General features: G+C 70.4%; 97 protein-coding genes and 1 pseudogene (2 of these 98 cut by a window edge). 45 read left to right on the forward strand and 53 right to left on the reverse strand.

Annotated features, from left to right (window positions below; genetic code table 11):
• From ABGB10_RS01025 to ABGB10_RS01045, 5 genes are all read left to right on the forward strand, one after another.
• On the forward strand, positions 1 to 788 hold the 3' portion of the coding sequence (locus ABGB10_RS01025; RefSeq protein WP_347658895.1) for a hypothetical protein. It extends 139 nt beyond the left edge of the window; 788 of the gene's 927 nt are visible here — the last part of the coding sequence; its start codon lies off the left edge, out of view; it ends in the stop codon at positions 786 to 788.
• Complete coding sequence (locus ABGB10_RS01030) at positions 785 to 1,234, forward strand: ABA4-like family protein (RefSeq protein ID WP_347658896.1); 450 nt, start codon at positions 785 to 787, stop codon at positions 1,232 to 1,234. Before ABGB10_RS01025 ends, ABGB10_RS01030 begins: the two co-directional genes overlap by 4 nt.
• Positions 1,235 to 1,239: 5 nt before the next feature.
• A complete protein-coding gene (locus ABGB10_RS01035) occupies positions 1,240 to 2,481 on the forward strand; it encodes a histidine kinase (RefSeq protein ID WP_347658897.1) in 1,242 nt (413 codons plus the stop codon).
• Entirely contained in the window at positions 2,478 to 3,104 is a 627-nt protein-coding gene (locus ABGB10_RS01040) for a response regulator transcription factor (RefSeq protein WP_347658898.1), read from the forward strand. Before ABGB10_RS01035 ends, ABGB10_RS01040 begins: the two co-directional genes overlap by 4 nt.
• 112 nt (positions 3,105 to 3,216) lie before the next feature.
• The gene (locus tag ABGB10_RS01045) at positions 3,217 to 4,182 is read left to right on the forward strand and encodes a helix-turn-helix domain-containing protein (RefSeq protein WP_347658899.1); all 966 of its coding nucleotides are present in this window, start codon (positions 3,217 to 3,219) and stop codon (positions 4,180 to 4,182) included.
• A 50-nt stretch (positions 4,183 to 4,232) separates the two neighbouring features.
• Here the strand turns inward: ABGB10_RS01045 and ABGB10_RS01050 are convergent, their stop codons facing one another.
• Together ABGB10_RS01050 and ABGB10_RS01055 are read right to left on the reverse strand one after the other, a co-directional pair.
• Entirely contained in the window at positions 4,233 to 8,099 is a 3,867-nt protein-coding gene (locus tag ABGB10_RS01050) for a S8 family serine peptidase (protein WP_347658900.1), read from the reverse strand.
• Between the two features lie 170 nt (positions 8,100 to 8,269).
• The gene (locus tag ABGB10_RS01055) at positions 8,270 to 8,965 is read right to left on the reverse strand and encodes a YoaK family protein (RefSeq protein WP_347658901.1); all 696 of its coding nucleotides are present in this window, start codon (positions 8,963 to 8,965) and stop codon (positions 8,270 to 8,272) included.
• A 91-nt stretch (positions 8,966 to 9,056) separates the two neighbouring features.
• On the opposite strand from ABGB10_RS01055, the gene ABGB10_RS01060 reads away from it, so the two are divergent.
• Positions 9,057 to 9,740: a GntR family transcriptional regulator gene (locus ABGB10_RS01060; protein WP_347658902.1), complete on the forward strand. Its 684-nt coding sequence runs from the start codon at positions 9,057 to 9,059 to the stop codon at positions 9,738 to 9,740.
• Here the strand turns inward: ABGB10_RS01060 and ABGB10_RS01065 are convergent.
• From ABGB10_RS01065 to ABGB10_RS01095, 7 genes are all read right to left on the reverse strand, one after another.
• Positions 9,737 to 11,527 (reverse strand): gamma-glutamyltransferase family protein, encoded by a 1,791-nt coding sequence (locus ABGB10_RS01065; protein ID WP_347658903.1) that lies wholly within the window; start codon positions 11,525 to 11,527, stop codon positions 9,737 to 9,739. The genes ABGB10_RS01060 and ABGB10_RS01065 overlap by 4 nt on opposite strands.
• Entirely contained in the window at positions 11,524 to 12,525 is a 1,002-nt protein-coding gene (locus tag ABGB10_RS01070) for an oligopeptide/dipeptide ABC transporter ATP-binding protein (protein ID WP_347658904.1), read from the reverse strand. Before ABGB10_RS01070 ends, ABGB10_RS01065 begins: the two co-directional genes overlap by 4 nt.
• On the reverse strand, positions 12,522 to 13,529 hold the full coding sequence (locus tag ABGB10_RS01075) for an ABC transporter ATP-binding protein (protein WP_347658905.1): 1,008 nt from the start codon (positions 13,527 to 13,529) through the stop codon (positions 12,522 to 12,524). Before ABGB10_RS01075 ends, ABGB10_RS01070 begins: the two co-directional genes overlap by 4 nt.
• Positions 13,526 to 14,410 (reverse strand): ABC transporter permease, encoded by an 885-nt coding sequence (locus ABGB10_RS01080; RefSeq protein WP_347658906.1) that lies wholly within the window; start codon positions 14,408 to 14,410, stop codon positions 13,526 to 13,528. The genes ABGB10_RS01075 and ABGB10_RS01080 overlap by 4 nt, the downstream gene beginning before the upstream one ends.
• The gene (locus tag ABGB10_RS01085) at positions 14,407 to 15,363 is read right to left on the reverse strand and encodes an ABC transporter permease (RefSeq protein WP_347658907.1); all 957 of its coding nucleotides are present in this window, start codon (positions 15,361 to 15,363) and stop codon (positions 14,407 to 14,409) included. Before ABGB10_RS01085 ends, ABGB10_RS01080 begins: the two co-directional genes overlap by 4 nt.
• Before the next feature lie 6 nt (positions 15,364 to 15,369).
• Positions 15,370 to 17,034, reverse strand: a complete 1,665-nt coding sequence (locus tag ABGB10_RS01090) for an ABC transporter substrate-binding protein (protein WP_347658908.1) — start codon at positions 17,032 to 17,034, stop codon at positions 15,370 to 15,372.
• Between the two features lie 114 nt (positions 17,035 to 17,148).
• Entirely contained in the window at positions 17,149 to 17,733 is a 585-nt protein-coding gene (locus ABGB10_RS01095; protein ID WP_347658909.1) for a TetR family transcriptional regulator, read from the reverse strand.
• Positions 17,734 to 17,799: 66 nt separating this feature from the next.
• Here ABGB10_RS01095 and ABGB10_RS01100 point away from each other — a divergent pair, with 66 nt between their 5' ends.
• Positions 17,800 to 18,495, forward strand: a complete 696-nt coding sequence (locus ABGB10_RS01100) for an NAD(P)H-binding protein (RefSeq protein ID WP_347658910.1) — start codon at positions 17,800 to 17,802, stop codon at positions 18,493 to 18,495.
• An 8-nt stretch (positions 18,496 to 18,503) separates the two neighbouring features.
• On the opposite strand, the gene ABGB10_RS01105 is transcribed toward ABGB10_RS01100, so the two are convergent.
• A complete protein-coding gene (locus tag ABGB10_RS01105) occupies positions 18,504 to 19,025 on the reverse strand; it encodes a MarR family winged helix-turn-helix transcriptional regulator (protein ID WP_347658911.1) in 522 nt (173 codons plus the stop codon).
• A 175-nt stretch (positions 19,026 to 19,200) separates the two neighbouring features.
• On the opposite strand from ABGB10_RS01105, the gene ABGB10_RS01110 reads away from it, so the two are divergent.
• Together ABGB10_RS01110 and ABGB10_RS01115 are read left to right on the forward strand one after the other, a co-directional pair.
• Positions 19,201 to 19,878, forward strand: a complete 678-nt coding sequence (locus tag ABGB10_RS01110) for a hypothetical protein (protein ID WP_347658912.1) — start codon at positions 19,201 to 19,203, stop codon at positions 19,876 to 19,878.
• 23 nt (positions 19,879 to 19,901) lie between these two features.
• Positions 19,902 to 20,615, forward strand: a complete 714-nt coding sequence (locus tag ABGB10_RS01115) for a hypothetical protein (RefSeq protein ID WP_347658913.1) — start codon at positions 19,902 to 19,904, stop codon at positions 20,613 to 20,615.
• A 66-nt stretch (positions 20,616 to 20,681) separates the two neighbouring features.
• On the opposite strand, the gene ABGB10_RS01120 is transcribed toward ABGB10_RS01115, so the two are convergent.
• Both ABGB10_RS01120 and ABGB10_RS01125 read right to left on the reverse strand, forming a co-directional pair.
• Positions 20,682 to 24,728 carry a discoidin domain-containing protein gene (locus ABGB10_RS01120; RefSeq protein ID WP_347658914.1) on the reverse strand — a complete coding sequence of 1,349 codons (4,047 nt, stop codon included), beginning with the start codon at positions 24,726 to 24,728 and terminating at the stop codon, positions 20,682 to 20,684.
• A 169-nt stretch (positions 24,729 to 24,897) separates the two neighbouring features.
• Entirely contained in the window at positions 24,898 to 25,464 is a 567-nt protein-coding gene (locus tag ABGB10_RS01125) for a helix-turn-helix domain-containing protein (protein WP_347658915.1), read from the reverse strand.
• 113 nt (positions 25,465 to 25,577) lie between these two features.
• On the opposite strand from ABGB10_RS01125, the gene ABGB10_RS01130 reads away from it, so the two are divergent.
• Entirely contained in the window at positions 25,578 to 26,978 is a 1,401-nt protein-coding gene (locus ABGB10_RS01130; protein ID WP_347658916.1) for an MFS transporter, read from the forward strand.
• A gap of 89 nt (positions 26,979 to 27,067) precedes the next feature.
• Here ABGB10_RS01130 and ABGB10_RS01135 read toward each other — a convergent pair whose 3' ends face one another.
• The 7 genes from ABGB10_RS01135 to ABGB10_RS01165 all read right to left on the reverse strand — a co-directional run bounded on the left by ABGB10_RS01135 (position 27,068) and on the right by ABGB10_RS01165 (position 38,360).
• Positions 27,068 to 28,852: an alpha/beta hydrolase gene (locus ABGB10_RS01135; RefSeq protein ID WP_347658917.1), complete on the reverse strand. Its 1,785-nt coding sequence runs from the start codon at positions 28,850 to 28,852 to the stop codon at positions 27,068 to 27,070.
• Between the two features lie 112 nt (positions 28,853 to 28,964).
• Positions 28,965 to 29,951, reverse strand: a complete 987-nt coding sequence (locus tag ABGB10_RS01140; protein ID WP_347658918.1) for a LuxR C-terminal-related transcriptional regulator — start codon at positions 29,949 to 29,951, stop codon at positions 28,965 to 28,967.
• 104 nt (positions 29,952 to 30,055) lie between these two features.
• Complete coding sequence (locus ABGB10_RS01145) at positions 30,056 to 33,151, reverse strand: GH92 family glycosyl hydrolase (RefSeq protein WP_347658919.1); 3,096 nt, start codon at positions 33,149 to 33,151, stop codon at positions 30,056 to 30,058.
• Positions 33,152 to 33,329: 178 nt separating this feature from the next.
• On the reverse strand, positions 33,330 to 35,267 hold the full coding sequence (locus tag ABGB10_RS01150) for a Na+/H+ antiporter NhaA (RefSeq protein WP_347658920.1): 1,938 nt from the start codon (positions 35,265 to 35,267) through the stop codon (positions 33,330 to 33,332).
• Between the two features lie 81 nt (positions 35,268 to 35,348).
• Positions 35,349 to 36,854: a tripartite tricarboxylate transporter permease gene (locus ABGB10_RS01155; RefSeq protein WP_347658921.1), complete on the reverse strand. Its 1,506-nt coding sequence runs from the start codon at positions 36,852 to 36,854 to the stop codon at positions 35,349 to 35,351.
• 20 nt (positions 36,855 to 36,874) lie between these two features.
• A complete protein-coding gene (locus tag ABGB10_RS01160) occupies positions 36,875 to 37,336 on the reverse strand; it encodes a tripartite tricarboxylate transporter TctB family protein (RefSeq protein WP_347658922.1) in 462 nt (153 codons plus the stop codon).
• A gap of 1 nt (position 37,337) precedes the next feature.
• Positions 37,338 to 38,360: a tripartite tricarboxylate transporter substrate-binding protein gene (locus ABGB10_RS01165; protein ID WP_347658923.1), complete on the reverse strand. Its 1,023-nt coding sequence runs from the start codon at positions 38,358 to 38,360 to the stop codon at positions 37,338 to 37,340.
• A gap of 148 nt (positions 38,361 to 38,508) precedes the next feature.
• Here ABGB10_RS01165 and ABGB10_RS01170 point away from each other — a divergent pair, with 148 nt between their 5' ends.
• Complete coding sequence (locus ABGB10_RS01170) at positions 38,509 to 39,192, forward strand: response regulator transcription factor (RefSeq protein ID WP_347658924.1); 684 nt, start codon at positions 38,509 to 38,511, stop codon at positions 39,190 to 39,192.
• Positions 39,193 to 39,198: 6 nt separating this feature from the next.
• Complete coding sequence (locus ABGB10_RS01175; protein WP_347658925.1) at positions 39,199 to 40,668, forward strand: HAMP domain-containing sensor histidine kinase; 1,470 nt, start codon at positions 39,199 to 39,201, stop codon at positions 40,666 to 40,668.
• 20 nt (positions 40,669 to 40,688) lie between these two features.
• Here ABGB10_RS01175 and ABGB10_RS01180 read toward each other — a convergent pair whose 3' ends face one another.
• Complete coding sequence (locus tag ABGB10_RS01180) at positions 40,689 to 41,648, reverse strand: TAXI family TRAP transporter solute-binding subunit (protein ID WP_347658926.1); 960 nt, start codon at positions 41,646 to 41,648, stop codon at positions 40,689 to 40,691.
• Positions 41,649 to 41,758: 110 nt separating this feature from the next.
• Between ABGB10_RS01180 and ABGB10_RS01185 the strand changes: the two genes are divergently transcribed.
• Genes ABGB10_RS01185 through ABGB10_RS01195 form a run of 3 tightly spaced genes read left to right on the forward strand, consistent with a single transcriptional unit; the run spans position 41,759 to position 43,624 of the window.
• Positions 41,759 to 42,157, forward strand: a complete 399-nt coding sequence (locus tag ABGB10_RS01185; RefSeq protein ID WP_347658927.1) for a YbaB/EbfC family DNA-binding protein — start codon at positions 41,759 to 41,761, stop codon at positions 42,155 to 42,157.
• Positions 42,144 to 42,464 carry a type VII secretion target gene (locus tag ABGB10_RS01190; RefSeq protein ID WP_347658928.1) on the forward strand — a complete coding sequence of 107 codons (321 nt, stop codon included), beginning with the start codon at positions 42,144 to 42,146 and terminating at the stop codon, positions 42,462 to 42,464. The genes ABGB10_RS01185 and ABGB10_RS01190 overlap by 14 nt, the downstream gene beginning before the upstream one ends.
• Positions 42,461 to 43,624, forward strand: a complete 1,164-nt coding sequence (locus tag ABGB10_RS01195) for a WXG100 family type VII secretion target (protein WP_347658929.1) — start codon at positions 42,461 to 42,463, stop codon at positions 43,622 to 43,624. The genes ABGB10_RS01190 and ABGB10_RS01195 overlap by 4 nt, the downstream gene beginning before the upstream one ends.
• Positions 43,625 to 43,855: 231 nt before the next feature.
• Here the strand turns inward: ABGB10_RS01195 and ABGB10_RS01200 are convergent, their stop codons facing one another.
• A complete protein-coding gene (locus ABGB10_RS01200; RefSeq protein WP_347658930.1) occupies positions 43,856 to 44,212 on the reverse strand; it encodes a hypothetical protein in 357 nt (118 codons plus the stop codon).
• Positions 44,213 to 44,466: 254 nt separating this feature from the next.
• On the opposite strand from ABGB10_RS01200, the gene ABGB10_RS01205 reads away from it, so the two are divergent.
• Complete coding sequence (locus ABGB10_RS01205) at positions 44,467 to 45,075, forward strand: helix-turn-helix domain-containing protein (protein ID WP_347658931.1); 609 nt, start codon at positions 44,467 to 44,469, stop codon at positions 45,073 to 45,075.
• A gap of 125 nt (positions 45,076 to 45,200) precedes the next feature.
• On the opposite strand, the gene ABGB10_RS01210 is transcribed toward ABGB10_RS01205, so the two are convergent.
• From ABGB10_RS01210 to ABGB10_RS01225, 4 genes are all read right to left on the reverse strand, one after another.
• A complete protein-coding gene (locus ABGB10_RS01210; protein WP_347658932.1) occupies positions 45,201 to 45,728 on the reverse strand; it encodes a low temperature requirement protein A in 528 nt (175 codons plus the stop codon).
• Positions 45,729 to 46,262: 534 nt separating this feature from the next.
• A complete protein-coding gene (locus ABGB10_RS01215; RefSeq protein ID WP_347658933.1) occupies positions 46,263 to 47,087 on the reverse strand; it encodes a hypothetical protein in 825 nt (274 codons plus the stop codon).
• Positions 47,017 to 47,529: a sigma-70 family RNA polymerase sigma factor gene (locus tag ABGB10_RS01220; RefSeq protein ID WP_347658934.1), complete on the reverse strand. Its 513-nt coding sequence runs from the start codon at positions 47,527 to 47,529 to the stop codon at positions 47,017 to 47,019. The genes ABGB10_RS01215 and ABGB10_RS01220 overlap by 71 nt, the downstream gene beginning before the upstream one ends.
• Positions 47,530 to 47,673: 144 nt before the next feature.
• Positions 47,674 to 53,673 carry a DUF4011 domain-containing protein gene (locus ABGB10_RS01225; protein ID WP_347658935.1) on the reverse strand — a complete coding sequence of 2,000 codons (6,000 nt, stop codon included), beginning with the start codon at positions 53,671 to 53,673 and terminating at the stop codon, positions 47,674 to 47,676.
• Here ABGB10_RS01225 and ABGB10_RS01230 point away from each other — a divergent pair.
• Complete coding sequence (locus ABGB10_RS01230; RefSeq protein WP_347658936.1) at positions 53,672 to 54,106, forward strand: hypothetical protein; 435 nt, start codon at positions 53,672 to 53,674, stop codon at positions 54,104 to 54,106. The genes ABGB10_RS01225 and ABGB10_RS01230 overlap by 2 nt on opposite strands.
• A gap of 111 nt (positions 54,107 to 54,217) precedes the next feature.
• On the opposite strand, the gene ABGB10_RS01235 is transcribed toward ABGB10_RS01230, so the two are convergent.
• Together ABGB10_RS01235 and ABGB10_RS01240 are read right to left on the reverse strand one after the other, a co-directional pair.
• Positions 54,218 to 54,943, reverse strand: a complete 726-nt coding sequence (locus ABGB10_RS01235) for a CBS domain-containing protein (protein WP_347658937.1) — start codon at positions 54,941 to 54,943, stop codon at positions 54,218 to 54,220.
• An 82-nt stretch (positions 54,944 to 55,025) separates the two neighbouring features.
• Positions 55,026 to 55,928 (reverse strand): phospholipase D-like domain-containing protein, encoded by a 903-nt coding sequence (locus ABGB10_RS01240; protein ID WP_347659229.1) that lies wholly within the window; start codon positions 55,926 to 55,928, stop codon positions 55,026 to 55,028.
• Positions 55,929 to 55,988: 60 nt separating this feature from the next.
• On the opposite strand from ABGB10_RS01240, the gene ABGB10_RS01245 reads away from it, so the two are divergent.
• The 3 genes from ABGB10_RS01245 (at position 55,989) to ABGB10_RS01255 (ending at position 58,870) form a co-directional block, all read left to right on the forward strand.
• The gene (locus ABGB10_RS01245; protein ID WP_347659230.1) at positions 55,989 to 56,249 is read left to right on the forward strand and encodes a Scr1 family TA system antitoxin-like transcriptional regulator; all 261 of its coding nucleotides are present in this window, start codon (positions 55,989 to 55,991) and stop codon (positions 56,247 to 56,249) included.
• 32 nt (positions 56,250 to 56,281) lie between these two features.
• Positions 56,282 to 56,713 carry a hypothetical protein gene (locus ABGB10_RS01250; protein ID WP_347658938.1) on the forward strand — a complete coding sequence of 144 codons (432 nt, stop codon included), beginning with the start codon at positions 56,282 to 56,284 and terminating at the stop codon, positions 56,711 to 56,713.
• 111 nt (positions 56,714 to 56,824) lie between these two features.
• Positions 56,825 to 58,870, forward strand: coding sequence for a DUF262 domain-containing protein (locus ABGB10_RS01255; RefSeq protein ID WP_347658939.1), 2,046 nt, complete (start codon positions 56,825 to 56,827; stop codon positions 58,868 to 58,870).
• Between the two features lie 277 nt (positions 58,871 to 59,147).
• Here ABGB10_RS01255 and ABGB10_RS01260 read toward each other — a convergent pair whose 3' ends face one another.
• From ABGB10_RS01260 to ABGB10_RS01285, 6 genes are all read right to left on the reverse strand, one after another.
• The gene (locus ABGB10_RS01260) at positions 59,148 to 59,618 is read right to left on the reverse strand and encodes a hypothetical protein (protein ID WP_347658940.1); all 471 of its coding nucleotides are present in this window, start codon (positions 59,616 to 59,618) and stop codon (positions 59,148 to 59,150) included.
• Positions 59,619 to 60,104, reverse strand: a complete 486-nt coding sequence (locus ABGB10_RS01265; protein WP_347658941.1) for a hypothetical protein — start codon at positions 60,102 to 60,104, stop codon at positions 59,619 to 59,621.
• 64 nt (positions 60,105 to 60,168) lie between these two features.
• Positions 60,169 to 60,657, reverse strand: coding sequence for a hypothetical protein (locus tag ABGB10_RS01270; RefSeq protein ID WP_347658942.1), 489 nt, complete (start codon positions 60,655 to 60,657; stop codon positions 60,169 to 60,171).
• Between the two features lie 5 nt (positions 60,658 to 60,662).
• Positions 60,663 to 60,974 carry a type VII secretion target gene (locus ABGB10_RS01275; protein ID WP_347658943.1) on the reverse strand — a complete coding sequence of 104 codons (312 nt, stop codon included), beginning with the start codon at positions 60,972 to 60,974 and terminating at the stop codon, positions 60,663 to 60,665.
• Entirely contained in the window at positions 60,971 to 61,369 is a 399-nt protein-coding gene (locus ABGB10_RS01280; RefSeq protein WP_347658944.1) for a YbaB/EbfC family nucleoid-associated protein, read from the reverse strand. Before ABGB10_RS01280 ends, ABGB10_RS01275 begins: the two co-directional genes overlap by 4 nt.
• Positions 61,370 to 61,428: 59 nt before the next feature.
• On the reverse strand, positions 61,429 to 61,827 hold the full coding sequence (locus ABGB10_RS01285; RefSeq protein WP_347658945.1) for a hypothetical protein: 399 nt from the start codon (positions 61,825 to 61,827) through the stop codon (positions 61,429 to 61,431).
• Between the two features lie 114 nt (positions 61,828 to 61,941).
• Between ABGB10_RS01285 and ABGB10_RS01290 the strand changes: the two genes are divergently transcribed.
• From ABGB10_RS01290 to ABGB10_RS01340, 11 genes and pseudogenes are all read left to right on the forward strand, one after another.
• The gene (locus ABGB10_RS01290) at positions 61,942 to 62,214 is read left to right on the forward strand and encodes a hypothetical protein (RefSeq protein ID WP_347658946.1); all 273 of its coding nucleotides are present in this window, start codon (positions 61,942 to 61,944) and stop codon (positions 62,212 to 62,214) included.
• Positions 62,207 to 62,818 carry a DUF6879 family protein gene (locus ABGB10_RS01295; protein WP_347658947.1) on the forward strand — a complete coding sequence of 204 codons (612 nt, stop codon included), beginning with the start codon at positions 62,207 to 62,209 and terminating at the stop codon, positions 62,816 to 62,818. The genes ABGB10_RS01290 and ABGB10_RS01295 overlap by 8 nt, the downstream gene beginning before the upstream one ends.
• A 4-nt stretch (positions 62,819 to 62,822) precedes the next feature.
• Positions 62,823 to 65,222, forward strand: coding sequence for a tetratricopeptide repeat protein (locus ABGB10_RS01300; RefSeq protein ID WP_347658948.1), 2,400 nt, complete (start codon positions 62,823 to 62,825; stop codon positions 65,220 to 65,222).
• Positions 65,223 to 65,240: 18 nt separating this feature from the next.
• On the forward strand, positions 65,241 to 66,737 hold the full coding sequence (locus ABGB10_RS01305) for a hypothetical protein (protein ID WP_347658949.1): 1,497 nt from the start codon (positions 65,241 to 65,243) through the stop codon (positions 66,735 to 66,737).
• 22 nt (positions 66,738 to 66,759) lie between these two features.
• Positions 66,760 to 66,888, forward strand: coding sequence for a hypothetical protein (locus tag ABGB10_RS01310; RefSeq protein ID WP_347658950.1), 129 nt, complete (start codon positions 66,760 to 66,762; stop codon positions 66,886 to 66,888).
• A 327-nt stretch (positions 66,889 to 67,215) separates the two neighbouring features.
• Positions 67,216 to 68,099 (forward strand): annotated as a pseudogene (locus ABGB10_RS01315) (helix-turn-helix transcriptional regulator).
• Complete coding sequence (locus ABGB10_RS01320; protein ID WP_347658951.1) at positions 68,092 to 68,286, forward strand: DUF397 domain-containing protein; 195 nt, start codon at positions 68,092 to 68,094, stop codon at positions 68,284 to 68,286. Before ABGB10_RS01315 ends, ABGB10_RS01320 begins: the two are co-directional and overlap by 8 nt.
• Positions 68,287 to 68,410: 124 nt before the next feature.
• Positions 68,411 to 68,746 carry a nucleotide pyrophosphohydrolase gene (locus tag ABGB10_RS01325; RefSeq protein WP_347658952.1) on the forward strand — a complete coding sequence of 112 codons (336 nt, stop codon included), beginning with the start codon at positions 68,411 to 68,413 and terminating at the stop codon, positions 68,744 to 68,746.
• A gap of 140 nt (positions 68,747 to 68,886) precedes the next feature.
• Positions 68,887 to 70,794: a DUF2075 domain-containing protein gene (locus ABGB10_RS01330; protein WP_347658953.1), complete on the forward strand. Its 1,908-nt coding sequence runs from the start codon at positions 68,887 to 68,889 to the stop codon at positions 70,792 to 70,794.
• Positions 70,795 to 70,841: 47 nt separating this feature from the next.
• Positions 70,842 to 71,678, forward strand: a complete 837-nt coding sequence (locus ABGB10_RS01335) for an aldo/keto reductase (RefSeq protein WP_347658954.1) — start codon at positions 70,842 to 70,844, stop codon at positions 71,676 to 71,678.
• 45 nt (positions 71,679 to 71,723) lie between these two features.
• The gene (locus tag ABGB10_RS01340; protein ID WP_347658955.1) at positions 71,724 to 72,965 is read left to right on the forward strand and encodes a hypothetical protein; all 1,242 of its coding nucleotides are present in this window, start codon (positions 71,724 to 71,726) and stop codon (positions 72,963 to 72,965) included.
• Positions 72,966 to 73,001: 36 nt separating this feature from the next.
• Here ABGB10_RS01340 and ABGB10_RS01345 read toward each other — a convergent pair whose 3' ends face one another.
• The 6 genes from ABGB10_RS01345 to ABGB10_RS01370 form a co-directional block, all read right to left on the reverse strand.
• Entirely contained in the window at positions 73,002 to 73,982 is a 981-nt protein-coding gene (locus tag ABGB10_RS01345) for an oligopeptide/dipeptide ABC transporter ATP-binding protein (RefSeq protein ID WP_347659231.1), read from the reverse strand.
• A gap of 95 nt (positions 73,983 to 74,077) precedes the next feature.
• The gene (locus tag ABGB10_RS01350) at positions 74,078 to 75,181 is read right to left on the reverse strand and encodes an ABC transporter ATP-binding protein (RefSeq protein ID WP_347658956.1); all 1,104 of its coding nucleotides are present in this window, start codon (positions 75,179 to 75,181) and stop codon (positions 74,078 to 74,080) included.
• Positions 75,178 to 76,155 carry an ABC transporter permease gene (locus ABGB10_RS01355; protein WP_347658957.1) on the reverse strand — a complete coding sequence of 326 codons (978 nt, stop codon included), beginning with the start codon at positions 76,153 to 76,155 and terminating at the stop codon, positions 75,178 to 75,180. The genes ABGB10_RS01350 and ABGB10_RS01355 overlap by 4 nt, the downstream gene beginning before the upstream one ends.
• A 123-nt stretch (positions 76,156 to 76,278) precedes the next feature.
• Positions 76,279 to 78,018 (reverse strand): ABC transporter substrate-binding protein, encoded by a 1,740-nt coding sequence (locus ABGB10_RS01360; RefSeq protein ID WP_347658958.1) that lies wholly within the window; start codon positions 78,016 to 78,018, stop codon positions 76,279 to 76,281.
• A 49-nt stretch (positions 78,019 to 78,067) separates the two neighbouring features.
• The gene (locus tag ABGB10_RS01365; protein ID WP_347658959.1) at positions 78,068 to 79,081 is read right to left on the reverse strand and encodes an ABC transporter permease; all 1,014 of its coding nucleotides are present in this window, start codon (positions 79,079 to 79,081) and stop codon (positions 78,068 to 78,070) included.
• A 567-nt stretch (positions 79,082 to 79,648) separates the two neighbouring features.
• On the reverse strand, positions 79,649 to 81,718 hold the full coding sequence (locus tag ABGB10_RS01370; RefSeq protein WP_347658960.1) for a phospholipase C, phosphocholine-specific: 2,070 nt from the start codon (positions 81,716 to 81,718) through the stop codon (positions 79,649 to 79,651).
• A gap of 252 nt (positions 81,719 to 81,970) precedes the next feature.
• Here ABGB10_RS01370 and ABGB10_RS01375 point away from each other — a divergent pair, with 252 nt between their 5' ends.
• The 9 genes from ABGB10_RS01375 to ABGB10_RS01415 all read left to right on the forward strand — a co-directional run bounded on the left by ABGB10_RS01375 (position 81,971) and on the right by ABGB10_RS01415 (position 93,108).
• Positions 81,971 to 83,839 (forward strand): LamG-like jellyroll fold domain-containing protein, encoded by a 1,869-nt coding sequence (locus tag ABGB10_RS01375; RefSeq protein ID WP_347658961.1) that lies wholly within the window; start codon positions 81,971 to 81,973, stop codon positions 83,837 to 83,839.
• Between the two features lie 117 nt (positions 83,840 to 83,956).
• On the forward strand, positions 83,957 to 84,997 hold the full coding sequence (locus ABGB10_RS01380) for an SEC-C metal-binding domain-containing protein (protein WP_347658962.1): 1,041 nt from the start codon (positions 83,957 to 83,959) through the stop codon (positions 84,995 to 84,997).
• 4 nt (positions 84,998 to 85,001) lie between these two features.
• Positions 85,002 to 85,823, forward strand: a complete 822-nt coding sequence (locus ABGB10_RS01385) for a hypothetical protein (protein WP_347658963.1) — start codon at positions 85,002 to 85,004, stop codon at positions 85,821 to 85,823.
• Between the two features lie 144 nt (positions 85,824 to 85,967).
• On the forward strand, positions 85,968 to 86,186 hold the full coding sequence (locus tag ABGB10_RS01390) for a hypothetical protein (protein ID WP_347658964.1): 219 nt from the start codon (positions 85,968 to 85,970) through the stop codon (positions 86,184 to 86,186).
• A gap of 2 nt (positions 86,187 to 86,188) precedes the next feature.
• Positions 86,189 to 86,824: a LysE family translocator gene (locus ABGB10_RS01395; RefSeq protein ID WP_347658965.1), complete on the forward strand. Its 636-nt coding sequence runs from the start codon at positions 86,189 to 86,191 to the stop codon at positions 86,822 to 86,824.
• Between the two features lie 122 nt (positions 86,825 to 86,946).
• Positions 86,947 to 88,113, forward strand: a complete 1,167-nt coding sequence (locus ABGB10_RS01400; RefSeq protein ID WP_347658966.1) for an ROK family protein — start codon at positions 86,947 to 86,949, stop codon at positions 88,111 to 88,113.
• Between the two features lie 49 nt (positions 88,114 to 88,162).
• Entirely contained in the window at positions 88,163 to 89,986 is a 1,824-nt protein-coding gene (locus ABGB10_RS01405) for a carbohydrate-binding protein (protein WP_347658967.1), read from the forward strand.
• A gap of 79 nt (positions 89,987 to 90,065) precedes the next feature.
• Positions 90,066 to 92,480, forward strand: coding sequence for a glycoside hydrolase N-terminal domain-containing protein (locus ABGB10_RS01410; RefSeq protein WP_347658968.1), 2,415 nt, complete (start codon positions 90,066 to 90,068; stop codon positions 92,478 to 92,480).
• A 112-nt stretch (positions 92,481 to 92,592) separates the two neighbouring features.
• Complete coding sequence (locus ABGB10_RS01415) at positions 92,593 to 93,108, forward strand: DUF2231 domain-containing protein (protein ID WP_347658969.1); 516 nt, start codon at positions 92,593 to 92,595, stop codon at positions 93,106 to 93,108.
• Positions 93,109 to 93,118: 10 nt separating this feature from the next.
• Here ABGB10_RS01415 and ABGB10_RS01420 read toward each other — a convergent pair whose 3' ends face one another.
• The 13 genes from ABGB10_RS01420 to ABGB10_RS01480 all read right to left on the reverse strand — a co-directional run bounded on the left by ABGB10_RS01420 (position 93,119) and on the right by ABGB10_RS01480 (position 108,059).
• The gene (locus tag ABGB10_RS01420) at positions 93,119 to 93,562 is read right to left on the reverse strand and encodes a DUF1801 domain-containing protein (protein ID WP_347658970.1); all 444 of its coding nucleotides are present in this window, start codon (positions 93,560 to 93,562) and stop codon (positions 93,119 to 93,121) included.
• A 44-nt stretch (positions 93,563 to 93,606) separates the two neighbouring features.
• On the reverse strand, positions 93,607 to 94,263 hold the full coding sequence (locus tag ABGB10_RS01425) for a DUF998 domain-containing protein (protein WP_347658971.1): 657 nt from the start codon (positions 94,261 to 94,263) through the stop codon (positions 93,607 to 93,609).
• A 158-nt stretch (positions 94,264 to 94,421) separates the two neighbouring features.
• Positions 94,422 to 97,763 carry a S8 family peptidase gene (locus ABGB10_RS01430; protein WP_347658972.1) on the reverse strand — a complete coding sequence of 1,114 codons (3,342 nt, stop codon included), beginning with the start codon at positions 97,761 to 97,763 and terminating at the stop codon, positions 94,422 to 94,424.
• Positions 97,764 to 97,865: 102 nt separating this feature from the next.
• Entirely contained in the window at positions 97,866 to 98,858 is a 993-nt protein-coding gene (locus ABGB10_RS01435; protein ID WP_347658973.1) for an LLM class flavin-dependent oxidoreductase, read from the reverse strand.
• Positions 98,855 to 99,181: a TIGR04076 family protein gene (locus ABGB10_RS01440; protein WP_347658974.1), complete on the reverse strand. Its 327-nt coding sequence runs from the start codon at positions 99,179 to 99,181 to the stop codon at positions 98,855 to 98,857. The genes ABGB10_RS01435 and ABGB10_RS01440 overlap by 4 nt, the downstream gene beginning before the upstream one ends.
• Positions 99,178 to 99,552, reverse strand: coding sequence for a nuclear transport factor 2 family protein (locus ABGB10_RS01445; RefSeq protein WP_347658975.1), 375 nt, complete (start codon positions 99,550 to 99,552; stop codon positions 99,178 to 99,180). Before ABGB10_RS01445 ends, ABGB10_RS01440 begins: the two co-directional genes overlap by 4 nt.
• A 34-nt stretch (positions 99,553 to 99,586) precedes the next feature.
• Positions 99,587 to 101,230 (reverse strand): DUF885 domain-containing protein, encoded by a 1,644-nt coding sequence (locus tag ABGB10_RS01450; RefSeq protein ID WP_347658976.1) that lies wholly within the window; start codon positions 101,228 to 101,230, stop codon positions 99,587 to 99,589.
• On the reverse strand, positions 101,227 to 102,498 hold the full coding sequence (locus ABGB10_RS01455; RefSeq protein ID WP_347658977.1) for an amidohydrolase family protein: 1,272 nt from the start codon (positions 102,496 to 102,498) through the stop codon (positions 101,227 to 101,229). Before ABGB10_RS01455 ends, ABGB10_RS01450 begins: the two co-directional genes overlap by 4 nt.
• Before the next feature lie 10 nt (positions 102,499 to 102,508).
• Entirely contained in the window at positions 102,509 to 103,486 is a 978-nt protein-coding gene (locus tag ABGB10_RS01460) for an ABC transporter ATP-binding protein (protein ID WP_347658978.1), read from the reverse strand.
• On the reverse strand, positions 103,483 to 104,460 hold the full coding sequence (locus ABGB10_RS01465) for an ABC transporter ATP-binding protein (RefSeq protein ID WP_347658979.1): 978 nt from the start codon (positions 104,458 to 104,460) through the stop codon (positions 103,483 to 103,485). The genes ABGB10_RS01460 and ABGB10_RS01465 overlap by 4 nt, the downstream gene beginning before the upstream one ends.
• Before the next feature lies 1 nt (position 104,461).
• The gene (locus ABGB10_RS01470) at positions 104,462 to 105,361 is read right to left on the reverse strand and encodes an ABC transporter permease (RefSeq protein ID WP_347658980.1); all 900 of its coding nucleotides are present in this window, start codon (positions 105,359 to 105,361) and stop codon (positions 104,462 to 104,464) included.
• The gene (locus ABGB10_RS01475) at positions 105,358 to 106,443 is read right to left on the reverse strand and encodes an ABC transporter permease (protein WP_347658981.1); all 1,086 of its coding nucleotides are present in this window, start codon (positions 106,441 to 106,443) and stop codon (positions 105,358 to 105,360) included. Before ABGB10_RS01475 ends, ABGB10_RS01470 begins: the two co-directional genes overlap by 4 nt.
• An 11-nt stretch (positions 106,444 to 106,454) precedes the next feature.
• Positions 106,455 to 108,059, reverse strand: coding sequence for an ABC transporter substrate-binding protein (locus ABGB10_RS01480; protein ID WP_347658982.1), 1,605 nt, complete (start codon positions 108,057 to 108,059; stop codon positions 106,455 to 106,457).
• 287 nt (positions 108,060 to 108,346) lie between these two features.
• On the opposite strand from ABGB10_RS01480, the gene ABGB10_RS01485 reads away from it, so the two are divergent.
• From ABGB10_RS01485 to ABGB10_RS01505, 5 genes are all read left to right on the forward strand, one after another.
• Positions 108,347 to 108,883: a helix-turn-helix domain-containing protein gene (locus ABGB10_RS01485; protein WP_347658983.1), complete on the forward strand. Its 537-nt coding sequence runs from the start codon at positions 108,347 to 108,349 to the stop codon at positions 108,881 to 108,883.
• A gap of 126 nt (positions 108,884 to 109,009) precedes the next feature.
• The gene (locus ABGB10_RS01490) at positions 109,010 to 110,893 is read left to right on the forward strand and encodes a Xaa-Pro dipeptidyl-peptidase (protein WP_347658984.1); all 1,884 of its coding nucleotides are present in this window, start codon (positions 109,010 to 109,012) and stop codon (positions 110,891 to 110,893) included.
• A gap of 1,149 nt (positions 110,894 to 112,042) precedes the next feature.
• A complete protein-coding gene (locus tag ABGB10_RS01495; RefSeq protein ID WP_347658985.1) occupies positions 112,043 to 112,702 on the forward strand; it encodes a C39 family peptidase in 660 nt (219 codons plus the stop codon).
• Positions 112,703 to 112,939: 237 nt separating this feature from the next.
• On the forward strand, positions 112,940 to 113,854 hold the full coding sequence (locus ABGB10_RS01500) for a DUF1996 domain-containing protein (protein WP_347658986.1): 915 nt from the start codon (positions 112,940 to 112,942) through the stop codon (positions 113,852 to 113,854).
• Positions 113,855 to 113,925: 71 nt separating this feature from the next.
• Complete coding sequence (locus tag ABGB10_RS01505; RefSeq protein ID WP_347658987.1) at positions 113,926 to 114,552, forward strand: DUF305 domain-containing protein; 627 nt, start codon at positions 113,926 to 113,928, stop codon at positions 114,550 to 114,552.
• 69 nt (positions 114,553 to 114,621) lie between these two features.
• Here ABGB10_RS01505 and ABGB10_RS01510 read toward each other — a convergent pair whose 3' ends face one another.
• Positions 114,622 to 115,343 carry the 3' portion of a CoA ester lyase gene (locus ABGB10_RS01510; protein WP_347658988.1) on the reverse strand. Its footprint extends 100 nt past the window's final position, so 722 of the gene's 822 nt are visible here — the last part of the coding sequence; the start codon falls outside the window, past its right edge; the stop codon is at positions 114,622 to 114,624.

The raw sequence follows: 115,343 nt of genomic DNA on the forward strand, positions 1-115,343 counted from the left end.
TCAAGCCGTTCAAGTTCGCGGTGTCCTTCGTGCTGTACGGCGCGACGCTCGCCTGGATGCTCTCCCTGCTGCCGCGACGCAGCCGCGCCGTCGAGGGGGCGGTCGTCGTCATCGTCGCGGTGGCCGTCGTCGAGAACGCGTGGATCGTCGGTCAGGTGGTACGCGGGCAGACCAGCCACTTCAACGACAGCACCCCCCTGAACACCGCGCTGTTCGCGGCGATGGGCGCGGCGATCATGGTGCTGTTCTTCGCACACCTCGTCATCGGGATCGTGGTCCTGATCCAGCGGATCCCCGATCGGGTCGCCGCGACCGCCGTCGGGTGGGGGCTCGGCCTGTCCCTGTTGGGCATGCTCGCGGCGGTGCCGATGGCGCTGCCGACGCAGGACCCGGGGATCGAGGGGATTGCCGGGGCGCACAGCGTCGGTGTGGCCGACGGCGGGGCGGGCCTGCCGGTGGTCGGCTGGAGCACTACAGGCGGTGACCTGCGGATCGGGCATTTCGTGGGGCTGCACGCCCTCCAGGCGCTGCCGATCCTGGCGATCCTGCTGACCCGGTTCGCGACGCGGTGGGACGAGCGCACCCGCGCCCGGCTGCTGGTCGTCGCGGGCGGCGCGTACGGCGTACTCACCGTGCTGTTGACCTGGCAGGCCCTGCGCGGACAGCCGCTGCTGCGGCCGGACGCCGTCACGCTCGCCGCGGTCGCGGCCCTGGTGGTCGCGACAGCGACCGCCACCGGCCTGGTGCTGGCCCGCGGACGTCGCCCGGAACTGGCGCTGGCCGCGTGACCGCGACGCTGTTCTCCCTGACGTTCGCGGTGGCCGCGCCGTTCTGGGCGCTGATGATCCTGCTGCCCCGGTGGTCGTGGACCGCCCGGATCATCGCCTCGCCGCTGATCGTGCTGCCGGTCGTGGCCATCTACGCGCTGCTGGTGCTCCCGGCGTTCGGCGACGTGCTGCCGGCTGTGGCGTCGCCGACCCTGGCCGGGGTGCGCGATCTGCTCGGCACCTCCGACGGGGCGGCGGCGGGTTGGGCACACATGATCGCGTTCGATCTGTTCGTCGGGCGGTGGGCGTGGTTGGACAGCCGGGAACGGGGGGTGCCGGCGCTGGTGATGGCTCCGGTGCTGGTGCTGACCATCCTGCTCGGACCGCTCGGCCTGGCCGCGTACCTCGTGGTCCGGACCCGGTGGCGGCCGCCGACCGCCGCCACCGGCCCACAGCACCTAGGCTGACCACCGTGAGCTGGCCGAGACGGGTGTTCGACATGCGGGACACCCTCGTGCGGATGGTGCTGCTCGACCTCACCGGGCTGTGCTACCTGCTCTTCGTTCCGCACTCCACCAGCACACCGACGACGACACAGTGGATCCTCGCGGTGCTCGCGTTCGCCGTGGCGCTGGCGGCGCACCGTCGGCCAGTGGTCAACCTGGTGGCGCAGGCCGCCCTGCTTGCGGTCGCGATCGCCCTGGTCGACGACTTCACGATCAACCAGGTTGGTGCCAGCTGGGCGCTACTCGAGGTCACCATGCGCGCGCGCCGCGCGCAGGCCATCTGGCTGGCGGCCGCGCTGCTGGTCGTGGTCGACCTGACCGACTCGATCGGCGACCCGCTCCGCCGGGTCGCCTCCGGCGTCGTCGGGCTGGCCCTGGAGGTCGGCGTGCCGGTGCTGCTCGGCCTCGTCATCCGGGCCAACCGGGAGCTGAGTCGGCAGGCCGTGGAGCGGGCGGTCGCCGAGCAACGCCAGCACGAGTCGGAGAGCCGTGCGGCCCGCGCCGACGAACGCGCCGCCATCGCCCGCGAGCTGCACGACGTCGTCGCACACCACGTGGCGTCGATGGTCCTGCGGGTCGGCGTGGCCCGGCACGTGCTCACCGACCTGGACCCCCGGGTGGGCGAGGTCTTCGACGACGTGCACGGCACCGGCACCGCGGCCCTCGCGGAGCTGCGCCGGCTGGTCGCGGTGCTGCGCAACCCCGACGGGGTACGCGGTGACGCGGCGCTGACCGCGATCGAACCGTCCGCGCTGCCGGCGGCGATCGGCGCGTCCATCGACCGGGCCCGGCAGGCGGGTGTCACGGTGGAGGCCGATCTCGACTCGGCGATCGGTTCACTCGACGCGGTGCGCGGCATGGCGGTGCTGCGACTGACCCAGGAGGCGCTGACCAACGTGGCCAAACACGCGGGGACGTCCGCGCTCGCGCACCTCGTGGTCGCCGTCCGGGACGGGTCCGTGCACTGGGAGGTCACCGACAACGGGCGTGGTGGGGTTCCGGCGGGCGTGCCGGCCGGTGGCGGGCACGGCATCACCGGGATGCGCGAGCGTGTCGAGGTCCTCGGCGGCCGGCTGGAGGCCGGCCCGACGGGGACGGGGTGGCGGGTGCGTACCGTGCTCCCGGCCTCCGCCGCCGAGCCGTCCGCCCGGTCGTTACCCCGGGACCGCGCGGCGCCCGCCGGAACGCCCGCGTCGGAGCCGGCGTGATCCGGGTGCTGCTGGTCGACGACCAGCACCTCATCCGGGCCGGGCTGCGGATGCTCTGCGACGCCCAGCCCGACATCGAGGTCGTCGGGGAGGCCGACAACGGCCGCGAGGCGATCACGCTCGCCGCGCGGCTCCTCCCCGACGTCGTCGTGATGGACCTGCGCATGCCCGGCGTCGACGGGATCACCGCGACCAGCCGGATCCTCGCCGAGCGTCCCGCCACCCGCATCCTGGTGCTGACCACGTTCGGCGACGACGACCACCTCTATCCCGCCCTGACCGCCGGCGCCTGCGGGTTCCTGCTCAAGGACGCGCCCCCGACCGAGTTGCTGGACGGCATCCGCCGGGCCGCCGTCGGTGACAGCCCGTTCAGCGCGGAGGTGCTGCGCCGACTCGTGCAACGGGCGGTACACGCGCGCCCCGAGCCGCCCCGAGCGGTGCAGGGGTTGACCGCCCGCGAACGGGAGGTGCTGAACCTGGTCGCCGAGGGCCTGTCCAACACCGAGATCGGCGACCGACTCCACATCGGTGTCACCACGGTCAAGACCCACATCACCAGTCTGATGACCAAGACCGACAGCCCCAACCGGGTACGTCTGGCCCTGTTCGCTCGCGGCGTCTGAAGGTCAGAAGCCGTGCGGTCGCGCCTCTTGACGTCCCGCTGGGAGCGCTCCAAGATCAGCTGGAGCGGAGCCGCACGAACGGCGGGCCGCCCGAGGCGGGTGTGGTGGTCTGTTGCTGAGCGCATTCGGTCTGAGCGAGCTGGAGGAGAAGGTCTACCTGGAGCTGGTCCGTGGCCGTGCCGGGACCGCGACCGAGCTGGCACCACGGGTCGCGGCCACGGTGGCCGAGCTGGACCACGCGCTCGACGCGCTCGCCCGGGCCGGGCTGGTACGCGTGGTCGCCGGCCGCGCCGGTGCCGCCCCGCCGGACCTGGCCATCGAGTCGCTGCTCAACCAGCGGATGCGCGAGCTTCAGGAGGCGCGCGTCGGCCTGTGGGACTGGTTGCGGCAGCAACGCCCGGCGGACCCGATGGGCCAGGATGTCCAGCTGGTCGTCGGCGTTCCCGCGATCATGCAGGCGTTCGACCAGTTCCTGCGCGGGGCGCAGGAGGAGGTGCTCGGCTTCGACCGCCCGCCGTACGCGGCCGTGCTGCAGGACAACCCGACCGAGGTCGAGATGCTCGGCCAGGGCGTCGCCTTTCGCGTCGTGTACGACCGGCGAGGGCTGGAACGGCCGGGTGCGGCGGCCCACATCGGCCGGTTCGTCGCGGCCGGTGAACAGGCACGGGTCGCTGCGAACGTGCCGGGTAAGCTCGCCGTCGCCGACCGCCGGGTCGCGCTGATCTCCTTTCCCGCGCGCGCCGAGAGCGTCGACCCCTGGGCGCTCGTGGTCCGTGGCACCACCTGGGTGGAGGTGCTCGTGGCGCTGTTCACCGAGGTGTGGGACCGGGCCACGCCGCTGCGGCTCGCCCCGGCCACCGAGGTCGTCGACGACGTCGAGCGGCAGAGCACGCCCACCCCCGTCGACCGGCAGATCCTGTCGCTGCTGATGACCGGGTTGCCGGACAAGGCGGTCGCCTCCCAGTTGGGCATCTCGCTGCGTACGGTGCAGCGGCGGTTGCGACAGTTGATGGACTCGACCGGAAGCGCCACCCGGATGCAGCTCGGCTGGTTCATCGCCCGCAACGACTGGCTCTGAACCGATAGTGGGGGCCTGCCGACACTGGCGGTGTCGGCAGGCCCCGATCTTCACTTCGTGACCGTCACCGACACGGTGATCGGGGTGGACGCCCCCTTTGCACCGTTGTTGGTGACCAGCAGCGTGGCGACGTACGTGCCCGGTGCCAGGCCGGTGGTGTCCACGGTGATGGTCAGCACGCCCTTCGCCCCCGCCGGCACCTCGCCGGAGGTGGCGGCGGACAGCCACGCCACGTCGCTGTACGCGGGCAGCGAGCCGTCGACGTGGTAGACCTTGCCGCCGTACGGCCGGCCGGTCGCGTTGCCGAGCACCCACAGGTTGCCCTGCTCGTCCAGGTCCAGCCCGGCCCCGCTGAGCGGGTTCGGGTCGGGGTCGGGCACCGAGGCGAGCGGCTGGCAGGTGGCCGGGTCGAGCGCCCAGATCGACTCCTTGGAGTCCTGGTTGATGCCCCACAACACGTTGTGTTCCTCGTTGAGGGCCAGGCCGGTCATCCACGGGATGGGCGGGGTGCACTCCCCCAGCACCGAACCGGGCTGCGGGTGAGACAGTCCGGCGAGGTGCCGGATGCGGTTGTCGCCGCTGAGGTAGAAGGTGTCGTCCGAGGCGCGGTACGCGAGCCCGTAGTAGAGCTTGCCGGCCCACGGCCCGGTGATGGTCTCCTTCACCTCCAGGGTGTCCGGGTCGAAGCACACGATCGGCAGGTCCCCGATGAACGACATCTTCGGCGCGCACATCAGGTCCCGGCTCGGCACGTACGCCATGTCCGAGGGCCAGCCGTCGATCGGCAGCACACCCTTGCCCAGTGACCGGCCGTCCGTGCTGAAGCGCTGCATCTGGCCGAACAGGTACGAGTTGGAGACGATCAACTCGCCGTTGCGGTAGCCGACGCCGTAGGCGTTGTAGAGCTCCTTGAGCGGGAACGAGCTGAGCTGCCGGCCGGGGACGCCGGTCGGCGGGGTGGGCGAGTTGATCTCCCGGGCCAGCCAGGTGGCCGGCAGGTCGCCCCGGTTGGTCAGGGTCACCGTCGCGGTCCGGGTCACCCCGGCCCGGGCGGTCACCGAGACCGCGTTCCTGTTGGCCAGCAGCAGCGGCGTACGCAGCGCCAGATCGTGCGTGACGACCGTCGACTCGACCACGCCGACGGTGCTCGCCGGCAGGTCGTAGCCCGGCTGCAGAGCGGTCACCGTGACCGGCCCGGCCGGTGCCTCCACCTGGTAGAAGCCGTCGGCGTCGGTGGTCGCGGTGATCGGCTGCGGTGCGTCCGGCGACTCGACCCGTACCGTCGCGCCGGCCAGCGGCTGACGGTCGTTCGCGTCCCGCACCGTGCCCCGCACCAGGCCACGACCGGCCACCCGGAAGGTGATCGCGTCGGCCGCGTCGAGCACCTGCTCGTCCCGCGAGTACGTCAGCGCGTCGCGGCCGGCGGCGTCCTCGATGCCGACGGTCGCCGAACCGCCGGTCCCCGCCGCCGTGGCGGCGAGCTTGCGGTACTGGATGGTGACGGTGCCGTTCTCGCCGAGGCGCACCTGGACGTCGACCCGGGTCTTCGGTGCGCTCTTCAGCGCGGCCCGGTTCCAAGTGACCACGACCTGTCGGGCCGTGCCGGTGCCGGACACCTTGGTACGCACCGTCGAGGCGTGGTCCAGGACCAGGTCGTCCCAGAACGCGTAGACGGCCGGCGCCGAGACCGCCGGGGCGGGCAGCGGCCCGTTGTCGCCGACCGAGGTGGTCGCGTCAGCGCCGAAGGTCAGGTAACCATCGGTGTGCACGGTGAGCTGACGGTAGGTGCTGCCGTAGAACGTCATCGGGAACGGCAGGTCGACGGCCCGGCTCGCGGTGTCGCCGGTGAGGGCCAGCACGCTGCCGCCGTCGGCCCACTCCGCGGTGGCCGTCCCCGCCCGGTAGCCGTGCCGGTCGGTCTTCGCGGCGAGCGCCACGTCCACCGTCTCCGGTCCGTCGACGGTCAGCGCGACGGTCTTCGGTGCCAGCCACCGGCCGTACTCGACCAGCAGGTCGTAGTCGGCCTCGGGCAGCATCCCGGTGTAGTGACCGTCGGCGTTGGTGACGAACGCCGGGAACGTCTCCCCGGCGAGCGCCAACCGGGCACCCACCACCGGCCTGCCCGCCGGGTCGGTGACCCGGCCCTGGATCGCCTGCCACGGCGCGGGCTCGGACAGGTCCAGCGTCAGGTTGGTGGTGCCGCTGGTCGAGACGGTGATGGTCTGCCGTACGGTGCGCCGCGCGAAGAACGACGCGGTCAGCGTGTACTCCCCGGCCGGGACCCGACCAAGCTGGACCGTGCCGCGCGCGTCGGTGCGGGCGGTGCGGGTGACCAGGGCGGAGGTCAGGGTGATCTCCGCCCCGGAGAGCACGGTGCCGTTCAGGTTCGCGTGCACCACGACGCCGCCGAGCTGCGCCGTGGATGCCTGGGTCACCAGGTCGTACGCGTCGAGGCGACCCTCGCCGTAGACGTTGTTGTCGGCCGGGGTGCCACCACACTGCAGGTCGTTGACGTCGTGCGCGGTGCGGTCCAGCAGCTCGCGGGTGGTTGCCAGGTCGCGGCGCAGGTTCGGCACGGCCGACCAGGCCAGGGCGACCGCGCCGGCGACGTGTGGGGCGGCCATGGAGGTGCCGTCGCTCATGCCCCAGTCGCTGCCCGGCACGGAGGAGAGGATGCCCACCCCAGGGGCGGTGATGTCCGGCCGTACCGTGTCCTCGCGGCCCGGACCACGGCTGGAGAAGTCGGCGATCGTACCGGTGGCGCTGGTCGCGCCGACGGCGTACGCCAGCGGGTTGGTGGCCGGGTGGCCCGCCGAGCCGCACGGCTCAGGCAGCTCCTTGGCCTCGTTGCCGACCGCGAAGACCGGGAAGATGCCGGCGGCGACCCAGGAGTCGATGATGGTGTCGTAGAAGGTGGGGTCACCGTCGTGGCCGCCCCAGGAGTTGTTGATGATGTCCGGCGCGAGGTCCGGGCGGGGGTTCTCGCCGTTGCGGTCGGTCGGCGCGAGCATCCACTGGCCGGCCGCGAGCAAGGCGCTGTTGCTGCAGTAGTTGGCCTCGCACCCCTTGGCCGCGATCCAGCTGGCACCCGGGGCCACACCGGTGATCCGCCCGTCGCCGTCGTCGCCGACCATCGTGCCGACCGTGTGGGTGCCGTGCCCGTAGTTGTCGCAGGGCGTCGACGGCAGGCAGATCCCGGTCGGGTCGTACCAGTTGTAGTCGTGTGTGAAGGTGCCGTCACCGTCGTTGCCACGGTACTGGCGGACCAGGGCCGGGTGGTCGTACTGGACACCTGAGTCGACGCTGCCGACGACGATGCCCTCGCCGCGGGTGCCGTACTCGCGCCAGACCTTGTCGGCTGCGAGCGAGGTGAGGTTCCACGGCAGCTGCGGGTTGTCGGCCGAGGCGCCGGCGGTGCGGACCGGCTCCGCGAGCTTGGTCCCACCGATCGCGGTGATCCGCGCGACGTCGGCCCGGCCGGCCAGTTCGGTCATCAGCTTCAGGTCGCCGGTGACCTCGATGATGTTCGCGATCCAGTACGGGGTGAAGTCGGCGTGCCGGTTGCGCAGCAGGGAACGGAGCCCGCGCTGGGTCTTCTCGGCGTGGGCCAGCTTGGTCTCGTAGACCCGGGTGGTGCGGGCGACCCGCCCGGCCCGGCCACCGGCGGCCCGTTCGACCCGGTCCAGGTCGCTCTGGTTCAGCGTGGCTTCGTCGGTCAGCTCGACGAAGAAGCCGACGTTGGTGCCGGCACGGGCCGAAGCGAGCACGCGCGGGTCCACCTTGCGCAGTGGGTCGACAGCGCCGTTGCTCGGCGCGGGCGCGGCCACGGCGGCGCCGGTCGGCAGTGCGAGCACGATGGCCAGCGCCGCACCCACGGCGCCCATGGCTCGACGTGTCCGCTGTCTGGGTCTGAGCATGAAGTACGTCCCCTCCCTCGGGCGGTCGCCCGGGAGGGCCGACACCGCCGTCGCCGATTCTCAGGCGACGGGCATCCGGTTGAACCACGTGATCACTGGCGGAGCACGGACATGGCGGGTCTCCGCCATCCCGCGTTGGTCGGACCGACACCGGCACGCCACCACAACGGTCAGGCCCGCATCCGCGCGGACACCGCGATGACGAGCACCAGCGGCACGATCAGCAGGGCCGGGGCCACGACCGGCAGGTGCAGGGCGACCAGCGCGCCGACCGCCGCGCCGACCATGAGGGCCAGCAGGACCTGGGCCTTGGGGCGCAGGCTGCCCCACGGGCTGCGCGCGGCGACGCCGGCGATCAGGCTGGTGAGCGTGCCGGTCAGGTACGTGGAGGAGAGCCCGGGTACGCCGAATCGTTGGATCGCGCTGCTCTGGACGCCCAGCGCGACCGCGGACAGCATGAGCAGCGCGAGGTGGACACGCGCGTCGGGGGCGTGCAGCGTGACTTCCCAGACGACGAGGAACACGGCGAACACCACCAGTTCCAGGACCAGCGCCCAGGTGACCCGTCGTGGCCAGACCGGGTCGTCCGGTTGTGCCGAGCCGACGACGCGGGCACCCGCGAGAACTCCGGCGATGAAGCTGACGATGGCGCAGCCCGACGTCAGAGCCAGTTCGGCGTCGCCCCGGCCGGCCGAGAGTCCGAGCAGGACCATGTTGCCGGTCATCACGCTGGCGAAGGCGCCGCCGAGGGAGAGGAACCCGAGGGCGTCCGCGCTGCCGGTCAGGAAGGTGAGCACGACGACGAGCGCGTGCCGTCGGCGCAGGAGACGTGGGTCCTGCTGAGTTGCGAGGTCGGGCGGGGTCACGCGGGGGACTGTGCTCGACACTGTCGGCCACCCTCCAAAGATTGTTCTTCGTATACACTTCGTCCGGACATGTTCACGGAGAGGCGACCAGGTGGCTGAAGATCTGCGGGACAAGCTCGGCGCCCAACATCTGCCGCTACGCGATCAGGTCCTCGCCGCACTGCGCACCGCGATCATCGACGGCAACTACCTACCCGGTGAACGGCTCACCGAGGACCGGCTGGCCGAGGACTTCGGCGTCTCCCGCAACCCGGTCCGGGAGGCTCTCCGCGTCGCCGAGGCCGAAGGCTTCGTCCTGATCCTCCCCCGCCGGGGAGCGGTCGTCGCCTCACCGAGCAGCGGAACCATCGCCGACATGTTCGCCGTCCGCGAGCGCCTGGAGACGCTGGCCGCCCGGCTGGCTGCCGAACGGGCCACCGCCGCCGACGTGGCCGCCCTCCGGGCCCTGCTCGACCAGGGCCGCGAGGCGACCCAGCGGCAGGACCTGGCCAGGGTCGCCGAACTGAACAGCATGCTGCACCTGCGCATCCTCCAGATCAGCGGAAACCCCTGGCTGTCGTCGATAGCCAAGTCGCTCTACCTCCATGTCCAGTGGGTCTTCCGGCTCGGGGCGGCGGAACGCGCACCGCACTCGTGGGCCGAGCACATCCAGCTCGTCGACGCCATCGAGTCAGGCGACGGGGACCGCGCCGAGCGGGCCGCGCTCGCCCACCTCGACGCGGCATCCGCCGCGGCCCACGAGAACGCCGAAGGCGGCTACGGAGTGACGCCCTAACGGCCGCACGCGTAGCCCTGCATCCCCCGGGGGTTCGCACCCGCGCCGAGCACGCCCGTCGCCGGATCACGGGTCACGGCACAGAGCCGACCGAGGCTCCACCCGTCGACGACCCGCACCTCGTGCCCGTACGCCCGCAGGGCCGCCAGCACGCTGTCGTCGTACCGGTCCTCCACCACCAGGACACCGGGCTCCATGTCCCGTGGGTAGAACGACCCCGGAAGGCCGAGCGTGTGCCAGGCCGGCGCGTCGATCGCCTCCTGGAGGGGCTGACCGCCGACGAGGTGCCGCAGCAGGAACGGCAACTGCCACTGGTCCTGCTGGTCGCCGCCGGGTGTCCCGCACGCCAGCACCGGTTCCCCGTCGCGGTGCACCATCGTCGGGCTCAACGTCGTACGCGGTCGCCGCCCCGGCGCCAACGACGAGGCGAGACCCTCCTCCAGCCAGAACATCTGCAACCTGCTGCCCAACGGGAAGCCGAGTTCCGGGATGGTCGGCGAACTCTGCAACCAGCCACCACTCGGGGTAGCCGAGATCATGTTGCCCCACCTGTCGACCACGTCGACGTGGCAGGTGTCGCCACGGGTCACCCCGTCCGACTGCACCGTCGGCTCGCCCGTCGTCGCATCCGTCGCGTCGGCCCGCCGCCCGACACCGGGTCGGACGTGGGCCGGCAGGCGAGGCTGCGCCCCGTCGGGACGGCCCGGCCGCAACTGCGCCGACGCACGGTCACCGACCAGGTTTGCCCGCTCCCGCGCGTACTCCCGGGAGAGCAGAGCCTTGGCGGGCACGTCGACGTCGTCGCCGTACCAGGCCTCCCGGTCGGCGAAGGCGAGTTTGAGCGCCTCGACCTGGGCGTGCACACCGGTCGCGGTTCCCGCGTCGTACACGGCCGGGTCGTCGAGCGCGTCGAGGGTGGCCAGCGCCTCCAGCAGCACCGGGCCCTGGCCCCAGAACCCGGTCTTCGCCACCGAGTAGCCGTGCCAGTCGAGGGTGGCGGGCTGCTCCCAGGTCGCCGAGTACGCGGCCAGGTCGTCACCGGTGACCAGACCGGCATTCGGTCGGCCGCTGGAGTCCTGGAACGGTCGCCGGCTGAACGCGTCGATCGCCTCGGCGACGAAACCCGTACCCCAGGCTCGTCGCGCGGCCTCGATCTGTGCCTCCCGGTCGGCGCCGGCCGCCTGCCCCGCCTCGACCAGTCGGCGCAGGGTGTCCGCGTACGCCGGGTTGGTGACCATCTCCCCCGCGCGCGGTGGCCGGCCGCCGCGCAGCCAGAGCGCGGCGGAGGTGGGCCAGTGTTCCTCGAACAACGACCGCACGGCCGCCACGGTGTCACCGACCCGGCCCACCAGCGGGTGACCGGCACCGGCGTAGCCGATCGCCGGCTCCAGCACCTCGGCGAGGGTGAGCGTGCCGTGCTCGCGCAGCAGCAGGAGCCAGGCGTCCACAGCGCCGGGTACGGCCGCCGCGAGCGGCCCGGCCCCCGGGACGAGGTCCATCCCCAGGGAACGGAAGTGCGCGATGGTGGCGCCGGCCGGTGCCGGACCCTGCCCGCACAGCACCTTCGGCCTGGGGTCCTGCGCGGTGGCCACGATGGCCGGGACCTCGCCGCCCGGCCCGTTCAGGTGCGGCTCGACCACGTGCAGGACGAACCCGGCGGTGACCGCGGCGTCGAAGGCGTTGCCCCCGCGTTCGAGGATGCCCATCGCCGCCTGGCTGGCGAGCCAGTGCGTCGAGGACACCATGCCGAAGGTGCCCTGCAACGTGGGTCGGGTGGTGAACGTCATGACAACACCTCACTGGGATCTGCGGTGCGAACGTCGGGACCGGTGCCGTCCGGCCGGACCAGGTGGCACGCGGCCATGCCGTCGCCGATCGCCGTCTGCGCCGGCACCTCCGTCGCGCACCTGTCGAAGGCGAGCGGGCACCGGGTCCGGAACCGGCAGCCGGACGGTGGGTCGAGCGCGGAGGGCAGGTCGTCGCCGAGCAGCACCGGCTGACGCTGCCGTTGGCGCACCGGGTCGGCCACCGGCGCGGCGGACAGCAGTGCCTGCGTGTACGGGTGGGCGGGCCGGGCGAAGATCCGCTCGCGGGTGCCCTGCTCGACGAGTTGACCCAGGTACATGACGGCGATGTCGTCGGCCAGGTACTCGACCGCGGACAGGTCGTGGGTGATGAAGAGGCAGGCGAACCCAATGTCGCGTTGCAGGTCGGCGAGGAGGTTGAGCACCGACGCCTGCACCGACACGTCGAGCGCGCTGGTGGGTTCGTCGGCGATGAGCAGCATGGGCTCGGAGATCAGCGCCCGGGCGATGCTGACCCGTTGGCGTTGCCCACCGGACAGCTCGTGGGGATAGCGACGTGCCACCTCGGCGCGCAGGCCCACCCGTTCGAGCTGCGGTGCGACGCGGGCGTCCCGTTCGCGCCGGGAGAGCCGCCTGCCGGCCAGCCGCAGCGGCTCGGCCACGATCTCGCCCACCAGCATGCGCGGGTCCAGTGACGCGGCCGGGTCCTGGAAGACGATCGACACCGCCCCGCGGTGCGGGCGCAGCCGCCGCCGGGACAGGTGGGTGACGTCCGTCCCGGCGATCCGGACCGTTCCCCCGGTGGGCTCGATCAGCCGCACCACGCAGCGACCCACAGTCGACTTGCCGGAGCCGCTCTCCCCCACCAGCGCGGTGACCCGACCTCTCGGGATGGTCAGCGACACCCCGTCCACGGCGCGGACCGGGCCGAAGTGCATCACCAGGTCCTCGATCTCCAGGGCGTTCGGTTGCGGCGTCATCGGGTCGCCTCCTGGGGTGCCGTCGAGCAGGGATGCCAACAGGCCGCCACGTGGCCCTCGCCACCGATGCCCTCCAGTGGCGGGGCGGCGTCTCGGCATGTCGTGTCGGCGGCCGGGCAGCGGTCCGCGAAGGTGCAGGCGTCGGGTTGGGTCGACAGCACCGGCACCAGTCCGGGGATCTCGGTCAACCGGTCCGTGCCGGCGTGCCGCCCCGGCTGCGGTGACGCCGACAGCAGCCCCGCGGTGTACCGGTGCCGTGGGTGTGCGAACAGGTCGTCCACAGGTGCCCGTTCCACCACCCGCCCCGCGTACATGACGACGACGCGGTCCGCGATGTCGGCGATCACGCCGAGGTCGTGCGTGATGATGAGGACGCTCGTGCCGAGCCGGTCGCGCAGGTCGCGCAGCACCTGGAGGATGCCGGCCTGGACGGTGACGTCCAGCGCGGTGGTCGGCTCGTCGGCCACCAGCACCTTCGGGCCGCAGGCCACCGCCATCGCGATCATCACGCGCTGCCGCATGCCGCCGGAGAGCTGGTGCGGATAGCTGTCGACCCGCTGGCTGGCGGACGGGATCCCGACGAGCGTCAACAGCTCGACGGCGCGCGCCCGCGCGGCCCGTCGGGACATCCGCTCGTGGACCTGGAGCACCTCCCCGATCTGCCGCCCGACGGTGAGCACCGGGTTCAACGACGTCATCGGCTCCTGGAAGATGTAGGCGATCTCCCGGCCACGGACCCGACGCAGCGCCGACTCCCGGGCACCGACCAGCTGCGTGCCGTCGAGGCGCACCGAACCGGTGACCTGGGCGCTGCCCGGGAGCAGGCCGGCGATGCTCATCGCGGTGACGCTCTTTCCGCACCCCGACTCGCCGACCATGCCGACGATCTCCCCGGGGGCGAGGTCAAGGCTGACGCCGTCCACCGCCGAGACGGTGCCGGTCTCGGTCGGGAACGACACCGAGAGGTCGCGGATCTCCAGCACGGGCGCGGTCGCCGTGGTCATCGGCGGTCCCCCTTCGGGTCGAGGGCGTCGCGCAGGGCGTCACCGAAGACGTTGAACGCCAGCGCCAGGCCCATGATCACCACACCGGGGAAGACCGCCGCCCACGGTGCCCGGGCGGCGAACTGCTGGGCGGTGGCCAGCATGGTGCCCAGGCTGGGCGCCGGTGGCTGGATGCCGAGGCCGAGGAAGGACAGCACCGCCTCGCCGAGGATCGCGGCCGGGATGGCGACCGTGGCCTGCACCAGGATCACCGAGGTCGCGTTCGGCAGGATGTGCCGGGCCAGCACCCACAGGTCACTCGCGCCGTCCACCACGGCCGCCGCGACGAAGTCCAACGACTTGAGGCGCAGCGTGTCCGAGCGGACGACCCGGATCACCCCGGGGATCTGGGCGATGCCGATGGCCACCGCGGCGTTGCCGAGGCTGGCTCCCCGGATCGCCGCCAACCCCACCGCCATGATCAGGAACGGAAAGGCGAGCAGCAGGTCGGTGAAGCGTGAGATGACCGCGTCCCAGGCCCGGAAGTAGCCGGCCGCCAGCCCGAGTGGCACCCCGATGACCAGGGAGGTGGCCACCGCCAGAAGCCCTACCTGCAACGACGCCCGGGCGCCGAGCATGATGCGGGAGAGGACGTCCCGACCGAGGTCGTCGGTGCCGAGCACGTGCCCGGCGGTGCCGGGTGGTGCGACCGTACGGGCGAAGTCGGTCTGGTCGACGGAGTACGGCGCGATCCACGGCGAGAGCAGCGCGATGACGGCCGCGAGCGCGAGCACGACGAAACTGACCACCGCGAGAGGGTTGCGGCGCAACCGGCGTAGTACCCGCTTACGCCGGGTGACGCCGACGGCGGTCTCCGCCATCGGTACGGCGGGGACGGTCATGCCGGATCTCCCGTCACCCGGATGCGGGGGTCGATGACCGAGTAGAGCAGGTCCACGAAAAAGTTGATCACGATGTAGGCCGTCGCGGTGAGCAGGACGACGGCCTGGATCACCGGGTAGTCCCGTTGGAACACCGCGTCGATGGTCATCTTGCCGAAGCCGGGCAGCCCGAAGATCTGTTCGGTGACCACCGCGCCTGAGATCAGCCCTCCGAGTTGGAGACCCACGACGGTCACCACCACGATGAGGCTGTTGCGCAGCGCGTGCCGGGTGATGACGGCACGCGGCCGTAGGCCCTTCGCCTTCGCCGTGCGCACGTAGTCCGACGAGAGCGAGTCCAGCATCGCCGAGCGGGTCTGCCGCATGATGATGGCGGCGAGACCGGTCCCGAGGATCACCGCCGGCAGGAATATGTGGTGCAGGTTGTCCACGGGATCCTCCAGGATCGGCACGAAGCCCGAGGCGGGGAACAGCCCGGTCGCCACGGACAGGTAGAGGATCGCGAGCAGCCCGAGCCAGAAGTGCGGCACCGACAGGCCGATCAGCGCCAGGCCGTTGGCGAGCCACTCCGCCGGTCGCCCGCGACGCACCGCCGCCAGCACGCCGGCGCCGACCCCGAGCGCCGAGGCGATGAGGATCGCCAGGACGGACAACTCGACGGTCACCGGCAGGGCGGTCGTGAGCATCGACGAGACCGGCGTGCCGGTGCGGATCGACACCCCGAAGTCGCCCTGCGCCATGCGCTCCACGTACTGCGCGAACTGGACCGGCAGCGGTTGGTCCAGCCCGTAGTGCCGGCGGATCGCCTCCAACGCCTCCGGTGAGCGGTCCTCGCCGGCGAGCGCGAGGGCCGGGTCACCGGGGAGCGCCCGCACGCCGACGAAGACCACGATCGTCGACAGCAACAGGGTCAGCGCCGACTGCCAGGCGCGGGTGAGCAGATATCGAGCCACGGTGACCTACTTGGCGAAGCCGGCGAAGCCCGCGCGGAGCACACCGTCCGGGAAGACCTGGAGGCCCTGGATCTGCTTGCTGACGGCGGTCAGGTTCCGCTGCCGGTACAGGTAGATGAGCGCGTCGTCCTGCTGGAGCAGGGTGACCGCCTGCCCGTACAGCTTCTTGCGCTCCTCGACGTCGCCGGCCTGGCGGGCCTGGGTCAGCAGGGTGTCGAGCTGCGGGTTGCTGTAGCCGGCGACGTTCTGGCTGGCCCCGGTGCCGACGAAGTTCGTGATGTTGGCGTCCGGGTCGATCCGCCCGCTCCAGCCGAGTTGCAACAGCTCGAAGTTGCCGCGGTCCTGCTCGTCGAGGAGCGACGAGTACTCGACCGGGTTGATCTTCAGGTCGAACCCGCCGTCCTTGACCATGGACTGCAACGCCTGCGCGAGCCGCAGCGTGTCAGGGCTGTTGGAGGCGAGCATCGTCACCGTGTACGGCGTCTGCACGCCCGCCTCGGTGAGCAACTGCTTGGCCTTGGCGGGATCGTGCGCCGGGCAGGTCTGCGCCTCGGGCGACGAGAACGGGCTCGCGGGCGAGATCGGCGAGCAGGCGGCGGTGTGCAGACCGTTGAAGACCGCGTCGACGAGCGCCTTGCGGTCGATGGCGTGTTCGAAGGCCTGTCGTACCTTGGCGTTCTGCGCCAGGGGGCGGTTGATGGGCTTGGGCGCGGTGCCGACGCCGTCGACGTTCCCGACGTTGATGGTCAGGCCCTGGTATCCGAGGGACTGCGACTGCAGGACGGAGATCGCGGCGTCCTGCCGCAGGGAGGCGAAGTCCTGGGTGGACACGCTGTCGGCGACCTGCACGTCGCCGGAGCGCAGGTTGGCGGCGCGGATGCTCGCGTCGGTGAGGATCCGCCACGAGATGGCGTCGAGGTGCACCTTGCTCGCGTCGTAGTAGTTCGGGTCCTTCACGACGTCGATCGAGTTCTGGGGCACCCGTTTGGCGAACTTGAAGGGGCCGACGCAGACCGGCGCGGAGGCGAAGTCGTCACCCAGACCCTGCAGCGCCTTGGCGCTCATGATCATGCCGGCCCGGTCGGCGAGGGCACCCAGCAGCGGCGCGAACGGCTGCTTCAACCGCAGGACGACGGTCTGCGCGTCCGGGGTGTCGACGCCGTCGATGGGACCGAGTTCGCTCCTGCGCGCCGACCGGGAGTTGGTGAGGTGGCGTTGCAGGGTGGCCTTCACCGCGGCGGAGTCGAACGGCGTCCCGTCCGCGAAGCGCACGCCCGGGCGCAGCGGGATGGTCACCGTCCGGCCGTCGCCGCTCGTGGTGGGCAGCGCTGTCGCGAGCTGCGGTACGACCTGCGCCTTCTCGTCGACGTCGTAGAGCTTCTGGCACATCGCCTGGAAGACGTAGCGGGAGTAGAGGCTTCTCGACAGCGTCGGGTCCAACGCGTCGGGCTCGGCGGAGAGGGCGATGACCAACTTGCCGCCCTGCTTCACGGCGGCGGGGTCGGCCGGCGTACCGAAGGAGTCCTGGCCTGCCAACTGGTTGTCGCCGGACTGGTCGCCGTCGCCGCTGTTCGACACCGGTGAACAGGCGACGACCGCGCAGACGACGGCGGCCGCCGCGACGGCGGCCCGGAGTAGACGGCTCGTTTCGCTGACGGAGAGGTTCGTCATGGAGAGCTCCTCGAATGGGCGATTCGGGGAGCGTATGTTGTATACGATGAACGCCGCAAGACCTGCGGGCATGGCTTTACGCCCCTGAAACGCCCACCTCAGGCGGCGTCGAAATCAGGCCCTGCGGGGTCGGCCGTGCAGGGCGGCCCGCAGCGCCGGCCCGAAGAGTTGCCGGACGTCGGCCGGGGACAGCCCGCCGATCGAACGGATCGGGTTCAGGTACCGCGTGAAGATCAGCCCTCCCAGCACCCCGACCGCGGCGGTGGCGCGTTGCGTCGCGTCGGGTCCGCCGAGAAATTCAGCAATGCGGAGGCGCAGCTCACCGTCCAGGTAGTCCCGGAGGGCGCGCATCGTGTCGTCGTCCTGTGCGGCCATCCGGTTCTGCGCCGGCGCGGCAGCGTCCCACAGGCCGGTGACCGAGTCGAGCAGGCGGTCGGCCAGGCCGGCCTGATCACCCCGCAGGGCCCGGTCGAGAGCGGTGGGGTCGACACACAGGAGGTTGAGCGACTGGCTGAAGAGGCCCTGCTTGGAGCCGAAGTGGTAGCTGATGAGCGCCGAGTCGACGCCGGCGGCGGTGGCGACCGCCCGGACCGTCGTGCCCGGGTAACCGTGCTTCAGGAACAGCTCGCGGGCGACCTCGGTGATGCGTGCCTTGGTATCGGGGTTGCCCCGGGGCCGGCCTCGGGTTTTATTCAACACGGTTGAATAATTCCCCTCTTCGGTGCCACGGTCAACGCCGTCAACCCCGCAACGAGGAGCATGCCCATGCGTACTGTCGTCTTCGGCGCCACCGGACCCACCGGCCGTCAGATCACCGAGCAGGCCCTGGCCGCAGGCCACGAGGTCGTCGCGGTCACCCGCCGCCCGCACACCGTCCAGCCCCGCAGCGGCCTCAGCGTGGTCAACGCCGACGTCGCGGGCCCGGACGCCGTCGACCGGGCCGTGGCCGGCAGCGACGCCGTCCTGTCCAGCCTCGGTGTTCCGCTCACCCGGAAGCCGATCACCGTCTATTCGCGGGGCAACGCGAACATCATGGCCGCGATGCACCGCCACGGTGTGAAGCGCCTGGTCACCGTCAGCTCCAGCGTCCTGGATCCCACCTGGCGACCGACCGGCGAGTTCTTCTTCAACACCGTCATGGATCCGCTGTTCAACCGCAGGATGGGCCGCACCGCGCACGAGGACATGCGACGCATGGAGTCCCTCGTCCGCGACAGTGAGCTGGACTGGACCATCGTCCGGCCGTCCGGGCTGTTCGACCACCCAGTCCCCACGCGCTACCAGGTGGCGGAGAACGTCGCCGACGGCCTGTTCACGGCACGCGCTGATCTGGCGGCAAGCATGGTGGCGCAGTTGACCGAAGACCGGTTCATCCGGCGAGCGATGGCGGTGATCACCACCGAGGTCAGGCCGAGCATCGCGGGCCTGATCTGGCGCGAGGCCGTCCTGAAGAAGAAGTAGCGGGTGCGTTATTCGCCGGCCGAGGCACCAGCGTTGCCGGACCGGGAGGCCGATCCCAGGCCGGGATGAACACCCGGCGAGTTCCCGGTGCTGTCGGCGATCCGTTGCAGGACGGCGATGAGCTCGACACGCTCGCTCGCGTCGAGCGCGGCGAGGACCTCTTCCTCGTGCTGGTCGGCGATCCTGCGAGCGCGGGGCAGCAGTTGGCGCGCGACATCGGTCAGGTAGATGGCGTGGGCTCGGCGGTCGGCGGGATGGCGCCGGCGTTGCACCAGGCCGCGTTGTTCCAGGTCGTCGAGCAGGCCGACCATGACCTTACGGTGAATGCCCAGCGCATCGGCGAGCTGCTGCTGCGAGCCACCCTCGCCACCATCGAGGTGCACGAGCAGACCGAAGTGGTTCGGCGCGATGCCCAGCGGCGCAAGGCGCGCGGCGAACGCCTGTGCGATGTGAAACCCAAGCTGCGACAGGAGGAAGTTGGCTCGAGCGGCCAATGGCCGGTCCGCGCCTGCTGCGGGATCGTCAGACACCTCGGTATTGTACGTCCACGATATTGTCCGTTACGGTAACAGTCACCGAGGATCCCTATCTGTTGCCCCCGCCATGCTCGCCGCCATCGGCGACCCCGTGACCATCCGCCGGGCAATCGGCATCGCGTACTGACCTGACCGACGACCGTTCCCCCTCGATGCCGAAGGAGGCAGGATGCCCTATCCGCTGCCCCAGTTCACCGAGCCAGAGCCGTACGGATTCCTCTATCTGGGTTTCCAGGCCGCGCCCGTACAACGGCTCCCCTTCTACGCTCGCACGCCACAGCGGCGCCAGACGGCGGCGCGGCTCGTGCGGGCCGTCCCCGCGCTCGTGCGCCGCCCGGACGTCGTGTCGGTCGACGTCTTCCGGACGGTGTTCATCCCGCCCCTTCCCGGCACACCTCGGTACGACCTCGCCATGCTCATCCGCACGGCGCGCGTGGACCACCTGGAAGCCGTGCGTACCTGCGACGAGGTCTCAGCCCTCGACGGCGAGCAGATCCTCGTCGGCGTCAACGTGGCCCGGATCGGCGACACCGAGGCCCGAACCGACGGCACCTTCCTGTTCAACCACTTCACCGCCGCGCCGGACACCGACGCCGAAGCCGTCTGGCGCTCCGTCACCGGCTGGTACACCAGCAAGACCGGAGTCGACAACTCCACCGCCCTGCGACCCACCGGACCATCCTCGTTCGCGCTCGTAAACTATGTGCGCCTGCCCGCCGGGGCGGCCCGATTCCTCTCCGGACAACTCACCCGGCCAAGCTTCCACACCTTTGTGCGAGCCACGCTCGCCGCCCACGGGATGCACGCCCTACCCGCCTTCCACCGGCTGGTCCACAGGTCGGTGTGAGGCCCGATCGGAAAGGGGTCGTCATGCGCTTTTCTGGCCTCGCCGGGATCGCCGGCATCGGTTTCGTCATCATCCTGATCACGGCCAACCTGCTGCTGACCGCGGCGGGCTTCCCGACCCCGTCGGAAGCGGCATCCGTGGATGAGATCACCACGGTATTCGCTGCCGGATCCGGGGCACTGCGCCTGGCTTCGGCGCTCCTGCCGACAGCCTGGTTGCTGGCCACGATCTTCGTCGCCGGGGTGTACGTCTGCCTTCGCCGCGACGAGCGGGCACGGACGGACCCGTGGGCTCTCGTCGGTCTCGCCGGAGTGCTCATGCAGTCGGTGGTGTTCATCAGCGTCGAGGCCACCCGGCTCGGGCTGATGTCCGCCGCCCAGCACGACACCGCAGGCGTGGCCGGCCTCTGGGGCCTCTACACCGCCCTGTTCGGCTTCAACCAGGTGCTCCTGGCGACCGCACTCGTCGGGTTGTCGATGTTCGGCATTCGTGGCGGCACCATCGCGCGATGGCACGCCGGTACCGGCCTCCTCGCCGCCACGCTGCTGTTCAGCACCGCGACCACGAGTCCGTACGGCGTCAACGGCGTCAACCCGCTGGCCCTGCTCGGCCTCGTCGGCTGGCTCCTCTGGCTGGTATGGATCGTGGCGTACAGCATCGTCCTGATCCGCGACACGCCCACACCAACCGTGCCGACCGGCCACGCCGACCCAGCCGCCGTCGGCGGCCGCTCATGACTGCGGAGCCGGCCCGGGCCGCGGTGGGAAGCGACGCTCAGGGCACCGCTTCCCACCGCGTACTCCCTAGCTGCTGGCCGAGTTGTACGCCTGCGCCGTCACCCTGACCTGACGGGCGAGGCCCGGCCGCGCGGGCCAGGAGACCCGCACCTCGCGGGTCTCCCCCGGCAGGAGCCAGAAGTAGTTGTCGTCGTAGCGGGCCGGCAGAACCCGGTCACCGCGCTGGTCGCGCACGGCGAGCCGCACCAGCGCGGCGACCGTACGACCCTGGTTGCGGACCGTCGTGGTGACGGTGTTCCGCCCGTCCACGACGCGTACGGTGCTCGACGACGTCGACAGGCGGGTACTCGGCACGTCGTTGAGCGCCCGCATCTGCTCGGCCTTGTCGTAGCGCCAGTAGGTGTTCTCCGTGAGTAGCCGGTCACGGCTGTCGCGCAGTTCCAGGCGGACCAGGTGCAGCCCACCACCGTTTGGCGCGTCGAGCGGGAAGACCGCCGTCGTGGCCGAGCGGGCCACGTCCACCCGCTGCCGCTGCGGCGTACCCAACGACCGGCCGGTCAGGTCGTAGCGCCGGGCGGTGACCGTCACGCCGGTGAGCGGCGCCGCGGTGTGGTTGACCACCCGGACCTGCCAGGTGCCCGGGTCGGCCTGTACGTGCAGCGGCTCGCACCCCTTGCGGGCCCCGTAGTAGGCGCCGTTCACGTCGAGGTCGTAGTCGTAGGTCTGCCAGACCGTGCTGTGCCACGCCGGGTGCGACATCCACAGCAGCAGACCGGTGGCGTCCTGCCACAGGTTGGCGTTCCACGCCTCGAACATGGCGCGGTGGCTCTCGTAGTTGACGAACTGCGCCCGGGTGGCGAACTCGTCGAGTGAGTCGGACTCGCCGAGCCGGGCGTCGATGGCCGCCTGGTACGTGCCGACGCGCTGGTTACCGATGGTCGACCAGTCGTGGTAGTTCCACACCTCGCTGATCGGCCACTCCTTCGCGTCGCCGACGAGGTTGCGCATGCTCTCCACCACCGACACGACCGGCATGCCGATCTCGGTGTGGAAGCCGAAGGAGTCGGCCTCGTACATCTTCACGTCGGTGTAGGTCGTCGGGTCGACCCAGTGGTACGGCCCGCGCCCGCTCACGATGCCGCTCGCGGAGTTGGGAATGTAGAGGATCTCCGGGTGCTCGGTGCTGACGGCCTGCTTGAGGCCGGCGTCGACGATCGGCGGCGGGTCACCCTCGTTCGCGCCGCACCACACCACGATGCTGGGGTGGTGACGGAACCGCCGGATCGTGTCGGCGGCGATGTCCACGTAGCCGGGCGGGTTGGGCAGGAACCCGCCGGCCTGCCAGAAGTCGTTCCAGACCAGGATGCCCTGCTCGTCGCAGGCCTGGTACAGCTCCTCGCGGTTGCTGCTGCCGAGCCAGTTGCGGATCATCGTGAAGTTCATGTCGCGGTGCATCTCGACCGTGTCGGCCAGCCGGTCGGGCAGCACCCGGCGCAGCAGCTCGTCCCAGCCCCAGTTGCCGCCCCGGGCGAACACCGGCACGCCGTTGACAGTGATCTTCAGCTCAGTGATCTTGTTGCTGACCGATTTCACGTCGGTCCATCGCTGCCCGTCGTCGGAGACCTGGATGACGAAGTCGCGGGCGTACGCCTGCTCCCAGACGATGGTGACCTGGTCGAAGCTGACCGGTGCGCCCAGGTCGACCTGGATCCACTGGTTGTCCTCGAACTTCGACGACCAGCGGGTCCGTGGGTTGCCGTCGACGGCCCGGTCCGGGCCGTTGGAGTCGCCGTCCGACGACGACGCGCTGGCGGTCCGGCCCAGGGCCAGGTCCACGTCCGGCTCGGCCTGCCGCTGCACCGAGAGCGCCCACATGGACACTCCCCACGAGGTCACCCGCGCACCGGTCTGGATGCGCACGTGCCGCGCGGTCTGGCTGGCGAACGTCTCGACCTGGTCGGCGCGGCTGCCGAGCGGGGTGTCGTTGCTGACCGACTTCACGTCGGCCCAGGCGCCGCCGTCGGCGGAGACCTGGACGCGGTAGTCCAGCGCGTACGCCTGCTCCCAGACGATGGTGACCCGGTCGAAGTCGACCACCGAGCCGAGGTCCACCTGGATCCACTGGTCGTCCTCGGCCTTCGAGGCCCAGCGCGTCGCCGCGTCGCCGTCGACGGCCCTGGCGGCCACGTTGGTGTCGTTCTCCGCCGACGAGGCGGTCGCGTCGCGGTGCAGGGCGAGGTCCGGGCCGGTGCCGTCGGCCACCGACAGCGCGAACATCGAGATGCCCCAGCCGGTCGCGCGCAGACCGGCCTGGATGCGCACGTGCCGGGCGTGCTGCCGGTCGAACGTGACGGTCTGCGTCGCCGCCCCGTCGACGAACTCCAGCGCGGGCTTGCCGGGCGGCGAGATCACGATCGGCTGGTGCCAGTCGTAGGCGAACTGCCGGACACCGAAGCGCAGCTCACGCCGGTCGCTGAGCTTCCGCTTCACGGTGGCGGTGAGCGTGAGGTCGTACAGGTGGGGGTCGCCGTAGCCGTTGGGCCACCACAGCCGGGGCTTGCGCAGGCGCAGCGCGGGGAAGCGCTCCGGCGCGAAGGTGACAGTGGTGCTCCCGCCGGCGGGGACGGTGACCGTGGACTCGACGCGTACCTTGTCGAACTCCGCGCGGACGGTGACCGTGGTGGCGGTGGGCGTCGCGTTGCGGACCGGCACCCGGATGGTGACCTCGGCGACGCTGGTGTCCGGCAGGTCCGGCAGCGTGGTCTGCACGTGCGGGTCGCCGACGACCACGGCGCCGGTGCTGCGCAGCCGGACGTGGTCCCAGAGGCCGGTGACCCGGTCGCGGACGGCGGGCATCCAGTCCCACCCGGACACCGCGAGGTAGGTCGGCGCGTCGAGGTAGTGGTGGGCCGACTGGAGGAAGGTACGGCCGTCGGGGCCCTTGTCACCGGGGGTGCCCTGGTGCGGCATCGGGGTGACCCGGACGGCGAGAACGTGCTCGCCGCGGTGACCGGCGAGGGCGTCGGTGATGTCGAAGGCCGCCCGCGCGAACGGGTGCTTGACGCTGCCGACCTGCACGCCGTTGACCCAGGCGGTCGCCTCGTGGTTGATGCCGTCGAACTCGAGCCAGATCCGCCGACCGGCCGACGTGTCCAGCTCGCGCGGCAACCGCAGGGCACGCCGGTACCACCACGTGTGCCGGGACAACGCCTCCGGGATGCGCATGTTGTTGAAGCCGGCCACCGGGTCGGGCAGGTGGCCCTGCTCGACCAGGGTGCCCAGCACGGTGCCGGGCACCGTCGCCGGCAGCCAGGACCGGACGTCGACGCCCGCACGGGAGAGTTCGGCGCCGTCAGCGGTGCCCGCGAAGTCGTCCATCGTCAACGACCAGCCCGACTCCAGCGGCACCGTGCCGTCGGCGGCGACCGTGAGCGCGGGAGCCGGACCGGTGTTGCCGTCCTCCCAACTGGTCCAGCCCTCGGCCTTCGGCCGGCCCGCCAGGGGCACGCCGTAGACCTGGAAGCCGTTGAGGCCCACCGGGTTGCTGTTCGAACGCTTCGTGGCCGTCATGCGGATCCATCGGGCGGTGACCGGCTCGGGCAGCTTGATGGCCTGCACCCCGCCCTGACCCTCGGTCGTTTCGTACACCGACCGCCAGGTACGGCCGTCGGTGGAGACCTCGATGCGGTACGCCGTGGCGGCGCTGGAGAGGATCTCGTCGCCATCGGTGTCGGTGTAGTTGCCGTCGAACGGCCCGTCGGCGAGTGTGGCCTCGAAGACCAGGGTGACGGCCTCGACCCGGCAGAGCGCCTGCAGGTCCACCGATATCCACTGTGGATCGGCGTTGCCGGCCGCCCGCCAACCACTCCCCCGCACGCCTACCTGCGGCAGGCCGTCCACGGCGAAGGTCGCGGGCGTCGGCGCGTAGTCGGTCGAGGAGACCGCGACCGGGCGGTACAGGGCAAGGTCGGTGGCCTGCGGGGTGGCGGGCGGTGTCACCGGAGCGGCGGCCGCGATTGCGTCCGGTAGGACGGCGGTGACCCCGACCGACGCCAGCAGCGTGGCTCCGGCGGAGAGGAAGGTACGCCGCGACAGGGGCGATGGCTCGGACATTGTGCCTCCAGACATGACAACGTTGTCAGATGGCGGGGATCTGTGACAACGTTGTCAGATGGTGGCCTGATGTTTCACCAGAGTCAAGGGCCCGAGTCCATCGTGATTCCCCGAACACGGTCCGCAGTTGGTCCACTTCGGACATCGATGCGCGGGCGGACGGCCCAGGTCACTCCGGCTGCGTGCTCAGCCCGTCCAGGGCGACCGCGAGCACGTGATCGCGCTGGTCGGCGCGGGGGAAGTGCCCGGAGGCGATGGCGCTGGCCAGCCGCATGACGTCGTCGATCGTCACGTCCGCGCGCACCTCGCGCGCTCGCTGGGCCCGCTCCAGCAACGGCCCACCGGCGGCGTAGAGCGCCCGCCGACACTCCAGGTAGGCGGCGGACTCCCGGTTCAGGCCGGCAGCGAGGGGCTGCTTCGCCCCGATGTACTCCACGAAGCGCCGCAGCCACGCGTACAGGCCGTCGCGGGGGCCGAGGCGCTCAGCCTCCCCGGCCGTCTCGCACACCGCCTCGACCTCGGTGACGTAGACGTTCTCGATCAGCACCTCCCGGGTCGGGAAGTTGCGGTAGAGCGTGGCGATGCCGACCCCGGCGCGGCGGGCGATCTCCTCCAGCGGGGCCTCCGCGCCCTGCTCGGCGAAGGCGACCCGGGCCGCCGCCAGGATCGCGTCGTAGTTGCGGGCGGCATCCGCCCGGTGTGGGCGGGCCACGCGCAGGTGGGTGAGGGCCGTCACGATGCCGATGTCTCCCAGCGTTAGCAACCGGAGGCCGCCTATCACTATAGTGATAGTGCGCCTCCACTTATCCGGAGGTCTCCTATCAGTCTAGCCCGGAAAGAAGGCGGACCATGTCCCCGACTCCCGTTTCCCGCCGCGGGATCGCCCTCGCACTCATCCTCGGGTCGCAGCTGATGATGACCCTGGACACCTCGATCATCACGACCGCACTGCCACACGTGCAGCGGCAGTTCGGGTTCTCCCAGTCCGGGCTCTCCTGGGTCCAGAACGCCTATGTCCTGGCCTTCGGCGGCCTGCTCCTGCTCGGCGCCCGCGCCGGCGACCTGCTCGGCCGCCGCCGGGTGTTCTTCGCCGGGATCGCCCTGTTCACCGCGGCGTCGCTCGCCGCCGGCCTCGCGCCGAGCGGCAGTTGGCTGATCAGCGCCCGCATCGTGCAGGGGGTCGCCGCCGCGCTCGCGGTGCCCTCCACACTCGCGCTGCTTGTGGCCGACCACCCCCAGCCGGGCGCCCGCGCCAAGGTGATCGCCCTCTACAGCGCGGTCATCGGCGCCGGCGGCAGTGTCGGGATCGTGATCGGCGGCGTCTTCACCGACCTGCTGTCCTGGCGCTGGGGAATGCTCGTCAACGTCCCGATCGGCATCGTCATCGCGCTGCTCGCACCCCGGTTCCTGGTCGAGACCGAGAGCCGCTCCGGGACCTTCGACCTCGGCGGCGCGCTGACCTCCATCGTCGGCATGACCGCCCTGGTGTACGGCTTCCTCCAGGCCGCCGCGACCGGCTGGAACGCACCGACCACCGTGGTCTCGCTGGGCCTCGGCGCCGTCCTGCTGGTGGTCTTCGTGCTGATCGAACACCGGGCGCCCCAGCCGATCACCCCACTGCGGCTCTTCGGCAGCGTGGAACGCTCCGCGGCGTACGCCGGTCGGATCCTCATCGTCGGCGCGACCTTCTCCACCTTCTACTTCCTCAGCCAGTACCTGCAGGAGGTGCTGCACCTCAGCGCCCTGCAGACCGGCTTCGCGTACGTGCCCATCACCGGCATGTTCTTCGCCATGGTGTACGCCATCCGGCCCCTGCAGAACCGGATCGGCCGTCCCGTACTCCTGGTGGCGTCCCTCGCCACCGCGCTGGTCGGCATGGCGTGGTTGTCCCGGATCTCGGCGGGCTCCAGCTACTTCCCGGACGTCCTGCTGCCGCTGCTGGTAATCGGAATCGGCCAGGGCATCGCGATCATCCTGATGACCCAGGGCGGCGTCGCCGGAGTCGAGCCACAGGACGCCGGCGCCGCGTCGGGCCTCGTCAACGTCGCCCACCAACTCGGCGGGTCACTCGGCATCGCGATCCTGACCATCGCCTACACCCGCGCCAGCTCCGCAACCGACCCGACTGCCGGCTTCCACGCCGCCTTCACGGGTGCCAGCGTCTTCTTCCTGATCGCCCTGGCCCTGGCCGTCGTCGTAGCCATCGCCGGCCGCCGCGCCAGCCGGCTCGCCGGTCTTTCCGCCAGCTGAAGGGACAATGCCCTCCACCAGCACAGGACCCGGCCGATCAGCTGAAAGAGGGGTGCGGGCGGCAGGTCGCCGCCCGCACCCGTCGGCCGTCACTCCGGGTACGAGGGCCCCGGCTCGGTACGCAGCATCCGCTTGAGCATGCGGTTCGCCGCCCGCATGTCGTCGCTGATCAGCTGGGTCCGCACCGTCCCCTTGCCGGTCAGCTTGCCACCCACCTCGAACACCGCCGTCTCGCCCGGCAACGGCACCGCCTGGCAACCGGTGTACGTCTCGGCGGGAAGGCGCCCGTCCAGCAGGTAGGCGTACACCGGGTCGTCCACGCACGGCGTGTAGTACGGGAAGACACCGTGACTACCCTCGTTGTCCACGCTGATCATCGACGCGCCGGGGAGCTTCTTCGACGCCGCCAGCGCGCCCTCGTACGCGGTCGCGACGTCGAGTTCGTCCTGCAGCATCAGCACCCTGGGGAACGTCTTGCGGTCGAACTTCGGCATCCGGTTGCTCGTCGGCCAGTACGCGCAGGCCGGCGGGTTCTGCAGGTACGGAGCGACCAGCGGGGCGTCGCGGGTCAGGCGCCGGCTGAACGCGTTCCAGTGCGCGATGCTGTCGTTCCACTGCCCGTCCTGGCAGCGGATGACCTCGAAGACGTAGTCGATGTCGTACGTGTACTCGTCGGTGCCCTGGGCCAGCAGTGACCGATCACGCTGGGTCTTCAACGCCGCCTCGGCGCTGACCCGCGACTGCTCGATGTACGCCCGGTCGTCGGCGGTGACTCCCGGTGCGGTGAGCATCTTCGCCGTCGCGGCACCGAGAATCTGCTCGGGCGTCCAGCCGTTCCACTCCTCGTAGTACTGGATCACCGTGTTCACCGCCGCCGCGGCGGTCGGGTAGTTCTGGGTGTCGTAGAGAGCGCCGAGGATGAACCAGCCGAACATGAACGGCCCCATGCCGACGCGGGTGCCCCCGGCCCGCTCGAACATCTCCCGGATCTTCATCGGGTCGGTGCCCCGGCCGTACAGGTCGTCGTGGCGGGCCATGTACGGCAGCAACTGCTCCTGGAACGCCCGGTCCCGGGTGAACGGTTGCAGGTCCCAGGTCTCCTGCAGGGTGGGTGAGCCGACCGCGGCCACCGAGTCGAGAACCATCCGGTTGGTCCGGCTCGGGAACGTCGCCGCGTACCAGGTGCCCAGCCAGGTGCCGTACGAGTAGCCGAGGTAGTTCAGCTTCTGCTCGCCCAGCAGCACCCGGATGAAGTCCATGTCGTAGGTGGTCTGCTCGGTGGTGATGAACGGCGTCAGCTCGGTGCTGCGGCAGCCGGCCACGTTGGCCTGGGTGATCAGGTCGTTGGTGTTGTCGGTGTCGCGGTAGGTGACCGTGCAGAGCAGCGGAGTGCTCTGCCCGACGCCGCGCGGGTCGAAGCCGATCACGTCGTAGTGCTCGGCGAGGGCGGGCGCGGACCTCGCCACGTACGGCGCCAACGACAGGCCACTGCCGCCGGGGCCGCCCGGATTGACCAGCAGGATGCCCTTGCGGTCGCTGCCGGAGGCGGCGGTACGGCTGATCCGGACCTGGATCGTCCTGCCGTCGCCCGGGTTGTGCCAGTCGCGCGGCACGGTGACCGTCGCGCAGGTCAGCCGCAGCCGCGCCTCGTCCTCGGGGCTGACGTCGGCCAACCCGCACGGCTCCCAGGAGGGCCGCTGGGTGGCGAGCGACGCCGCCAGGGCGGCGGTGTCCGGCTCGGCGGCCTTGGCCGCGGCGGCCGGCGTCACGGCCGCACCGCTGGTCAGAGCCGCCGCGACCAGGGTCACGGCGAGCAGGGCGGCCGGCCGGCGCACGCGGCGTGGGCGGCGCGACCCGGTCGTGGGAAGGGGCATCGTCCCGTCCTCTCCTGGAGCGGATGATCGAATGGCCTTCACCCTGGCCCAGGAGTGTTTCGCCGCCTCGGTCCCGCGATGACGAAGACCGGCCATGGCAGGATCCGGCCAGTCACAGCCAGCCGCGTCGGGTGGCCTGCACGCCGAGTTGGAACCTGCTACGCGCGCCGAGCAACTCCTGTAGGCGACTGACCCGGCGGTGCACGGTGCGGTTGCTGATGCCGAGGTCACGGGCAATGGCCTCGTCGGTCAGGCCCGCGGTGAGCAGCGCGAGCAGCCGCTGCGTGGCGGCGGTCGGCTCGGCGTCCGGCTGGGCGGTGTCGGCGGTGGCGTGGATCGGCGCACCGAGCCGCCAGAACACCTCGAACAACTCGGACAGCCCGTCCAGCAGTCGGGAGCGGTGCACCAGCATCGCGTCGGCGTCATCACCGCTGGCGCGCGGCAGGATCACGAGGCCACGGTCGGCGTCGACGAGCATCATCTTCAGGGGAAGCTCCGGGAAGACCCGCGCCTGCTCTCCGGCGGCGACCGCGGCGCGCACCGCCGCGAGCATCGCCTCGTCGTGCAACAGTTCGCCCTCGTAGACGCAGCGGTAGCGCAGGCCGCGTCGGAGCGCGTCGTACTGCACCTCCTCCGGAACCCGGGCGGTGTCGCGCAGGTACGGCCCGCGTTCCAGGCCCCGCACCTCGGCGCGGGCCCCGGCCTGCAGCTGGCGGAACAGGTCGCGGACGGCGCTCTTGCCCTCGATGACCTCGACGAACGCGGCCCCGGTGCCGTGCACCGCGCGGTAGAGCCCGGACAGCGTCTCCGCCGCGGCACGCGCCCGGGCGGCCTCCATCTCCCGCTGCGCGGCCCAGTTCTCCAGGGCGGTACGCGGCGGTCGGACGTGCAGCACGCCGGCGGTGTCGCGGTGCACCGCGCCGCTGCTCAGCAGCCCCACGAGCGCCCGAGCGGCCTGCGGTGACGCGGTGGCCAGGAACTCCGGCTGCGGCACGGGCGCCATCCGCAGGAGCTCGCGGTAGACGTCTGCGGCGTCCGGCGTGAGTGGGAGCGATTCCACGTCGAGGTCGGAGGCCACGACGAAGGGATCGGTCCGCATGCACCGGATCGTAAGGCGCGTGAGTGGGGATCCACCAGGCCGGGCGGGACGGGGCTGTCGTCGTGCGGGTGCACCGCGACAGCCCCGTCCGTCAGACCCGGCCGCTACCGACCCGAGGTGTACAGCGCGTCGACCTCGGCCGCCCCCAGCGCGCGGTCATAGACGTGCACCTCGTCGAGGGCACCCCGCCAGTAGTCCACCGGGTTGCCGCCGAAGCGGCCACGGCCGATCACCAGCGGGCCGCTGGACTCGGTGCCGGAGCAGGCGTCGACCTGCCGGGCGAGCTGCCCGTCGACGTAGAGCCGCAACTGCCCGGCAGACGCGTCACGGACGCCGACCAGGTGATACCACTGACCCGGCACCGGGGTCATCGGGGCGACGGCGCGCAGGCCGGCGAAGCTCATCGCGAAGCTGCGGTTCTCCCCCGAGTACTGCAGGAAGAACGCGCTCGTGCTCGCGCCGTCCTGGCTCACCGCGGTCTGGAAACCGCTGGCCGCGTCCAGCCGCACCCAGGCGGCGGTGCTGTAGTTGCCCATGGTGTCCAGGATCGTCGCGCCGGTGTCGACGTACTGGTTGCCGCCGTTGAACTGCAACGCCGCGCCGCTGTGCCCAGCGGTCCACGTCGGGCCGTTGACCAGCGTGCCGTTGTGGCCGGCCACGGAGTCCCGGGCGACCGTTCCGTCGTTCTCGTCCAGCGACCAGTGACCGACGCCCGCGAGCCCCGGCGTGCCAGGCGTCGCCGGGACTAGCTCGCCCGGGCGGCAGGCACCCGGAACCGGCACCTGATCGCGGGGAAGAGCGTCCGTGCCGGTCCCCCACTGCTGGTTCGGCGTGTCGCCGAGGGTCACGGTCACCCGACCGCCGTCGCGCAGGTACGACTCGGGCAGCCAGGACCGGCCGTATGTCTTGCCGTCGAGGCGCACCCCCTGCACGTACTGGTTGGCGTCGGAGGTGGCCGGTGCCTCGATCGTCAGCTCGACGCCGTTCTCCCGCTTCAGCTGCACCTTCGGGAACAGCGGGCTACCCAGCAGCAGCTCCGCCCGACCCGGCGTCTGCGGAAAGACACCCATCGCGGCGAACACATACCAGGCGGACATGGTGCCGAGGTCGTCGTTGCCGGGCAGGCCGCTGGGCCCGGTGCCGTACGCGGTGTCGACGATCTCGCGTACCGTCGCCTGGGTCTTCCACGGCTGGCCCAGCCCGTTGTAGAGCCACGGCGTGTGCAGACCCGGCTCGTTGGTGGGGTCGTAGCGCAGGGCGCTGCCGCCCCGCACGGCCCAGTTGCCGGCCTCGTCGTGGAAGAACCCGTCCAGCCGGCGTACCGCGCTCGCCTGACCCCCCATGGCGTCGGCGAGGCCGGCGACGTTCTGCGGCACCATCCAGGTGTAGGTGGCGCTGGACCCCTGCGCGAAGCCGACGTCGGTGCCCGGGTTGAAACCACCCGCCCAGCTGCCGTCGGCGAAGCGGGCCTGCTGGTAGCCGTCGGTCGCGGTGGCCGCCGAGTTGTAGGTGTTGCGCCACCAGTTGGCCCGGTCGGCGAGCGCCGCCTGGTCGCTCTTCTTGCCGAGCCGCTCGGCCCACATCGCCAGGGAGAAGTCGGCGAGTGAGTTCTCCAGGGTCTCGGCGGCACCACCCCAGCAGTGGCACTTGTCCTGCGGCGCGTACCGGGTCGCCAGGTACGTGTCGAGCGCCGGCCGCTGGCCGGTGCACTGCCCGGGGCAACCGCCGTCGTCCTCCGCCGCCGGGTTCTGCACGGTGGCCTGACGCAGCAGCGACGCGTACGCCCCGGCCGTGTCGAAGTTGCGTACCCCCATGGCGGCGAACGTGGCCAGGGTGGGTGCCGCCGGGTCGCCGGTCATCACGTGGGTGGCGCCGTTGTTGTGGATCCACCGGTCCCAGACGCCGTCGTTCTGCTGGGCGAACTGGTAGAGCGACTGCGCGAAGTCACCGGCGACCTGCGGCTTGAGCAGCGCGAGGAGCTGGATGTGCGCGCGGTACTGATCCCAGCCGGAGAAGGTGCCGTACTGCGCCCGCTGCCCCTTCGCCAGCCGGTGGATCTTCATGTCCGTGCCGAGGTACTGCCCGTCCACGTCGTTGAAGATGTTCGGCTGGAGCATGGCGTGGTAGAGCGCGGTGTAGAACGTGGTGCGCTGAGCCTCCGAGCCACCGCCGATGCGGACGTTGCGCAGCTCCTGGTTCCACTCCCGGTAGGCCTGCTCGGCCACGTCCGGCACGGTGGCCCGCGGGCGAAGCTCCTCGTCGCGGTTGCGCTCGGCGCCAGCCAGGCTGACGTATGAGATGCCGACCCGCATCCGCACGTCGGCGTCGGCGCTGGTGTCGAAGCTGACGTACCCGCCGGAGCCCCGGCCGGCCCGGTCGGCACCGGTGGCGTAGCCCTCCCCGCCGGTGGCGTGCGTGCCACCCGGGGTGAGTGTGCCGTCGGTCCACACGCCCGTGCCGGAGAAGGCCCGGTCGAAGGTGGCGCTGAAGTAGAGCCGGTAGTAGGTCTTCCGGTTGTTCACGCCACCGTTGGCCCGGCGGCCACAGAACGCGCCGGTCAGGACCGAGCCGGTCACCTTCCGGTGCGCGGCGTCGATGGTGATCTCCGCGTCCTCGCTGCCGTTGAGCGAGTTCGAGGTGCGGAAGAGCAGGTTGGCCGGCTGCCCGGCGGGGAAGGTGAACTCGCCGACGCCGGCCCGGGTGCTGACCGCCAGGTCGCTCTTCACACCCGAGTCCAGGGTCACCGTGTACCGGCCCGGCTTCGCCGACTCGTTCGTGTGCGAGAAGTTGCTGGCGTACTTGGCGTCCGTGGTGTCGGCCGTCGGGGAGGAGTCCACCGCGCCGACGTACGGCATGATCGGCACGTCGCCGGCTGCGCCGGGATTACAGCCCGCGCCGTTGACATGGGTGAGGCTGAAGCCACGCACCCTGGTCGTGTCGTACTGGTACCCGTTGGCAGCGCCGGTGCTGGTCTGGTCGCCACGGGTGCTCGTCGGGCTCCAGGAGATCATGCCGAACGGCCGGACCGCCCCGGGCCAGGTGTTGCCGTCCCGGGCGGTGCCGATGAACGGGTCGACGTAGCTCGCGGGGTCCTTGACCAGCTCTACTGCGGGGCCGCTGGGCCCTGAGGCGAGGGTCGGGGAACCCATGGCGAGCACCATGGCGAGGCCGGCGGCGACGCCGGCGAACACTTTAGACACGAAGGTCACTCCATCGGGTGTTCGGATCATCCGCGCCCGACCGTACGGCCGATGTCGGGCCTCGGTGAAACGTCGGCCGACACCCCAGGTGAACCCTGCGCCAAGATCTAGTTGTCTCGTCCACGCTCGCCCGGCCCCCGCGCCCATCCCGCAACGGCAATGGCCTGGGGCTCGCCGTTCAGCTCCCCGGTCCGCCCTCGCGGCCGGGGCCGGCATCCCGAGGGTGGTACTCGGGGCGGAGCTTGGCGCTCGCGAACGCCGCCTTCACCGCTGCCGAGAGCGCCGTGATGTCATAGGCGCCGTGGTGGCGGCGGTCGTTGATGAAGAAGGTCGGGGTGCCGGTGACGCCGCTGAGGTCGGCGGAGTCGACGTCCTCGGCGATCCGGTCGACGCCCATCCGCTTGGCCACGTGCTCCCGGAACATGTCGAGATTCAGGCCGAGCTGTTCGGCGTAGCCCAGCATGTCGGTGGGGCTGAGCGCGTCCTGGTGGGTGAGGAGCAGGTCGTGCATCTCCCAGAACGCGCCCTGTTCCCCCGCCGCCTCGGCGGCCTCGGCGGCGAGTTGGGCGTGCGGGTGGACGTCGGTGAGCGGCAGGTGCCGCCAGACGTAGCGGATGTTGGCGAAGTCGGCCAGCAGCTCCCGGACCACCGGCTCGGCCTGCCCGCAGTAGGGGCACTCGAAGTCGCCGTATTCCACCACCGTCACCGGCGCGTCAACCGGACCGCGCATGTGGTCGCGGTTCGGATCGACCGGCAGCATCAGGTCGACGATGCTCTCGGTGACGCCCAACAGCGCCCGCGCCCGCCGGGCCGGCGAGAGTCGCCCGACGGAACGGAACACCAGCCAGGTGACGAGCGACGCGCCGAGTGTCGCGACGATGATGCCGAACTTCGCCTCGTCCAGGGCGGGACCGTCCAGCGCATGAGTGGCGATCAGGAGCGCGACGGTGAACCCGATGCCGGAGACCGTGCCGACACCCGCGACGGCGAGCCAGCCCACGGGCGGCCGGAACCGGTTGCCGCTCAGCCGGGCCACCAGCCACGCGGTGACCACGATCCCGACCGGCTTGCCGACGACGTACGCGACCACGACGCCGACCGTGACCGGGGAGGTCACGGCCCGGGCCAGCAGGTCGCCGTCGATCACGATACCGACGTTGGCCAGCGCGAACAGTGGGACGATCACGTAGCTCGCCCACGGGTGGTAGAGGGTCTGCAGCCGCTCGTTCGGCGACAGCGCCGAGGTGAGACCGGCCTGCGCCATCCGGGCGAGCTGCGGGGTGGGCTGTTCCCGGAAGAGGCGGAACTGGTCACTCGCCCGCTGCAGTTCGTCACGCCCGGGTGCGTAGGCGTAGGTCAGCAACCCCATCACCAGGCCCACCACGACCGGGTCGACACCGGACTCCGAGACCGCGACCCAGGCCGCCACCCCCAACAGCGCGTAGATCGGCCCGAACCGCACGCCCCACGCCCGGACAAGCAGCACGACGCCGAAGATTCCCGCCGCGACGAGCAACGCCGTCAGCGAGGGGTGATGCGGGTACGCGACGGCCAGCACCGCGATCGCCACCAGGTCGTCGACGACGGCGACGGTCAGGAGGAAACCCCGCAGCCGTTCCGAGAAGCGCGGCCCGAAGACGGCCAGCGCGCCGAGCGCGAGTGCCGTGTCGGTGGCCATCACCGCACCCCAGCCGGCGGCGGTGGTCCGCCCCGCGTTGAACGCGAGATAGATCCCGATCGGCAGCAGCATGCCACCGATCCCGGCCAGCATCGGCAGCGCCAGCCGCCGCCGCTCCCGCAGCTCGCCGATGTCGAACTCGCGACGCAACTCCAACCCCGCGACCAGGAAGAAGAACGTCATCAACCCGCTGTTGATCCAGGTCCGTAGGTCGTGTGACAGCGGCCAGTCGCCGAGCCGGACCGAGAGCGACGTGCCCCAGACCGACTCGTACGACGACGAGTGCAGGTTCGCCCACACGAGCGCCGCCACCGCGGCGACCACCACCACCCGTGCGCCGCCGGTCTCGGTGCGCAGGAACGCGCGCAGCGGAGCGTTGAACCGCCCCTCCCAGATGGTCCGGCTGGTCATCACCCGGCGCGGGTTGTCGCTCGTCACGGGACAATCTTCGTTGACCTGACCGACACGTGGTACCGATTGAGGCACATGACCGGCCTGGCGGCGCGGGGCGGGAGTCCCCTACTCCTCGTCGGCGAACACGACCGCGCGACGCTGACGAATCGCCGGCAGGACGGCGACCACCAGCGCGGCAACGGCCAGGGCCAGGAGCACCGCGGAGATCGGTCGGGTCACGAAGACCGACGGGTCGCCGCGGGAGATGATGAGCGCGCGGCGCAGGTTCTCCTCCAACAGCGGACCGAGGACGAAGCCGAGCAGCAGCGGCGCCGGCTCGCAACCGCACTTGATCAGCAGGTAGCCCAGGATTCCGAAGAACGCGATCGCGTAGACGTCGTACGCGTTGAAGTTCAGCGAGTACGTGCCGATCGCGGCGAACAGGATGATCATCGGGAACAGCACCTGGTACGGGATGCGCAGCATGCGCACCCAGAGGCCGATCAGCGGCAGGTTCAGCAGCAGCAGGATCACGTTGCCGATCCACATCGACGCGATCAGGCCCCAGAACAGCGCCGGTTCGTCGTTGATGACGTTCGGGCCGGGGGTGATGCCGTGGACGATGAACGCGCCGATCATCAGTGCCATGACCGGGTGGGCGGGCAGCCCCAGGGTGAGCAGTGGGATGAACGACGTCTGCGCGGCGGCGTTGTTGGCCGACTCGGGGCCGGCGACACCCTCGATCGCGCCGCGCCCGAACTCCTGCGGCCGCGTCGAGATCCGCTTCTCGACGGCGTACGAGGTGAACGAGGCGAGCACGTGCCCGCCGCCGGGTAGGACGCCGAGCGCGGCGCCGAGACCGGTGCCCCGCAGGATCGGGGCGACGATCCGACGCCGGTCCTCGCGGGTCGGCCAGAGGTTGGTCACCCTGTTGACGATGGCCGTACGGGTCTGCTCGTTCTCCAGGTTGCGCAGGATCTCGGCCACCCCGAACAGGCCCACGGCGACCGACACGAAGTCGATGCCCCCGTACAGCTCCCGCTGCTCGAACACGAATCGGGGCGTCCCGGTGTAGATGTCCTGGCCGACCGTGCCGAGCAGCACGCCGAGCGCGATCATCGCCAGGGCCTTGAGAGCCGTGCCTCGGGCCAGTGCGATCGACACGATCAGGCCGAACAGCACGAGCGAGAAGTAGTCGGCCGGGCCGAACTTCAGCGCGACGCTGGCCAGTGGCGGGGCGGCGGCGGCGAGCGCCACGGTGGCGACCGTACCCGCGACGAAGGACCCGATCGCCGCCGCCGCGAGGGCCGGCCCGGCCCGGCCCTGGCGGGCCATCTCGTGCCCGTCCAGCGCGGTGACCGCCGCGGACGACTCACCGGGCAGGTTGATCAGGATGGCGGTCGTCGAACCGCCGTACTGCGCGCCGTAGTAGATACCGGCCAGCATGATCAGCGCCGTCACCGGCTCGAAGCTGAACGTGATCGGCAGCAGCATCGCCACGGTCGCCGTCGGCCCGATGCCGGGCAGTACGCCCACCGCGGTTCCGAGCAGCACTCCCACGAAGCAGTAGAGGACGTTCTGGACCAGGAGGGCTGTCGAGAAGCCCAGCGCGAGATTGTCGAGAAGTTCCATGCCTCAATCCAGATGCCCCGTCAGAACCCCAACCACGGGCCCCACAGCGGGATCCGCAGCTGAAGTCCGACGACGAAGATGAGCGTGCTGGCCACGGTCAACCCGGCGGCCACAGCCACGGCCGTGAGCAGCCGCACGCGGGTGCTGGCCAGCGTGGTGAGCAGGGCGGTCACCGCTGTCGTCGGGACGAATCCGAGGCGGCGGACGGTGAATCCGAAGAACAGGACCGCGAGCACGATGACGGCGACCGCCCGCCACGGGATCGGTCCAAACGAGATCACCTCACCGGCGACGAGGCCCTTGCCGACGATCGCCAGGCCCAGGGCGACCACGGCCGCGCCCACCAGCAGCGGGAAGGCACCCGGGCCCATCCGCGTCGGGGTGCCCAGCTCGTAGCCGAGCGCCCCCACCACGAACGCGCCACCGATCAGGACGAATACGCCCCCGGCGAGGACGTCGGGGAACGACCGATGGCGCTCCACCTCAGGAGACCTTGACCCCGGAGTCGGCGATGATCTTCGCCCAGGTGCCGAGCTGCTCGTCGAGCTTCGCCCGGTGCGCCTCCGGGGTCGCGTCCTGGGCCGGGACCGGCGCGGTGCCCAGCTTGGCCATCTGGTCGATGACCCCCTGGTCGGCCAGCGCCACCTTCAACGCCTCGGAGAGCTTCTGGACGATCTCCGGCGGCGTGTCGGCCGGGACGTAGAGCCCGTGCCACACGCTGACCTTCAGCTGCGGCAACCCCGCCTCGGTGGTGGTGGGCAGGTCGGGAAGGCTCTTCACCCGCTCGGGCGTGGTGACCGCGTACGCCTTCACCTTTCCCGCGGCGATCTGGCCGCTGGTGTTGGTCGTCTGGTCGCACATGAAGTCGACCTGGCCGCCGACGAGGTCGGTCAACGCGGGGCCGGTGCCCTGGTACGGGACCTCCTGGAGCTTCACACCGGTGGTGGTCTGGAACAGCAGGCCGCACAGGTGCGAGGCGGCGCCGATGCCCGCGTTGGCCAGCGTGACCTTGCTGGCGTTCGCCTTCACGTGGGCGACGAGGTCCGGAAGCGTCGCGGGCGCGAAGTCCTTGCGGGCGACGATCGTCATCGGCACCTCGGTGACGAGCCCGACCGTCTCGAAGTCGTCGAGCGGCTTGTAGCCCAGGCTCTTGTACAGGGCGGGCGCCGTCGACATGCCGATGTGGTGCATGAGCACGGTGTAGCCGTCCGGCCTGGCCCGCGCGACGTCGCCGGCGCCGACCGTGCCGCCGGCACCCTCGACATTCTGGACGACGATCTTGCCGCCGAGCTTGGCGGCCATCGGCTCGGCGATCATGCGGGTGACCGTGTCCGTCGGTCCGCCGGCGCTGAACGGCACGACGATGGTGATGTTCTGGTCCGGGTAACCGGCGGCGTCGCCCCCGCCGGTGGCGCCCCCGTTACCGGAACAGGCCGCGACGAGCGAGACGGCGCCGATCGCGGCGATCATCCGTCCGGTGGCGCGGTACCTGCTGGTCGTTCGCATACGGCGGCCCTCCCCATCAGCGCATGGACATTCGTCGGTGGATGCGTGGCCCCCAGTCTCGGCTGGTCGGGGCGCGGATGGTGTCAGAGAAATCCCAAGAACTCGCGGACCGGCGCGAGCACCGGTCCGGGCCGTACAATCCGCTGGTATGCGGATAACCGTCATCGAGGATGACGACCGCGTGGCGCGGGGTCTGGTGACCGTCCTGACCCAGGCGGGCTTCGAGGTCCACCGGGTCGCCACCGCTGCGGAGGCGGTGCGCGCCGCGCCGTCCGACGTGGTCCTCGTCGACCTGGGCCTGCCCGACGGCGACGGGCTCGACGTCATTCGCAGCCTGCGTGACCACCCGCAGACCGCCGTCATCGCGGTGACCGCACGATCCGAGGAACACGAGCGGGTCCGTGGCCTGCGCGCCGGCGCCGACGACTACATCGTCAAACCGTTCGGCGTACCCGAACTGCTCGCCCGGATCGATGCCGTCCTGCGGCGCACCCGGGCCGCGCGCGCCATCGGTCAGGCGGACGCGCCGCTCGTCCTCGGCCCGGTGCGGATCTGCGCCGGCACCCGCGAGGTCACCGTCGACGGCACGCTCGTGCCGCTGACCCGCAAGGAGTTCGAGTTGCTGCTACTCCTGGCGCGGCGTGCGCCCAACGTGGTCAGTCGCGACGTCATCCTCGACCAGATCTGGGGTGCGACCTGGGAGTCGTCGAGCCGCACCCTGGACACCCACATCGCGGCGCTGCGGCACAAGCTCGGGCCGGGAGTGGTCATCCGCACCGTCCACGGCGTCGGCTATCGGCTGCTGGCCGACCAGCCGGAGCTGATCGGCTGACGCGCCGTGCACCGCCGCCTGCTCGTCGTCCTGGTCCCCCTCGCGGTGCTTCTCGTCGCGGCCCTCGGGGTGCCGCTCAGCGTCACCGTGGCCGAACGGGAGATGCAGGAGACGTACGTCAACCGGCTCAACGACGTCGGCCGGTTCGCCTCGCTGGCCGAGACCGCGCTGTCCAGCGGGCGGACCGAGGCGTTGCAGCAGGAGCTGACGCGGTACCACGATCTCTACGACATCCCGGTCGCGCTGATCGACACGTCGGGCACGGTGCTCCTCGGGCCGGCCGACGCGTACGCGGAGGCGGCGCGCGCCGAGCCGGCGTTGCCCCGGATCGTGACCGCGGCACTGGCCGGCGCCCGGTCCGAGCCGTCCTGGGAATGGGCTCCCTGGGCCGACTCCGCCCTCGTCGTGGCGGAGCCGGTGGGCCGGGACAGCGAGGTCGTCGGCGCCGTCGTGACGATCTCCGACCTGTCCAGGACGCGTGAACTCATCCTCGTACGCTGGGTCCGGCTGGCCGGGCTCGGGCTCCTGCCGTTGATCGCGCTGGCGGCCGTCGCCTGGCCGGTGTCGGCGTGGGTGCTCCGGCCGGTGCGGAAACTGGACGCGGCGACCTCGCGGATCTCCGAGGGCGACCTCACGATCCGCGCCGACGCCGAGGCCGGCCCGATCGAACTGCGGCGGCTCGCGCAGTCGTTCAACACCATGATGGACGCCGTCGAGAACGCCGCGCAGCGACAGCGGGCGTTCGTGTCCGACGCGTCACACCAGTTACGCAACCCGTTGACCAGCCTCCGGCTCGCGGTGGAGAGCCTCGCGCCACACCTGCGACCGGAGGGCGACGGCCAGCAGGTGTACGACGTCGCCGTCGACGAGCTGAAGGCGATGCAGCGGATGCTGAACTCGTTGCAGGCCAGCGCGCGAATGGAGAAGATGCGGACCGCATCGCCGGTGGAACTCGACGAGGTTCTGGCGACCCGGGTCGACCGGTGGCGGGCACTGACGGCCACGGCCGGGCAGACACTGACGGTCGACGTAGCGCCGGGGTTGCGGTTGCTGGAGCCGCCCGGCGGCCTGGGCAGCATCCTGGACGAGCTGATCAGCAACGCGCTGCGGCTGTCCGACGCACAGGTCGTGGAGGTGTCCGCACAGGTTGTCCCCGGTGGTGCGGGCGTCGAGGACCGCGACGGAGCCGTGGTCGCGGTCGCCGTTCGCGACGACGGCCAGGGCATCGACGTGTCCGAGCGGGCCCAGGCGCTACGACGGTTCTGGCGGTCGCCACGGCACCAGAACGTGTCCGGTACCGGCCTGGGGCTGGCGATCTGCGCCGACCTGATCGGGGCGGCCGGGGGCGAGCTGCGCCTGGAGGACGGCCTGCCACGCCCGGACGGGTCCGGGCACGGCCTCGCCGCGGTGGTGGTGTTGCCGGTCGTACGGCAGGTGATGTCGCCGTCCGACGCTGAAGCGTCGGTGCCGATCTGACGATCCGGTCGCTGGCCCGGTCACCGCTTCCGGTCGCGGAACCAGGCCGCCGCGCCCGGGTGCAGCGGAACCGACGCCGTCGATATCCCGGTACGCACGTTGATCTGCCACGCCTCGGGAAGGGTTTCGGCGTCGTCGCGGCCGGCGGAGGTGATCGCACCGGTGTGCGTGAAGACCGTGTCGGTGATGGCGTAGACCAGTTCGTCGGGCAGGTCGTCGCGCGCGAGCAGCACGTTCGGTACGGCGACCGTGCGAATGGCCGGGACGCCGGCGTAGGCAGTCGCGTGGATCATCGCCGGGGCGTACGGACCCGGGTACGCCGTGAAGAGCCCGCCCGCCTGCGCGTCCAACGGGATCAGTCGGATGGGGTGCCGTTGCGCCAACTCGGTGATGGCGGGTGTCGGGACACCGGTCAGGGAGAACATCGCATCGATCATGCCGTCGCGCAGCGCCGCCGCCGATTCGGCCTGGCTGAGATGCCTGCGGTCGACGTTCACCGTGCCGAGTTGCAGAACCCGCAGCGAGGTGAACTCCGTGCCCGAGTCGTGTGCACCGAGGGACAGGCGCTTGCCCTCGAGATCCCGGAACTCGTCGATCACCGAACCTGCCAGCACCACGAGATGCAGGTGACTGTCGTAGAGCCGGCAGATCGCCGACAGCCCCCGGGGCGCGCTGCCGTCGGCCCGGATCAACGCATCCAGACTGGTCAGCCCGAGGTGCACCTCGCCGGCCCGCAGCATCCGGATGTTGTCGGTGGACGCCCCGCTCGGCACGGTGGTCACCGTCGCACCCGGCACCTGCTCGGAGATGTGGTCGGCCAGCGCGCCACCGATGCGCCGGTAGACCGCTCCCGCCGGCCCGGTCGCCAGTCGCAGGTGGACCTCGCCCACCTCGGACTGCCGCGAGCAACCAGCGAGCAGCCCCGCGGCGGTCAGAAGCACCGCCCGCCGACTGAACCGCACCTCCGGGTTCAGCACCATCCCGAAATGATACGGACGGATGGACGGGCATGCACTCAGCGCCACCGGTTGGTAGCGTACCGATGACCTCGCCGGTGGTGGCCGGCGGCGGTCCCCTGGGGAGGGTCGACATGTGGGCGGACGACGCTGCGCTCGACGCGGCAGGACGCCGGCTCGACGAGTGGGAGTCATCGCTCGCCGACCGGGCGAAACGGGCGAAGACCCTGTCGGCACGGATCCAGGATCTGACCGGCACCGCCCGCAACACCGACCGGACTGTCGACGTCACCGTCGACTCCGCCGGCTTGCTGGTCGACCTGCGGCTCGACGAGCGCGTCCGGCATCAGTCCGCGGCGCACACTGCCCAGCAGATCCTGGAAACCACCAGATCCGCGCGCACCGACCTGTTCGGGCAGCTCAGAGCGGCGACTCTGGAGTCGCTCGGCGGCGGCGCGAGCGCCCAGGCCATCATCGACTCGTACCGCAGCCGGCTGACCGGTAACCAGGGGCCGAGCGATGCCGGTCGGTGACGTCATCCAGGTCGACCCGGACGACCTGACCGCACACGGCGCACGCCTCGACCGCTTCGCGGGCAACCTCGACACCGCCCAGCAGGCCGGCCAGCACATCCGACTGGGCGCCGACGCCTACGGTCAGCTCTGCGCGATGATGCCGACACTGCTCGACGGCCTGCAACGGACCCTGGTCGATGCCATCGGCGCCGCCGCCGCTTCGGTGCGGGACACCGCCGTAAGGCTGCGGACCAGCGCGGACCACTACCGGGTCTCCGATGCCCACGCCGAGAAGCGGCTCGACGAGGTGCGCCAGCGCCGGTGACCGCGAACCCGCTCGTCGCCGCCGCGGCGGACACCCCGCCCAGCGCCTGGGCGGGCATCTGGATCTGCGAGGACATCGAACTCATCGCGCAGGGCGTACGCAACGGCAGTTGGATCGACGGCAGCCTCGGTGTGGTGAGCGCCGGACTGGACGCCCTAGCCTTCGTCTCCGACCCGGTCGGCGCGCTGCTCCAGTACGGGATCGCCTGGCTCATCGAACACGTCAAACCGCTCAGCGAAGCCCTCGACTGGCTCGCCGGCGACCCGGCGCAGATCACCGCACACGCTCAGACCTGGCGCAACGTCGCCGGATCGCTCCGCGCCGACGCCGCCGAGCTGGCCCGCGCCGTCTGCGCGGACGTCGCAGCCTGGGGTGGCAGCGCCGGGCCCGCCTACCGGACCTGGGCCACAGAACAGCAGCAGGCCATCACCGGCCTCGCCCAGGGCGCCGACACCATGGCCGCGATCACCGAAGGCGCCGCCGGCCTGGTCGCCGCCGTCCGGCTCCTGGTCCGCGACGCCATTGCGACCTGCGTCTCCCGCCTCGTCGTGTACGCGGGCGAACTCGTCGCCACCGGCGGACTGGCCGCCCCGCTGGTCCTGGAACAGGTCACGACGCTCGTGGCGTCCTGGGGAGCGCGGATCGCGCGCCTGCTGCGTGCGCTGCTGAACAGCCTGCGCCGACTGGTTCCGGAAATCCGCCGACTCGGTGACCTCATCGAGAAGCTCAAGCAGGCACTGGGACGGCTGCAGAGACAGTCTCCGGGCCCGCAGAGGCTCGACGACCCCGGGCCGACAAGAGCTCCGGGTGATCCGAGCCGACCGGATTTCACTCAGGCCGAGATCGACTCACGGAAGATCACCGCGTACGCCATGAACCCGGACCACCCGGTCGGCAAGAACAAGTTTCGCGTCATCAACTCCGCCACTGGCCTCGACCCGAGCGATGCCGAGGTGATCATGCAGCAGATCCGCGAAGGCGTAGTCACTGGCCAGCCTTTGCTGGGCAAGGCAGACGAGTTTGGCCAGCGATGGTCCGTGGACCTCCCCCTGACCGGGCCCGACGGCACGGTCATCGTCCGGACAGCCTGGATACTGGAGAACGGGGCAACTGCGCCTCGCATGGTGACCATCTCGTTCCCGCCGCCCAAGGAAGGATGACATGTTGGAGCTGTACGACGTCGTTGCACTCCGAGAGGCCATTCCGGGGGAACAACTGGCGTCCGGAGCAGTGGGAACCGTCGTTCACATCTTCGACGGCCCCCCGACTGCGTACGAAATCGAGTTCGCTGACGCCGATGGTCGCACCGTTGCCATGGTCACGCTTCGGAAGGACCAGGTGGTACGCCGCGATGGATAGTTCGGAGGCGGCGAGCGCTCGGATTTCCACGGTCAGCGGCCGTACGTCTCCAGCAGCCGCAGCCGCAGCCACACCTCACTGACGGTCGGGTAGGCCGGAACCGCGTGCCACAGCCGGTCCAGCGGGACCTCGCCGACGATGGCGATGGTCGCGGCGTGGATGAGTTCCGCGACGTCCGGGCCTGCGAGAGCGAAGCTGACGATCACCTTTCGGTCCTCGTCGACGACCATGCGGGCGTGTCCCCGGTAGCCATCGGCGTGCAGGGAAGCTCCGGCGACGGCCCCGAGGTCGTAGTCCACGACCCGGATCCGCAGCCCAGCTGCCTCGGCCGCAGCCGCGGTCAGGCCCACCGACGCGATCTCCGGGTCGGTGAAGACCACCTGCGGCACCGCACGCTCGTCAGCCGTCGCCGCCCGACACGCAACGTGTCGTCGACCGGCAGCCAGGCACGTCACCGGCGGCGTAGAGCCAGTCTCCGCCGCCGGCGCCTTTCAGGCGAGGCTCGGAGATATCGGACGTCCTGTCCCGTTCGGCGGGACTCACACCGTCCGAACCAGCAAGACCAATCGTTCTGTCTCCACAATTATGCCCACATTATCGCGTGCCCTCAAGACTGAACGTTCTATCCGCTACAATGGTGGGTATGGCGCGCACCGAACCCGACACCCGGCCCTCTGCCGCGCGACTCCGGCTCCTCAACACGGCGACCAGGCTCTTCTACACCGAGGGGATCCACTCCGTGGGCGTCGACCGGATCATCGCCGAGGCACAGGTGACCCGGGCCACGTTCTACCGGCACTTCCCCAGCAAGGACGACCTCATCCTGGCCTACCTGCGGGAAGTCCACGACCTGGAGCGTGGACTGGTCGACGCGGCCATCGCCGCCAACCCCGCGCCGGTCGACTCACTCCTCGGCATCGCCGGCGCCATCGCCCAGAACGTCCAGTCACCCACGTTCCGCGGATGCGCCTTCCTGAACGCCGCGGCGGAGTATCCCGACGTCAGCCATCCCGTGCACCAGGAGATCATCGCCCACCGGCAGTGGTTCCTGGACACGCTCACCATGCTGATGGCGCAGGTCCACGAGGAGACGGCCGATCCCGCCGCGCGTCACTTCGTCATGCTCCGCGACGGTGCCATGGCCGCCGGATGCCTGTTCAACCCCGCCCTGGTGTCCGAGACCTTCCTTCGCGGAGTCGAAGGGCTCCTCCGGATCAACACCGAGCGCCAGTCGGCCGAATCCGACCGGTAGCCCACCCGGTCACGCCTCGGAGTCGCGCCCGTCGGACGGCTCCCGCCCGACCGGCGAGGCGGGAACCTCCACCGGACGTCTCCGGCTTCGCACGTCGAGGAACGCGACCAGGGCCAACACACCGGCTACCACGGGTCAGCGCGACCATCGACGTCCAGCGGAGCAGCGCCGGCGTGAGCAGCAGCAGAGCCCCCAGGCCGATCACCAGGGCTCGTGAGGCCCGGCCCGAAGATCTCGTACTCCAACCGCATTCGGGCGAGGAGGAAGAGCACCGGACCACCCACCACGAACAGCAGCCAACTTGGCCGCGGCGACCCGTACGGATGGTCGATCACCAGCTCGTAGCCGACCGCGGTGACGAGCACGCTGAGAACGATCAGCAGATGGGTCCGTTCCGAAGCCCCGCCCAGCCGGCCGCGCATACCCGCGCGACTCAACGCCTCGGTCAGCAGTAGACCGGCATGGTGGAAGTAGATTCGCCAGAGCAGCGCGCTGGTGGCGAACGCGACGGCGAAGGCCGCTGCCCGCTCGGCGGCGTAGTCCTCGCCGCCGAAGACCATGCCGATGACCAGGATCGACTCACCGAGGGCGATGAGAATCATCTGCTGATAGCGGTCGGCAAGATGCGTCCCGGCGATCCGCCAGCGGCCCACCGCTGAACCGTTGCGAGACCTGGGTGAGGGCTACCACGAAGGCCAGGTCGAAGAACAACTCCAGGAACGTGGCGCGGCCCGAACTCGTCGGCGGGCGCAGCAGCTTGCCACCAGGCCCCGCCGTCATCGTCCTCCTCAGTCCGCCTCTCGTCGCACCAACGAATCGACCTGCGAGGGGTTGCGTCAGTACCGCAGGACGCGCACGGGCTACGACGAGGCGGATCCATCCTTGGCAGGTGGTGCTCGCATGAATTCGTGCAGTTCGTGGTTAGTACGGCTCCGCCGGACTGGGACATCGAGATCCATCGTGGATCAATAGGCTCTGGGCTTCTCAACTCGATACGAGGAGGGCTCGGATGCCCCGAAAGCGACGGCTCTCGGCGTGGCGAGGCGCTTCCTTGCCGCCGTGCGGAAGACCGACCCGACGATCGAGGCCGACCGGATCGATCGGAATGTCGCTGGCGCCCTGACTCGACGGCGACGCTCTCCCCGCGTGGTCCTCTGGTCGCGGCTGCGCGGGGGGCGAGCGTCGTTTCAGCCCGTCAGTGTCGCTCTCACCACCAGCGAGGCGGCTGCGGGCGGAAGCGGAACCCCGAGAGCGACCTCCTCCCCGTGGTCCTCGATCGGGCCGAGCACCAACGCGACCTGGTAGCGATCGGGCGCGGTCCAGATATCGGGCCAGGTCGAAGACGGGCACAACATCTCTCGCGGCCCGACTTCCTGGGTGTGGGGTTTGCCCGGAGCGAGATCGAACCCATCCCGGATCGCGTCGACCGCCTGAGCCTTGGTGTCGCCTGGCTTGTTGACCATCGGCCCTCCGCCGACGATGACGTCATCCTTCAGATAGAGCACCTGGAAGTACGACGGCGGGCTGGAGGCCACATGGACCGCACGCGTCGCGGCGAACGTCACAGTGATTGCCGGACCAGAATCCTCGTTCACCTTGGCGACTGAGGTCAGCTCCGCCGAAAGGATGCCACCCGAAGATGGCCCGGGGTGGTCGTAACGATCGCCGCAGACGTACACCCCAGGCTCTTCGGTGCTGGCGGTGGGCCCGGTCGGAAGCGACGGCCCCGGCGTGGCGCCGGTGCCGGTGGTCGGACCCCCACCGCCGACGATCCCGGCGACAGCGGCCGTCACCAGCGAGACCGCCATGATCGAGGCGGCACCGGTGCCCACCGCCAGTAGACCGCGCCGTCGCCGCACCCGTGCGAGCACCTGGTCGCTGGCGAACGACGGCGGCCCGGCCCGGTCCGCCAGGGTCTCCAGACGCTCCCGCAAGAGACGATCATCGGACGGCACGGTCGTCCTCCCTGATGTCATCGTGCAGCAGCCGGGCCAGACGGCGTCGACCGTCATGCAGGTGGCGTTTCACCGTGCCGACCGCGCAGCCGAGTTGTGCGGCGATCTCCGGAATCGGTAGATCAACGTGGTAGTAGAGGACGACGCAGGCTCGTTGTTGGGGGGCGAGCGCCAGCAGAGCCGTCCGAAGGTCGTAACGGGCGTCGACGGCACCCGAGTCGTCGTCGACCCAGTCCGGCGCGACCGCGAGCGGCATCACCCGCCGCCACACGCCGCGCCGCCGGACCCGGTCGAGGTAGAGATTAAGCACGGTCCTGCGAACGTACTGCTCGGGGTTCTCAATCTCGTCGCGGCGTCGAAAGGTGAACGCCCGCACCAACGCGTCCTGCACCAGGTCTTCGGCATCGCTCTCGTCACCGCACAGCAGGTAGGCGTAGCGCTTCAACGCCACACCCCTGGTGTTGACGAGATCCGTCAACACTCGCTCCCAGCTGGCCACGACAGGATCCCCTCGATGGTGTCCCCAGTATCTTGGACGAACCAGAGGCCACCCCGGTTGGGCGACGAGTGGCTATTACTCAGTTGTTGCGTCAGCCCAGCAGCAAGCGCCGCGATCCCACCGCGACGACATGGAGATCGACCGTCAGCCGCGGGTGAGTCGGCCCTCCGAGTCGAAGCGAAGGCGACCGCTGGTCACGGCGACGTGCAGCCCGTACCGGAGCAGCTTGTCGATCTTCTCGGTGCGCCGGCGGTAGCCGAGCCGCTCCAGGCCGGCGCGCAGCAGCCGCTCCTCCTCCATGCTCGACATGCCCTGCAGCACGTGCACGAAGGCGTTGGCTACCTCCTCGGGTGGCACCTCCTCGAACGCCCGGTCGTTGCTCGCCTGGGTGACCCGGTACGCCCGGTACGTCTGCGGGTCGACGCCATCGGGCCACGCGTACCGGCCCAGGGTCGGGTGGGTGTACAGGCGGCGGGGGTCCACGAGCGCGAGCACGGCGGTACGCCGGTCCTCACGGGTGCGGAGGAAGCCGAACCGCGCGAGGGCGAGGCGTGCGAGCCGGTGCTGTTCCACAGGTCCCTCGACGTCGATGATCTCGCGGAGCGCGTTTCGCATCAGGCCGCGTATCCGCTGGTCGGTTGCCAGAAGGTCGAGGTCGGCCTGGTCTCCGAGCGAGGTCGGGACGTACGGAACGAACGGGCTTGCCGTGATGGTGTCCGCTGTTGCTGCCGCCGTGACCGGCGCCGGCGGCGCGGTGGTCGCGGCGACGAGTGCGGTGACGGGGGCCGACGACGCGCCCGGGAAGGGTTCTTCCTCCACCGCGAGGCGCAGCTGTGGCAGATCGGCGGCCGGTGTCGAGCGCGGCGGCTCCACGTCCGTCACGGCGCGCGGCTGCGGCAGCTCCACGGCCACCTGCGGCGCTGCGACAGTCGACGGCTCGGGCTCCGGCTCGGAGGTGGCGGGTGCCTCGGCACGTGTGATCGCGTCGTCGACCCGGTCGAGCATGGCCGACCGGTCGTGGATCCAAGCCGGCAGCCAGAACCGCACGACCTCCGGCCAACCCATGATCGAGCAGAGGAGCGCGGGTGCCGAGTCCCGGTCGGCAACCGTCGGGCGAGCGCTCCAGTCCGGGCCGTCGAGCATGACGGCCACCTGCCACCGCGGTGAGCCTTCTCTGCGTACGGCGATGTCCACGGTGAAGTCGGACAGGCCGTGCGAGGTCCGGACCTCGTGGCCGCGGTCGCGCAGCGCCGCAGCCACCTCGTCCCGGATCCGGCTACGCCGCTCGGTGCGGTCGGTGGCCAGGTCACCGAGGCGGTCCGCCCCCGCGGCGGCCATCTCGCAGTACGCCCGAAGGTGCTGCGTGCCCAGCGCGGAGGTACGGGCGAGGTCGATGTCGGTCGGATCGAACGACGAGTAGAGGACGACCTGGCGGCGGGCGCGGGTGATGGCCACGTTGAGCCGCCGCTCCCCGCCGGCCTGGCTGAGCGGGCCGAAGTTGAGAGGGAGCTGGCCGGTCTCCAGGTTGGTGGAGAAGGCCAGCGAGAACAGGACGACGTCCCGCTCGTCGCCCTGCACGTTCTCCAGGTTCTTGACGAAGATCGGCTCCGCGACCGCACCGGAGAGGTGCTCACGGATGATCGGATCGGCGCTCTCCTCCAGCAGGTTGAGGATGAGGTCGCGCTGCTGGATGTTGAAGGTGACCACGCCGACGGAGTGGGTGGCGGTCGCCGGGTCGTGCAACCGCCGGGTGATGTCGGCGAGGATCGCCCGTGCCTCGACCTCGTTGGTCCGGGATCCACCCCGGTCGTACTGGCCGTCGGCTCGTCGCCAACTGATGCCCGCCGAGCTGGCGGCGCCGGGCGACGGGAGGCTGGAGAGCTTGTTGTCGTAGTAGTAGCGGTTGGAGAAGGCGATGAGGGACTCGTCGTGACTGCGGTAGTGCCAGGACAGCCACCGCTGCGGCAACCCCGACTCCACGGCCTCGCTGAGAATGCTCTCCAGGTCCTCCGGCACCGGGCCGTTGCCGTCGTCGACCTCGTCGACGCTGTGGCTGGCCTGCATGATGCTGCTCGGCGGCATCTGCCGGGAGTCGCCGACCACCACCACGGCGCTGCCCCGACCCATCGCGCCGATCGCCTCCGCCACCCGGATCTGGGAAGCCTCGTCGAAGATGACCAGGTCGAAGCGTTGGCTCCCCGGCGCCAGGAAGTTCGCCGCCGACGCCGGGCTGACCAGCACGCACGGGGTCAACGCCAGCACCGCGTCCGGGTACTGCTCGAACAGTTCCCGGAAGGACCGCCCGCCCCGCTTGCGGCGGAGCTCCGCGGCGAAGTCGGCGAAGCGGCCACGCCTGTCGGTCGGGCTGAAGGGGCGGCGACGAACCAGCACCGACGGCAACTGCGTCGGCAGCGCGGACCGTAGCTCACCGGCGGCGGCCTCGAACTGGTTGATCTCGTCGTCGTGCAACTCGCTGTCGAAGTACTGCAGGCCACCGGCGCGTAGCCGCTCGGCGAGCGACGCGGTGGCGACTCCCCGCCCGTAGGCCTCCTCGGCGACCTGCGCGGACACCTCGGCGCGCAGCAGTTGGTCCCGGTAGTCGGTGAGGCCGGCCGAGGCCAGCACGTCGGCATGGGTGAGGACGGTCGCCCATCGGCGCAGCGGGAACAGCTCCTCGGCCCGCAGCTCCTGCAGCCAGACCGCGCCGTCGCGCTGCCAGGCGTCGACCCAGTGCGAACCGGCGGCCCACCGGGTCAGCTCCGGCCCGCTGGAGCGCAGCACCCCGCGCCACGCCCGCCAGCGCGAGGCGAACCGGTCGAGCAGGGCCGCGCCGACATCGGTGAACCCGCTCTGGAACAGCTCCCAGGCCTGCGGGTGCTGACTCAGCAGAGCCCGACCGACACGGGTCGCCTCGATGGCCTCCGTCAGCCGCTCCTGCGCGTTCGGGTCCGTGGGCAGCCACTGCGACAGCCGCAGCCCACCGAGCCGCAGCAGGTGTTGGTGGAGCGCGGCGGCCTGCGCCTGGGCGGCGACCAGCCGGCCGGTGAGCACCTCCATCTGCTCCACGTCGAGCGTGGCACCGGCGACCACATGCACGGCCAACCGGTCCGCGATGGCCTGGCGGCGCTTGCGCTTGCCGAACAGCCGCTTCGCCACCTCCTGGGCCTCGGCGTGCCAGGCGGCCAGCTCCGGTCGGGCGAACACGTCCGGCCGGAAGGTCGCCAGCTCACCGGCAAAGCCCTGCCGGAACGCCGCCAGGTCCGCCTGGAGCCGGGCCATCGCCTCGTCCCAGCGTCGATCGCTCGCGTGCAGGGTGGTCGCCCGGTCCGGCAGCAGTCCGCGTACGGCGAGCCAGGCGCCCGCCTGCAACTCGCTGACGGTCTCCGGGGCGGGCAGCGTCCGCAGCACCTCTACCAGGCGCGGGTGGGCGGCGAGGTCGGCACGGAGACCTTCCAGCTCACCGGCGATCTCGGTGACTGCGGCACCGTGCAATCCGTCGAGGGTGCGGCAGCCGCTGAGCGACCACGGGTGCGCGGCCCGGAGTCGGGCCGATCGGGCGGCCGCCGGGAACTCCCGCAGGGTCGTCTCGACCTGTACGCGTGCCTCGGCCGGTGCGTGCAGATAGCTCACCGGGATCGGGGCGACCGGGCCGTCCCCGTACGCCAGGGTCTGCTCGTAGGCCGACCAGAGCGACATCCCGACGGGGTTTGTGGTGTGCACCTGGGCCGGGTACTCGGTCAGCGGGGCGAGCCGCGTCCGGTACGCCGTCTCGACAGCCGTCCAGGTGCCGTCGCCGCCCTGGTCGTACTGGTCGAGGGCGTCACGCAGCTGCTGGCGGATCGCGTTGAGGGACTGCTTGCGCCCGTGCAGGTCCAGGGCGAACGGTCCGAGGCCGATCTGCTTGAGGCGGCGCTTCACCACCTCCAGCGCGGCCTGCTTCTCGGCGACGAAGAGCACCGATCGCCCGGTGCTGACCGCCCGGGCGATCATGTTGGTGATGGTCTGGGACTTACCGGTGCCGGGCGGGCCCTCCAGGACGAAGGAGTGGCCGCGCTCGGCCCGCACGATGGCCTGCATCTGCGAGCCGTCGGCGGGGATCGGCAGGTGCAGGTCCGCCTCGTCGACCATGACCTCGGCGTCGTCGGGACGGGCCGGGTCGTCGAACGTCGCACCGGAGGACTCGACCAGGTGCCGGACGACCGGGTTCTCCATGAACCGGGGCCAGTGGTCGGTGAGGTCCCGCCACATCTGGAAGGTGGAGAACTGCAGCAGTCGAAGGCTGGCGGTCTCGTCGATGCGGTAGTTGAGCCGGTTGTCGAGCAGCCCCGTGTTGATCGCGGCCAGAGTCTTGGCGATGTCGATGCCGTGCTCGTCGAGGACCGGCCGTTCCAACTCCGGGATCCGCACGCTGTGCTTGACCCGCAACCACTCGATCAGGCAGTGGTTCGGGCTGGCGGCCTCGGCGCCGTCGATGACCATCGCGTACGGGCGGCGGCCAGTGCCACCCTCGATGCGTACCGGTAGGAGGAACAGCGGCGCGTACGCCTCTCCCCCGGTCGTCTTGGTGTGCACCAGGGTGCCGATGGTCAGGTAGAGGTAGTTGCTTCCGGTCTCCTGCTCCATCGTGCGCGCCTCGCGCTGCAGCGCCCGCATCGCCGTCTTGTAACGGGCTTCGGTGACCGCCCCGTAGACCCGGCGGTCGGTGCGCAGCTCCCGGGTCAGGATCTCGGCGTCGAGGTCCTGCGCCCGACGTGCCCCGGCCAGCTCGTGCACGTGGCTGATGTCGTCCTGCGGGATGACCTGCACCTGACGGCCGTCGTGGATGAGATCGTCCAGCAGGGCCAGCGCACCCGCCGGCACGTGCAGGTCCAGGCCACGGCCACGCTTGGGCAGGTTGAGCAGCGGGTTGCGCAGGCTCAGGTCGAGCAGCGACTTCTTCCACTGCTGGACCCGCGCCGGTAACCCGTCGGACTGCTGCGCCACCTCGTCACCGTCGTCGGCGAGCTGACGCAGCTTCGCCGCGGCGACACCGGCCGGAAGGTCGAGGGACGCTGTTATCTTCGGCGTCGCCTCGGCGTCGACCGCGGCTGGCGCGATCAGTTCGTCGGGCGACGGCAGCGGCTGAATGCCGGAGCGGTGGGCCAGGTGCACGTCGACGACGCCCTGCATGCGCTCGCCGTCGCCGCGGAAGTGGCCGAGCCCGACACGTACCCCCTCGGTGAAGGTCGCCGACTGCGCACCCGGCCCGATGCGGGTCAGCTCCACCGGCACGGCCCGGCCGGAGTCCACCATCGAGATCAGCAGGTTGGTCTCGGTTACCGCGGCCGAGCCCAGCCGCTCCTCCTCCAGCAAAAAGCCGCCGAAGGCATGCCCCGCGCTGACGAAGATGAGCGGGTGCAGCCCCGCCGCCTCCAGGCATGCGGCGTACGTGACGGACAGGTCGAGGCAGTTGCCCAGCCGCCCGTCCAGCACCGCCGCAGTGGTGCGCACCTTCTGACCGGTGTTCTCGAAGGACGCCGGCAGGGTCTGGTAGGTGATCTCCAGTTGGCGCAACGCCTCGTACACCGCGCCGGCGATCAGCGCCGCCCGCTCCGAACCCTCCTGGTAGCCCTGCAGCGAGCCCGAGCCGGTCCGCGCGAGCAGGAGCTGCGCGGCTGCCCGCAGGACCGCTTCCACCGCCCGGGTGTTCGGCTGCACGAAGGCGGCCAGGCTGTCGTACAGGGCAGGGCTGTTGAACCACTCGTTGTGCGCCAACACCCGTGACGGGGCGACCAACCGCAGGGTCTGCTCCCCCGCCTGCACCCGGAGGGTGTAGTCGACCGGGAACGCCTCGTCGGTGCGGTACAGCAGCGTGCGATCGGGCGTGAAGTCGCGGAAGTCGTCCCAGCTCGTGCTGGCTCCGGGCCGCAACGGCGCAGCGAGGGTACGCGTCCACGGCTCGGTCAGCGCGCCGTCCGGGCCTCGCAGTTCCAGCGTCACCGTCACGTCGGTCAGCGGCACCGCGCCCCGGTTGACGACGGTGAGGTGACGGACCAACGGCACCCGGTTGTGCACCAGGGCGGCGTTGATCGCCGGCTGCACGAGCAACCCGACTTCGACCTGGTCGTCGTCGGCGGTGAACTGCGCGAAGACGCTATCGGACATGGGGGTTTCTCCAGGTGGGGAGACCAGGGAGGGCCAGCCTAGCGTCCGGGCGCTCGCCGCCGCGCGGACGTGGGGCGAGGCCCGCCAGGTCCGGATGATCCACCTGTGGAACCCGGCCGGCGCCGAATACCACGACCCGGAGGACGGGTACGCCGACGACAAGCCCTTCACCATCACCGAAGTGGGTGCGGTCGCGGACGGAGACTGGCCGCAGATGGTCACCGGGCGGGCGTTCACGGTGCTGCCGCAGGACCTGCAGGATCGGTACGGCAAGCGCCAGGTCACCGTGCACAACGGCGACTACCTCGAGATCGGGGTCGCCGGTGAGGGCGAACTGGTGGCCGAGCTGCGCCAACGCGGCTACGAGGTGACCCGCGACGACGAGCTGATCAATCTGCTCGGCGGCTTCAACCTGGGCTCGCAGGCCAGCTGACCGGCTCCTCGACCCGGCGGCGGCGTCGCTGGCTCGGGATTCACCTCCGAGTCCGAGACGCCGCCGTTTGGCCGGGCCCAGAATGCCGCTGCCGTCCCTGCCCGGTGCGGCTCAGGTGAAGGCGAGCGCCTTGCTCAAGACCGGCAGGTCGAATGGAACCACCAGGCGCAACGGCTTGTCGGTCCGCATCCCGTTCTGAGTGATGATGAGCGCCGTATTCAGTTGCCCGGCAAGCCGGCTTCGGCTGAGCCGGTCGATCGCCTCCACCACGGTGATCGCCCTGGAGACCAGAGTGGCACCCTCCCCTGGCTCGGCGAAACCAAGCACCTGCCGGACCGGCTCCTCCTCGGCAATTCCCGTGTTCCTGAGCAGCTGATCGGCGAGCCACCGCGCGATGGCGTTGGTGGTCAGCACGCCCACGTAGCCGTCGTCGTACACCGGCAACTGGGAGTACCCGAAGGCACGGACGTGCTCCAGCGCGGTGCTGATCGGGTCGTCCGGATGCACCGCGCAAACATCGCCGGATTTGAGGACGGTCAGCGCCAACGGCGGTTCGATGATCTGCTGTCGGAGGTGCTCGATCTCCTGCACGACGGTCTCGACCGGGTCGGCGATCGGCCGGCCGCCGTAGTAGGTGCCGTGGCTGATCGCGTTCCGCAGCGAGGCAAACGCGACCAGGGCATTCTTCTGCTGGTAAGACAGTGGCCTCCGCTGCCCATAGTCCCGTATCAGTTGGGCGAACCCGACCGCCACATCCGCTCGCAAAGTAGACCGGAAGTGCTTCTCAATGTCATTGAAGGCGGCGAGAAATCGCGCGCCTGCCGTCGTGATCGTCACCGGCGGGAGCCTGCCACACCACAGGCCAACACCGGGACCGCCGGCGGGTGCTGTTCACCGGCTCACACGGCGACGGCGTTCATCATGACCGCGCCGCGAGCTCCGGAAGCTGGAACAACTCACGAAGCGCTTCACGCTGCGACGAATCCATCCGCGCCCAATCCCCCTCGCGCAGCTTCGCGGGGGTGCTGTCGAGGGCGGCCGCCACCTCGCCCAGTGTTCGACGAACGCATTCCCGGTCGGTGCGGTAGAAGCCCATGACCGCTCCCCCACGCTGGCGGCGATCGAGGAACCTGACCAGCTGAACGCTGCGCGGGCGGATGAGCAACACCATGTCAGGCTGCACAAGCGAACTCGCGTCCGTCGCGGACTCGCTGATGGCGATCGTGCCGTACCGGCCCCTACCCCCGGCAACCCGGTGCATCCGATAACCCGCCTGCGCCAGCGCGGTCTCCTCGTCAGTCCACTCGACGCTCACCTCGGGGCCAACCCAGAGGTCGTACGGCTCGTTTGGCTCGAACGGCGGATCCGGGTTCCACAGCACCGGACCACCAGCGGTGCGGACCGGTACCGTCGCCGCCCAATCGAGCCAAGCTTCGTCGATCTCGATTGCGTTGGCGGCCATCTCGTCAATGAACTCGCGAGCACTGACGACGACTGCAGCTTCGGTGCTCTGGATCGCCGCCTCGACCGTACGGTCCGTGTGGGCACGCAGCGACAGGTTGGCCGAGCCCACGAAGGCGGTCCGACCGATGACGAAGACCTTCGCGTGCAGGGTCTCATGGGCATAGAGCAGGACGCCCTGTTCATACCAGTTCCGCAGCAGCCGAGCGGAGGTAGCGCCGCTGGCGATTGCGTTCCTGCTGCCATTGACGACGATCAGGTCGCCTGCTTTCACCGGCAGCAGGTCGGTTGCCCCGTCACCCGCGTAGGCGACGGCAGCTTTGACCTTCCTGCCCTCGGCCTTCTGACAGATCGTGTGCATCACCTGACTCGCTATGAATGGCACACCGCATCATGGCGCGTCTATTCGACCGTGTCCATCATGGTTCGTCGCCGGCTTCGCTCCCCTCATCGGCGCAAGCGGCGGGAGCAGTGGCCGTCGGGGAGGAGGCATCGGTTCGGGCTGTACGTCGGCCTGGAATCCGCCGCCGCCCACCTCCACCGTTATGACGAGTCGCTCATTCCTGGGCTCCTGCAGACCAAGGAGTACGCCCGCGCGCTCTACCGCCTCGGCGGGATGCTGAGCGAGGAGGAACGCGATCGTGCCCTTGCAGTCCGATGCGCGGGACCAAACGGCGGGTGACTCGCCGACCATTCTCACGCGAGACTCGTGCAGTGACTCATCCCGACCCCTATCAACAGTGGCAACCGGCGCAGACCGCACATCTACCGGTCCCCGTTGCTCAGCAGCATCACGCTCCGGTCCCGACGCAGTCGGTGTACGTCGGGGCCCAGGCGGTGCTCGTACCGCAGAAGTCTGCCGGTGCTGCCGTCGCCCTCGAGCTGGTCCTGGGACTCTTCGGCATCTTCGGCGTGGGCAACCTGTATGCCGGTCGAACGTCTATCGGTGTGGTCCTGATGCTGTCCTTCTGGGGGCTCTTCTGGATCAACTTCTTCCTCTTGTTCGTTTTCGTCGGCATCGTGACGATGCCCCTGACCTGGATCGCCTACCTGGTCCTGGGCTCCCTACTCGCAGCCCGCGGCGTCGAGCGACACAACGCCAGCGTTGTCGCCGGCACCCACGCCGCGATCATGCGCTCGTACTGAAGCCGCGCTCCGAGCCGATCCATACGGCCCGCGGCACCGACCTCCACATGGGAAGGTGCTCGGTCACCCGTCAACTCTCCGCGCCTACCCATGACGGACCAGGGAGGTCACGTGCCGTTTCAGGCACCCATCACGATTGCCGCCGCGCTTGAGCGAATGGCGCGACACGACTACGTCCTCCCCGCCATTCAACGGGAGTTCGTCTGGGGGCCCGACCGGATCTGCAAGCTCTTCGACAGCCTGATGCGTGGGTATCCCATCGGCTCGTTCCTGTTCTGGAAAGTCAACGGGGACAAGGTCAAGTCCTACACCTTCTACGACTTCGTGCGGACCTATCACGCAAGGAACTCGCCGCACTGCCCCACTCTCGACGTCGAACGTGGCACAGACGTGACCGCCATCCTCGACGGCCAGCAGCGGCTGACGGCACTCAACATCGGCCTCCGTGGCTCGTACGCCGAGAGGCTGCCGAGGATGAGGGTGAACAACCCCCTCGCCTACCCGACGAAGCGGCTCTACATCAACCTGCTGGCCCGAGGCGACGACGACGAACTGGAGCTTGCCTACCACTTCCGCTTCCTGACCCCCGATGAGGCCAAGGCCCGCAGCGAGGCCATCTTCTGGTTTCCGGTATCGGAGATCCGGAGCGTCAGCGAGGGCGATCAGGTCTTCGATATCACCGCTCGCCACGAGCTGCCCAACGCCGCCGGACGGGTGCTCTTCAAGCTCTACGAAGTCGTTAAACGCCAGACGCTGATCAACTACTTCGAGGAGGAGGACCAGAGTCTGGAGAAGGTGCTCAACATCTTCATCCGGGTCAACAGCGGAGCCGTCCCCCTCTCCTTCAGTGACCTGCTGCTGAGCATCGCCACGTCCCAGTGGCGGGAGCGGGACGCGCGGGAGGAGATACACGCGCTCGTTGATGAACTCAACCGCACGGGCCAGGGCTTCAACATCGACAAGAACAGCGTCTTGAAGAGCGGCTTGGTCCTGCTGGGCAGGAGCGACATTCGGTTCAGGGTCGACAACTTCGATCGCCACACGATGCTCGCCATGGAAGAGGGCTGGGACGACATCGAGCGAGCGCTACGACTCGCCGCCCAACTACTCAACGATTTCGGCTTCTCCTCCGCCACCCTGCCCGCCAACAGCGTGATCATCCCGATTGCCCACTATGCACACCTCCGCCGGCTCGACGCCGGCTACCTGCGCCGAGCGGCCGACGCCCAGGACCGAGCGGAGATGCGCCTGTGGCTGCTCCGGGCCGTGATCAAGGGTGGTGTCTGGGGCAGCGGGCTCGACACGCTGCTCGGAGGGCTCCGAGCCGTGCTGGACGCGGAAGCCCGCACCGGCTTCCCCCGTGAATCCCTCGAACGGGAGATGTCCCGCCAGAGCAAGTCGCTCCGCTTCGACCCAGTCGAGATCGACGATCTGCTCGACCTGAAGTACGGAGCGACGAAGACCTTCGCACTGCTGGCACTGCTCTATCCAGGCATCGACGTACGCAACGCGTTCCACGTCGACCACGTATACCCACGGAGCAGGTTCACTGCAGCCCGACTACGCGCTGCAGGGATCGCCGACCAGGACATCCCCGCCTACCTGGATCGGGAAGACCGGCTGGCCAACCTCCAACTCCTGGAAGGTGCGGAGAATGTCGACAAGCGGGCTGCCCTGCCCTGGGAGTGGGTCCAAAGGGCCTACCCCGATCCCGCCGCTCAGTCCGGTTACCTGCACCGCAACGACCTCGGCGAGCTACCGCCGCTGACCGACTTCTTGCAGTTCTACGATCGGCGACGAGCGCTGATGCGTGAGCGCCTCCTTGAGCTTCTCCGGGTGGATCCGTCCGTCGCCACCGAGACGCGAGTGCAGGGGGAAGACACGCGCGACGCCTCGACGGAGGAAGCGCCTCACATTCGCCGGCTCCAACGCCGCGACATCGGCGCCCACATCATCTCGGCCTTCACCTCACTCGCACCGAGCGTGTTCCTAACGATCAACCAGATTAGGAGCCACCGCAGCGAGGAGTACGGCGACGAGTTCCCGTCGGCGGGGGCGATCTCGGCCCGACTCTTTCCTCCGACCGGAAGATGCACCGTGTCCGGTGTCGAGCCAGGCGTCAACGAGCGCGGCGTGCGGGGTGCCAGAAAGGCATAAGCCGGGAGCGGTCAGCGCGCTGTACACATCTAATCGTCACTTAGCCGGTCGAGGTGATCCAGCAGTGCCTCCACGTCAGCGGCAGCGGCTGAGTGCGGGGCACCGATCTCCGGGGCGGTTCGCGGCCGGACGACGTCCACCCTCGTGGGTGCGGCGGCGTACCGGGCGGCAGGAGGCCGAACGGGTACCGGTAGGGCGTGGTCGGGTCGATTGGCCGGTCACCGTGACCGTCACGCCAAAGTCGTCGACCATGTCGTTGTCGACCGCGCAAAGTCGGTTACCAGTCACGGGCCCAGTCTGGTGGCGGTACGACGGCGAGTTGCGGCTCACCGCTGATCGGCTCGAGGGCGTGGATCACCCGCAGGTCCCCGTCGGCGGCAGCGTCCTCGTCGGTGATGACCCGGCCACTACTGCCGTCGGTGCTGACCAGCAACCACCGGTCGGGGTGGATGCTGCCGTCGTCGACCAGCGCCCGCACCCCGAAGGTTCGGGCGAGAGTGACCGCCAACTCTTGCTCCCCCTGCCCGGTGGCGTCGGCGAGCTCAGTGTCCCCGGTCAGGATCCATCCGAATCCCTCATCCTCGTCGGGGGGATTGAGCATGGCGACCGGCCGCGGGTCATCGACCGCTCGGTCCTCGACCCGCCCGACGTAGACCGCGCCCGGTGAGATGCCGTAGTCCTCGCTCAAGAATCGGCGTAGCGCATCGGTGGGCAGTTCCTTCTCGAAGTGGATCTGATAGCGCAACACTTACCCCCGGTAGCTCTTGTGGTGGCGGAAGACATCCAGCGCCCGCTCCTGCGCGGCCTCGGTCAGGAACGGATTGCGGGCCATCGCGGCCTTCGCTTTGTCGATGTCGCCGCCAGCGGCAATGTACTCCTTCAGCGCGCCGTACTCGGCGCGGTTCAACTGCGCCAGACCGGGACCCGCCTCAGGAAAGACCGTGCCGCTCGGCTCAACCGCGTAGGTGCGGCCGTTGACCTGATAGCGCTGCCGATCTGGGTCCCAGACGGCCCGGCCTGTGCTGATGTCGTCCAGGTCCTTGGCGACGTCCGTACCGGGCAGGACGACAGTGTTGACCTCCTTCGAGGGGTTCTTCGGCCGGATGCTGTCGAGATTGTGCCGGGGATGCGGTGGCTTGAGAGGGATCTTGCCGGCGGGCCCGGGGATGGCTCTTCGGGCCGCATCGGTGGCGTCACCGGCGGCCTTCGGCCCGACCTCCCTGGCTTCGCGCATCGACGCTGACGCCGCCTTGGCGATGATGCCGGAGGCGGCCTCGCTTCCCGCCTTCCGACCACGCCTACCCAAGGACGATCTCCAGCGCCTGCCCGATCAGAAAGTCGATGGCGATGTCGATCAGCTTCTTGAAGATGGGGATCTCCAGCAACGAGGCGCCCAGGGTCGGCCCAGCCGTGGCGATGGCCTGAACGATCGCGATGGCCAGCAGAGTCAACTGGACGATGACGTTGATCTTCAGAGCGAGCACCGCCATGGCACACACCAACAGCGCGGCTCCGACTGCGCGTGCTCCGGTGCCGATCCCGTGCAGCACCTCCGGCGCCGAGTCGGTGTGAGCCCACTGGGCACGGAAGGCCTCCAGCGCCTCCCCGTGGTTGTCGCTGAGCATCGCGGCGGCCTGACCTGCGGCGGCCGAGACGGTGTCGACCTCCGCCCCGAAGGCGATCCACGCCTGGCCCAGCTCGAAGAGCCGTTCCTCGTCGCTCTCCGGCCAGATGTAGCCGAGTTCGTTCAGCAGGCCGGACAGCTCCCCCGGAATCTGGATGCCCATCGTGGTCAGCCCAGTGCACGGAACAGGTCGGCGTTGTCTTCCTCGACCTGGTCATAGGCGTTGCCCATCCCGACCAGGCCGTCGGCGAAGCCGGTCAGGGCGTTGAGAACGGAGGTGACCGATCGCTCTGCGACCTGGTGGGCGGCCTGATAGGACACGCCGATCAAGCCACCGACATCGTCCGCACCGAAGATGTCTCCCATCCCGTCGGCCGTCCCCCGAAGCTGCTGCCACCGCTCGCCAAGCTGACCTGCCGCCGTCCGCACCGCCTCACCGGCCTCCCGTAGCTGAGCCGGGTCGACGTCCAGCGGTCTCATCGACGCGGCTCACGTAGCAGCGCCACAACGTCCTGCAACGCCTGGCCCATCTGGGCCATCTGTCGGATCGACCGGTCCTGCACCTCGTGGAGGCCGCCCGCCAAGGCGTCGACGTCGATGGGCTGCCCGATGCCGGGCTGGCCTCCTCGTAGGACGTCGAGTGCCTCGTTGACGGCGGTCATCACGTGCTCGGCCAGCTCCCACGCGGGCAAGCGCATCAGTCGCGGATCGATCATGAACGAGTCGAGCCTGCCGTCGGTGATGGTGGCGGTGACCAGCCCGTCGGCGGCGCTGCCATGGGCGGCAGGGACCTCGTGGGGATCGACGAGGGTTTCCGGGCGGCCGGACCGCACGGCCTCCAACGCCCGACGCGTCTCGGTCAGCAGATCGTCCATCGAAGACAACTCACGTTCGCTCACCACAACACGGGAAGATATCAGCTCAGTACGCAGCGTCAGTGCCGAGCGGGACGCTCACCGAAACGGATACCGCCGTGGACGTCACGCGCCTGCACTACCGGCCCGTCCACGTCACCGGAGACCGAGTTGGCTACACCTCCAGCACCTTCGGCGACGGTGGCCTCGACCTGCGACCACCGAGATCGCAGCTCGGCGCCGAAGGCCACGTCGCGGCGCGACTCCCGCTCGAGGAGCTCGGCGAGGCGGCCCACCGCCTCTGGCGAAGGCTGTTGCAAGGCGTCCTCGATGGCGGCACGGTTCGCCGGCTCGTGCTGAAACCGGCTGCGCAGAAAGCCGATCAGGGAGGACACCGCCGCCCGGCCACTCTGGGCCAGCTCGGTCGTCGCCCACGCAACGAGCGTCGTCGCCGCGGTCACCATGATCGGGTCGGTCACCATTCCCCCTCCCGCCATCGCCCCGGCTCGTGGAGACGAACAGCGGGCGCGAGTAATCAAACAGCTCGATGTTACCTTGGGTGCTCGCGCGGACACCTGACCTCGGAGGTCGCCATGAGCGGACAGCGTTGGGAAGCGGACCCTACCGCCGAGCTCACCCGCCGTTGGGGTAAGTCTTCCCACGAGCTGGGCAACACCTCCGGCGACGGCAGCTGCCCCGACGTCTGGGAGTTGAGCAACGGCGACATCGCGGTGATCGGTCAGGACCTCACTGGCGCCTACCAGGGACGACTTCCCGCCGACGTCTCGGTGGATCCTGGCGAGCGACTTATCATCATTCCCCGATCGACATTGATCGCGGCGAAGGTGGACATACCTGATGCATGACCTGTTCCGCGGGGATCCCGGCGAGCGGCTCCGCCTGGAGGACTACTGGGCGGACTTCGAGGATCGGTTCTGGCGGACCGGTGCTCCGGGCTTCTGGAAGCTGGAACGTCAGCAGACCTTCAAGGAGCCCGGTGACGAGGGATGGCAGGCGTTCGCCGACGGGCGATGGGAAGATTCGCTGCGAATCCTCGGCGCGCGCCGCCCCGAGTTCCAGAGCTACTACCGGCGGATCGCGGAGAACGGGTTCGCCACCCGCCGGGTTCGGGTCGTCGAAGAGCCACTCACGCCGTACCTCCAGTGGGAGCTGCACGTGCTGCGGCTGCGGCACGAGTTCGGCGGGCTGACCCGGGTGGTCGACGCGGACGCGGTCGCGGCAGCCGAGTCGGGCGGTCAGTTGCCGGAGATCTACACGCTCGGCACCGAGGTGATGTACGAGGCCGTCTACGACGCCGACGGCGTGTTGGCGGCCGCCCGCCGCTGGCGTGACCCCGAGTTGGTGGCGAGCTGCCAGTCCTTCATCGAGTCGCTCTACCACCGGGGTGAGCCCCTGGACGAGTACTTCACCCGTGTCGTGGCACCGATGGGGCCTCCCCGCGCGGGGTGACGAGGTGGAAGGCGTCGGTTCGGACGGTGCCGGGCAGCGGCCGGCTCAGGTGAACCGGTCTGAGCTGTCCGGCCCTACGGAGCTGGTCCAGGCCCGCGACGTGTACGGCGGTGTGCACTTTCACGGCCAGGCGGCTTCCCAGGAGCGGCCGCAACAACTCCCCGGTGACGTACGCGGTTTCGTCAACAGGGTGGATGAGCTCCGGACGCTCAACCGGTTGCTGACCGAGGGGGATCAGAGCGTCGATGTCAGCCTGTCGGTGATCACCGGGACGGCGGGCGTCGGTAAGACCTCAGTCGCCCTGCGCTGGGCGCACAGCGTCCGGGCCAGGTTCCCTGACGGGCAGCTCTACGCCAACCTGCGCGGTTACGATCCGGGCGAGCCGGCGCAGCCGGATCAGATCCTCGACCGCTTCCTACGGGCTCTCGGTGTTCCGCCCTCGGCGGTGCCAGCGGATCTGGATGATCGGGCGGCGCTGTACCGCTCGTGCCTGGCCGGCCGGCGCGTACTGGTGCTGTTGGACAATGCCGCATCGGCCCGGCAGGTGCGCCCGCTGCTGCCGGGCACGGACCGCTGCCTGGTCCTGGTCACGAGTCGGACCATGCTCTCCGGGCTGACCACCCGCGACGGCGGCCGACGGCTGACGCTGCGTATCTTGACCGAGGACGACGCCGTCACTCTGCTACGCGACATCACCTCGCCTTACCGCAGCGGCGACGACCCCGCCGAGCTGACCGAGTTGGCGCGACTCTGCGCCCGGTTGCCGCTGGCGCTGCGCATCGCTGCCGAGCGGGCGGCGAGCCGGCCGTTCATGCCGCTCGGCGAGCTCATTCAGGATCTGCGCGACGAGTCGGCCCTGTGGGACGCCCTCACCGCCGAGGAGGACGAGGAGTCCGATGCGGTGCGGGCGGTCTTCGCCTGGTCCTACCGGGCCCTGAACCCGACGTCCGCGCGGCTGTTCCGGCTGCTCGGGCTACACCCCGGCCCGGACCTCAGCGCCCCGGCCGCCGCCGCGCTGACCGGTATGTCGCTGACCCAGGTACGGCAGCCGCTCGACGCTCTGGTCAACGCGCACCTGTTGGAACATAGCGCTCCGGGGCGCTACCAACTCCACGACCTGCTGCGCGCCTACGCGGTCGACCAGGTCCGCCACCTGGAGAGCGCGGAGGATCGGGAAGCCGCCCTGCGCCGTGCGTTGGGCTGGTATCTGCACACCGCCGACGCTGCGCTGGCCCGTACTCTGCCGTTCTACCGGACCGTACCGTTGGATCCGCCGACCGACGTCACGCCGCTCGCCTTCGCGGCCGGCGCCGAGGCGGACGCCTGGTTCGACGCCGAACGGGACAACCTGGTGGCGGCCACACGAGCAGCCGCCGAGACCGGCCGATCGCGGATCGCCTGGCAGCTGGCAGCGCTGCTGCGCAGCGTCTTCATGCACCAGAACGCCTTCGAAGGCTGGTTCACCACCGCCCGGATCGGGCTGGCGGCAGCCCGCAGGCTGGGCGACCGGCACGGCGAGGCGGAGACGCTGGAAAGCCTCGGCAAGGCCCACTTCCAAGCGCGCCAGCTCAGCGAGGCCGCCGAACACCACCGGGCCGCGTTGGCCATCCGGCAGGAGATCGGCGACGAGTACGGCACAGCAGTGTCGATCAACGCGCTCGGGCTACTGGACCTGCGCCACCGTCACCTCACCGAAGCGCTCAGCCACTTCAGCGAGAGCCTGGCGGTCTTCGAGCGGCTCGGCAACCAGCGATGGCAGGCCTTGCTGCTCAGCAACCTCGCCGAGACTCGCTACGAGCTGGGTGACTTGACCGAGGCGGCGGCGCTATTGGAGCGAGCGCTCCCGGTGCAGCGAGAGATCGACGACCGGGGGCAGGAGGGCAACTCGCTCTTCTTCCTGAGCATGACCCTGCGGGAACTCGGCCGTACCGAAGAGGCTCTCGCCGCGATCGAGTCGGCCATCGCCATCGCCGAAGGCGCGAGCCAGCTCTGGCTGGGGCACTGGCTGGTGGAGTACGCGCGAGTCCTGCGCGCCTCCGGCCGACCCGCCGAGGCGCTGGAGGCCGTACACCGGGCGGCCACGATTCAGCGTCGGCTCGGTGACCACAGCCGCGAGGCGATGGCCCTCGATGGCGCCGGTGAGGCGTACCGGGAGATAGGGCAGGCCGGCGAGGCGATTGCATTCCACCTGCGCGCGGCGGCGGTGCACCGGCAACTCGGGGACGGTTGGCAACTTGCCCTGACGCTGGACCATCTGGCTGCCGCGCTGACAGCGGCGGGCCGCCCCGAGCAGGCCGCACAGCACCGGCGGGAGGCTCACGCACTGCTGGCCGGATTCGACGACGCACGTGCTGCCACGCTTCGCGAAGGCATCACCGCGTCGTTTCCGTCCGCCACTGACTGAGATCGAGCAACCTTCGCGTTGACGCTGCGCCATTCATCGATCACTCTAAGTGTCTGGCTCGTGAGCGCGTCAGCACCGGGGGTGGGCGTGGATATTGAATCGCTCGTGCGGTCCCTGAGCTACCAGTCGCTACTGGCGCTCAATTCCTCCGATCAGCTCGTCGACGATGTGCTCCGGTATGCCGAGACAAATGCCAAGATGCGCGAGGCGTACTGGCATCACAAGAGGTTGACTCCGGTCGACGTTGGCAAGGGCGGGATGCGCACCACTCCCGCACAGGTGCTTCACGAACTGGGGGTGGCCACCACCCTTCTCACCGCGTCCCCCTTGTCGCAGGTGGCCCGGCACTGGGCCGCTGTCCGCTACTGCGCCACACTGACCAGGATCCACGGCAGACGCCTCGCGTTGACACCGGATGCCAACGAGGTCGTCTACCACCACAAGGTGACCCAGTCCGAGCAGTTGGGCGTCGGCCTGGCCCTCGTCGTCGCAAAGAACCTGCTTCGCCGACAGTATCGGGGATGGACGTTCCACGCGGTCGACGCGGAGGTGGCATTGAAAGCTGGCTTTGTGGACAGCGGCGGCGCGGTCGAGTCCGTCTCGCGCACCAAGAAGCGGCCGGACTACATCCTGCTCGGCCACCACGCCACGAAGACCCGCCGACGGATGAAGATTGTGATCCTGGAGTGCAAGGGCACGCACGGGTCGCCGAACTTCGTTCATGGGCAGCTCGCCCGGGCCGCCGTGCAGGTGGAGGCGTTGACGGTGGGCGGAAGCAGCCCCCCGTCGCTGATGGTCGCCTCGCACCTCACTCAAACCGGGATCACCGCTTACGTGCTCGATCCGCCAGGCGATGCAGAGTTGTGGTCCGGTGACGACGAGGAACTGGACGGCCTGTTGAGCACCACCCCCGCGGACCAGTTCTGGCGACCGCGTACGGCCATCCCTCCAAGGCCCGAGGTGAGACAGACGCCTACCGCTGCGCTCTCCCCCGCCGACGAAGCCGCCGCCGAGCCGCAACTGGCCGACGAACTGCCGCCGGGAGCGCCTCAGGTCTTCGACATACCCGAGCATCAGCGTGGCTGGTTCACCCAGATCCTGACCCGCGCCGTGGCGGCCACCGCCCTGCTCTTCGCCGGGAACAACGCCGCCGCCAGCGGCTATGCCACACCTCGCCAGCGCGGAGCCGAGGATCCCGCTTTCCAGCCAGCGCTGTTCGACCTAGACCCGGCATGGGCGACGAGCAGCGCCGCGACGTTCGCACTACCCAACGGGCTCTCCGCGGAGGGCACCCGGCACCGCGCACCTCTGGGCCGTGGCAGGGTCCTAGAGGTGTTCCGAGGCGTGGAGAGCCGCCTCTACCGTGAGCTGGCCGAGGGTCAGGTCAGCGCCTACCTGAGGGATGCGCCGAGCTTCTTCGGCAGGCGAGCTGAGCCGCCGGCCGACGGCAGCGTGTACTCGTTCGGCCGAGATGGCACTGTCCTGGTCGTCCGCGTCCTTGATAGTGGCGGGTGACGTGGCCGCTGCGACCCGAAACATGGCCACAACCATCAGAGAGCATGAATGGCAGCTCGCACCGCCCGGTTGGGATGCGCCGCTGAGCGCCGAACTGGGTCCGCTCCTGGTCAGCGGCGACACCTGGCAGGTCGACGAGCAGCACACCTAGGAATTGCGGACGGCACGGTCTGGTGCGGCACCGGTAGCGGCACGGTTCTCCTGAGGGTCATCGATAGCTGAAGCGACAGCATCGCAGCCAGTCGGGAACGCGTCGCTGCGATGGAGTTGGGAACACCACTCCACCCCCGACAGCACGCCGAAAAGAGCTTGTGGGAACTGCGCGCTGATGGCTCCGGTCGGGTGTGTCTTGTATGGTCAGAGGGCGTATTGGACCGATGCGGCGGCACGGATTGAATTGCTTCTTGAGGGCATGACCGCGCGTTTCACCGGTGACGTCTGGATGTAACAAAATGCAACGCGGAGAGGGCGGGAGCCGATGGCCGACGACATGGGATCCACAGTGCCACGACGACAACTCGGGCGAGCGCTGCGCGACCTACGCACTGAGGCGCGGATGACGCTGGATGGCGCGTCCGAGGCGATGCAGTTCAGCCGGCAGAAGCTGTGGCGCATCGAGACTGGCCTCGGCTCGGTCCGGTCAGTGGACGCCAAGGCCATGTGCGAGCTGTACGGGGCTACGCCCGACCTGACCGGCGCCCTCACCGCCCTGGCCGCCGAAACCAAGGCCAAGGGCTGGTGGCACTCGTACGGCGACGCCGTCCCCCCGACTGGTTCGAGCTATACGTCGGCCTGGAGTCGGCCGCGTCACGGCTGCGGGAGTATGAGGAAACCTTGATACCCGGCCTGCTTCAGACCCGCGCCTATGCACGTGGCGTCTATCAGCATCGCTCACGCATCACGCAGGACGAGCGCGAGCGCTTGGTCGAGGTCCGATTGCAGCGCCAGACACTATTGGAACGTCGCCTTCCGCCAGCGCCGCAGTTTGAGGTGGTGCTCTCCGAGGCGGTCATGCTGAGGGTCGTCGGCGACCCCATCACGATGGTCGAGCAACTGCGACACCTGCTCGCTGTAGGCAGGCTCCCGCACATCTCGATCCGGGTGCTTCCTCTTACCGCCGGTCTGCACTTCGGTGCTGTAGCAGGTCCGTTCGTCATGCTGGACTTCCCGCTCCGCAACAGGATTGAGCCCGAGCCGTCGGTGATCTACAGCGAGTCGCTAACCGGGGCGCTCTACCTCGATCGCAAGGAGGAGCTCGCGATCTACGAAGAAGTGTGGGCGAGCCTCTCCTCATTGGCCCTCGATGAGCAACAATCGAGGCAACTGATCAACAAGGTCATCGGAGAGGTCCACCATGGCTGAGCTGACCGGCGCCCAGTGGCGCAAGAGCACCCGCAGCGGCGACAACGGCGGGAACTGCGTGGAGGTCGCCGACAATCTGCCTGGCCGCGTCGCGGTGCGCGACAGCAAGGACCCGGCGGGCCCCGCCCTCATCTTCTCCCCTGCCGCCTGGACCAGCTTCGTCCGAGCCACCAGGTCTGGGCACTGACAACAGGCAGCTCCGCTCAGCACGATTGCGAAGTGCTGACGCTCGTCGGCCGCGAATGAGGCGGCCCTCATGGATCGACCGTCGGGTTGCGTGCCGGGGCACGGCTTCTGCGATGCTCCTGGTCATGGACGATCTGACGGGCAGGGTGAGGGCTTTCGCGGAGGAGCGGGACTGGCAACAGTTCCACACGCCCAAGAACCTGGCCATGGCGCTCGCCGGTGAGGTCGGCGAGCTGATCGCCGAATTCCAGTGGCTCACACCCGAGCAGGCCGGAGCCGTCATGTCCGACCGAGAGGCTGGTGCCCGGGTCAAGGCCGAGATCGGCGACGTGATGATCTATCTGACCCGGCTCGCCGATGTCCTCGGCATCGACCTGATCGAGGCGGCTGCGAGCAAACTGGAGGAGGTGGCTCGCCGCTATCCGGTCGACCAGGCTCGCGGGTCGGCGGCGAAGCGGTAGCCGCAGACAGCGTCAACATGGCGCTGAGTTGATCTCTTCGCTACAGTCCATCACGTAGGAGCGCGTCACGACGGGCTTCCGGCGACTGCCGGACATGCCCCCCATGCGCACGATCACTTCGTGCTGCCCGGGGGCAAGTGTTGTCAGCGTTCCGTACGTCCGCCGATGGTCTGCTGCGTCTGGTCGGCAGCGGCACACTCGCAGACCGGATCGTGGAACAGATCGGCCGCAACGTGAGCCCAGCAGAGCGCCGCTCCTGGTCGCGGAGCCTTGAGGTGCTGGGGCAGGATCTCGCCGACGCGGGCCTCGGACAGGTCGAGATGTTGGTCGAGTACCAGTTGCCACTGACCAGCAAGCGGGTCGATGTGGTGCTCGCCGGCGCGCACCCGAGGACGTCCGACGACTCCTACGTGGTCGTAGAGCTGAAGCAGTGGTCCTACGCCGAGTCCTACGAGGGCTCCGACACCCTCGTGGCGATCGAGCACGCGCATGGCCCACGGCTGCACCCCGGCGTCCAGGTCGAGCAGTACTGCGAGTACCTGACGGACTTCCTCGGTGCCCTCGCCGGGCACCACAATCCGGTACGCGGGGTGGCTTACCTGCACAACGCGACCGACCGCGACATCAGCGACCTGTTCGACCGCCGGGCGACCGAGCAGAGCCGGATCTTCACCAAGCAGCGGCGGGGCCAGTTTCTCGATTACCTACGCACCCACCTCGCACCGACGTCAGGTGCTGGTGCGGCGGACCGTTTCCTCTCCAGTTCGGTACGGCCCAGCCGCCATCTGCTGCGGTACGCCGCGCAGGAGTTGAAGGGCCGGTCGCACTTCACCCTGCTAGATGAGCAGCGTGTGGCGTACGAGTTGGTGCTCCACGCCGTTGAGCGGGCGCGGTCGGCGGACCGCAAGTCGGTCGTGGTCGTCTCCGGAGGTCCGGGCAGCGGCAAGAGCGTGATCGCTCTCTCTGTGCTCGGTGAGTTGGCGCGCCAGAACCGCTCCGTCATGCACGCGACAGGTTCGCGGTCGTTCACCCAGACGTTGCGTCGGTACGCCGGCAAGGGGTCGACCCGGCTGAAGAACCTGTTCGGCTACTTCAACAGCTTCATGTCCGCCGATCGCAATGGACTGGACGTCCTGATCTGCGACGAGGCGCACCGAATCCGGGAGACCTCCGTCAACCGGTTTACGACGAAAGCCAAGCGGGACACGGCACGACCGCAGATCGACGAACTTATCGCCGCGGCCCGGGTGCCGGTCTTCCTCCTCGATGAGCACCAGGTGGTGAAGCCGGGCGAGTTGGGCAACGTCGACGTCATCTCGTCGCACGCGAAGCAACTCAACCTCGATGTCGAGGTCGTGTCTCTGCATGCTCAGTTCCGTTGTGGCGGCAGCCAGGCGTACCAGCGATGGGTCGTCGACCTGCTCGGCCTCGACGGCCACGAACCGTCGGTCTGGACCGGCGACGGAAAAGTCGACTTGCGTCTCGCCGACTCGCCCGAGGCGATGGAGGCCTTCCTCGCCGAGAAGCAGAGGACCGATGTGACGGCCAGGATGTCCGCCGGGTACTGCTGGCCGTGGAGCGACCCACGCCCGGACGACAGCCTGGTGCCAGACGTCCACATCGGCGCCTGGTCGCGGCCGTGGAACGTCAAGAGCGACCGCAGCGTCGGCGATGCACCTGGCAGCGCGTTCTGGGCCACCGACCCGAACGGGTTCAGCCAGGTCGGCTGCGTCTACACGGCCCAGGGCTTCGAGTACGGCTGGTCCGGCGTCATTGTGGGCCCGGACCTGGTCGCCCGAGACGGCCGCCTGGTGACGCGACGTGAGGAGTCGAAGGACCCGGCGTTTCGTAGTAGGAAGACGGTCAGCGACGCCGAAGCGGACCTGCTGATCCGCAACACCTACAAGGTTCTGTTGACCCGAGGGATGCGAGGGACCATCGTCTACTCCACCGATGCCGAGACACGGGAGTATCTCGCTTCCCTGATCAAGGTGATCCGGCCGGTCGAAACCGTCTACGAGGCGACCGGCAACGACGACCCGGATTGATCGACCGGTTGGTTAGGTAGCTCACGCCCACGGGTAGGGTTCCGATCATGACGATTCCGCATCTCACGGCTGCCGACGGCACCACCCTGCCGGCGATCGGGCTCGGCACGTACAAGCTGAACGGTTCGGCGGGTGTCGACGCGATCGGGCAGGCGATCCGGACGGGTTACCGGTTGCTCGACTCGGCGGTGAACTACGAGAACGAGGGCGCGGTCGGTCGCGCCGCCCGTTCGGCGGGGGACGTGCGGGACGAGTTGATCGTCACCTCGAAGTTGCCGGGGCGGCACCACCGCTACGACGAGGCGCTGACCACCATCGAGGAGAGTGTGTTCCGCACCGGCCTGGACCGGGTCGACCTGTACCTGATCCACTGGCCGAACCCCAGGGAAGACCTGTACGTGCAGGCGTGGAGGGCGCTGATCGAGGCGCGCGAGCGTGGTCTGGTGCGGCACATCGGGCTCTCCAACTTCCTGCCGGAGCACATCGAGCGGCTGGTGGCCGAGACCGGGGTCGCCCCGGTGGTCAACCAGATCGAGGTGCACCCGTACTTCCCGCAGCAGGAGGCGATCGACTACCACCGGGAGCAGGGGATCCTGGTGCAGGGTTGGAGCCCGCTCGGCCACGGCAACGACCTGCAGCAGCACCCCGTCATCGTGGAGATCGCGAACGCCCACGGTGTCAGCCCGGCGCAGGCCATCCTCGCCTGGCACGTGGCCCGCCAGGTGATTCCGCTGCCCAAGGCCGCCTCGCCGCAGCGGCAGGCCGAGAACCTGGACGTCTTCGGCATCACGCTCACCGACGCGCAGGTCGAGGCCATCACCGCGCTGGGCCGCCCGGATGGCCGGCTCTCCAATCAAGACCCGGCGGTGTACGAGGAGTTCTGACGAACCCCACCCGCTGACTGTCGGTGGGGTGGGAGAGCATGGGACGTGCTCGACGGACTTGACGACATCGACTGGGCGCGGCTGGGCCACGCCTACGGGGCAGCCGACGACGTGCCCGGCCAACTGCGGGCCCTGCTCTCCCCCGATCCGGCCGCCCGGGACGAGGCCCTGGGTGACCTCTACACGAACGTCTTCCACCAGGGCGGCCGGTTCGAGGCGAGCGCGTACGCGGTGCCGTTCCTGCTGGAGATGCTCGCCGATCCGGCCACGCCGGACCCGGCGGCGGTGCTCGGGCTGTTGAGCGTCCTCGCCGTCGGGTACGACGAGGGTGTGCTGCCGGAGGGCTTCCCGGTGGCCGAGTACCGCCGGACCGCCGAGGGCGGTCGTGAGCTGCTCGCCGCCAAGCCGCCACCGTGGACCGGCGTCGACGAGTCGCAGAAGGAGTACGTCGAGTACGCCTACGTCGAGTCGCTGTCCGCGGCCGACCAGGGTCGGCTGTGGGCGTACGTCGAGTTGGCGACCTACGACGCGGTGCGCGCCGGGGTTCCCGTGTTCCGCACCCTGCTGGGGCACCCCGATCCGGGCGTGCGGCTGGTCGCGGCGTACACCCTCGCCTGGTTTCCGGAGGAGGCCGACGGCAGTGTGGCCGCGCTGGCCGGCGCGACCGACGCCGCTCAGGGCCGGGGCGTCGCGTCGACGGCCGGCGAGGTGGCGACCATGCTGGTGGCCTCGGGGCTGCTGGGTGCCGCGCCGGACGTCCGCTGGTTGACCGATCCGCGCCCGGTGGTTCGCTGGGCCGCCGCGATCGGTCGGGCCCGGGTGCTCGGCGCGGCGGCCGACCCGGCGACCGTCGAGGAGCTGTTGAGCTGGGCGTCGACACCGAACGACGACGCCGCCGGCGAGCCGGTCGAGGGCGGGTGGGTGCCGTTCCTCGGCGGCGATCTGGGCGGCTACGCGGCGCTCGCCCTGCGGCAGCTCGGTTCGCAGCACACGGATCGCGCCTTCGACGCGCTGCTCGACCGGTTGCCCACTGTCGGCGGCGAGCGGTCGTTGACGGTGCTGGGTGTGGCGTTGGGTCTCGCGTTCCCGGACGGTCCGGCGGCGGCAGGAGCGCCGGCGGCGGCGTTGACGCCCCGGCAGCGGCGGCTCGCCGAGGTGCTGGGTCGGTCGACCGAGCCGTGGTTGATCGACGGGGAGAAGTTCGGCAACGTGGACATGCTCGTCGGTGAGTACGGCCTGCCGAGGAGTCGCGAGGCGATGCTGGCGTACCTCGGGCAGCGGCCGTAGCCGAGCGGCGCCGTCACCCGGGCCGGCGGTGGTGTCTCAGGCCACCTGCGCGGCGGCCGGCTGCTCGTCCAGTGCTCCGGCGAAGTGGCACGCCGTTGCGTGCCCGTCGCCCACCTGACGCAGCGGCGGGGTCGTGGTGGCGCAGACGTCCTCGGCCTTCCAGCAGCGGCTGCGGAACCGGCATCCGGTGGGCGGGTCCATCGGGCCCGGCACGTCGCCGGCCAGCCGGATCCGCGCCTTGGGCGCCGCGCCGCGCGCCACCCCGAGGTCGGGTACGGCGGAGAGCAGCGCCTGGGTGTACGGGTGCTGCGGCGTGCCGTAGAGCGCGTCGCGGTCGGCGATCTCGGCGACCCGACCGAGGTACATGACTGCCACCCGGTCGCAGAAGTGTCGTACCACGCCCAGGTCGTGCGCGATGAAGACGAACGCGATGTTGAACTCCTTGCGCAGGTCTTCGAGGAGGTTCATCACCTGCGCCTGGATCGACACGTCGAGGGCGCTGACCGGTTCGTCGGCGACGATCACCTTGGGCTGTACGGCCAGCGCGCGGGCGATGCCGATGCGCTGCCGTTGGCCGCCGGAGAACTCGTGCGGGTACCGGTTGTAGTGCTCGGGGTTGAGGCCCACCACCTCCAGCAGTTCCCGTACCCGGTCCAGCTCCTTGCCCTTGGGCACGAGGTTGTGCACGCGCAGGGGCGCGCCGATGATGGTGCCCACCGTGTGCCGCGGGTTGAGCGACGAGTACGGATCCTGGAAGATCAGCTGCAGCTCCCGCCGGTACGGCCGCAGGTCCCTCTCCTTGAGGTGCGTGATGTCGGTGCCCTGGTAGAGGACCTGCCCGCCGGTCGGTTCGAGCAGCCGGGTGATCAGACGTCCGGTGGTGGTCTTGCCACAGCCGGATTCTCCGACCAGGCCGAGCGTCTCGCCCGCGCGCAGTTGCAGCGACACCCCGTCGACGGCCCGGATCCGGTGCGCGTCGCGGCCGAACCAGCCGTCGCCCCGGGCGGTGAAGTGCATCTCCAGGTCCCGCAGTTCCAGCAACGGCGTTCCGGTCGTCTCGGCGGGCGCAGCGAGGGTCGCGGTGTCGGTGGTGGTGGTCATCTCGTGCTCCTTCAGGGCAACCGGGGCAGGATGTCGGTCTCGAAGATCCCGGCCGGGTCGGGCAGGTGGCAGCGGGAGGTCCGGGTGGTGTCCGCCGTGCGGGAGACCAGGTCGGGTAGGTCGACGGCGCAGCCCCGCACCCGGCCGGCGAACTCGCACCGCGGGTGGAACGAGCACCCGCTGGGCAGCGCGAGCAGGCTGGGCGGCGTGCCGGGAATGGGGTGCAGCCGGGCCGGTTCGCCGGAGACCGCCGGGATGCTTTCCAGCAGACCCCAGGTGTACGGGTGCAGTGGCCGGCCGAGGATCGACGCGGCGGGGCCGTACTCGACGCCTCGTCCGCCGTACATGACCAGCACGTCGTCGGCGATCTCGGCGACGACGCCGAGGTCGTGGGTGATGAAGAGGACCGCCGAGCCGAAGTCCTGCTGCAATTCCATGATCAGGTCGAGGATCTGCGCCTGCACGGTGACGTCGAGGGCGGTGGTGGGCTCGTCGGCGATCAGCAGCTTGGGGTCGTTGACCAGGGCCATCGCGATCATCGCGCGTTGCCGCATGCCGCCGGAGAACTGGTGCGGGTAGTCGTCCAGGCGACGGCGCGGGTTGGGGATGCCGACCCGGCCGAGCATGTCGACCGCCCGGTCCCGGGCCACCCGCTTGGACACGCGGTGGTGCGCCCGGTACGCCTCGATGATCTGGTCACCGACGGTGAAGTACGGGTGCAGCGACGACTGGGGGTCCTGGAAGATCATCGCGGCGTTGACTCCCCGCCGCTGGCGAAGCTCGGCGGGCGGCATGCCGACGATCTCCTCGCCGCCGACCGTGATCGAGCCGGTCATCCGGGTGCTGCGCGGGTCGTGCAAGCCCATGATGGCCATGCTGGACACGCTCTTGCCGGAGCCGGATTCGCCGACCACCGCGAGGGTGCGGCCCAGCGGCAGGGAGTAGCTGAGTCCCTGGACCGCCTGCACGAGCCCGTCGGCGGTCGGGAAGGTGACGCTGAGGTCGGTGACCTCCAGGTAGGACTGCCCTTCGGTGCGGTCGCCGGTGACCCGGCGGGCGCGGGAGACCGTCTCGGGCCGTCGGTTCGGAGTCGACAGCAGTTGCGGTTCGGTCATCCCAGCCTCACTCGCGGGTCGAGGATCGTGTAGAGGATGTCGACGAGCAGGTTCATCGCGACCAGCACCACCGAGCCGACCAGCACGCCGCCCATCAGGACCGGCAGGTCGTACTGGTTGAACGCCCGCAGGGTCAGCACGCCGAGGCCGGGCAGCCCGAACATCGCCTCGGTGAAGATCGCACCGGTCAACTGGAATGCCAGGTCGAGGCCGAAGATGGTGGCGATCGGGGTGATCGCGGCGCGTAGGCCGTGGCGGTAGACCACCCGCCGTTCGCTGATGCCCTTCGCGCGGGCGGTGCGGATGTAGTCCTCGCCCAGCGTCTCGATCATGGACGCTCGGGCGTAGCGGGTGTACGAGGCGGCGTTGGCCAGACCGAGCGTCAGCCAGGCGGCCAGCAGCCCGGTCGCCCAGGTGAGCGGGTTCTCCAACAGCGGGTGGTAGCCGGCGTGCGGCAGGAACGTCGCGTAGAGGGAGACGAGCAGCGCCACCACGAAGTACGGCACGGCGTTGATGCCGAGCGAGCTGCCGACCATGAGCCGGTCCAGGTAGGTGCCTCGTCTTCGGGCCGCGATGATGCCGCCGAGGATGCCGGCGACCAGGTAGACCACCGCGCCACCGAGGACGATCGAGACGGTGACCGGCAGCGCCTGCCCGATCAGCTTGGTCACCGGCTGGCCGAGGGTGTACGAGTAGCCGAGGCAAGGTGCGTCGCAGTCGATGGTGAGCCCACCGGAGTGGTAGGTGCGCCCGACCACGAGCCCTTTGAGATATCCACCGACCTGCTGTGCGACGGGCTCGTCGAGGTTGAGGCTGGCGCTGATGTCGGCGTAGCGCTCCGGGGTGCAGCGCTGGCCACAGATCGTTCCGGCCGGGTCGGTGGGCGCGACGAAGAACAGACCGAAGCTGGCGACCAGCGTCACGATGACGACGGAGACCGCGCTGGCGATCCGTCGCAGGATGTAGATGAGCACCGCCGAGGCTCCTGGTGGCAGCGGGCCGGGGCTGTGGGCCCAAGCCGGAACGGGGAGGGGGGTGGACGCCGGCCGGCACTATGCCGGAGGCCGGCCGGCGTCCACGACTGGGAGTGCGGAAGGTCAGTTCTTGAGGAACATGTTCAGGTAGAACGGCTCACCCGCGGAGGCGTCGCCCTCGGCACCACCGATGTTCGTGCCGATGGCGAAGGCGAGCTTGCCGTAGTAGCGCGGCAGGGCCACGTACCTGCCCATGATTTCCTTGTCCAGCTCGCCCCACTTGGCGACGGCCTGGTCGGCCGGGAGGTTGCCGATCTCGTCGATCTTGGCGTCCAGCGCCTTGTCGCTGAGCTCGCCCCAGCTGGTGCCGTCGGCGATGCTGTGCGTCTGGAACAGCACCGGGAACCAGCTGCCGCCGCTCGGCCAGTCCGAGCACCAGCCCTGCGGCTGCTGGCCCATGTTGACCGGGGCGTCGTAGTCAGCGATCTTGGAGCGCAGCTCCGCGGTGGTGACACCGATCGGCTTCACGGTGAAGCCGGCCGCCTTGAACGCGTCGACCCGGATCTGGTTGGTCTGCTGCGGGACCGGCTTGGTGTTGTCGTAGTACCAGCTGAGCTCGAAGCCGGTCTTACCGGCCGCCTCCAGGTCGGCCTTGGCCGCGGCCGGGTCGCCCTGGCCGACACCGCTCAGGCCGGGCAGCGGGTCGTACTTGGTGTAACCCGGCACGCTCGGTGGCAGGACGGTGCTGGCCGGCGCGGAGTTGAAGCTGTTCAGACCGCCGGCCTTGTTGACCTGGTCGTACGGGTACGCCTTGGCGATCGCCTTGCGCACCTCCAGCGGGATCTTGCGGGTGTCCATCTGCACCGAGTAGGTGCAGGGCTGCTCTCCCTGGATCAGCTGGGCCTTCTTGTCCCCGGTCAGCTGCGGGATCAGCGAGGCGTCGACGGCACCGTAGTTGAGCGCGTTGGCGTCCTCGCCGGCGCTGTTGAGCACCTGCTGCTGGGTCTTCGGGTCCTCGCCGCCCCACTTGAAGTCGAAGCCGTCCGGGTACTGGTGCCGCACCGCGTCGGTGTTCGGGTCCCAGTTCGGGTTCTTCTTCAGCTTCAGCTCGGTGCCGGGGGTGTAGGTGTCGAACTGGTACGGCCCGGTCGCGAGGGGGTTGTTCTTGTAGTTCTCCTTGGTGTCCTTGGCCTTCGGGATCGGCGTGAACACCGGGAAGGTCAGGTAGAGGGGCAGGTCCGCGAACGGCCGGGCGAGGTGGATGACCAGCGTGGTCGGGTCCGGGGTCTCCACACCGGCGTAGGCGTCGCCGCTGGCGTAGGGGCCCTTGTACTTGTCGCCGTCCTTGAAGGTGGTCAGCTGGTACGTCGGGCCGTTGGCGAACACGTCGTGGGCGAACGACCGCTTGATCGCGTACGCCAGGTCCTCGACCTTGACCTCGCTGCCGTCGGCGTACCTGATGCCCGACTGCATCTTGAACGTCCAGGTCAGTTTGTCCGACGAGACGGTGCCGAGGTCGGTCAGGTCCGGCACGAGCACCGGCTTGCCGTTGCGGATCGCGAACTGCGTCGGGCTGCGGAAGATCAGCTTCTCGATCGCCAGCGCGTCGGCGTAGTAGGTGTCGGTCGGGTCGAAGGTGTTCGGGGTCACCTGGGAGTAGACCGTGATGATGCCGCCCTTCTTGGCGCCGGGCACCTCGGCCGCCGGCCCCTTGGCGGTCGGGTCGTACGCGCTCTGCTGGGTCTCGATGCTCTTGGCGTCACCTCCACCGCTGCTGCCGTTGTTCGACGAAGGGCTGCCGCAGCCGGCCGCCGCCATGGTGGCGGCCAGCGCGGCGGCGAGACCAACCTTCAGTTGCCTCACAGACGTACTCCTGTCTTGTCTTCCGGTTCCACTTCAGCCCAGGGCGTCCTCATCGACGGGTCCGGGGATCGAAGGCATCGCGCACGGCGTCGCCGAGCAGGCTCAGGGCGAGCACCAGGATCGTGATGCCGAGTACGGGCAGCCACAGGTAGAGCGGGTCGGCCCGGTAGTACGTGGTGGCGGCGGAGATCGTCAGACCCCAGGACGGTGTGGGCTCGATCAGCCCCGCCCCGAGCACGGTCAGTCCGGCCTCTGCCACGACGTAGCCGGGCAGGGCCAGCGACACGGAGACCACGATCGGTGCCACCAGGTTCGGCAGCAGCTCCTTGAAGAGCACCTGCCGGGTCGGGATGCCGAGCACTTTGGCCGCCGCGACGAACTCACGCTCTCGCAGCGAGAGCACCTGCCCCCGGACCAGGCGGGCGAGGCTGGCCCAGCCGAAGAACGACAACACGCAGATCAGCGAGACGAAGCGGATCTGGGCGACGTCCTCGGACCCGGCGCCGTCGGCGCCGCCGAAGATGGCGACCAGGACGGCGGAGCTCGCGATCGCGAAGAGCAGGTACGGCAGGCTGAGCACCAGGTCGATCAGCCAGGAGAGCACCCGGTCGACCCAGCCGCCGGAGAAGCCGGCGACCAGGCCCACGACCACCCCGATGATCGTGGTGATCGTGGTGACCGCGACGGCGACGATGAGCGACGGTCGGGCGCCGTACACCCAGCGGGCGAAGAGGTCGCGGCCCAGGCGGGGCTCTACCCCGAACCAGTGTTCGCCGGTCGGCCCGATCGTCGGGAAGCCGAACTCGTCGATCAGGTTCTGGTGCAGGTCGCTGGCGTTCTGCCCCTCCAGCCGGGCGAGCAACGGCGCGAAGATCGCGATCAGGACGTAGACGACACAGATCGCAGCGCAGATCATCGCGATCCGGTCGCGGCGCAGCCGGGCCAGGGCGATCCGGGTCGGCGACCTGCTGACCGTCCGGACCGGGGCGGCCGGCGACGTCACGCTCTGCACCCGTTCGTCGCCCGGCTCTCCGGCGCGGAGCACCTGGGGCTCCGTGACCATCGGCTCCACGCGGGACGGCCTCCTCATCGTGCTGACACATGGCACCGCCACCCGAGCGGTTCTCCGTCCGGGTGGCGGCTCTCGTGGCAGAACGTTAGCCAGGCAAATGATTTCGTTGTGGGTCCACTCCGTTACAGATCAATTACGTGGACGACGCCCCATTCGGCCTTTCGAACCGCCGACCACAGCCCTCGCCGTCGATTGCGGCCCGACAGCCATACCGTCACTCTGAGTGATCGCAGGGTCTCGCCGTAGCCCGCACCCGATGACGGTGATCGCCATAACGGCTGCTCAATGCGTCGATTAATCCGTGCTTCACGTATAACGTTGACCGGGGCAACATTACTTCATTACTTCCTGCAACGGCGCTCAATGGAGCATTACCGCCCGAGAATGCCATTCCAAGAAGCAGCCAGCGCATTAACCATGCGCAGCGACAAGAGGCCATCGGTACTATTTTGCATTGACGATTACGCCTGAAGCCCATGCTGATCGATCGACGGCTGCCCGACCCTCCACAGTGTTGCGTCACCCGGACCAGAGCCGGCCCGGGTGACGCGACACTGGTTAGACGAGCCCGCCGAGGGCCGGGTCGCTGATGCTGTCCTTGCCGTTCTCGACGTGGCCCGCGTACCGGTAGGCGAAGTCGGTGTCGCCCGCGACGGTGACGGTCAGGTCGTACCAGCCGTGCGTGCGGGAGAGCTGCCAGTGCGCCCGCTCCGTCTGGCCCGGCCGCAGCGACAGCTTGACCGGACGGGAGTTGTACCCGTCCCGGACGGTGACCTCGACCCGATTCGACCCGCGGTTCTTGAGTGTGAGGACGACCTTGTCGTTCCGCTCCTCGTACGAGGGGGTGACGTCGAGGTGGGACCGGCCGCCGGCGAACCGGCGGTAGAAGCCGTTCGGCCCGTGCACGGACAGGTCGTACCCGGACTCGATCTTCCAGGTGTCGGTCAGGTGCTTGCCCGGCTCGACCGTGTAGCTGCGCGGGGCGTCCGCACTGCCGGCCTGGCGGACCTGGAAGACCGCAGCGACCCCGCCGGTGTTGCGGAGGTCGATGCGCAGCGAGTCGTGACTGACCTGCCCGTCGGCGTGCAGGGTGTACGGGACGGCCCGCGCCGGGCGTACCCCGTGCTCCTGCTTCGGCAGCCGCTGGTCGCTCGGCGGGACCGGCACCTCGTCGGGGTGCCGGACCAGGTCCTCGGGCTTGAAGTCGTCGGTGTCGGGCAACCGGACCTCACGCGAGCGGTTCGGGTGCCGGAAGTCGAAGGCGCTGGTCAGGTCGCCGACGACGGCGCGCCGCCAGGGGGTGATGTTCTTCTCGATCAGGTCCGGGCGGCCGTGCCCGAACCGCGCCTCCAGGAACTTGATCAGCGAGGTGTGGTCGAAGACCTGTGAGTTCACGTAACCGCCGCGCGTCCACGGCGAGACGATGACCATGGGGACCCGGATGCCGAGGCCGTAGGGCCCGGCCGGGTGGTCGGCGTCGCCGGGGAAGATCTCGTTCGTGGTCGGCACTGTCGACTGCCCGTGCTCGCGGCTCTGCGGGGGCGTGGGCGGGACCACGTGGTCGAAGAAGCCACCCTCCTCGTCGTACGTGATGAAGAGCGCCATCTTGCTCCACACCTCCGGGTTCGACGCGAGGATGTCGATGACCTGCGAGATGTACCAGGCGCCGTAGGCCGGCTCCCAGTTCGGGTGCTCGGTGTACGCCTCGGGAGCGGTGATCCAGGAGACCTCCGGCAGTCGTCCCGCCTCGACGTCGGCGCGGAAGTCGGCCAGCAGCGCCTCCGGGTCGCGGCCCTGGGTGCGGATCTCGGTGCCGGTCTTGGCCTTGTCGGCCAGCGGCGTTCCGGGCTGCGCGTTCTGGTACTGGTGGAAGTAGAGCAGCGAGTTGTCGCCGTAGTTGCCGATGTACGGGTCGTTCGTCCAACCCCAGGAGCCGGCGGCGTTCAGGCCGGTGCCGACGTCCTGGTAGATCTTCCAGGAGATGCCGTTGCGCTCCAGCCGCTCCGGGTAGGTCGACCAGTCGTAGCCGGCCTCCGCATTGGTGATGACCGGGCCGCCGCCCTTGCCGTCGTTGCCGACCCAACCGCTCCACATGTGGTAGCGGTTCGGGTCGGTCGGGCCCATCAACGAGCAGTGGTAGCTGTCGCAGACGGTGAACGCGTCCGCGAGCGCGTAGTGGTAGGGCAGGTCCTGGCGGGTGTGGTAGGTCATCGCCGTGACGCCCTTGTTCGGCACCCACTTGTCGAACCGGCCGTCGTTCCAGGCGGCGTGCCCGTCGTTCCAGCCGTGCGGCGGGTCCGGCAGGAAGGTCTGGCCGAGATCCTTCACCTCGGGGCGGAAGGGCAGCAGCTCGTCGGCCCCGTTGGGCTGGTGCCACACGTCCTTGCCGGAAGGAAGTGTCGCCGGATGGGGGTCACCGAAGCCGCGTACGCCGCGCATGGCACCGAAGTAGTGGTCGAAGGAGCGGTTCTCCTGCATCAGGATGATGACGTGCTCGACGTCCTTGATCGTGCCCGTCCGGTTGTTCGCCGGGATGGCGAGCGCCTTGCTGAGGTCCATCGGGAGCGCCGCGCCGATCGCGGGGACTCCCATCGCCTTGAGGAACGTACGCCGATCCACCGTGCCCATAACTCCGCCTTTGTGCGATCTGGTCGAGAAACTGGCGACCGGACGCTACCGACGGTGGGTTGACACCGGATGGCCACAGTTGGAGGGTTTTGCAACCTCTCGACGACTGACAGCCAGCCTGCTGAACAGCACGATTCACCGGAAATGATCTTCGGTTACGTGCCAGATGCCGTTCAGCCGGGCGTCGAGGGGCGCTCACCGCACCTCGGGAGAGTGCTCCACGTCCAGGCACCTCACCAATCGGGAGACCAGATGGCCGCCACCGGCGATCAACGAAACGTGGAGCGGCGGACCCTGCTCCAGGCGATGCTGGCCGCACCGGCGGCGGGTGCCGCCGTGGCCGTGCTCGGCGGCACCGCCACCGAGGCCGCAGCGGCGACAGCGACAGCGGCGTTCGACGCGCAGAGCCCGCGCTTCGCACTCGCGGTGCTGCCCGACACGCAGTACCTCTTCGACGAGGACAGCTCCGACCCGGAACCCTTGAAGGCGACCTTCCGCTACCTCAATCAGGAGCGCAAGGACGCGAACATCGTGTTCATGACCCACCTCGGCGACGTGACCGAGCACGGAAGCGAGCATGAGGTCGCGCTGGCCGGCGAGACGTTCCGTACCCTCGACGGCAAGCTGCCGTACAGCGTCCTGGCCGGCAACCACGACATCCGCGGCGGCGACGACCAGCGCGGCGACAGCGTCTACCTGCGCACGTTCGGCCCGCAGCGGTTCGCCTCGATGCCCACCTTCGGCGGTGCCTCGCCGGACGGCTACAACAGCTACCACGTGCTGCGCGCCGCAGGACGAGACTGGCTGGTGCTCGCACTGGACTGGCGCATCTCGGACAAGGGGCTGGCCTGGGCACAGGGCGTGATCGACGAGCACCGCACCAAGCCGATCATCCTCACCACGCACGACCTGGCCTGGGCCGATGATGCGGGCGCGGCGAAGCTCTCGGACAACGGCCAGCGCCTCTGGGATCGTCTGATCCGCAACAACGACCAGATCTTCCTCACCCTCAACGGCCACTACTGGCCGCCCGGCCGCACCACGCTCACCAACGCCGCCGGCAACGACGTACAGGTGCACATCACCAACTACCAGGACCGCTACTACGGCGGCGCGGCGATGATCCGGCTCTACCACTTCGACGTGGCCCGCAACGTCATCGACGTCGAGACGTTTTCGCCCTGGTTCCTCGCCCGGGACCCGGAGAAGCGCACACCCCTGGAGGCCGAGACGATCGAGCTGACCGGTCCGGTCGACCGTTTCAGCATGGAGATCGACTTCGCCGCCCGGTTCCACGGATTCGCGCCGGTGCCGCCGCCCGCTCCCCGTCCCCCGGTCGCGGTGCTGCCGCGTGGCACGGTCGGCTACTGGCGGTTCGACTCGTACGGGTTGTCGTCGGGCACCGAGGGTAAGCCGGTCGCGGACGGAACTGTCGTCCGGGATCTGAGCGGCAACGGCAACAACCTCACCGTCCAGCGCATCGGCGCCGGTGCAGCCGAGGCGTTGACCTACTCGACCGAGCACCACCCCGGTCAGCCGGCACACGCCAGCCTCCGCTTCGGCGGCGGTAAGGGTCCGGACCGTGGCGCCATACTCCGGGCCGGCGCCAACGCCCCGATCAACAGCATGAAGTTCACCAGCGGATACACCATCGAGGCGTTCGTCAAGCTCCCCGACCCGTTCGAGGGCGACCACGCCTGGATGGGCATCCTGAGCTGGGAGGGGCGCAGCGGCGACGCCGGCAAGACGACCGGCTGGTCTCCGCTGGAGTCCACCTGCAGCCTCAACATCTCCCCCGAGCGGTTCCTGCAGTACGTCGTCTACGCCGACAAGCAGGACGCCGACCCGACCTCGTGGAGCCACGCCCTGCCGACGGGTCGCTGGACCCACCTCGCGGTGGTCAACGACGGCCAGCAGACCGTGGTCTACATCGACGGTTCGAAGATCGCCCGCAACCCCACCCAGCCGTCGACCGGTATCGCCACCCTCGGGCTTCCGTTCGTGATCGGGGCGACGTCGTTCGACCTCTCGTACGGGCAGGGCTTCTACGGGTGGATCGGAGATGTCCGGGTTACCAGCAAGGCGCTGCGCCCGAAGGACTTTTTGACGCCGTACGCCTGACCGGCCCGACGGCGGCTACCACCCGCACCGGTAGCCGCCGTCGGCCCGGCCAATCAGTGAGCAGCGTTACCGGTGATCTGCCGGTAGGCCGGGAGCCGGCCGACGTACCGTGAGATCGTGTCGACGAAAGACGTACTCACCAAGGCTGACCTCGCCGAACTTCGCCGCTCGGCGCTCGGGACGGCCAATCCGCTCGGTGTCGCCGCCGACCTCGCCGAAGCCGCCGAGCAGGGCCGGCTGGAGGACCCGGACGACGCCGGGGACGCGCTGACCCTGGCCGCCGAGATCGCCGAGATCCGGGCGCGGCCCGATGCCGCGCTGCGGTACGCGGAGCAGGCCCTGGCGGCGTACCCGTCCGGGGACGACCCGCGGGCCGGGTTCGCCCGTGCGCTGCGGGCGCGGGCCCTGTTCCGTGCCGGCGGTCGGGACGACGAGGCGATGGGGGAGTTGACCGCGCTGCGCCCGTTGCTGCTCACGCAGCCCGACGCCCCCGCCTACGTCAGCGCGGCACTGGACGCCGGTGGGCGTTCGGCGACCGCCGAGACGTGGCTGAGCGAGGCGGTCGACGCCCTGCTCAACGAACGTGCGACCGCCGCGTCCGGGCCGGCCAGCACCACGATCGACCCGGTGGTCGATCTCGGTCCGCCGGACGCGCCGGGTGTCGCCTTCTTCCTGTTGCAACAACGGCATCGGGTACGACGGAATCTGAACCTGCCGCACGACCGGCAGGACGACCTGGCGGACCGGCTGGAGACCCAGCTCGTGCGCCGGGCCGGGGAGCGCAGGGACGCCGAGTCGGATCTGCTCTTCTGGCCTCGGGCCGAGTTCGACAAGTTGATCTCCGAGCATGCCGCGCTCGCCGAGGTGTACGGGCCGGACTGGGACGCGCACCGGGGTCGGCTGGAGAAGGAGCTGGTCCGGCTGCGCAGCGCCGGTCAGGCCGGGCTTGGCGTGTTCGGCGCGACAGTGGCCGGGCTGAACGCGTTCGCCGGTCGACGTGACGGCGACCCGGCCGACGCGGCGGTGCGGGCGGGCTACGCGGCCGAGGTGTCGGCGCGACCCAGCGCACGCATTCCCTGGCCGCCGGAGCGCAACGACGCCTGCTGGTGCGGCTCCGGCCTGAAGTACAAGAAGGACTGCCTGCCGCGCTCCCGGTAGCCGGGTGGCCACCGAGATTCGCGCTCGGTCGCGCGAGGGGCATCGACGGCGTCTCGACTGCGACATAATCCCGTCCGTGGTGAAGGGAAGACGGCGATGGATTCTCGGCGGAGCAGCGCTGCTGGTGGTGGCCCTGGTCGCTGTCGGTCTGTGGCGGCATGTCGACCGTCCGGACGACCGGACTCATGACAGTGCCGTGGCCGACGCCGCGAAAAAGGTCGACCGGGTTCTGTTTCGGTTCGAGTACGACCACCTCTACCAGGCCGACAAGTACGTACACTCCGCCAGCCAGCACCCCGACGTCGCGGTCCTCGCGGTCACCGGTGAGACACACTGGGAGACCGGCGTGACGTTGGTGCTGCGGGTGATGGGCCACAGGGTGGAGATCGGCGCGGACGGCTCGGTGATCGACGAACGTGACGAGCCGATCTGCTTTCGCCTTCGGCTCGGCCCGAAGGACGACAGCCGCGACGATGACATCGAGTGCCCGGCGAATGATCCCCTGCAGGTCACCCAGGATCCGTCACTCGACGGGGTCGACGACCGTCTGAAGAGCGCCCTACAGGCCGTTGGCCCGGACGAGCCCACCGTCCGCGCGGCGATCGACGACCTGAAGCTGGACCCTGCCATCGTGCCGGAGGTGGCCGCGAAGGACGGCAGGGTCGGCGTGGCCCTGCGGGCCGCGCAGTACGACTGCATCCTGGCCCGCGTCACAGCGAAGGGTGCCGAACTCTGGCGGCCGTCGCACACCCAGTTGGCACCCGGCGAGCTGCCCTGCGCTGCGTGGGTCGCCCTGAGCAGCAATTTCGGTAAGGGCCCGCACTGAGGACGCTGGTCCGGGGCCGGCTGAAGAAGGAGCTGGTCCGGCTGAGGAAGACCGGCCAGGCCGGGCTCGGCGTGTTCGGCGCGACAGTGGCCGGGAGTAGCGTCCCTGACGGCTTTGACGTCAATAGCCATTAGGAGAACCCTCGTGCTGGTCGTCGCCGTGCTGACCGGGCATTTCCACACCGCCGCCGCGAGCACCTTCGCGGGCCGACCACTGCGGATCGCCCCAGGTGTGGTCTCCACCCTGCGGATGCCGTGGGAGGGCGAGGGCCCGTTGGCCACCCAGACCCAACCGCCCGGCGTCGCGTTCCACGTGTACGACGACGCCGGGCTGCTCACCACCCACTACCGGGTGGTGGTCTGAGCATGCAAGGCGTCGCGGTGCTCGGCTTCCTGCTCGCCGTCGCGCCGATCACCGCCACGCCGGGCGCGAGCCTGACCCTGGTCGTCTCGCGGGTCGCCGCCGGCGGGCGGCGGCAGGGCTGGTGGGTGATCCTGGGTACGGTGACCGGGCTCTACGTGCACGCCACGCTGGCTGCTGTCGGCCTGGCCGCGCTGGTGCTCCGCTCGTCGCAGGCCTTCTGGGTGGTCAAGCTGGTCGGGGCCGGTTATCTGGTCGGGCTCGGGCTCTGGATGCTCTGGTCCGCGTCGCGCCGTCGCACGGAGGCGGGACCGCGACCGACGGTTTCCGCCCGAAGGCTGCCCTGGCGCGTGGACCACCCGTACCTGCAAGGGTTGCTCGGCAACGTGCTGAATCCCAAGGCCGCCGCCGTCTACCTCACGTTGGCACCGCAGTTCCTCGAACCGGGCCGACCGGTGCTGGTGCCGATGTTGCTTCTCGTCACGGCGCACGCCGCGCTGGCCACCTGTTGGCTCGCCGGCTGGACCGTCGTCTCCGGTGCCGCAGCCCGGTTGCTGCGCACCGCATCGGTGCGACGAATGCTCGATCGGCTGACCGGCGTGATCCTGGTCGGCCTCGGCGTACGTGCGGCGGCGACCTGAGTCTGACGTGGCCGCGCGCCTGCCCCACCTATGGGGCAGCTCGGCAGGCTGCCGACTCTAGGACGGAGCACTGAGGCAAATCAATACTTGAAGAAGTTAAATATTCGCCTTAGATTTCGTCCATGTTTCCTGGCATCGACAGCGGTACGTTCGCCGGGCCACCGGCGGCGACGGCGGTGTTCACGACGGTGCTGACCGAGGGGCCGGTGAGTCGGGTCGCGCTCGCGCGCCGGCTCGGGCTCTCCTCCGCCGCCGTCACCAAGGCCGCCCGACCGCTCATCGACCTGGGTTACCTGCACGAACTGGCCGCCACCGAACGATCCGGCCCGGGTGCCGGACGCCCCGCCAGCCCACTGGCCGTCCGCGCCGAACGCGAGTTCTTCCTCGGCGTGAAGATCACCGCCGACGAGGTGATCGGTGTGGTCTGCGACCTTCGCGCGCAGGTCCATGTCAGCGCCCGCCGGCCACTGGACGCCCCCGACGTCGAGGCCGTCCTCACCGAGGTCGGCCGGCTCGTCGAGGACCTGTTCGACGCGTTCCCCGGCGACCGGAGTCTGGTCCGCCGGCTCGGTCTGGCCCTCTCCGGCGACATCGACCGCGGCATCGGCCTGGTGCGCTACTCGCCGTTCCTGCACTGGCGGGACGTGCCCCTGGGCCGACTCGCCAGCCAACGCACCGGTCTCGCCGTCACCGTGGAGAACGACGTCAAGGCGCTCACCGCCGCCGAGCACTGGTTCGGCGAGGGGGTGGGCGCCGAGTCGTTCGCCCTGATCACCGTCGGCACCGGCATCGGCTGCGGTCTCGTCGTCAACGGCCGCCTGGTCTCCGGCTCGTACGGCGTGGCCGGCGAGATCGGCCACCTCACCGTCGACGCCGGCGGCCCCGACTGCCACTGCGGTGGTCGTGGCTGCGTCGAGGCGATCGCCGGCACGGACGCCATCGTGACGCAGGCCCGCGACCACACCGGCCGACCCGACCTCACCATCGACGAGGCCGTGGCGCTGGCCCGTGCCGGCCACGAGCAGGTGCGAGCCGTCTTCACCCGGGCCGGCACCGCGATCGGCTGCGCCATCGCGGCCGTCGCGAACCTGGTCGGCCCCACCCGCATCGTCGTGTCCGGTGAGGGGCTGGCCGCGTACGACCTGTTCGACAGCCACATCCGGACGAGCTTCGAACGGCAGGCCTTCGGCGCCGCCGCGCGGTGCCCCGTCTCCATCCGCCCGTTGCCCTTCGAGGAGTGGGCCCGCGGCGCGGCGGCCGTGAGCATCCAGTCGCTCGTCGTCCCCTGACCGGTCGTCCAGAACCTGCTCGACTCATCCGCGCCACCAGGAGGTTGACATGCCGTCACCGACGATCCCCCGCAGACGAGCCCGCATCGGCGTACCCCTCATCGCGGTGACACTGGCCGCGCTGCTCGGCGCGGGCGCCGTCCCGGCCCAGGCCGCTCCGACCGGGGCTGCCCCGAGGGTGGCCGCCCCGACGGCCGCGGGCATCGCGGAGCGCCCCTTCATGGGGTGGACCAGTTGGACCATGCAGTCCTCCAAGTACCCGGGCCTGAACCCCGACGGCGACTACAGCTACCTCACCGAGGCCAACGTCCTGAAGCAGACGGACGCCCTCGCCGCGAAGCTGAAGCCGTACGGCTACGAGTACGTCAACATCGACGCTGGCTGGTGGCGGGACAACGCCTGGGTGCCGAGGTTCGACCAGTACGCCCGGCAGACGCCCGACCCGGTACGTTTCCCGCGCGGCATGCAGGCCGTCGCCGACCACATCCACGGCAAGGGGCTGAAGGCCGGCATCTACCTGCCCGTCGGGTTGGAGAAGGAGGCGTACGGCAACGGCGTCACGCCGATCTGGAACGCTCCCGGGTGCACCACCGCCGACATCGTCTACCCGGACCTGCGGACCACCAACGGTTGGGACAGCGCGTACAAGCTGAACTTCGACAACGCGTGCGCGCAGAAGTACATCGACTCGCAGGCTCAGCTGTTCGCCGACTGGGGTTACGACTTCCTCAAGCTCGACGGCGTCGGGCCGGGCTCGTTCAAGTCCGGTGACAACTACGACAACGTGGCCGACGTGGCCGCCTGGCAGAAGGCCATCGCCACCGCCGGCCGCCCGATCCACCTCGAACTGTCCTGGTCGCTCGACATCGACCACGCCGCCGACTGGAAGCGGTACTCCAACGGGTGGCGCATCGACACCGACGTCGAGTGCTACTGCGACACCCTGGTCAGCTGGGAGAACTCGGTCGACGACCGGTTCGACGACGCGCCGGCCTGGAGCCGTAAGGCCGGCCCCGGCGGGTGGAACGACCTCGACTCGCTCAACGTGGGCAACGGCGAGATGGACGGCCTCACCAACGCCGAGCGGCAGTCGTACGCGACGCTGTGGGCGATCTCGAAGTCACCGCTGTACACCGGGGACGACCTCACCCGCCTCGACGACTACGGGTTGTCGTTGCTGACCAACCGCGAGGTCATCGCCATCGACCAGAACGGCGGCGCGCCCGCCCGGCCGGTCACCCCGGCGGGTGACCAGCAGGTCTGGGGCGCGAAGAACCCCGACGGCAGCTACACCGTGGCCCTGTTCAACCTCGCCGACGCGCCTGCCTCGGTCACCGCGCACTGGGCGTCCTTCGGCTTCACCGGCAACGCCTCGGTCCGGGACGTGTGGAACCGCCGCGACCTCGGGAAGCAGAAGAACAAGGTCACCGCGGCGTTGCCCGCGCACGGCTCGCGGCTGTTCACCGTACGGCCCGGCACCGCCCTCGCCACGACCAGCTACGAGGCCGAGGCCCCGGCCAACACCCTGACCGGCAACGCCTCCGTCGGCGGGTGTGACGCCTGCTCCGGAGGCAGGAAGGTCGGCAACCTCTATGTCGGCGGCGCGGTGCGGTTCAACGACGTCACCGTACGCAGGGACGGCATCTACACCGTCTCGGTCTCCTACGTCAGCGGCGACACGCGGTCGGTGCACGTCTCCTCCAACAGCGGCAACGGCACCTACCTGAAGTTCCCCTCCACGGGTGACTGGGACACGGTCGAAACGGTCACCGTCCAACTGGCTCTGAAGGCGGGCACCAACACCATCACGTTCGACAGCGGCACCTGGTACGCCCCCGACATCGACCGGATCGCCGTACCGCAGACCCTCTGACGTGCCCGGCGCGGCCCGGCGCACCGCCGGGCCGCACCGCCGCGCGCATCCGCCGAACACCCAGGTTGGAGAACCCGACATGGACAACCGCAACCCCGAACCGCGCGACAACCACCCCAGCCGTCGCGGTTTCCTCGCGCTGGCCGCCGCGACCGGAGCGGCCACCGCCCTCGGTGGGCTGCCCGCCTTCGCCGCGACGCCGACTCCCCGGCGTCCCACCGAGTCGCCGATGCTCGCCCCGGCCCTCGCCTCGAAGAACCAGCTCTGGTGGCAGTCGCCCGGCTCCGCCAACTCCATGATCGAGCAGGGCCTGCCGATCGGGAACGGCCGTCTCGGGGCCCTGGCGAGCAACGACCCGTCCCGGGAGCTTCTGACGATCACCGACGCCACGCTCTGGACCGGTGGTCGCAACGACACGCTCGACGGCGACGGCCAGTTCCCCTACGGGCGCGAGGACTTCGGCTCGCTGACCATGCTGGCCACGCTCACCGTCGACATCCCCGGGCACGACCTGGGCACTGTCGACGCCTACCGCCGCACCCTCGACCTGGCGCAGGGCCTGGTCACCACCGCGTACGACATCGGCGGGGTCGGCTACCGCCGGGAGATCTTCGCCAGCCGCCCGGACGACGTCATCGTGCTGCACTTCTCGTCTCACGGCGGCGGCGCGTACACCGGCACCGTATCCCTGGCCGGCACGCACGGCGAGTCCACCACCGCCGACGCCGCGGGCCGGTACGCGTCGTTCGGCGCCTCCTTCGCCAACGGGCTGCGCTACGGTGCCGCCGTCACCGCGTACAGCGGCACCGGAGAGGTCGCGGTGCACGGCACGTCGATCTCCTTCACCGGCTGCCGGGACCTCACCGTCGTCGTCAGCGGCGGCACCGACTACGCCCCCACCGCCGCCACCGGGTTCCGCGACACGTCGGTGGATCCCGAACGGCTGGCCCGGGACAAGGTCCAGGCAGCCGCGCGCGCTTCCGTACGCGAGTTGCTGCACACCCACGTCGCGGACGTCCGCCCGGCGTTCGAGCGGTTCACCATCGACCTCGGGACGTCGTCGGTCGCCCAGCGTCAACTCGACACCTGGGAGCGGTTGCAGGCGCGTTGGCGGGACGACGTGCCCGACCCGGAGTTGGAGGCGGCGTACCTCCAGTTCGGCCGCTACCTGCTGATCTCCGGGTCGCGGGGCAGCCTGCCGATCGGTTTGCAGGGCCCGTGGCTGGACGGCAACGACCCGGACTGGATGGGCGACTACCACAGCGACGTCAACATCCAGATGACCTACTGGCCGGCCGACCGGGCGGGCCTCACCGACACCTTCGACGCGTACGCCGACTACTGCGTGGCGCAGTTGCCGGTCTGGACCGAGGTCACCCAACGGCTCTTCAACACCTCGACCAACCGGTTCCGCAACACCGGCGGAAAGGTCGCCGGTTGGGCCGTCGCCTTCTCCACCAACCCGTACGGCGGAAGCGGGTGGTGGTGGCACCCGAGCGGTAACGCCTGGCTCTGCCAGAACCTGTTCGAGCACTACGAGTACACCCAGGACCGCGCCTACCTGGCGAAGGTCTACCCGGTCATCAAGGGGGCCGTGGAGTTCTGGCAGACCCGACTCGTCAGCATGACCGTCACCGACGCGACTGGCACCTCACGCGAGGTCCTGGTCGCCGACCGGGACTGGTCGGCCGAGCACGGGCCGCAGGACACCAGGGGCAACACCTACTCCCAGGAGTTGGTGTGGAACCTCTTCGAGAACTACCACACCGCGAGCCGGGTGCTCAGCCGCGACGCCGACCACGCCCGCACGGTCGACGACCTCCGCAAGCGCCTCTACCTGCCCGAGGTCAGCCCCACCTCGGGTTGGTTGCAGGAGTGGATGTCCCCCGACAACCTCGGCGAGACCACCCACCGGCACCTCTCCCCCCTGATCGGTCTCTTCCCCGGCGACCGGATCCGCCCGGACGGCTCCACCCCCGCCGCGATCGTCGCCGGTGCGACCGCCCTGCTCACCGCGCGTGGCATGAACAGCTTCGGCTGGGCCAACGCGTGGCGCAGCCTGTGCTGGGCGCGGCTGAAGGACGCGGAGAAGGCGTACCAGCTCGTCGTCACCAACCTGAAGCCGTCGACGAACGGCAGCAACGGCAGCGCCATGAACCTCTTCGACATCTACGAGACGAACCCCGGCCGGGGCATCTTCCAGATCGACGCGAACCTCGGCACCCCCGCCGCGATCGTCGAGATGCTCGTCTACTCCCGGCCCGGTCACCTCGAGTTGCTGCCGGCGCTGCCCGCCGCCTGGGCGTCCGCCGGTTCGGTGACCGGCGTCGGCGTACGCGGCGGCTTCACCGTCGACCTCGGTTGGCGCGACGGGCGGGTCACCCAGGCGCGCCTGACCAGCGTGGGTGGCCACAGCACGACGGTGCTGGCCAACGGTCGCCCGCACCAGGTCACGCTTCGCCCCGGTGCGTCGGTCACCCTGCGGAACCTCTGATGTGAGCCGTCGACCTGGCCGCGCCGCGTCGCGACACGTGAGTGATCGACAGGGATGACACGCCCGCGCCATACCGATACCGTCGCTCTGTGGACGATCAACGTCCAGGCCGATGTCACCGGAGGAGACGCCGATGTTCGAGGAGTTCATGGGCATCCCGGCCCACCCTCTGCTGCTGCACGCCGCAGTCGTGTTCGTGCCACTGCTCGCCCTGCTGACGGTCGGTTATGCGCTCGTCCCGCCGATCCGGCCGCACACCCGCTGGGTGCTGGGGCTGCTCGCCGTGGGCGCGCCGGTCGCCGCCCTGCTGACGAAGCTCTCCGGCGACGCCTTTCTTGAGCGCATGCAGGCCGCCAACCGGGTGACCCCGGAATTCCTCCCGAAGCTGGAGGCGCACCAGGAGTTCGGCGACATCACGCTCTGGGCCACCTTCGGGCTGGCGATCGTGGCGCTGGCACTGGTCTGGTTCGTCCCGCCGAGGGCCGCCGAGACCAGCGCCGATGGGCGGCCCGGTCGGGCGCTGACCCTGGCGTTGCAGGTGCTGTCGGTGGTGGCTGCCGGCGTCGCCATCTACTACGTGTTCCGTACCGGCGACTCCGGGGCGAAGGCGGTGTGGGAGGGCCAGTGACGTCGACGGCTCATCGGCGGCTGGCCCGGTCGACGCCCCTGTGCACCCGGACGGTGCGCTCGATCAGCTGCCGCAGCACGCTCTCGTCGACGTCGTCGAGCCGCTTCAGGTAGAGGCATCCCTTGCCGGCACGGTGCGGGCCGAGCCGGCCGAGGAGCGCGGCGTACCGCTCCTCGATGCCGCCGCCGGTGAGGTAGACGACGAGGTGCTGTTTGCGCGGCGAGAACCCCACCAGGGGCGCGTCGCCACTACGCCCGCTCTCGTAGGTGTAGTGGTAGCTGCCGAAGCCGACGATGCTCGGGCCCCACATCACCGCCGGCTCCCCGGTCAGCTCGCCCATGATCGCGCGGAGCCGCCCCGCGTCGGCCCGCCTACGTTCGTCGGGGTTGCCGGCCAGGAAGTCGTCGACGCTGATCGCGGTCGGAACGGCTACCGGCTGCTTCGCTGTGGCCATGACGTGATGCTGTCACGTGCCTACGACCAGAATCACCTCAGCGGTCAGGCCACCTCGTCGCGTGCTCGCCAGGAGAGCGCCACGAGCCACCCCGAGATGAGCACCGCTCCGACGGCGAAGCGGATGCTCGCACTCCCCTCGCTCCACGGCAGGGCGGTGAGCACGAACGCGACGGCACCGCTGGCGGCGCTGTAGAGCGCCCAGGTCCGGTCCCCCTGGCCGGCGAACCGGCGGGCGAGCAGCAGGCCGGCGGCGATCAGCGACAGGAACGCCGCCGCGCCGCACACGGTGTGCAGGATGCTGCCCGTGCTGGCCTGCTCGGGCAGGCCGGTCGGGGCGCCGGGTGGCCAGCCGAGCGCGGGATCGGGCACGAAGATTCCGCCGCCGACCATCGCCACCCCGTAGACGCCGACCAGCACCGGCACCACCGTGCCGGCCCGACCCGGTCGCAGCGTCTGCCACAGGCCCACCGCGAAGGCGACGGCCAGCAGGCCGGTGCCCACGAACGCGATGACCTGCAACCAGCCGAGATCACCGAGGGTGAGTGAGCTGACCGCGTGCCGCCGCAGGTCGAACCCGGGTCGGGTGAACGCCTGCCCGAACGACAGGACGGGGAAGAGCAGGCCGGCGACCGTGCCGCAGGCCAGCAGGAACCGGGTTCGGCGAAGCTGGGTGTCGGGGACAGTCGTCACAGACGTCATGGAGGGCACCTCTCGTGTCGGCGTCACGTTCTGCCGTCACGACGAACGAGGCAGGGCCGGATCGACACCGTCGGCTCGGAAAAATCGAGGGCGCCCACGAACCGGCGGGGTGCTGGTGCGGCCCGGTCGGGGGCCAGGCCGCACCAGCGGGGTGACCGTCAGCCGGCGTGGTACGCCCGGATGATGGTCTGGTCGATTCCGCTACCGCCGTTGCCGGCGGCCTTCACCCGCAGCGAAACGGCCTGTCCGGCGGTTGCCTTCGGCAGTTCGACCCGGTAACTGTCGCCACTGCCGGTGACCCGGGCCGACTTCCAGGTGGCGCCGTCGTCCGTCGACGTCCAGACCTGGAACGACGTCACCTTCTGCGCCTTCACACCGTGTGCCTGCCGGACGGCCAGCTCGGCCGTTCCGTCGACCGGGTGGTTGTTGTGGTCCATCGGCAGGGCGTAGTCGACCGCGAGCAGCGGCAACGGCACGCTCCCGGTCCCGTCCGGCCCGGCGGACCGGAACGTCCACGAGGTGTTGACCTTGGTCGAGATCGGCAGGATCAGGCTCGTGTCGACGTCGAGGGTCACCCGGTAGTCGGCCATCGACTGCGGGACGGTGAAGTCGCCGTACGGGCCGGACCGCTCGTCGACCAGCTTGCCGTTGCGGTACAGCGACAGCTTGCGCTTCACTCCGATCGCCTCGCCCCGCAGGCAGTCGGCCCGCTGGTGCTGGTCGGTCAGCGACACCAGGTCGAGGTGCAGGTTGCCCCGGGTCCGCGACGGCGCGGTGGCGCAGCTCCAGTCGGCACCGGCCGGGTCGTCGTACCAGTCGGAGTGCAACGGCTGACGCGCCCAGATCTTGGTCTGCCGGCTGCCCGGCTGGTAGCTGCGGGGTGCCTCGTCCGCGGCCAGACCGCCGTAGACGCCCTGGTCGGCCCAGAGGATGTCGGGCGAGAGGTAGTCGGTCCGGTTCGGCGGCAGGTTCCCCTCGTGGGTCTGGGTCACCCCCACCCCGTCGCGGGTCATGCCGGTCCGGATCAGCTGGGTGAACATCTCCGGCGAATCCGTCTGGTGGAACCGCTCGTCGATCCGGGCCAGCTTCGCCTGCTCGGTCCTGCTCACCCGGAAGGCCGGGTCGCCCGGCACGCCGCCGGCGTACTCGTGCACCAGGTTGTAGCGGTACGGCTTGGCGGTGCCGGCCGGTGAGTCCAGGTTGACGGCCGCCCAGGTGCGCCGGGAGCCGACGGTGGGCTTCGGCAGCGCGGTGGTGCGGACCGTTGTCGCGGTCCCGTACCCGCTGACCTGGTGCCACCAGGACCGGCCGTTCGCCGCGGTCTGGAGGCTGGTGAAGTCGGTGCGGGTGGGCGTGGTGGGCACCCCGTCGACGGTCACCGTAACCGGCTTGGCCCGCGCCGGGTCGAGCGTCACGCTCCGGGCCCCGCGGACGTCCAGGTCGGCCTCGGCGGCGAGCGTCGACTCCAGCACGTCGCTGTCGACGTAGTAGGCGATCGAGGCGCCGAACACCGAGTACCGGCCGGCGGGAACCCGCAGCGTGAAGGTGTCTCCGGGTGTGCCGGACCCTCCGTCGTAGTAGAGCGTCGGGTCGGTGAGGTTGGTGACCATGAGGTTGATCCAGCTCTCCGCGCCGTCCTTCAGGCCCGGCATCGGCTTCGTCTGGATCGTCAGGTCGTAGCTGGGCGGCTCGACGTAGAAGCTCACCGGTGTGGTCGCGACCAGCTTGCGGCCGGAACGGGCGGTGACGGTGGCCAGGTAGAAACCGGGCCGGGCGGCCAGCGCCGCGCGGTTGATCCGCAGGGTCGCGCCGGCGGTCGCGCCACGCTTGAGGGTGACCCGGCTCGTCGTCAGCGTCGCCGCGCCGCGGGGCACCGGCTGGCCGTCGTGGTTGACCACCGCCACGTCGAGGTCGAGGACGGCCGCCGACTCACCGGTCCAGCTCAGCTTCGCCTCGCTGGTGCCGGCCTGCGGGTACGCGAACGTGCCGAGGTTGACCACCGGCTGGTTGCTGGTCGGGCCGCCGAGGGCCCGGGCCGCGTTGAGCCGGCCCGCTCCGACGGCGTACGCGTCGACGCCGGTCAGCGGGTCGGCCGCGCCGACGAGTGCGGCCTTGAGCTGCTCGCCGGTCCAGTCCGGGTGGCGCTGGGCGAGTAGCGCGGCGGCGCCCGCCACGTGCGGGCTGGCCATCGAGGTGCCGCTGATCGCCTCGTAGTGCTTGTCGATCGGGTCCTGCAGGTTGGTGCCGGCGGCCCGTGCGGCGACGATGTCGACGCCGGGTGCGACCAGTTCCGGCTTGGCCACGTGGCTGGTGACCAGTGGTCCGCGGCTGGAGAAGTCGGCGAGCTTGTCGTCGCGGTCGACGGCGCCGACGGTCAACGCGCTGGCGGCCGACCCGGGCGAGGAGATCTGCGCGCCGTTGTTGCCGGCGGCGATGACGAACAGGGTGCCGGTGGACCTGCTCAGACCGTCGACGGCGAGCGAGAGCGGGTCGTTGCCGTCGTCGGCGTCGCTGCCGCCGAGGCTCATGTTGATGACGTCGGCGCGGGGGGCGGCCCACTCCATGGCGGCGATGATGCCGGAGTCGTCGCCGTAGCCGTGGTCGTCGAGGACCTTGCCGATCAGCAGCTTGGCGTCGGGCGCCACGCCGCGACGCTGGCCGTGTGCGGCGGCGCCGGTGCCGGCGATGGTCGAGGCGACGTGCGTACCGTGGCCGTTGTGGTCGACGGCGTCGCCGCCCTCGGCGGTGAAGTCCGCGCGGTCGACGACCCGCCCGACCAGGTCCGGGTGGGTGAAGTCGGCACCGGTGTCGAGCACCGCGACAGTGGTCCCCTTGCCGGTGTAGCCGGCCTTCCAGGCCTCCGGCGCGGCGATCTGGCCCAGGTTGCGGTCCAGGTCGGCGTGCGGTCCACCGCCGGTCAGCGCGGTGGCGCGGACCTTGCGGTCGAGCCAGACCTTCTTCGCGCCGGCGAGCAGCGAGTTGGTCGCCAGCTTCGCGGTGGCCGGGCTCTTCTTGGGTACCCGGCCGGCGACCGCGCCGATGCTGGGCAGCGACAGCACGTCGCCGAGCGCGGCGACCCGGGCGGACGCGGTGGCGGGCTGCACGATGAGCGGCAGCTCGGCGGAGTTGTCGTCGTCGTACCCGTCGGCGATCAGCGCGGTGACGTCGAACAGGTCGGGGTCGAGGACCGAGCCGACCTGGGACGCGACCCGGGCGGGGACGACGTGCAGGTGGCCGTCGGGGCCGCAGGTCTGGTCGATCACCGCGTTCTCGTCGACCGGCCGCACGGTGGCCTGCGGACATCCCGAGCCGGTGCTCCGTACGGTCACCACGTCGCCGGTCAGCAGGGTGACGGTGTGCGTCTTGCCGTCGACCGAGGCGGCGGGTGCGCCGGGCCGGTCGATGCCGCTCGGTCCGGCTGTGGCCGAGCCGCCCGGTAGGGCGGTCAGCGTCGTGGCCGTGACGGCAACCGCCATCAGCCACCGCGTTCTCCTGAGCATGCTGCTCCTCGTCTAATGTGGACGAAAGCGCCTCTTCGGGCGACTCTCGTCAAGATCATAAGCACGAGTACACGATCTTTTAAGGCCCGCGACGAGGGGTTTTCACCGCCGTAACAAAGGGAGCACCCGCCGGCCGAGCAGGTCGATCCCGCCGTGCGGCGTCAACCCGTGCGGGGTGCCGAACTCCACCCGGCTCGCCCCGGCGTCGAACACCGCCGCCGCCTGCGAGGCGACGTGCTCGGGTGTGCCGGAGAAGGCGAACAGGTCGAGCAGGTCGTCGCCGATCAGCGCGCCGGCGAGGTCGTCCTCCCGGCGGCCGACATGCTGCTGGATCCGCGCCAGCAACTCCGGGTCCACCTCGGTGGTCGGGTCGTGGGCGGCGACCACCGCCAGGTACATGGCCACCTCCCGGCGGGCGACCCGCCGGGCCACGACACCGTCCTCGTCGACCACGGTGACCGCCCCGAGCACCACCCCCGTCCGGTCGCGACCCGCGACGGCCGCGTCGTCCAGCCAGGCCCGCATCCTCCGGGCCATCGCCGGGTTCGCCGAACCGCCCACCTTGACCTCGCCGGCGAATCCGGCCGCCGCCCGCGCGGTCTGCCGCCCCCAGGTGCCGACGAGCACCGGTACGTCGGCACGGGCCGGGGTGTACCGCAGCGACGTACCGGGCGCCACGGTGAACTCGCTGCCCTGGAAACCGCTGTCGTCCCCGGCGAGCAGCAGCCGGACGACGGCGACCGTCTCGACGATGCGCCGGATTGGCCGGACCTGCGGCACGCCGATCTCGTCGAGCCAGGTGCCCCGGGCCAACCCGAGGTAGGCCCGGCCGTGCGAGGCGAGATCCAGTGCGGCCACCTGGCCGGCGACCTCCACCGGGTGCATGGTGAACGGGTTGAGGCACGCCACGCCCAGGCGGATGCGCCGGGTGTGCCGGGCCGCCACCAGCAGCGGGAAGATCGGCGGTTGGTACATCAGGTCACCGAAGACCGACAGCACGTCGAAACCGTGCCGCTCGGTCAGCTCGGCCAACTCGGCGTACTCGTCGGCGGACTTGTCGGACTGTAGGCCGATGCCGACCAGCCCCTCGCTCACGTCAGCTCCCCCGTGGGGATCTGCCGGCGGCCCGTCCGCTCGATCCGCATGATGAGCCGCTCCTCCGGGTCCGGGCAGGCGACGTGGCTGTCCTGGGCCAGCCAGTCCCCCTCGGCCAGCTCCCGCTGCTTGGCGGGGATCAGGGGCAGGCACGCGGCCAGCGCGTACAGGCAGAAGTGCCCGCCGGCCGGGATGGTCAGCCGGTTCGACCCGGTCACGTCGAAGTGGTCGCCCGGCTTGAGGCCGCACACCGAGCGGCCCTCGATCCGCTCCACCACCACGCGCAGGTCGTACAGGTCGGTGGTGGGTTCCCCGGCGCTCATCGCACGGCCTCCGCGTGATGGTGCACGATCCGCCAGGTGCCGGCCTCGCGGCGCAGGACGTCGGTCACCCGGAAACACTCGTCCGGCGTGCCGTCGGCGAAGCGGGCCCGCAGCACGTAGCGCACCAGGCCGGTGTCGCCCCAGGCGTCGGCGTGCAGGTGCTCCGGCGCGACCGAGAGCGGCGGCGAACCGGCGGCCCGGGTGGCCCGTCGGTCCCGCAGGTCGTCCAGCGCGCCCAGGCCGGACAGCAGGCCGTCGGCGTCGGACTCCCAGAACGTCAGGTCGGGGTGCAGGTGTGCGTCGAACGCCTGCCGGTCGCCGAGGGACAGGTACAGGTCGGTGATGGTGGTGGTGAGCTGATCAGCGCTCATCGGCGGTCACTTCCGATCCAGGGGGTACGACAGGTCAGGGCAGGTTGGCCAGCCGGGCACGCAGCGGGTCCAGTCCCATGGGTCCGAGCGCCAACGCGGTGTGGTGGAAGCGTTTCCGGTCGAACGCGGTCCCCTCGCGCTGTTCGGCCTCCCGGCGGGCCTGCTGCCACAACCGCGCGCCGACCTTGAAGGCGAGGGCCTGCGCCGGCCAGCCGAGGTACCGGTCGACCTCGAAGCGGGCCGTCTCGGCGTCCAGGCCGGCGACGCGGGTCAGGACGTCGACCGCGAGCGCCGGCGTCCACCGCCGCTCCTCGGTGAACCCGTTGCCGGCCGGGATCGGCAGCCCGAGGTGCAGGCCCAGGTCGATGACCACCCGGGCGGCCCGCCACATCTGGCCGTCGAGCATGCCGAGCCGCTCGGCCGGGTCGGCGTACAGGCCGATCTCGTCGGCCAGCCGCTCGGCGTAGTGCGCCCAGCCTTCGGCGTACCCGTGCACCTGGCAGAGATGGCGTTGCCAGGGGTGCAGGTCGGCGGTGGTGAGGGTGAGCGCGTGCTGGAGATGGTGGCCGGGCAGACCCTCGTGGCAGAGGGTCCCGACGTGCCGCCACACCGGTACTGTCGACTCCCCCGAGGGCACCGACCACCAGATCCCGCCGGGCCGGGTCAACGCCGGGTCGGGCGGCGTGTAGTACATGACCCCGGAGGTGGCGGGGCTGATCCGACACACCACCCGCCGCGTGGCGGCCGGGATGTCGAAGTGGGTGCCGTCGAGCGCGTCGGTCAGTTGCTCGGTGCGCTGCCGCAACCACTCCTCCAGGGCGGGACCGGCCGGCACCCGGCGGGCCGGGTCGGCGTCCAACGCCGCCCGCGCGGCCGCCACCCCCGAATGGCCCAGCTCGCCCGCCACGGTACGCAGCTCGGCGGCGGTGCGATCCAACTCCGCCCAGCCGTACGCGTACACCTCGTCGAGGTCGACTGTCGCACCGAGGAAACTGCGGGCGGTGACCCGGTAGAGGTCGGCACCGACACCGTCCGCGTCGGACGCGACGGGTGCCAGGTCGGCCCGGAGGAACGCGGCGAAGCCCGAGGTGGCGGCGGTGGCCAGCCGTGCGTTCAGGCGCAGCTGCGCGGCGAGCGGGCCACCGGGGTAGCCCTCCACCAGCCGCCCGTAGAAGTCGGCGATGGTCCAGACCGTGCACTGGTTGGCGACCACGAGCACCTGCCGGCGGGCGACCAGGTGTCCACGCTGCGCCGACCGGCGCAGCGTCGCGGCGTACCGGGCGAGGGCCTCGGGCACCTGACGCAGGTGCGCGGCGACCACCGCCCAGTCGTCCTCGGTGTCCCGGGGCAGGTTGTCGAAGACCTGCCGGAGCAGGTGCACCGGGGTGGCCAGCGGGGCGAGCAGCCGGGTGGTGAAGCCCGCGTCGTACAGGTCGACCTCGCTGGCCAGCCGGTCGCGCAGGGCGTCGGCCAGGGCCGGTTCGCCGGGGCGGTGCGTGCTCGCCGAGGCGGCGGCCGTCGCGGTGCGTCGGGCCAGCTCCGCGCGGGCGTCGAAGCCGTCCGGCGAGAGGTCCGGGAACTGCGACCCGGGTGTACGCCCCGCCGCCTCGGCCGCCTGCGGGTCCAGCTCGGCGAGCGCGTCGAGGTACCCGTCGGCGACGTCGGTGATGCCGCTCATCGCGGTACGCCGAGCCGGCCGTGGTCGTCGCGGTACGCGACGCCGAACCGGCCATTGTCGTCGCGGTACGCGACGCCACCCTTCACCACGGCGTGCAGGGTGCGCAACGCCGACACCGAGCGGGTCGGATCGTCGCGCAGCACCAGCAGGTCGGCGTGCCGGCCGACCTCGATGCTGCCCAGGGTGTCGGCGCGACCCAGCCACTCGGCGGGGCGGACGGTCGCGGCCGTGAGCGCGTCCGCGACCGGCATTCCCGCGTCCACCATGAACTCCAGTTCGCGGACGGTCGCGGTGGTCTCGTCGTAGCCGGCATGTGGCGGCATGTCGCTGCCCAGGGCGATCGGCACGCCGTTGCGGATGGCGTGCTGGAGGCTCTCCCAGTGCCGGGGGCCGGCCGCGAGGGCCCGGTCCATCAGCCAGCCGGGCACCCCGGAGTCGCGGAAGAACTGCTCGCAGCGACTCACCACGATCGTCGGCACGTACCAGACACCCCGCTCGGCCATCAGCCGCGTGACGTCGTCGGTCAGCTCGTACCCGTGCTCGACGCAGTCGAGGCCCAGCTCGACGGCGCGGCGGACCGAGTCGGCCGGGCCGGCGTGCGCGGTGACCTTGCGCCCCCAGTCGTGGGCGACGCGGATGACGGCGGCCATCTCGTCGTCGAGCAGCTGCGGGGTGTCGATCGCCTCGTGCTGTCCGGCGATCCCACCGGAGATGCACACCTTGATCAGGTCGGCGCCGGCGCGGAGCTGCTCGCGGGTGGCCCGCCGGAACCCGTCCGCGCCGTCGGCTTCGAGGGCGTCGGCGTCCCAGCCGTGCCCGCCGGTGCAGCACAGCGCATGGCCGGCGGTGAAGATGCGCGGTCCGTCGACCGCGCCGGCCTCGATGCCCCGGCGCAGGGCGAAGTCCGCGTACCGGCTCTCACCGACGAGGCGGGCGGTGGTGACACCGGAGTGCAGGGTGCGCCGGGCCGAGTCGGCCATCAGCAGCACCAGCTCGGCCAGGTTGGAGTTGTGCACCGTGTCGGCGAGGTGACCGGGCAGCCCCAGCGAGAGGTGTACGTGCATGTTGGTCAGACCGGGCATGACGTGGTCGCCGCCCAGGTCGACCACCCGGGCGGCACCGGCCTCGGCGAGGACGTCGTCGACCGGGCCGACGGCACGGATCATCCCGTCCGCGCCGATCCAGATGCCTCGGTCCGGCTGGAGGGTGTCCTGGACACCGTCGTAGAGGGCGAGGTTGACCAGGACCTGTTCGGTGGGCATGCGCATGGGGGTGTCCTCAGAGTGAGCGCGCGGCGGTCGGTGCCGCCGCGGAGTCGGTGAGCCAGCAGGCGACGCTGCGGCCGCCCAGGTCGACGGTGGGCGGCTGCTCCACGCACCTGTCGAACGCGTGCGGGCAACGCGGCCGGAACCGGCACCCGGTGGGGGCGTTGCCCGGGTCGGGGACCTCCCCGGCGAGAATGGCGGGCAGACGCGGCGTGGGCCCGATCTGCGGCACCGCGTCGATCAACGCCCGGGTGTACGGGTGTCGCGGCGCGCGCCACAGCTCGCGGGTGGGCGCGGCCTCGACGATCCGACCCAGGTACATCACGGCGGTCACGTCGGCGATCTCGTGCACCAGCGACAGGTCGTGGGAGATGAACAGCATGCCCATGTCGAGGTCGCGGACCAGCCCGACGAGCAGGTTCACCACCTGCGCCTGGGACGAGGCGTCCAGTGCCGTGACCGGCTCGTCGGCGATGATCATCCGGGGTTCCGGTGCGAGCGCGCGGGCGATCGCCAGGCGCTGCCGCTGACCGCCGGAGAACTGGTGCGGATAACGGTCGGCGGCGTTGGCCGGCATGGCCACCCGGTCGAGCAGTTCACGCACCCGGGTCCGGCGGGCCGCCCCGGTGACCGTCGCCGGTACGCCGTCGAGGAGTTGGGAGCCGATGGTGCGCCGGGGGTTCAGCGAGGCGTACGGATTCTGGAAGACCATCTGAAGGCCGACCTCGGCATCCGACCGGGGTCGCCAGCCCAGCGGGGTGACCTGTCGGTCGGCGTACCGGACGGTGCCGGCGCTCGGCGCGCTCAGGCCGACCGCCACGCGGGCCAGCGAGGACTTGCCACAGCCGGACTCGCCGACGAGGCCGACGATCTGGCCGGGCAGCACCTCCAGGCTGACCCCGGCGACGGCCCGTACCCGTCCCCGCCCTCGGGAGCGGTACTCGACCTCGACGTCGGTGAAGGACAGTCGCGCGGACGCGGGGCTCGTCATGCGGTCACCTCCAGGTTCGGGCGGACCACGCAGGCCACCGACCGGTCGGCGTCGGCGGGGGTGAGCGGAGGCGGTGCCGTTGCGCAGGACGGTTCGGCGTACCCGCAGCGGGGTTCGAACGGGCATCCCGGCGGTGCCTCGCCGGGTGCCGGCGGCGCGCCCGGGATGGGCCGCAGCGTCCCGCCGGTCTGGGTGCCGTGCGGGCGGGCGCCGAGCAGCGCGGCCGTGTAGGGGTGCGCGGGCGCGGTGAGCAGAGCACCGGTCGGACCGGTTTCGACGACCCGCCCGGCGTAGAAGATGTAGCCCCGGGTGGTGAGGGCGCTGAGCACCCCGAGGTCGTGGGTGATGAACGCGACGGCCAGCCCGGTCTCGGCGCGCAGCCGGTCCAGCAGGGCCAGGATGCCGGCCTGCACGGTGACGTCGAGGGCCGTCGTCGGTTCGTCGGCGATCAGCAGTCGGGGGCGGGCGGCCAGGGCGATGGCGATGGCCACCCGCTGCCGCATCCCGCCGGAGAACTGGTGCGGGTAGGCGCGCAGCGCCTGTTCCGGGTCCGGGATGCGGACCTGGTCGAGCAGTTCCACCGCACGGCGGGCGGCGGCCCGCCGGTCCATCCGCAGGTGCACCCGCATGTGTTCGGTGAGCTGCCGGCCGACGGTGAGCATCGGGTGCAGGGCCGCGGTCGGGTCCTGGAACACCATGGCGATGCCGGCCCCGCGCACCCGCTGCCAGCCCCGGTTGTCCAGGCCCAGCAGCTCGGTGCCGGCGTAGCGGGCCGAGCCGCTGACCGCCGCCCCCGGGGGCAGCAACCCGAGCAGGGTCTGCGCGGTGAGGCTCTTGCCGCAGCCGCTCTCCCCCGCGATACCGACCAGCTCCCCCTCGTCGACTGTCAACGACACGTCGTGCAGGATCGGCAGCGGACCGCGCGGCGAGGGCAGGGTGACGGCCAGGGAGTCGACGTCGAGCAGCGGTGCCACCTCAGCGTCCCTTCGTGTAGCGGGGGTCGAGCCGGTCCCGCAGCGCGTCGCCGAGCACGTTGAACGCCATCACGACGGTCAGGATGGCGAGACCGGGGAACACGCTGACCCACCACATCGACAGGTCCTGTGAGCCGAGGGCCACCATCGAGCCCCACTCGGCGGCCGGTGGGCGGGGGCCGAGGCCGAGGAACGACAACGCGGCGAGAAGCAGCACCGCGTTGCCCAGCTCCAGCGTGGCCAGCACGATCGCCGGGCCGACGCTGTTGGGCAGCACGTCGCGGCGCAGCGCGCGGATCGGCCCGACGCCGAGCAGTCGGGCGGCGTTGAGGTAGTCGTCGCCGCGCATGCTCAACACGGCGCTGCGGATGACCCGGGCGTAGACCGGCCAGGAGACGATGACCAGGGCCAGCACGGCGTTGCGGGTGTTCGGGCCGAACGCCGCCGTCACCGCCATGGCCAGGATGATCTGCGGGAACGCGAACACCAGGTCGGTCAGGCGCATCAGCGCCTCGTCGACGAACCGACCGACGTACCCGGCGACCAACCCGAGCAGCCCGCCGACCAGCAGGGCCAGCGAGACGATGGCCAGGGCCAGCGGGATGGACAGGCGAGCGCCGTGGATGACCCGGCTGAGGATGTCCCGGCCGAGCGAGTCGGTGCCGAACCAGTGCGCCCCGGAGGGCGGCGCGTACGCGTCGGGGCTCTGCGCCAGCGGGCCGTACGGGGCGAGAACGTCCGCGAGCAGCGCCAGCAGCAACCACCCGCCGAGGATGGCCAGGGCCGCCATCGTGATCGGCTGACGCCAGACCGGCCGGCTGGTCGGGCCGCCGCGCAGTCGGCCGAGCCAGCGACGCCGGCCCAGGGCCCGCTCCGCCTTCGGGTCCGCGAGTGTCGTCATGAGAGCCGGATCCTCGGGTCGATGAGGCCGTAGAGCAGGTCGACGGTCAGGTTGACCAACGTGTAGACCAGCGCCACGAACAGGCTGACGCCGAGGATCGAGGGCAGGTCCAGTGCCGTGGCGCTGCGGTACGCGTACTGGCCGACGCCGGGCCAGCCGAAGATGCTCTCGACCAGCACCGTGCCGGAGAGCAGCGAGGCGAAGGCCAGCCCGGAGACGGTGACCACCGGGACGAGGCCGGCGCGCAGCAGGTGCCGGCGCAGCACCACCCGGGTCGGCAGACCCTTGGCGTACGCGGCGCGGATGTAGTCCTGCTGGAGCACCTCCAGCATCGCGGAGCGGACGAACCGGACCAGCATCGCCACGGTCAGCGAGGTCAGCACGAGCACCGGCAGGGACAGGTGCTGGGCGGCGTCCCACGCGACGTCCCACTGTCCGGCGAGCGCCGCGTCGACGGTGTACATGCCGGTGACGGTGGGCGGTGGGCTGAAGTCCGTGGAGAGTCGTCCGCCACTGGGGGCCAGGCCGAGCTGGTAGAAGAAGACGTAGAGCACGACGAGGGACAGCCAGAACGGCGGGGTGGAGAGCCCGAGCAGGGCGCCGATCCGGACGAGCTGGTCGGTGAGCCGACCGTTGCGGACCGCCGCGAGCATGCCGATCCCGGTGCCGATGAGCAGCGCCAGCACCATGCTCGGGATGGCCAGTTCCAGGGTCGCCGGCACGTAGTGCAGCAGGTCGTCCAGGACGGCCCGTCCGGTCTGCTGGGAGAGGCCCAGGTCGCCGTGCAGCAGGTTGCCCAGGTAGTGCAGGTACTGGGCCCAGAGTGGCTGGTCCAGGCCCCACTTCTGGCGGAAGGCGGCCACCGCGGCGGGGTCGTTGAGGGCCTGGTCGGAGAGGTTGGCGGTCACCGGGTCGCCGGGGACCACGTTGACCAGCCCGAACGTCACCACCGTGACGCCCAGCAGCAGGCCGGCGGTGATTCCCACCCGCTTGGCCAGGAAGGTCAGTAGCGGGTGGGCACCCCGGGGCCGGGACGCGGTCGTGGCGACCGCGCCCGGCTCACCGTCGTGGACTGTCGTCATGTCGTCGCCGACTACTTGCGGCCGACCGCGGCGACGTCCACCTGCCAACCGGCGGCGGTGTAGTCCGCGCCGGTCAGGTCCGTGGTCGCCACGACGATGGAGGAGTTGCTGGCCAGCACCAGGTACGGCGAGGACGCGTTCATCAGCCGCTGCCACTCCTGCATGGCGGCGGCCCGGCCGGCCAGGTCGAGGGTCTCGGTGACCTTCCTGCCGGCGGCGACCACGGCCGGGTCGGCCCGCTCGACCGTCCAGCCGGAGCGCAGCGCGGTCGCCTGCCCGGGTGCCATGTTGTTGATGAGCGAGTCGGCGACCGGGTAGTTCAGGCTCTGCGGGGTGAACCCGAGGGGTGACTTCCCGCCGCGCATCTCGTCGAGGAAGGTGGTCAGTGGCTGCGGGTTCAGTTCCAGCTTGATGCCCGCCTCGGCGGCGTCGCCCTGCACCTTGGTGGCCACCGTGCCGAGGTCCACACCCTTGTAGGTGATGGCCGGGTAGGTGAACTTCACCGAGGGGTTGGTCAGGCCGCCCTCGGCCAGCAGTGCCTTGGCCTTCGCCACGTCCCGCTTGGACTCCTCGCCGGCCGGCAGCGCGCCCGGGAAGGCGGGCGCGACCAGCCCGGCGCCGGGGGCGGCGCCCTTGCCGTACAGGGCCGCGATGCCCTGGTAGTCGATGGCGGCACGCAGGGCCTGGTTGAACTTCGGGTTCGAGGTGACCGGCGAGACACCCGGGTCGGCGTTGAGGAAGAGGAAGTAGACGGTGTCCTGCACGCCGGAGGTCTGCAGGCTGCCCGGCAGGCCGTCGAGGAGCTTGCCGGAGATGTCCAGGGAGATCTCGGCGGCCTCGGCTCGCTGCATGGTCAGCTTCTGGGTCTGCACGTCCATGTTGCGCAGCACCACCCGGGAGAACTGCGGCTTGGTACCCCAGTACTTCGGGTTGGCCTCCAGCACCACCTGTGCCGACGGGTCGTACGACTTCAGCACGTACGGACCGCTGCCGAGGGAGTTGGTGTCCAGGTACTGCTGTGCGGTGTCGCCCTGCGCGGCGTCGGCGCCGTCGCGGGCACCGTGCTCCTTGGCGGCCTTGGAGTTGAGCACCGCGGTCGACGGCATCGACAGCACGACCGGGATGTTCGGGTCGGGAGTGGCCGAGGCGACCACGACGGTGCTGTCGTCGGTCTTGGTCACGGTCAGGCCGCTGACGGTGACCGCCGGGCTGGCCTTGATGTTCTTCAGGCGGTTGAGCGAGAAGACGACGTCGTCGGCGGTGAGTGGGCTGCCGTCGGCGAACGTCACACCCTGCCGCAGCTTGAAGGTGAACGTCTTCGCGTCCGGTGACGCCTGGTACGACTCGGCCAGCGCGGGGACGGGCTTGCTCACGTCCGAGCCCTTGAAGGTGAGCAGGGTGTCGTAGAGGGCGTGCACGGCGGTCAGGCCGGTCGCCTCGTAGACCCGGCCAGGGTCGAGGGTCTTGAGCACGAACGAGGTGTTCACGGTGAGCGTCTTGGCCGCACCGCTCGCGTTTCCACCGCTGCCGCCGGCGCTACAGGCGCTGACGGAGAGGACGGCCAGCGTCGCCAGAGCGGACGCTCCGGCGAGGAGCCGGCGGGGGGACACCGACATGCTGTTCCTACCTTCTATCGCGCGGCCCGCCGTGCGGGATCCGCGGGGCTTCGACGCCCGGCGGCGACACCACGCATCGGCCGCGCCGATGGGAGGACGGTGTCGCGGGGTTCTCGGGGACGTCGTCTCGGGGTTGGATGTAGACCGGACGGCCAGCGTCCGGTTCGCGCCTCGGTGCGGCTTGTTCAGCATGGTCGAACATTGCCGCCTGATGTTCAGCGATCCTAAACAGGGCCGTATAGTCTGGTCAATCAAGATTCAGTCACACTGTTTTGGAACGAGGACACATGCTCGGTGACCGACTCCGCGACCTGCGTCAGCAGCACTCCCTCACGCTGCGCCAGCTCGCCACAGCCGCCGACGTGTCCCCCGCGCTGCTCAGCCAGATCGAGAACGGCGCGACCGACCCCAGCCTGTCCACCCTGCGAAAGCTCGCCCAGGTCTTCGACACCTCGATCGCGGAACTGTTCTCCGAGCCCGAGGCGCCGCCGGTGCACATCAGCCGGGTCGGCGCCCGGACCCGGCTGGCCGCGCCACCCGGCCAGATCACCTACGAACGACTCACCCCGGGCCGGGGCGACCTGGAGGTGCTCCAGGCCCACCTCGCACCCGGCGACGCCAGCTCGGCGGAACCGTGGGCACACCCGTCCACCGAGTGCGCGATCGTCGTCACCGGCGAGGTCGTCGCGCAGATCGGCGGCGAGTCGTACACCCTCACCGCCGGCGAATCGGTCACCTTCGACTCGCGCCTCGCGCACCTCTACCGCAACGCCAGCGGCGAACGCGCCCACCTGATCATCGCGGTGACACCGCCGACCCCCTGACCGGCCACGGTGGACGGATGTGGGGATCGACGGAATGCTCGACCGGTCCTAGCATGTCGACGAATGGATCTTCGAGATTGGCCCCTGCCGACCCCCGGCGACCAGCCCAACCGAAGGGAGACGCGCGTGCGTCGACCCCGTCATCTGGCACTACTGAGCGTCGGAGTGTCCGGCGCCCTGGTGCTCACCGCAGCCCCCACCGCAACGGCTGCCCCGCCCGCCGCCACCACGCCCACCGGCATCGTGGTCAGCGACGGCATGACCCAACCGGTGTTCTCGCTCGCCGACGCGATCGAGGAGCGGGTGTTCGTCCAGACCCCGGTGGACACCGACCACGACGGCCGGCTCGACCGGGTCGCGATCGACATCTCCCGACCCCGGGAAACCGCCACCACCGGCTTCAAGGTGCCGGTCATCTTCGAGCACAGCCCGTACCGCAAGGGCACCTGGGGTGACGTGCCGTACCCGAGCGTCCTCGTCGACGAGCTGCCGCAGAACGGTCTGACCGACCGCTCCGGACGCCGAGCGCTCGACGCGGGCACCCAGCGGGCCCAGGCGAAGGCCAACCTGCCCGGCTCGCTGGACGACTACTACGTGCCACGCGGGTACGCGGTGGTGCTCGGTCAGAGCGTCGGCACCGGCGACTCGGACGGCTGCCCGACCAGCGGCGACCAGGCCGAGACGCTGGGCACCAAGGCGGTCATCGACTGGCTCAACGGCCGGGCCAAGGGGTACGACGCCAACGGCGCCCCGGTCACCGCCGGCTGGACCACCGGCGCGGTCGGCATGACCGGCGTCTCCTACAACGGGACCCTGCCCAACCAGGTGGCCACCACGGGGGTCAAGGGACTCAAGACCATCGTCCCGGTCTCCGCGATCAGCAGCTGGTACGACTACTACCGGGCCAACGGCCTGGTCGTCGCGCCCGGCACATACCAGGGCGAGGACCTCGACATCCTGGCCCAGTACACCGCCGGGCAGGCACGCGCCGAGGGGCCCTGCGCCGACGAGCTCGCCGAGATCACCGAGGAGCAGGACCGGATCACCGGCGACTACTCGAAGTTCTGGCAGGACCGCGACTACCTCGACGCCCGCAACGTCAAGGCCAGCGTCTTCGTCGTGCACGGCCTCAACGACTGGAACGTGAAGACCGAGCACTTCGCCGGCTGGTGGGACCAGCTCGCCAAGCGCGACGTACCGCGCAAGATCTGGCTGCACCAGGGCGGGCACGGCGGCCCGGGCAGCAGTGCGTCGGTGACCCTGCCGGACGGCCGGACGTGGACGTACAAGCAGACCGAGAACCGCTGGTTCGACTTCTGGCTGTGGAACGTGCGCAACGGCATCATGGACGAGCCGACCGCGGTGCTCCAGCGCGAGGACCGGGCCTACACCACGTACGCCAACTGGCCCGACCCCGCCGCGCGTGAGGTGGGGCTGCGGTTCGCCGCCACCGACGCCACCGCCCCGGGCACGCTCACCACGGGCAAGCCCTCCAAGGCCAAGGTCGAGCAGAGCTTCGTCGACGAAGGCCGGACCATCCACCCGGACACCCTGGTGTCCAACCCGGACACGGCGAGCGCCAACCGGCTCGCGTACCGCTCGCCCGAGCTGACGCAGAGCGTGCGCATCTCCGGGCGGCCCGAGATGCGGCTGCGGATGGCGATCGACAACAAGCCGGACGCGAACCTCACCGCGTACCTGGTCGACTACGGCCCGGCCGGCTCGACCGCCGCGCCGACCGTGGTGACCCGGGGTTGGATGGACCCGCAGAACCGCAACAGCGACGCCCGGACGACGCCGGTCAAGCAGGGCAAGATGTACGACTACCGGTGGACCATGGAGCCGAAGGACTACGTCTTCCCGGCCGGGCACCGGATCGGCGTGGTCGTCTTCTCCAGCGACCAGGAGTACACCCTGCTGCCGTTGGGCGGCACCGAGCTGCGGGTCGCTCCGAACGACAGTGAGCTGCGGCTGCCCGTGGTCGGCGGGCGAGCCGTACTCGGCTTCTGATCAGCTCTTCGAACGGGTGGGGCGGTCCGACGCATTCGGGCTGCCCCACCCGCACGTCGGGACCAGCCCGCCCCTGTGGCACCACCCGTGTGCCACATACGGCGGCGTTGTCGACGCGCTGTCCCTGACGTCGGGGGTTGGCGCGCCCCGCGCCCCGCGCCCCGCGCCCCGCGCCCCGCGCCCCGCGCCCCGCGCCCCGCGCCCCGCGCCCCGCGCCCCGCGCCCCGCGCCCCGCGCCCCGCGCCCCGCGCCCCGCGCCCCGCGCCCCGCGCCAAGATCCTCACAACATCCCCGATGTTGCTGCCTCCGACACGCGGGAGACACCAACATCCCCGATATTGCGCGGATCTTGACCACGCACACCGCCCCGAGCGTGCTCGATCCTGGATGTAGTGGCCTCGTGGCGTCGGGAGGCGCCTGTTTCCTGGATCGAGCACGATCATGCGGGTCGCGAGGTCCGCACGGGCATTGCTCCCTGGCCGGCCAGTCTGCCCGACGCTCTGCCCGCTGGGTCGGCCGAGCCAGACCGCGCATCGACCTGCGGCCGGGCCGGTCTTGTACGGCGCCCCTGCCCCGAGTCGGGCCGGGCCGCGCACCACCTCAGATCGGGCGAATCCGCCCGACGCTCTGCCCAGGCCCCGTGCCTCGGCCCCGTCTGGGCGCGCGAACGGCGCAGACCCGCCTGATCCACTCGGCTTTCATGATGTCGGGGTATCCCCGGCACCTGGACGCCGCGTTTTCAATGAACCCGAGTCGATCACGCCGCACTGGCCGCCATGTCCGTTTCGCCGGCTGGGCGCCTTGTCCGGTTTGGCCTGGGGTGTCGGGTGGTCGGGGCCACCCCGGCGGCGGAATCGGGGGCCGGCCGGGGTCGTTATACCTGGCATGCCACTGCGGCCATCGGGTCGTGGGGCGCGGCAGCCGCCGGGAACATCCGGCTGGCCGCCCCGGTTACATCCCCCGCACGGCCGAGCACCACAACGGCCGCCCCCGCAGGTAGGCGGAATGACCCGCCACCGGCAACCGTTACACCCTGTCCCGACGCCGACCCCCCTTCTCGCGGGTCACCGGGCAACAAGACTTCCCCCGCACGGCACGCACCCCCGTTACTGCCGTGTGGGCACCCCCGATGCAGAGGAGCACGCCATCATGCGTACCGATCTGATCCGTAAGACCGCTCTGACCGCTGCTGGCCTCGCGTTCACCGGTGGGGCTATCGCCGGACCGGTGACCGCCGCGTACGCGGCGTCGGACGCCAAGCCGTCCACCCAGACGCAGAGCGACCGTAAGCCCGCTGGTGAGCGTCAGCTCGGCGTGCGCTACGAGGCGCAGCCGAACTTCTACTACTGCGGCCCGGCCGCCACGCGTAACGCCCTGAGTGTGCAGGGCAAGGAGATCAGCGTGGACGCCATGGCCAAGGAGATGGGCACCACCGAGGCCGGCACGAACTCGATCAACGACATCACCCCGGTGCTGAACAAGGAGACCGGTAAGAACGACGCCTACCACTCCGTCGAGATCAGCACTCCCAAGGCCGACGACAAGCAGACCGACAAGCTGCGCGCCGACATCGTCCGCACCGTGGACGACGGCCGGGCCGTGGTCGCGAACATCGCCGGCACCAGCGTCGACACCGACGGCGGCGTGCACTCCTTCGAGGGCGGGCACTACATCAGCGTCGTGGGTTACCGCGACGGCGGGAACGTGGTGAAGATCGCCGACTCCGCCGATGCGAACACCGCCTCCTACGAGGTCACCGTCGAGCACCTCGCCGACTGGATCGCCACCCGCGGCTACGCCACCAGCTGACCCGGCACCACTGCGAAGGGCCGGACCCCACCACGGGGTCCGGCCCTTTCGTCGTCGTCCTTTCCACCAACTGCGGTACGTATTGACAAGTTTCGACTTCGGGGTGAGGCTTGGACTACTGAGAGCGCTCTCTCGCAATGGCCCATCCGGCCACCACCAGTCTGGCCAGGACACACTCCGCTGCCTTCGGCGGCGGCGCCGGAGCTGTCCCTGACCCGTCCCCCGACAGGAGTCACGATGGACAGGGCCGCACCCCTCTCCGGCATCCCCCGCCGACTGCGCCTCGCCACGGCGATCGGCGCCCTGCTGGTGCTACTCGGCACGTACCTGGTGTCCACCACCAACCGGGCCGACGCCGCCCCCGGCCAAGCCGGCGCCGACTACGGCGCCAACGTCATCCGGGTCGCCGAGTTCCCCGCGGACTGCACCTACAGCCACCGGCTGCCGGACGACCCGATCATCTTCCCCGGGCTGCCCGGGGCCTCGCACATGCACAGCTTCTTCGGCAGCACGGTGACGAACGCCAACACCACCCTTCCCGACCTGGTCAACTCCCCCACCACCTGCAATCCGCGGGTGGACGTCTCGTCGTACTGGGTGCCGACCCTGTACCGGGACAACGTGCCGGTGGAGCCGGCGATCGCCACGTTCTACTACCTGGGCGAGGGCGTACGCGCCGACGTCGTCGCGAACACCCAGCCGTTCCCGCTGGGGCTGCGCCTGGTCGCCGGCAACGCGAAGGCCACCGGGCCGAACGACAGCATCGCCCGTTGGTCGTGCCTGCACGCCGGGCACGTGCCGCCGTCGAAGGACTTCGTGAACTGCCCGTCCGGCACCATGCTGGAGTCGTACCTGGACTTCCCGCAGTGCTGGAACGGCCGGGACCTCGACTCGCCGGATCACAAGAGCCACCTGGCGTACCCGGTGAACCAGGCCTGCCCGAGCACCCACCCGGTGCACGTGCCGAAGTTGCGCCAGGTGCTGCGGTACCCGGTCACCGGTGACCCGTCGCGGTTCCGGCTGGCCTCCGGGCCGGGCTACACCATGCACGGCGACTTCTTCAACGCCTGGCCGGTGGCGGAGCTGGCCCGCCGGGTCCAGGACTGCATCCGTCCCGTCATCAAGTGCGGTCACGACGGCCGACCGATCTGAGCGACAGCTCCACACCACGGCGGCGGGTCCGGTCAACCGGGTCCGCCGCCCTGGTTGGGAAGGGAGATCGGATGCGTCAGCCCACGGCGTCCATGCTGCTCACCGCCGTGCTGCTCGTCGCCGGCTGCGGCACCGGGCCCCGCGACCCGACCAGCACCACCGCGCCGGCACCGACCGGGCCACCGGCGACGGTCGCAACAGCACCGACGAGTACGGCGGGACCGTTCAGCCCCACCGACGTCGCCTGGCTCCAGTTGACGGTGGCGATGGCCGAACGCCTGCTGCCCGTACTCGAACTCGTGCCGGCGCGGACCACGGACCCGGCCTGGCGACGTCTGGCCGCCCAGGTCGAGGCCACCGCGCGCGCCGACCTGGACCGGGCCCGCCGGCTGTTGGCCGATGCCGGTGCTCCGGCGACCAACCCGCACGAGGGCCACGACATGCCGGGCATGGTCACCGCCGAGGAGGTGACCGCGCTGCGGGCGGCCACCGGGTCGCCGTTCCACCGGCTGCTCGCCGGGCACCTACGCGCGCACCTGGCGCAGGCGGCCCGGGTCGCCGTCGCGGAGCAACGCGCTGGGGCCCACCCGGCGACCACGGCCATGGCCGGGGCGGTGATCCGGGGCGGCAACGCCCACCTCACAAGGCTCGACCGGCTCGACCGACCGACCTCGACCGCCCGCGCGACCGCTCAGTGACCGGCCGGCGTCTACCGTCCCGCCGGCCGGCACGACCGCGACCGCTCGGTGGCCTCCGGCCGCTGGCACTCAGGCGGTGTAGCGCGCGGCCAGGTCGACGACGCGCCGGGCGGCGGCCACCATCGCCCGGTCGGCGAACCGGCCGTCGGGCAGCACCACGGTCCCCGAGTCCCGCAGTTCCGCGTCCGCCACGGCGGCCAGCAGTTCGGCCGCGCGGGTCACCTCCCGGTCGGCCGGACGGAACGCCTCGACGATCACCGGAAGTTGGCGCGGGTGGATCGCCGTGCGGCCGAGGAACCCGAGCCGCCGACCGACCGCACACGAGGCGGCCAGACCGGCGAGGTCCACGACGTCGGCGTACACCGACATCGCCGGTGGGGTCAGGCCGGCCGCGCGGGCCGCGACCACCACGCGGCCGCGCGCCCAGAGCAGCCCGTCGTCGTCACTCACCCCGAGGTCCGAGCGGAGGTCGGCCTCACCGAGCCCGATCGAGGCCACCGCGGGGTGGGCTGCGGCGATGGGGTACGCGGCCTCCAGCCCGAGGGCCGACTCGATCAGCGGGTGCAGGGGTACGTCGACCCGCTCGGCGAGGGCCGCCACCGTCGCGGCCGACTCGACCTTCGGCAGCCGTAGCCCGCTCAACCCGGGCCGGCCGGTCACCGCCGTCAGGTCGGCGTCGACGTCCGGGCCGGTCAGCTCGTTGACCCGGACCTGCACCGGCACCGGGTGTGTCTCGGCGAGGAACTCGGCGACCGCGTCGCGGGCGTACGCCTTGCGCCGGGCGACCACGG

The sequence above is a fragment of the Micromonospora sp. B9E7 genome (genome assembly GCF_039871815.1).
GTDB lineage: Bacteria > Actinomycetota > Actinomycetes > Mycobacteriales > Micromonosporaceae > Micromonospora.

Excerpts from the sequence above, each read along its gene's own strand:
- ABGB10_RS01205 (WP_347658931.1), top strand. The coding sequence starts at position 44,467 with ATGGCGCGCACCGAACCCGACACCCGGCCCTCTGCCGCGCGACTCCGG.
- ABGB10_RS01165 (WP_347658923.1), bottom strand. The coding sequence starts at position 38,360 with ATGCGAACGACCAGCAGGTACCGCGCCACCGGACGGATGATCGCCGCG.
- ABGB10_RS01070 (WP_347658904.1), bottom strand. The coding sequence starts at position 12,525 with ATGACGCCGCAACCGAACGCCCTGGAGATCGAGGACCTGGTGATGCAC.
- ABGB10_RS01345 (WP_347659231.1), bottom strand. The coding sequence starts at position 73,982 with ATGCACTTCACCGCCCGGGGCGACGGCTGGTTCGGCCGCGACGCGCAC.
- ABGB10_RS01185 (WP_347658927.1), top strand. The coding sequence starts at position 41,759 with ATGTGGGCGGACGACGCTGCGCTCGACGCGGCAGGACGCCGGCTCGAC.
- ABGB10_RS01415 (WP_347658969.1), top strand. The coding sequence starts at position 92,593 with ATGTCACCGGAGGAGACGCCGATGTTCGAGGAGTTCATGGGCATCCCG.
- ABGB10_RS01445 (WP_347658975.1), bottom strand. The coding sequence starts at position 99,552 with ATGAGCGCTGATCAGCTCACCACCACCATCACCGACCTGTACCTGTCC.
- ABGB10_RS01155 (WP_347658921.1), bottom strand. The coding sequence starts at position 36,854 with ATGGAACTTCTCGACAATCTCGCGCTGGGCTTCTCGACAGCCCTCCTG.
- ABGB10_RS01450 (WP_347658976.1), bottom strand. The coding sequence starts at position 101,230 with ATGAGCGGCATCACCGACGTCGCCGACGGGTACCTCGACGCGCTCGCC.
- ABGB10_RS01245 (WP_347659230.1), top strand. The coding sequence starts at position 55,989 with ATGGTTCGTCGCCGGCTTCGCTCCCCTCATCGGCGCAAGCGGCGGGAG.
- ABGB10_RS01375 (WP_347658961.1), top strand. The coding sequence starts at position 81,971 with ATGGCCGCCACCGGCGATCAACGAAACGTGGAGCGGCGGACCCTGCTC.
- ABGB10_RS01365 (WP_347658959.1), bottom strand. The coding sequence starts at position 79,081 with ATGGTCACGGAGCCCCAGGTGCTCCGCGCCGGAGAGCCGGGCGACGAA.
- ABGB10_RS01230 (WP_347658936.1), top strand. The coding sequence starts at position 53,672 with ATGGGGGTTTCTCCAGGTGGGGAGACCAGGGAGGGCCAGCCTAGCGTC.
- ABGB10_RS01110 (WP_347658912.1), top strand. The coding sequence starts at position 19,201 with ATGCCCTATCCGCTGCCCCAGTTCACCGAGCCAGAGCCGTACGGATTC.
- ABGB10_RS01500 (WP_347658986.1), top strand. The coding sequence starts at position 112,940 with ATGGACAGGGCCGCACCCCTCTCCGGCATCCCCCGCCGACTGCGCCTC.
- ABGB10_RS01320 (WP_347658951.1), top strand. The coding sequence starts at position 68,092 with ATGGCTGAGCTGACCGGCGCCCAGTGGCGCAAGAGCACCCGCAGCGGC.
- ABGB10_RS01135 (WP_347658917.1), bottom strand. The coding sequence starts at position 28,852 with ATGCCCCTTCCCACGACCGGGTCGCGCCGCCCACGCCGCGTGCGCCGG.
- ABGB10_RS01265 (WP_347658941.1), bottom strand. The coding sequence starts at position 60,104 with ATGCGCGAAGCCAGGGAGGTCGGGCCGAAGGCCGCCGGTGACGCCACC.
- ABGB10_RS01475 (WP_347658981.1), bottom strand. The coding sequence starts at position 106,443 with ATGACGACAGTCCACGACGGTGAGCCGGGCGCGGTCGCCACGACCGCG.
- ABGB10_RS01410 (WP_347658968.1), top strand. The coding sequence starts at position 90,066 with ATGGACAACCGCAACCCCGAACCGCGCGACAACCACCCCAGCCGTCGC.
- ABGB10_RS01395 (WP_347658965.1), top strand. The coding sequence starts at position 86,189 with ATGCAAGGCGTCGCGGTGCTCGGCTTCCTGCTCGCCGTCGCGCCGATC.
- ABGB10_RS01425 (WP_347658971.1), bottom strand. The coding sequence starts at position 94,263 with ATGACGTCTGTGACGACTGTCCCCGACACCCAGCTTCGCCGAACCCGG.
- ABGB10_RS01115 (WP_347658913.1), top strand. The coding sequence starts at position 19,902 with ATGCGCTTTTCTGGCCTCGCCGGGATCGCCGGCATCGGTTTCGTCATC.
- ABGB10_RS01430 (WP_347658972.1), bottom strand. The coding sequence starts at position 97,763 with ATGCTCAGGAGAACGCGGTGGCTGATGGCGGTTGCCGTCACGGCCACG.
- ABGB10_RS01455 (WP_347658977.1), bottom strand. The coding sequence starts at position 102,498 with ATGCGCATGCCCACCGAACAGGTCCTGGTCAACCTCGCCCTCTACGAC.
- ABGB10_RS01275 (WP_347658943.1), bottom strand. The coding sequence starts at position 60,974 with ATGAGACCGCTGGACGTCGACCCGGCTCAGCTACGGGAGGCCGGTGAG.
- ABGB10_RS01505 (WP_347658987.1), top strand. The coding sequence starts at position 113,926 with ATGCGTCAGCCCACGGCGTCCATGCTGCTCACCGCCGTGCTGCTCGTC.
- ABGB10_RS01215 (WP_347658933.1), bottom strand. The coding sequence starts at position 47,087 with ATGACGGTCGACGCCGTCTGGCCCGGCTGCTGCACGATGACATCAGGG.
- ABGB10_RS01420 (WP_347658970.1), bottom strand. The coding sequence starts at position 93,562 with ATGGCCACAGCGAAGCAGCCGGTAGCCGTTCCGACCGCGATCAGCGTC.
- ABGB10_RS01065 (WP_347658903.1), bottom strand. The coding sequence starts at position 11,527 with ATGACGTTCACCACCCGACCCACGTTGCAGGGCACCTTCGGCATGGTG.
- ABGB10_RS01295 (WP_347658947.1), top strand. The coding sequence starts at position 62,207 with ATGCATGACCTGTTCCGCGGGGATCCCGGCGAGCGGCTCCGCCTGGAG.
- ABGB10_RS01100 (WP_347658910.1), top strand. The coding sequence starts at position 17,800 with ATGCGTACTGTCGTCTTCGGCGCCACCGGACCCACCGGCCGTCAGATC.
- ABGB10_RS01170 (WP_347658924.1), top strand. The coding sequence starts at position 38,509 with ATGCGGATAACCGTCATCGAGGATGACGACCGCGTGGCGCGGGGTCTG.
- ABGB10_RS01090 (WP_347658908.1), bottom strand. The coding sequence starts at position 17,034 with ATGACGAACCTCTCCGTCAGCGAAACGAGCCGTCTACTCCGGGCCGCC.
- ABGB10_RS01290 (WP_347658946.1), top strand. The coding sequence starts at position 61,942 with ATGAGCGGACAGCGTTGGGAAGCGGACCCTACCGCCGAGCTCACCCGC.
- ABGB10_RS01440 (WP_347658974.1), bottom strand. The coding sequence starts at position 99,181 with ATGAGCGCCGGGGAACCCACCACCGACCTGTACGACCTGCGCGTGGTG.
- ABGB10_RS01240 (WP_347659229.1), bottom strand. The coding sequence starts at position 55,928 with ATGCACACGATCTGTCAGAAGGCCGAGGGCAGGAAGGTCAAAGCTGCC.
- ABGB10_RS01460 (WP_347658978.1), bottom strand. The coding sequence starts at position 103,486 with ATGACGAGCCCCGCGTCCGCGCGACTGTCCTTCACCGACGTCGAGGTC.
- ABGB10_RS01130 (WP_347658916.1), top strand. The coding sequence starts at position 25,578 with ATGTCCCCGACTCCCGTTTCCCGCCGCGGGATCGCCCTCGCACTCATC.
- ABGB10_RS01400 (WP_347658966.1), top strand. The coding sequence starts at position 86,947 with ATGTTTCCTGGCATCGACAGCGGTACGTTCGCCGGGCCACCGGCGGCG.
- ABGB10_RS01080 (WP_347658906.1), bottom strand. The coding sequence starts at position 14,410 with ATGACCGTCCCCGCCGTACCGATGGCGGAGACCGCCGTCGGCGTCACC.
- ABGB10_RS01075 (WP_347658905.1), bottom strand. The coding sequence starts at position 13,529 with ATGACCACGGCGACCGCGCCCGTGCTGGAGATCCGCGACCTCTCGGTG.
- ABGB10_RS01370 (WP_347658960.1), bottom strand. The coding sequence starts at position 81,718 with ATGGGCACGGTGGATCGGCGTACGTTCCTCAAGGCGATGGGAGTCCCC.
- ABGB10_RS01485 (WP_347658983.1), top strand. The coding sequence starts at position 108,347 with ATGCTCGGTGACCGACTCCGCGACCTGCGTCAGCAGCACTCCCTCACG.
- ABGB10_RS01120 (WP_347658914.1), bottom strand. The coding sequence starts at position 24,728 with ATGTCCGAGCCATCGCCCCTGTCGCGGCGTACCTTCCTCTCCGCCGGA.
- ABGB10_RS01470 (WP_347658980.1), bottom strand. The coding sequence starts at position 105,361 with ATGACGACACTCGCGGACCCGAAGGCGGAGCGGGCCCTGGGCCGGCGT.
- ABGB10_RS01280 (WP_347658944.1), bottom strand. The coding sequence starts at position 61,369 with ATGGACGATCTGCTGACCGAGACGCGTCGGGCGTTGGAGGCCGTGCGG.
- ABGB10_RS01350 (WP_347658956.1), bottom strand. The coding sequence starts at position 75,181 with ATGACCGAACCGCAACTGCTGTCGACTCCGAACCGACGGCCCGAGACG.
- ABGB10_RS01495 (WP_347658985.1), top strand. The coding sequence starts at position 112,043 with ATGCGTACCGATCTGATCCGTAAGACCGCTCTGACCGCTGCTGGCCTC.
- ABGB10_RS01270 (WP_347658942.1), bottom strand. The coding sequence starts at position 60,657 with ATGGGCATCCAGATTCCGGGGGAGCTGTCCGGCCTGCTGAACGAACTC.
- ABGB10_RS01225 (WP_347658935.1), bottom strand. The coding sequence starts at position 53,673 with ATGTCCGATAGCGTCTTCGCGCAGTTCACCGCCGACGACGACCAGGTC.
- ABGB10_RS01050 (WP_347658900.1), bottom strand. The coding sequence starts at position 8,099 with ATGCTCAGACCCAGACAGCGGACACGTCGAGCCATGGGCGCCGTGGGT.
- ABGB10_RS01335 (WP_347658954.1), top strand. The coding sequence starts at position 70,842 with ATGACGATTCCGCATCTCACGGCTGCCGACGGCACCACCCTGCCGGCG.
- ABGB10_RS01325 (WP_347658952.1), top strand. The coding sequence starts at position 68,411 with ATGGACGATCTGACGGGCAGGGTGAGGGCTTTCGCGGAGGAGCGGGAC.
- ABGB10_RS01405 (WP_347658967.1), top strand. The coding sequence starts at position 88,163 with ATGCCGTCACCGACGATCCCCCGCAGACGAGCCCGCATCGGCGTACCC.
- ABGB10_RS01140 (WP_347658918.1), bottom strand. The coding sequence starts at position 29,951 with ATGCGGACCGATCCCTTCGTCGTGGCCTCCGACCTCGACGTGGAATCG.
- ABGB10_RS01310 (WP_347658950.1), top strand. The coding sequence starts at position 66,760 with ATGGCCACAACCATCAGAGAGCATGAATGGCAGCTCGCACCGCCCGGT.
- ABGB10_RS01180 (WP_347658926.1), bottom strand. The coding sequence starts at position 41,648 with ATGGTGCTGAACCCGGAGGTGCGGTTCAGTCGGCGGGCGGTGCTTCTG.
- ABGB10_RS01190 (WP_347658928.1), top strand. The coding sequence starts at position 42,144 with ATGCCGGTCGGTGACGTCATCCAGGTCGACCCGGACGACCTGACCGCA.
- ABGB10_RS01480 (WP_347658982.1), bottom strand. The coding sequence starts at position 108,059 with ATGTCGGTGTCCCCCCGCCGGCTCCTCGCCGGAGCGTCCGCTCTGGCG.